This window comes from Bacillus sp. NPDC094064 (genome assembly GCF_050279585.1).
Classification (GTDB): domain Bacteria; phylum Bacillota; class Bacilli; order Bacillales; family Bacillaceae_G; genus Bacillus_A.
Genome location: NZ_JBNNUI010000001.1, coordinates 234,809 through 350,151 on the forward strand (window position 1 = coordinate 234,809; position 115,343 = coordinate 350,151).

107 protein-coding genes, 7 pseudogenes and 1 riboswitch (2 of these 115 running past the window's edge) are annotated in these 115,343 nt (G+C 35.8%); of the genes and pseudogenes, 93 read left to right on the forward strand and 21 right to left on the reverse strand.

Going from position 1 to position 115,343, the window contains the following annotated elements; all coding sequences use genetic code 11:
• Positions 1–72 carry the end of an Imm30 family immunity protein gene (locus ACQKNI_RS01300; protein ID WP_427282125.1) on the forward strand. 402 nt of this gene lie to the left of the window's left edge, so 72 of the gene's 474 nt are visible here — the last part of the coding sequence; its start codon lies beyond the left edge, outside the window; it ends in the stop codon at positions 70–72.
• A gap of 183 nt (positions 73–255) precedes the next feature.
• On the opposite strand, the gene ACQKNI_RS01305 is transcribed toward ACQKNI_RS01300, so the two are convergent.
• Positions 256–510 carry a hypothetical protein gene (locus ACQKNI_RS01305; RefSeq protein ID WP_000900619.1) on the reverse strand — a complete coding sequence of 85 codons (255 nt, stop codon included), beginning with the start codon at positions 508–510 and terminating at the stop codon, positions 256–258.
• Between the two features lie 313 nt (positions 511–823).
• Between ACQKNI_RS01305 and ACQKNI_RS01310 the strand changes: the two genes are divergently transcribed.
• The 6 genes from ACQKNI_RS01310 to ACQKNI_RS01335 all read left to right on the forward strand — a co-directional run bounded on the left by ACQKNI_RS01310 (position 824) and on the right by ACQKNI_RS01335 (position 3,519).
• Positions 824–1,156 carry a DUF3895 domain-containing protein gene (locus ACQKNI_RS01310; RefSeq protein ID WP_427282126.1) on the forward strand — a complete coding sequence of 111 codons (333 nt, stop codon included), beginning with the start codon at positions 824–826 and terminating at the stop codon, positions 1,154–1,156.
• A 96-nt stretch (positions 1,157–1,252) separates the two neighbouring features.
• Complete coding sequence (locus ACQKNI_RS01315; protein ID WP_427282127.1) at positions 1,253–1,609, forward strand: Imm3 family immunity protein; 357 nt, start codon at positions 1,253–1,255, stop codon at positions 1,607–1,609.
• Positions 1,610–1,659: 50 nt separating this feature from the next.
• The gene (locus tag ACQKNI_RS01320) at positions 1,660–2,166 is read left to right on the forward strand and encodes an ankyrin repeat domain-containing protein (protein ID WP_098882343.1); all 507 of its coding nucleotides are present in this window, start codon (positions 1,660–1,662) and stop codon (positions 2,164–2,166) included.
• Between the two features lie 135 nt (positions 2,167–2,301).
• Positions 2,302–2,649, forward strand: a complete 348-nt coding sequence (locus tag ACQKNI_RS01325) for a DUF2185 domain-containing protein (protein ID WP_098945807.1) — start codon at positions 2,302–2,304, stop codon at positions 2,647–2,649.
• A 64-nt stretch (positions 2,650–2,713) separates the two neighbouring features.
• Positions 2,714–3,202, forward strand: coding sequence for an SMI1/KNR4 family protein (locus ACQKNI_RS01330; RefSeq protein ID WP_427282128.1), 489 nt, complete (start codon positions 2,714–2,716; stop codon positions 3,200–3,202).
• Positions 3,203–3,285: 83 nt separating this feature from the next.
• Positions 3,286–3,519: a hypothetical protein gene (locus ACQKNI_RS01335; RefSeq protein ID WP_088229661.1), complete on the forward strand. Its 234-nt coding sequence runs from the start codon at positions 3,286–3,288 to the stop codon at positions 3,517–3,519.
• 269 nt (positions 3,520–3,788) lie between these two features.
• Here ACQKNI_RS01335 and ACQKNI_RS01340 read toward each other — a convergent pair whose 3' ends face one another.
• A complete protein-coding gene (locus ACQKNI_RS01340; RefSeq protein WP_088229660.1) occupies positions 3,789–4,406 on the reverse strand; it encodes a DUF4241 domain-containing protein in 618 nt (205 codons plus the stop codon).
• A 582-nt stretch (positions 4,407–4,988) separates the two neighbouring features.
• On the opposite strand from ACQKNI_RS01340, the gene ACQKNI_RS01345 reads away from it, so the two are divergent.
• The 8 genes from ACQKNI_RS01345 to ACQKNI_RS01380 all read left to right on the forward strand — a co-directional run bounded on the left by ACQKNI_RS01345 (position 4,989) and on the right by ACQKNI_RS01380 (position 9,901).
• Positions 4,989–5,294: a hypothetical protein gene (locus ACQKNI_RS01345; protein WP_088229659.1), complete on the forward strand. Its 306-nt coding sequence runs from the start codon at positions 4,989–4,991 to the stop codon at positions 5,292–5,294.
• Positions 5,295–5,372: 78 nt separating this feature from the next.
• Positions 5,373–6,206 carry a DUF2262 domain-containing protein gene (locus tag ACQKNI_RS01350; protein ID WP_141552067.1) on the forward strand — a complete coding sequence of 278 codons (834 nt, stop codon included), beginning with the start codon at positions 5,373–5,375 and terminating at the stop codon, positions 6,204–6,206.
• A 200-nt stretch (positions 6,207–6,406) separates the two neighbouring features.
• Positions 6,407–7,195, forward strand: a complete 789-nt coding sequence (gene imm47, locus ACQKNI_RS01355; RefSeq protein ID WP_141556619.1) for an Imm47 family immunity protein — start codon at positions 6,407–6,409, stop codon at positions 7,193–7,195.
• Positions 7,196–7,315: 120 nt separating this feature from the next.
• A complete protein-coding gene (locus ACQKNI_RS01360) occupies positions 7,316–7,867 on the forward strand; it encodes an SUKH-4 family immunity protein (RefSeq protein WP_098252545.1) in 552 nt (183 codons plus the stop codon).
• Between the two features lie 63 nt (positions 7,868–7,930).
• On the forward strand, positions 7,931–8,443 hold the full coding sequence (locus ACQKNI_RS01365; RefSeq protein ID WP_427282222.1) for a SecY-interacting protein Syd: 513 nt from the start codon (positions 7,931–7,933) through the stop codon (positions 8,441–8,443).
• A gap of 41 nt (positions 8,444–8,484) precedes the next feature.
• Positions 8,485–8,874, forward strand: coding sequence for an immunity 22 family protein (locus ACQKNI_RS01370; RefSeq protein ID WP_088229655.1), 390 nt, complete (start codon positions 8,485–8,487; stop codon positions 8,872–8,874).
• Between the two features lie 64 nt (positions 8,875–8,938).
• Positions 8,939–9,367 (forward strand): SMI1/KNR4 family protein, encoded by a 429-nt coding sequence (locus ACQKNI_RS01375; RefSeq protein ID WP_141524750.1) that lies wholly within the window; start codon positions 8,939–8,941, stop codon positions 9,365–9,367.
• Positions 9,368–9,433: 66 nt separating this feature from the next.
• Positions 9,434–9,901: a DUF6985 domain-containing protein gene (locus ACQKNI_RS01380; protein WP_088229653.1), complete on the forward strand. Its 468-nt coding sequence runs from the start codon at positions 9,434–9,436 to the stop codon at positions 9,899–9,901.
• Positions 9,902–10,060: 159 nt separating this feature from the next.
• Here the strand turns inward: ACQKNI_RS01380 and ACQKNI_RS01385 are convergent, their stop codons facing one another.
• Complete coding sequence (locus ACQKNI_RS01385; RefSeq protein ID WP_098252543.1) at positions 10,061–10,768, reverse strand: DNA alkylation repair protein; 708 nt, start codon at positions 10,766–10,768, stop codon at positions 10,061–10,063.
• 291 nt (positions 10,769–11,059) lie between these two features.
• On the opposite strand from ACQKNI_RS01385, the pseudogene ACQKNI_RS01390 reads away from it, so the two are divergent.
• Positions 11,060–11,134 (forward strand): annotated as a pseudogene (locus ACQKNI_RS01390) (immunity 22 family protein); the annotation flags it as partial.
• Between the two features lie 201 nt (positions 11,135–11,335).
• On the opposite strand, the gene ACQKNI_RS01395 reads toward ACQKNI_RS01390, so the two are convergent.
• Positions 11,336–11,782, reverse strand: a complete 447-nt coding sequence (locus tag ACQKNI_RS01395; RefSeq protein ID WP_088229651.1) for a hypothetical protein — start codon at positions 11,780–11,782, stop codon at positions 11,336–11,338.
• 596 nt (positions 11,783–12,378) lie between these two features.
• On the opposite strand from ACQKNI_RS01395, the gene ACQKNI_RS01400 reads away from it, so the two are divergent.
• The 11 genes and pseudogenes from ACQKNI_RS01400 (at position 12,379) to ACQKNI_RS01450 (ending at position 23,754) form a co-directional block, all read left to right on the forward strand.
• Complete coding sequence (locus tag ACQKNI_RS01400) at positions 12,379–13,146, forward strand: DnaD domain-containing protein (RefSeq protein WP_088229650.1); 768 nt, start codon at positions 12,379–12,381, stop codon at positions 13,144–13,146.
• Positions 13,147–13,224: 78 nt separating this feature from the next.
• Positions 13,225–15,615 carry a penicillin acylase family protein gene (locus ACQKNI_RS01405; protein WP_098840864.1) on the forward strand — a complete coding sequence of 797 codons (2,391 nt, stop codon included), beginning with the start codon at positions 13,225–13,227 and terminating at the stop codon, positions 15,613–15,615.
• A 309-nt stretch (positions 15,616–15,924) separates the two neighbouring features.
• Entirely contained in the window at positions 15,925–16,290 is a 366-nt protein-coding gene (locus ACQKNI_RS01410) for a hypothetical protein (protein ID WP_088229648.1), read from the forward strand.
• A gap of 95 nt (positions 16,291–16,385) precedes the next feature.
• Positions 16,386–16,583: pseudogene (locus tag ACQKNI_RS01415) on the forward strand (hypothetical protein); the annotation flags it as partial.
• A gap of 194 nt (positions 16,584–16,777) precedes the next feature.
• Positions 16,778–17,845, forward strand: a complete 1,068-nt coding sequence (locus tag ACQKNI_RS01420) for a glycoside hydrolase family 113 (RefSeq protein ID WP_140417279.1) — start codon at positions 16,778–16,780, stop codon at positions 17,843–17,845.
• Positions 17,846–17,934: 89 nt separating this feature from the next.
• Positions 17,935–18,126 carry a DUF378 domain-containing protein gene (locus ACQKNI_RS01425; RefSeq protein ID WP_002084566.1) on the forward strand — a complete coding sequence of 64 codons (192 nt, stop codon included), beginning with the start codon at positions 17,935–17,937 and terminating at the stop codon, positions 18,124–18,126.
• Between the two features lie 212 nt (positions 18,127–18,338).
• On the forward strand, positions 18,339–19,421 hold the full coding sequence (gene serC / locus ACQKNI_RS01430) for a 3-phosphoserine/phosphohydroxythreonine transaminase (RefSeq protein ID WP_098252549.1): 1,083 nt from the start codon (positions 18,339–18,341) through the stop codon (positions 19,419–19,421).
• Between the two features lie 12 nt (positions 19,422–19,433).
• Positions 19,434–20,606 (forward strand): 3-phosphoglycerate dehydrogenase family protein, encoded by a 1,173-nt coding sequence (locus tag ACQKNI_RS01435; RefSeq protein ID WP_098840863.1) that lies wholly within the window; start codon positions 19,434–19,436, stop codon positions 20,604–20,606.
• Positions 20,607–20,728: 122 nt separating this feature from the next.
• On the forward strand, positions 20,729–21,886 hold the full coding sequence (locus tag ACQKNI_RS01440; RefSeq protein ID WP_098945811.1) for an RNA-guided endonuclease InsQ/TnpB family protein: 1,158 nt from the start codon (positions 20,729–20,731) through the stop codon (positions 21,884–21,886).
• A gap of 157 nt (positions 21,887–22,043) precedes the next feature.
• The gene (locus tag ACQKNI_RS01445; RefSeq protein ID WP_088229644.1) at positions 22,044–23,291 is read left to right on the forward strand and encodes a DUF1015 domain-containing protein; all 1,248 of its coding nucleotides are present in this window, start codon (positions 22,044–22,046) and stop codon (positions 23,289–23,291) included.
• A gap of 85 nt (positions 23,292–23,376) precedes the next feature.
• Positions 23,377–23,754, forward strand: coding sequence for a MaoC/PaaZ C-terminal domain-containing protein (locus ACQKNI_RS01450; RefSeq protein WP_098252539.1), 378 nt, complete (start codon positions 23,377–23,379; stop codon positions 23,752–23,754).
• Positions 23,755–23,840: 86 nt separating this feature from the next.
• Here ACQKNI_RS01450 and ACQKNI_RS01455 read toward each other — a convergent pair whose 3' ends face one another.
• Both ACQKNI_RS01455 and ACQKNI_RS01460 read right to left on the reverse strand, forming a co-directional pair.
• A complete protein-coding gene (locus ACQKNI_RS01455) occupies positions 23,841–24,251 on the reverse strand; it encodes a DUF3224 domain-containing protein (protein ID WP_088229642.1) in 411 nt (136 codons plus the stop codon).
• 217 nt (positions 24,252–24,468) lie between these two features.
• Positions 24,469–25,500, reverse strand: a complete 1,032-nt coding sequence (locus tag ACQKNI_RS01460) for a S66 family peptidase (protein WP_098252538.1) — start codon at positions 25,498–25,500, stop codon at positions 24,469–24,471.
• 357 nt (positions 25,501–25,857) lie between these two features.
• On the opposite strand from ACQKNI_RS01460, the gene ACQKNI_RS01465 reads away from it, so the two are divergent.
• The 4 genes from ACQKNI_RS01465 to ACQKNI_RS01480 all read left to right on the forward strand — a co-directional run bounded on the left by ACQKNI_RS01465 (position 25,858) and on the right by ACQKNI_RS01480 (position 29,736).
• Positions 25,858–26,697, forward strand: a complete 840-nt coding sequence (locus ACQKNI_RS01465; RefSeq protein ID WP_088229640.1) for a YitT family protein — start codon at positions 25,858–25,860, stop codon at positions 26,695–26,697.
• Positions 26,698–27,004: 307 nt separating this feature from the next.
• Positions 27,005–27,682, forward strand: a complete 678-nt coding sequence (locus ACQKNI_RS01470) for a response regulator transcription factor (protein WP_088229639.1) — start codon at positions 27,005–27,007, stop codon at positions 27,680–27,682.
• Position 27,683: 1 nt separating this feature from the next.
• A complete protein-coding gene (locus ACQKNI_RS01475; protein WP_427282129.1) occupies positions 27,684–29,060 on the forward strand; it encodes a sensor histidine kinase in 1,377 nt (458 codons plus the stop codon).
• 205 nt (positions 29,061–29,265) lie between these two features.
• Positions 29,266–29,736 carry a DinB family protein gene (locus tag ACQKNI_RS01480; protein WP_098252536.1) on the forward strand — a complete coding sequence of 157 codons (471 nt, stop codon included), beginning with the start codon at positions 29,266–29,268 and terminating at the stop codon, positions 29,734–29,736.
• Between the two features lie 102 nt (positions 29,737–29,838).
• On the opposite strand, the gene ACQKNI_RS01485 is transcribed toward ACQKNI_RS01480, so the two are convergent.
• Together ACQKNI_RS01485 and ACQKNI_RS01490 are read right to left on the reverse strand one after the other, a co-directional pair.
• Positions 29,839–31,098, reverse strand: coding sequence for an MFS transporter (locus ACQKNI_RS01485; protein ID WP_098252535.1), 1,260 nt, complete (start codon positions 31,096–31,098; stop codon positions 29,839–29,841).
• Between the two features lie 69 nt (positions 31,099–31,167).
• Positions 31,168–31,791, reverse strand: a complete 624-nt coding sequence (locus ACQKNI_RS01490) for an ArsR/SmtB family transcription factor (protein WP_088229635.1) — start codon at positions 31,789–31,791, stop codon at positions 31,168–31,170.
• Positions 31,792–31,975: 184 nt separating this feature from the next.
• On the opposite strand from ACQKNI_RS01490, the gene ACQKNI_RS01495 reads away from it, so the two are divergent.
• Together ACQKNI_RS01495 and ACQKNI_RS01500 are read left to right on the forward strand one after the other, a co-directional pair.
• Positions 31,976–33,040 carry an ABC transporter permease gene (locus ACQKNI_RS01495; protein WP_088229634.1) on the forward strand — a complete coding sequence of 355 codons (1,065 nt, stop codon included), beginning with the start codon at positions 31,976–31,978 and terminating at the stop codon, positions 33,038–33,040.
• Complete coding sequence (locus ACQKNI_RS01500) at positions 33,040–33,717, forward strand: ABC transporter ATP-binding protein (protein ID WP_088229633.1); 678 nt, start codon at positions 33,040–33,042, stop codon at positions 33,715–33,717. Before ACQKNI_RS01495 ends, ACQKNI_RS01500 begins: the two co-directional genes overlap by 1 nt.
• 67 nt (positions 33,718–33,784) lie before the next feature.
• On the opposite strand, the gene ACQKNI_RS01505 is transcribed toward ACQKNI_RS01500, so the two are convergent.
• Positions 33,785–34,867: an LPXTG cell wall anchor domain-containing protein gene (locus ACQKNI_RS01505; protein ID WP_427282130.1), complete on the reverse strand. Its 1,083-nt coding sequence runs from the start codon at positions 34,865–34,867 to the stop codon at positions 33,785–33,787.
• 144 nt (positions 34,868–35,011) lie between these two features.
• A complete protein-coding gene (locus ACQKNI_RS01510) occupies positions 35,012–35,593 on the reverse strand; it encodes an AAA family ATPase (RefSeq protein ID WP_088229631.1) in 582 nt (193 codons plus the stop codon).
• A gap of 214 nt (positions 35,594–35,807) precedes the next feature.
• On the opposite strand from ACQKNI_RS01510, the gene ACQKNI_RS01515 reads away from it, so the two are divergent.
• The 7 genes and pseudogenes from ACQKNI_RS01515 to ACQKNI_RS01545 all read left to right on the forward strand — a co-directional run bounded on the left by ACQKNI_RS01515 (position 35,808) and on the right by ACQKNI_RS01545 (position 40,856).
• The gene (locus ACQKNI_RS01515; RefSeq protein ID WP_088229630.1) at positions 35,808–36,728 is read left to right on the forward strand and encodes a class I SAM-dependent methyltransferase; all 921 of its coding nucleotides are present in this window, start codon (positions 35,808–35,810) and stop codon (positions 36,726–36,728) included.
• Between the two features lie 161 nt (positions 36,729–36,889).
• Positions 36,890–37,315, forward strand: a complete 426-nt coding sequence (locus ACQKNI_RS01520; RefSeq protein ID WP_088229629.1) for an ester cyclase — start codon at positions 36,890–36,892, stop codon at positions 37,313–37,315.
• Between the two features lie 193 nt (positions 37,316–37,508).
• A pseudogene (locus tag ACQKNI_RS01525) lies at positions 37,509–37,703 on the forward strand (RtcB family protein); the annotation flags it as partial.
• 53 nt (positions 37,704–37,756) lie between these two features.
• Positions 37,757–38,092 carry a hypothetical protein gene (locus ACQKNI_RS01530; RefSeq protein ID WP_088229628.1) on the forward strand — a complete coding sequence of 112 codons (336 nt, stop codon included), beginning with the start codon at positions 37,757–37,759 and terminating at the stop codon, positions 38,090–38,092.
• A 59-nt stretch (positions 38,093–38,151) separates the two neighbouring features.
• Positions 38,152–39,264, forward strand: a complete 1,113-nt coding sequence (locus ACQKNI_RS01535; RefSeq protein ID WP_088229627.1) for an aminopeptidase — start codon at positions 38,152–38,154, stop codon at positions 39,262–39,264.
• A 179-nt stretch (positions 39,265–39,443) separates the two neighbouring features.
• Positions 39,444–39,515, forward strand: a pseudogene (locus ACQKNI_RS01540) (DUF4073 domain-containing protein); the annotation flags it as partial.
• A 345-nt stretch (positions 39,516–39,860) separates the two neighbouring features.
• Positions 39,861–40,856: a D-cysteine desulfhydrase gene (locus tag ACQKNI_RS01545; RefSeq protein ID WP_088229626.1), complete on the forward strand. Its 996-nt coding sequence runs from the start codon at positions 39,861–39,863 to the stop codon at positions 40,854–40,856.
• Between the two features lie 323 nt (positions 40,857–41,179).
• Here ACQKNI_RS01545 and ACQKNI_RS01550 read toward each other — a convergent pair whose 3' ends face one another.
• The gene (locus ACQKNI_RS01550) at positions 41,180–41,485 is read right to left on the reverse strand and encodes a monooxygenase (protein WP_098840856.1); all 306 of its coding nucleotides are present in this window, start codon (positions 41,483–41,485) and stop codon (positions 41,180–41,182) included.
• Between the two features lie 414 nt (positions 41,486–41,899).
• Entirely contained in the window at positions 41,900–42,748 is an 849-nt protein-coding gene (locus ACQKNI_RS01555) for a DUF2935 domain-containing protein (protein ID WP_088229623.1), read from the reverse strand.
• A 182-nt stretch (positions 42,749–42,930) separates the two neighbouring features.
• On the opposite strand from ACQKNI_RS01555, the pseudogene ACQKNI_RS01560 reads away from it, so the two are divergent.
• The 15 genes and pseudogenes from ACQKNI_RS01560 to ACQKNI_RS01630 form a co-directional block, all read left to right on the forward strand.
• Positions 42,931–42,996, forward strand: a pseudogene (locus tag ACQKNI_RS01560) (MarR family winged helix-turn-helix transcriptional regulator); the annotation flags it as partial.
• A 326-nt stretch (positions 42,997–43,322) separates the two neighbouring features.
• On the forward strand, positions 43,323–44,768 hold the full coding sequence (locus ACQKNI_RS01565; protein WP_088229622.1) for a L,D-transpeptidase family protein: 1,446 nt from the start codon (positions 43,323–43,325) through the stop codon (positions 44,766–44,768).
• Positions 44,769–45,689: 921 nt separating this feature from the next.
• Entirely contained in the window at positions 45,690–46,934 is a 1,245-nt protein-coding gene (locus ACQKNI_RS01570) for an MFS transporter (protein WP_088229621.1), read from the forward strand.
• Between the two features lie 14 nt (positions 46,935–46,948).
• Positions 46,949–48,208, forward strand: coding sequence for an ATP-grasp domain-containing protein (locus ACQKNI_RS01575; protein ID WP_427282223.1), 1,260 nt, complete (start codon positions 46,949–46,951; stop codon positions 48,206–48,208).
• 152 nt (positions 48,209–48,360) lie between these two features.
• Complete coding sequence (locus ACQKNI_RS01580) at positions 48,361–48,522, forward strand: hypothetical protein (RefSeq protein WP_000441003.1); 162 nt, start codon at positions 48,361–48,363, stop codon at positions 48,520–48,522.
• A gap of 419 nt (positions 48,523–48,941) precedes the next feature.
• Positions 48,942–49,328, forward strand: coding sequence for a DUF1259 domain-containing protein (locus ACQKNI_RS01585; RefSeq protein WP_088229620.1), 387 nt, complete (start codon positions 48,942–48,944; stop codon positions 49,326–49,328).
• Positions 49,329–49,571: 243 nt separating this feature from the next.
• Entirely contained in the window at positions 49,572–50,144 is a 573-nt protein-coding gene (locus ACQKNI_RS01590; protein WP_088229619.1) for a TetR/AcrR family transcriptional regulator, read from the forward strand.
• A gap of 184 nt (positions 50,145–50,328) precedes the next feature.
• On the forward strand, positions 50,329–52,776 hold the full coding sequence (locus ACQKNI_RS01595) for a YhgE/Pip family protein (protein ID WP_427282131.1): 2,448 nt from the start codon (positions 50,329–50,331) through the stop codon (positions 52,774–52,776).
• 516 nt (positions 52,777–53,292) lie between these two features.
• Entirely contained in the window at positions 53,293–54,321 is a 1,029-nt protein-coding gene (locus ACQKNI_RS01600; RefSeq protein WP_088229617.1) for a WD40 repeat domain-containing protein, read from the forward strand.
• Between the two features lie 483 nt (positions 54,322–54,804).
• Positions 54,805–58,239, forward strand: coding sequence for a DUF4132 domain-containing protein (locus ACQKNI_RS01605; protein ID WP_088229616.1), 3,435 nt, complete (start codon positions 54,805–54,807; stop codon positions 58,237–58,239).
• 15 nt (positions 58,240–58,254) lie between these two features.
• Positions 58,255–59,361: an ATP-binding protein gene (locus tag ACQKNI_RS01610; RefSeq protein ID WP_088229615.1), complete on the forward strand. Its 1,107-nt coding sequence runs from the start codon at positions 58,255–58,257 to the stop codon at positions 59,359–59,361.
• Entirely contained in the window at positions 59,322–61,628 is a 2,307-nt protein-coding gene (locus ACQKNI_RS01615; RefSeq protein WP_427282132.1) for a DUF5682 family protein, read from the forward strand. The genes ACQKNI_RS01610 and ACQKNI_RS01615 overlap by 40 nt, the downstream gene beginning before the upstream one ends.
• On the forward strand, positions 61,618–62,724 hold the full coding sequence (locus tag ACQKNI_RS01620; RefSeq protein ID WP_088229613.1) for a VWA domain-containing protein: 1,107 nt from the start codon (positions 61,618–61,620) through the stop codon (positions 62,722–62,724). Before ACQKNI_RS01615 ends, ACQKNI_RS01620 begins: the two co-directional genes overlap by 11 nt.
• Positions 62,700–64,337 (forward strand): SWIM zinc finger family protein, encoded by a 1,638-nt coding sequence (locus ACQKNI_RS01625; protein WP_098252525.1) that lies wholly within the window; start codon positions 62,700–62,702, stop codon positions 64,335–64,337. The genes ACQKNI_RS01620 and ACQKNI_RS01625 overlap by 25 nt, the downstream gene beginning before the upstream one ends.
• Positions 64,309–64,587: a hypothetical protein gene (locus ACQKNI_RS01630; protein ID WP_098356820.1), complete on the forward strand. Its 279-nt coding sequence runs from the start codon at positions 64,309–64,311 to the stop codon at positions 64,585–64,587. The genes ACQKNI_RS01625 and ACQKNI_RS01630 overlap by 29 nt, the downstream gene beginning before the upstream one ends.
• Positions 64,588–64,913: 326 nt before the next feature.
• Here ACQKNI_RS01630 and ACQKNI_RS01635 read toward each other — a convergent pair whose 3' ends face one another.
• On the reverse strand, positions 64,914–65,342 hold the full coding sequence (locus tag ACQKNI_RS01635) for a hypothetical protein (protein WP_088229610.1): 429 nt from the start codon (positions 65,340–65,342) through the stop codon (positions 64,914–64,916).
• A 369-nt stretch (positions 65,343–65,711) separates the two neighbouring features.
• Between ACQKNI_RS01635 and ACQKNI_RS01640 the strand changes: the two genes are divergently transcribed.
• Positions 65,712–66,446, forward strand: a complete 735-nt coding sequence (locus ACQKNI_RS01640) for a DUF975 family protein (RefSeq protein ID WP_098840853.1) — start codon at positions 65,712–65,714, stop codon at positions 66,444–66,446.
• Between the two features lie 273 nt (positions 66,447–66,719).
• Here the strand turns inward: ACQKNI_RS01640 and ACQKNI_RS01645 are convergent, their stop codons facing one another.
• The 3 genes from ACQKNI_RS01645 to ACQKNI_RS01655 all read right to left on the reverse strand — a co-directional run bounded on the left by ACQKNI_RS01645 (position 66,720) and on the right by ACQKNI_RS01655 (position 67,793).
• Positions 66,720–67,049 carry a hypothetical protein gene (locus ACQKNI_RS01645; protein WP_088229608.1) on the reverse strand — a complete coding sequence of 110 codons (330 nt, stop codon included), beginning with the start codon at positions 67,047–67,049 and terminating at the stop codon, positions 66,720–66,722.
• Positions 67,050–67,109: 60 nt separating this feature from the next.
• Complete coding sequence (locus ACQKNI_RS01650) at positions 67,110–67,316, reverse strand: hypothetical protein (protein ID WP_088229607.1); 207 nt, start codon at positions 67,314–67,316, stop codon at positions 67,110–67,112.
• Positions 67,317–67,400: 84 nt separating this feature from the next.
• Positions 67,401–67,793: a VOC family protein gene (locus tag ACQKNI_RS01655; RefSeq protein WP_088229606.1), complete on the reverse strand. Its 393-nt coding sequence runs from the start codon at positions 67,791–67,793 to the stop codon at positions 67,401–67,403.
• A 111-nt stretch (positions 67,794–67,904) separates the two neighbouring features.
• Between ACQKNI_RS01655 and ACQKNI_RS01660 the strand changes: the two genes are divergently transcribed.
• From ACQKNI_RS01660 to ACQKNI_RS01710, 11 genes are all read left to right on the forward strand, one after another.
• Positions 67,905–70,214: an AAA domain-containing protein gene (locus ACQKNI_RS01660; RefSeq protein ID WP_141555238.1), complete on the forward strand. Its 2,310-nt coding sequence runs from the start codon at positions 67,905–67,907 to the stop codon at positions 70,212–70,214.
• Between the two features lie 75 nt (positions 70,215–70,289).
• A riboswitch (SAM riboswitch) is annotated at positions 70,290–70,391 on the forward strand.
• An 88-nt stretch (positions 70,392–70,479) separates the two neighbouring features.
• Complete coding sequence (locus ACQKNI_RS01665) at positions 70,480–71,685, forward strand: M20 family metallopeptidase (RefSeq protein WP_098840849.1); 1,206 nt, start codon at positions 70,480–70,482, stop codon at positions 71,683–71,685.
• Between the two features lie 320 nt (positions 71,686–72,005).
• The gene (locus tag ACQKNI_RS01670; RefSeq protein ID WP_088229603.1) at positions 72,006–72,359 is read left to right on the forward strand and encodes an ArsR/SmtB family transcription factor; all 354 of its coding nucleotides are present in this window, start codon (positions 72,006–72,008) and stop codon (positions 72,357–72,359) included.
• 1 nt (position 72,360) lies between these two features.
• Entirely contained in the window at positions 72,361–72,801 is a 441-nt protein-coding gene (locus tag ACQKNI_RS01675; protein WP_088229602.1) for a DNA mismatch repair protein, read from the forward strand.
• A gap of 133 nt (positions 72,802–72,934) precedes the next feature.
• A complete protein-coding gene (locus tag ACQKNI_RS01680; protein ID WP_098356823.1) occupies positions 72,935–74,698 on the forward strand; it encodes a SulP family inorganic anion transporter in 1,764 nt (587 codons plus the stop codon).
• A 430-nt stretch (positions 74,699–75,128) separates the two neighbouring features.
• Positions 75,129–75,434 (forward strand): arsenical resistance operon transcriptional regulator ArsR, encoded by a 306-nt coding sequence (gene arsR, locus ACQKNI_RS01685; protein ID WP_000046018.1) that lies wholly within the window; start codon positions 75,129–75,131, stop codon positions 75,432–75,434.
• A 60-nt stretch (positions 75,435–75,494) separates the two neighbouring features.
• Positions 75,495–75,932, forward strand: coding sequence for an ArsI/CadI family heavy metal resistance metalloenzyme (locus ACQKNI_RS01690; protein WP_098252518.1), 438 nt, complete (start codon positions 75,495–75,497; stop codon positions 75,930–75,932).
• An 18-nt stretch (positions 75,933–75,950) separates the two neighbouring features.
• Positions 75,951–76,991: an ACR3 family arsenite efflux transporter gene (arsB, locus tag ACQKNI_RS01695; protein WP_427282133.1), complete on the forward strand. Its 1,041-nt coding sequence runs from the start codon at positions 75,951–75,953 to the stop codon at positions 76,989–76,991.
• A gap of 20 nt (positions 76,992–77,011) precedes the next feature.
• A complete protein-coding gene (arsC, locus tag ACQKNI_RS01700; protein WP_427282134.1) occupies positions 77,012–77,416 on the forward strand; it encodes an arsenate reductase (thioredoxin) in 405 nt (134 codons plus the stop codon).
• 206 nt (positions 77,417–77,622) lie between these two features.
• Entirely contained in the window at positions 77,623–78,429 is an 807-nt protein-coding gene (locus ACQKNI_RS01705) for a GNAT family N-acetyltransferase (protein ID WP_427282135.1), read from the forward strand.
• A gap of 18 nt (positions 78,430–78,447) precedes the next feature.
• Entirely contained in the window at positions 78,448–79,011 is a 564-nt protein-coding gene (locus tag ACQKNI_RS01710; RefSeq protein ID WP_427282136.1) for a class I SAM-dependent methyltransferase, read from the forward strand.
• A gap of 72 nt (positions 79,012–79,083) precedes the next feature.
• Here the strand turns inward: ACQKNI_RS01710 and ACQKNI_RS01715 are convergent, their stop codons facing one another.
• On the reverse strand, positions 79,084–79,554 hold the full coding sequence (locus ACQKNI_RS01715) for a hypothetical protein (protein ID WP_427282137.1): 471 nt from the start codon (positions 79,552–79,554) through the stop codon (positions 79,084–79,086).
• 174 nt (positions 79,555–79,728) lie between these two features.
• On the opposite strand from ACQKNI_RS01715, the gene ACQKNI_RS01720 reads away from it, so the two are divergent.
• The 6 genes from ACQKNI_RS01720 (at position 79,729) to ACQKNI_RS01745 (ending at position 86,893) form a co-directional block, all read left to right on the forward strand.
• Positions 79,729–80,328 carry a DJ-1/PfpI family protein gene (locus tag ACQKNI_RS01720; RefSeq protein ID WP_427282139.1) on the forward strand — a complete coding sequence of 200 codons (600 nt, stop codon included), beginning with the start codon at positions 79,729–79,731 and terminating at the stop codon, positions 80,326–80,328.
• A gap of 536 nt (positions 80,329–80,864) precedes the next feature.
• Positions 80,865–82,187, forward strand: coding sequence for a MarR family transcriptional regulator (locus ACQKNI_RS01725; RefSeq protein ID WP_427282141.1), 1,323 nt, complete (start codon positions 80,865–80,867; stop codon positions 82,185–82,187).
• A gap of 72 nt (positions 82,188–82,259) precedes the next feature.
• On the forward strand, positions 82,260–83,366 hold the full coding sequence (locus ACQKNI_RS01730; RefSeq protein ID WP_427282143.1) for a mandelate racemase/muconate lactonizing enzyme family protein: 1,107 nt from the start codon (positions 82,260–82,262) through the stop codon (positions 83,364–83,366).
• A 49-nt stretch (positions 83,367–83,415) separates the two neighbouring features.
• Positions 83,416–84,834 (forward strand): YfcC family protein, encoded by a 1,419-nt coding sequence (locus tag ACQKNI_RS01735; RefSeq protein WP_427282145.1) that lies wholly within the window; start codon positions 83,416–83,418, stop codon positions 84,832–84,834.
• 19 nt (positions 84,835–84,853) lie between these two features.
• Positions 84,854–85,996, forward strand: a complete 1,143-nt coding sequence (locus ACQKNI_RS01740; RefSeq protein ID WP_427282147.1) for a M20 peptidase aminoacylase family protein — start codon at positions 84,854–84,856, stop codon at positions 85,994–85,996.
• Between the two features lie 774 nt (positions 85,997–86,770).
• Positions 86,771–86,893 (forward strand): hypothetical protein, encoded by a 123-nt coding sequence (locus tag ACQKNI_RS01745; protein WP_427282226.1) that lies wholly within the window; start codon positions 86,771–86,773, stop codon positions 86,891–86,893.
• A gap of 66 nt (positions 86,894–86,959) precedes the next feature.
• On the opposite strand, the pseudogene ACQKNI_RS01750 reads toward ACQKNI_RS01745, so the two are convergent.
• A pseudogene (locus ACQKNI_RS01750) lies at positions 86,960–87,085 on the reverse strand (IS6 family transposase); the annotation flags it as partial.
• Positions 87,086–87,166: 81 nt separating this feature from the next.
• Here ACQKNI_RS01750 and ACQKNI_RS01755 point away from each other — a divergent pair.
• The 3 genes and pseudogenes from ACQKNI_RS01755 (at position 87,167) to menA (ending at position 89,834) form a co-directional block, all read left to right on the forward strand.
• The gene (locus tag ACQKNI_RS01755) at positions 87,167–88,231 is read left to right on the forward strand and encodes an endonuclease/exonuclease/phosphatase family protein (protein ID WP_427282149.1); all 1,065 of its coding nucleotides are present in this window, start codon (positions 87,167–87,169) and stop codon (positions 88,229–88,231) included.
• Between the two features lie 451 nt (positions 88,232–88,682).
• Positions 88,683–88,826 (forward strand): annotated as a pseudogene (locus ACQKNI_RS01760) (FAD-dependent monooxygenase); the annotation flags it as partial.
• A gap of 96 nt (positions 88,827–88,922) precedes the next feature.
• The gene (gene menA / locus ACQKNI_RS01765) at positions 88,923–89,834 is read left to right on the forward strand and encodes a 1,4-dihydroxy-2-naphthoate polyprenyltransferase (RefSeq protein ID WP_088229592.1); all 912 of its coding nucleotides are present in this window, start codon (positions 88,923–88,925) and stop codon (positions 89,832–89,834) included.
• Between the two features lie 331 nt (positions 89,835–90,165).
• On the opposite strand, the gene ACQKNI_RS01770 is transcribed toward menA, so the two are convergent.
• A complete protein-coding gene (locus ACQKNI_RS01770; RefSeq protein WP_088229591.1) occupies positions 90,166–91,455 on the reverse strand; it encodes a UDP-glucose dehydrogenase family protein in 1,290 nt (429 codons plus the stop codon).
• Between the two features lie 469 nt (positions 91,456–91,924).
• On the opposite strand from ACQKNI_RS01770, the gene ACQKNI_RS01775 reads away from it, so the two are divergent.
• The 8 genes from ACQKNI_RS01775 (at position 91,925) to ACQKNI_RS01810 (ending at position 100,450) form a co-directional block, all read left to right on the forward strand.
• Positions 91,925–93,097: a hypothetical protein gene (locus ACQKNI_RS01775; RefSeq protein ID WP_088229590.1), complete on the forward strand. Its 1,173-nt coding sequence runs from the start codon at positions 91,925–91,927 to the stop codon at positions 93,095–93,097.
• Positions 93,098–93,183: 86 nt separating this feature from the next.
• The gene (locus ACQKNI_RS01780) at positions 93,184–94,131 is read left to right on the forward strand and encodes an SDR family NAD(P)-dependent oxidoreductase (RefSeq protein ID WP_088229589.1); all 948 of its coding nucleotides are present in this window, start codon (positions 93,184–93,186) and stop codon (positions 94,129–94,131) included.
• Entirely contained in the window at positions 94,097–95,026 is a 930-nt protein-coding gene (locus ACQKNI_RS01785) for a lysylphosphatidylglycerol synthase transmembrane domain-containing protein (protein ID WP_098357516.1), read from the forward strand. Before ACQKNI_RS01780 ends, ACQKNI_RS01785 begins: the two co-directional genes overlap by 35 nt.
• Positions 95,014–96,489 carry an alkaline phosphatase family protein gene (locus ACQKNI_RS01790; protein WP_098252511.1) on the forward strand — a complete coding sequence of 492 codons (1,476 nt, stop codon included), beginning with the start codon at positions 95,014–95,016 and terminating at the stop codon, positions 96,487–96,489. The genes ACQKNI_RS01785 and ACQKNI_RS01790 overlap by 13 nt, the downstream gene beginning before the upstream one ends.
• A complete protein-coding gene (locus ACQKNI_RS01795; protein WP_088229586.1) occupies positions 96,486–97,232 on the forward strand; it encodes a glycosyltransferase family 2 protein in 747 nt (248 codons plus the stop codon). The genes ACQKNI_RS01790 and ACQKNI_RS01795 overlap by 4 nt, the downstream gene beginning before the upstream one ends.
• Positions 97,233–97,296: 64 nt before the next feature.
• Positions 97,297–98,058: a hypothetical protein gene (locus tag ACQKNI_RS01800; protein WP_098252510.1), complete on the forward strand. Its 762-nt coding sequence runs from the start codon at positions 97,297–97,299 to the stop codon at positions 98,056–98,058.
• Between the two features lie 18 nt (positions 98,059–98,076).
• The gene (locus ACQKNI_RS01805) at positions 98,077–98,979 is read left to right on the forward strand and encodes an FTR1 family iron permease (protein WP_088229584.1); all 903 of its coding nucleotides are present in this window, start codon (positions 98,077–98,079) and stop codon (positions 98,977–98,979) included.
• A 46-nt stretch (positions 98,980–99,025) separates the two neighbouring features.
• Positions 99,026–100,450, forward strand: coding sequence for a hypothetical protein (locus tag ACQKNI_RS01810; RefSeq protein WP_427282151.1), 1,425 nt, complete (start codon positions 99,026–99,028; stop codon positions 100,448–100,450).
• Between the two features lie 205 nt (positions 100,451–100,655).
• On the opposite strand, the gene ACQKNI_RS01815 is transcribed toward ACQKNI_RS01810, so the two are convergent.
• Complete coding sequence (locus ACQKNI_RS01815; RefSeq protein WP_098945952.1) at positions 100,656–101,912, reverse strand: helix-turn-helix domain-containing protein; 1,257 nt, start codon at positions 101,910–101,912, stop codon at positions 100,656–100,658.
• Between the two features lie 411 nt (positions 101,913–102,323).
• On the opposite strand from ACQKNI_RS01815, the gene ACQKNI_RS01820 reads away from it, so the two are divergent.
• The 5 genes from ACQKNI_RS01820 to ACQKNI_RS01840 all read left to right on the forward strand — a co-directional run bounded on the left by ACQKNI_RS01820 (position 102,324) and on the right by ACQKNI_RS01840 (position 109,634).
• Positions 102,324–103,883: a carboxylesterase/lipase family protein gene (locus tag ACQKNI_RS01820; RefSeq protein ID WP_427282152.1), complete on the forward strand. Its 1,560-nt coding sequence runs from the start codon at positions 102,324–102,326 to the stop codon at positions 103,881–103,883.
• A 191-nt stretch (positions 103,884–104,074) separates the two neighbouring features.
• Positions 104,075–105,358, forward strand: a complete 1,284-nt coding sequence (locus tag ACQKNI_RS01825; RefSeq protein WP_427282153.1) for an MFS transporter — start codon at positions 104,075–104,077, stop codon at positions 105,356–105,358.
• Positions 105,359–105,460: 102 nt separating this feature from the next.
• Positions 105,461–106,108, forward strand: a complete 648-nt coding sequence (gene pgmB, locus ACQKNI_RS01830) for a beta-phosphoglucomutase (protein ID WP_098945949.1) — start codon at positions 105,461–105,463, stop codon at positions 106,106–106,108.
• Between the two features lie 17 nt (positions 106,109–106,125).
• On the forward strand, positions 106,126–107,832 hold the full coding sequence (locus ACQKNI_RS01835) for a glycoside hydrolase family 3 protein (protein ID WP_427282154.1): 1,707 nt from the start codon (positions 106,126–106,128) through the stop codon (positions 107,830–107,832).
• 332 nt (positions 107,833–108,164) lie between these two features.
• Positions 108,165–109,634: a glutamate decarboxylase gene (locus ACQKNI_RS01840; protein WP_098252503.1), complete on the forward strand. Its 1,470-nt coding sequence runs from the start codon at positions 108,165–108,167 to the stop codon at positions 109,632–109,634.
• 237 nt (positions 109,635–109,871) lie between these two features.
• Here the strand turns inward: ACQKNI_RS01840 and ACQKNI_RS01845 are convergent, their stop codons facing one another.
• The gene (locus ACQKNI_RS01845) at positions 109,872–110,237 is read right to left on the reverse strand and encodes a YxeA family protein (RefSeq protein WP_098266264.1); all 366 of its coding nucleotides are present in this window, start codon (positions 110,235–110,237) and stop codon (positions 109,872–109,874) included.
• Between the two features lie 195 nt (positions 110,238–110,432).
• Between ACQKNI_RS01845 and ACQKNI_RS01850 the strand changes: the two genes are divergently transcribed.
• The 4 genes from ACQKNI_RS01850 to ACQKNI_RS01865 form a co-directional block, all read left to right on the forward strand.
• Positions 110,433–111,698 carry a Y-family DNA polymerase gene (locus ACQKNI_RS01850; protein WP_427282224.1) on the forward strand — a complete coding sequence of 422 codons (1,266 nt, stop codon included), beginning with the start codon at positions 110,433–110,435 and terminating at the stop codon, positions 111,696–111,698.
• Positions 111,695–112,036 (forward strand): YolD-like family protein, encoded by a 342-nt coding sequence (locus ACQKNI_RS01855; protein ID WP_088229579.1) that lies wholly within the window; start codon positions 111,695–111,697, stop codon positions 112,034–112,036. The genes ACQKNI_RS01850 and ACQKNI_RS01855 overlap by 4 nt, the downstream gene beginning before the upstream one ends.
• 130 nt (positions 112,037–112,166) lie before the next feature.
• Positions 112,167–114,776 (forward strand): phosphoenolpyruvate synthase, encoded by a 2,610-nt coding sequence (ppsA, locus tag ACQKNI_RS01860; protein WP_427282155.1) that lies wholly within the window; start codon positions 112,167–112,169, stop codon positions 114,774–114,776.
• A gap of 338 nt (positions 114,777–115,114) precedes the next feature.
• Positions 115,115–115,343, forward strand: partial view of an immune inhibitor A domain-containing protein gene (locus ACQKNI_RS01865; RefSeq protein WP_427282156.1) — the start only. 2,159 nt of this gene lie beyond the right edge of the window; only the first 229 of its 2,388 coding nucleotides appear in the window; its start codon is at positions 115,115–115,117; its stop codon lies beyond the right edge, outside the window.

The window sequence follows — 115,343 nt, forward strand, 5'->3', positions numbered from 1 at the left end:
AACCCTAAAAAATTTGAGAGCACTGCCAATGAGGTTCTTAGTCAATTACAAGGAGTTCATAAAATTAAATGAATATTGTAGAACTACTGTATATAGATAAAACTAAGAACACCCTAGCGAAGAGCTAGGGTGTTTGTGTTATATAGTTTCACCATATGCTTCAGAATTCGGAGCAGGAGTAATCAACGAATCTTTTGTAGCGTTTCCTATAATAGAATGTAGGTGTTTAACATTTAAATATAGGAAGAAAAACAATTAAGCTTTTATTTTATTTAAAATGGATACTCTATTAGTAGTGAATAGTAAATAATTTTGCTTTACGGTCTTAATTAAAATACGGTCAGTTGTACCATATGCTGTTCCAATTCGGATTGCGCTTTTTTCTTCAACACCAGCATATGTATTATCTTCCGTTACCTCAGTGATTTCACATAATGGAATATGAATTTTAGAGAATTGCCATGAAATAATTAGTTCATCTTTTGTTTTTTCAACATGAATACCTAACATGTTACCAGAACCTTTCTATAATAAAATTTTACTCTTGCTATTTTATTATACAAATTTATAGATTCTATTTCTATTTTTTTACAGGGGGTATACAACTAACAACGAGAAAAATGTTCATAATTACTTTCATTCCTATTATAACGAATTCTACAATAGAAAACAGAACGTATATTTGGTATAATCGAAATATACTATATGAAACGATGTACATGAGTTTGAGATTTATGAAAAAAGGTAAGTAATACATAATAATAAATACGCTATAGGATTCAGTTCATGTTATACAAATCAATCGTTAGAAAGGAAAAGAAGTATGAATCAAATTTCATTCGAAGATTTATTTGAAGAAGAAAACAAACCAGAAAAGGTGGAGGTAGCTGAGATCCCCGTACCTTTATCGCCCTTACAAAAGGATATTTTAGACTTACTTCATTCTGAAGAAATAAGTGCACTTGAGCTGTGCGAACAATTAATACGAGCTGGTAAAATATCAGATGAAAGGTTCACAACGAATAAGCCTAAAGCATATGGGAAAGTATGCTTACTATTAGAAGGTTTTGTTAAAGAAGGAAAGCTTATTTTTATCAAAAATGATGAAACAAGAGATAGGGTATATAAATTGAAAGAAGAAGATTCTAACGAATAAAATGTGTAAAGTATAGTAATGAAATAAGGAAGTCCTCATATTTGTGTTGAAAGATTATTTTCACATAAGCGTGGGGATTTTTTTGAGGGAGGATGTATGAAAGAGTGGGAGTATAACGAATTATTTCATGCAATTCGGGAGGCGTATGAAGAGTTATTAGATGAAGAGAGAGGGTATCGATATGCTATAGCAAAACTAGCGGATGAATTTGATAATGTAGGAAAGATTGAAGATGTTATCGTTGATACTGCCATAGGAGAAATAGCAGTCGATCATCATATGGTCTTTGTGGGGCGTATTAAAGGTGTAACAAAGAGGCTAAGTATGTTTAACCTTCAAGAGGCAGAAGGTGAATTGACAGTAGAGGAAATAAAAGATTTATCGATAAGAATAAATAATGTAATAGAAGGATTAAAAAATGTAAAGGTTGCTTATAAATCTTCAATTGAATAGTTCATGGAGACATAGTTAGACAAGAGAACAGAAATATAGGAGGTGATGTTATGGAGGAGAAAAGTATAAATAAAACAATAAGAAATGCTATTAAGCTTGGTGATATTAATGAAGTAAAACGTCTAATAGGTGATAATCCAGAATTTTTACATTCAATGACACCATTTGGTACGTGGTTACATGTTGCAGCAAAGAAAGGGCATATCGAAATTGTTCAGTATTTGATTAATAAAGGGATAGATATGAATGCTAGAGGCGGTACATTTGATGCTTCTGCATTAAATTTGTCCTCAGGAGCAGGACATTTGGAAATAGTAAAATATTTAGTAGAGTCTGGTGCCGAATTGGATGTAAGTTTAGCAAAAAGAAATCCACTATTTGGAGCAATTTATGGCGGACATAAAGAAGTAGTTGAGTTTCTAGTTGAAAAAGGAATAGACATTTCAATTAGATACACTGGAGAAAACTTTAAGAATATGAATGCTTATGAATATGCTGAAGAATTCGGACAAACAGAAATTGCTGCATACATAAAGCGTAAGATGGATAAGAGATAATAAAGATTGTAAAAGGGATAAGACTAAGAATAAAGAGATTAATAGGGGCAGCGTTTAATGATTGTGATTTTGAACTGGCTGACTTTAGAAGTTGTAATAGTTATTGCCTTATTAATATTGTAAAGGAGTATGAACATGGCAATTAGAAATGATGCATATGGAGGGTTTATTGTATCTAGAAATGTTTTGAATGGAGTACCTATTCGATATAGTTTTCGAGAAGAAAGTTCTATTTCTCAATTAAATGGTTGGAACATCTTTTCAGAAGTGGATGATGATGAATATGTAAACAATCCAAAAAACTTTTGCATAATTAGTGCAGAATCAATGTCTTCAATTGCACCTCAAATGCTAGAAATATTTGAAGCGCCATATGGAACAGACCTTTTTTGGGTATATGAAGATAATGTACATGTTGGTTTTTACGATTTAGTGAAAGACTGTATGACAGATATAAATAAGATTTTAAATGTAATTTATTAAGGTCTCTTATAACTGTTTTAGATGTGTAGTAATTAATTGCGGAAATTCGGAGGGATGGTGCGAGATGAGTAAAGTGGAATGGAGATCTCCAGATAAGCTTTTATTGCGAGAAAATGTAAAGAATGTGGAAAAAGAGTTGGGCATTCATTTCCCTTTAGATTATATAGAATGTGTAATGAAGAATAATGGAGCACATGTTAGCCCAGAAGTATTTGAAGTTGAGGGGAAGAGAAAAGTTTTTGGTACATTACTAACTTATGATATGGATGATGATGAAAATATTATTGAGGTATTCAATGACTACAATGGCACATTACCTAGTGCATTGGTGCCATTTGCATTTGATCCAGCAGGAAATTTAATTTGCTTTGATTATAAAAATCATAAAGAAGATCCAATTGTCGTCTTTTGGGAACATGAGGGGGCATGGGAAAAGGAAATATTGATGGAAAGTGAAGGGGTTACGGCTGAGGAGGCAGAGGAAGTAGCGAGAGAAAATGTATTTTTTGTAGCTAATAATTTTACGGAGCTTTTAAATAAGTTACATGATTAATAGTGGGAAAGGATTCAAACTTATCTGGCAGTGATAAATGAAAATAGTTACATAAGCTCGTTCTTAATAAAGTAGGGATTAAAATGAAACCGAATAATTTTACAATCGCAATGTATCCTACAGTAGCATTTAAAGAAGAAGAGATATTAAATCGTCTTTTAGATGTATTTGAGTCAAATGAAAAATTTGCTTCTACTCATTGGGGGAACTGTGAAACAGTGAAGGTAGAATATAACCGTCAGGAAATTATAGAAAAAGTAATTTCGGAGCGTAGAGTATCTGAAGTTCACCTGTATCGTGATAAAACAGTGCACTAGTAACTCTAAAATCAACCATTATGAATGTTTTGGAGTTACTTGACGTTAACTCTACATCAGTAGAGTTAATAAATTATTTAAATAAAAAACTGTTAATATACAACTAGAATTAATGACGGGTTATATTCACTTAAGAATATAACCCTATCTATCAGAACCAGTAGTATATAAGGAGATTATCCCACGGGTTATTTGCAAATATTAGACGAGGAATATTTGGCGCTGTAAAAGAAAAAATATTGACTCTTATATCATAATTGATGTTGTCCTCAATTTTCCTCATGTAGCACTTGAAAATCAGTAACAAGTGAAACGATTTTTCCTGCTTCATCAATTCCCCAATAGGAAGGATAAAATCCATCTCCATAACCTGAACGGAATATAATGATATTACTTCTTGTTTCCTCACACACCACGCAATTTCCCCAATCTTCATCATGTTCTGTTAGTATGTCATCTATAAGATCATCATACAAACTAGTAAATTCTTCTCCTAGTTCTTGTTGTAACCTATCTTCTATTTCTTCTAATTTACCAATTGCTTCAACATCTGCAAAGCACCCTAAGCCTGTATCAACTGGGTAACCAAAAATATATCCGTCTTCCAGTTCACTGACATTTTGTCCTGGTTTTGTTGCCATCTTCCATCCTACTGCTTTTGAATCCGACAATTTCAATTCAGCACCAGCAATGACTCCATCTTCCTTATGCCACCAAGCAACAATTGGATATGTACCTGGCTGAATTGTTTGTTCGAAGTGATTTTCATTAAAAATAAGAGGATCACAAGCAACAATTTTACCTGAAGTAACTTTCAACTGTTCTAGTGCTTCGGAACGCAGGGCCTCACTATCCGGTTTAGATAATTCACGTAATAACTTTGACATAATGTTTCTCTCCCTTTCCTTTTAAAAAATTTGTTGGTGCTGCCTCCCATATATTTTTACATGAGTTACATTTGTGTTCTGCGGCATATCGTACACGCGTTTTTCTAATAGTTCCGCAACATATTCTTCATGCGTTTTACGTTTTCGGATATATTGCTCCTCCGTACAAGTGTAGATAGAACAAACCTTTACTCATTGAAAAATATAACAAATGAATTTGACTTTAAGATTAGACCCAGTTTTGAGGATGTAAATAATAATCCACCCGTTGATTATATTATTTTAAGGGTAAAAATGCATTTATTAAAAATTCAATAAAAGAAGATCGAATTAGATAGTCTTTCTAGATTGATCTTCTTATTGTATATTCCCCTTCACTGCAACTCATTGCAAGATGTCTACTTCTGTGACACATTACACAATTGTACAGAGATAATGAAGGAATATGAAAAATAATATAAAGATTTTAATTTAATCCTATATATTTTTTATAAATTCTAAAAGTAAATCCCTTATTTTTGGTATGATTGACAGAGACTATTTAATTTCTTATGAATATTCTTGAAAAGGGAGTGATGCTGTATGAAGTCAATAAATGTAAATGGGAATATATATCATATTGAATCTGTTCCTTTTGAAGATAAGAGTGAGCAGGATGAAGAGGGATACTACGAATATTTTTACAAAGGAGTCAATTTATCGTTTCACTCGGACAAAGAAATAATTAAAGCCCGAATTTATGACGACGAAGAAATAATATATTTCTTAAAAAATCCATCTCTTGCTTTTGGTAAAGATTTTGAGGCTATAAAAGTATATATAATTAAAGAATATGATGTAAATAAATTTAAAATTCCAGGTGAAAAAAAAGCCTATATAGAATTATAGCTATAATTCTATATAGGCTTTACCATGACCAATTATAATAAAACAGGAAAACTCACAAAGTACTTATGCCTGTGGGTGATGAAAGGAATGTATTCGAAATTGAGTAAATCAAGTGAAATAAGTAGATTTGAAAATAGATTCTCAGAAAATGTGATTGAAATAGCAGCTGTCACAGGAGCATTAGGAATCGGTGCATCAAAAGGCGGTGACAACATTTTGTGGACTGCGTCAATTGATTTGATTGCGTGGAAAGACTTACATAACAATGAAACGATTACAAAAGAAGACATACGACTCGCATGGTTGGTTGATGATGCAGAATGGAGAAAATCAAAAGACATTTTGACAGCAAATACAGTTGTAGCATTACAGGTGCGCAAGTCAGAAAATTCATTGATGCTTGTTAAGGTTTTGGAAACACCATATAAAGATGATGAGTTGGAAGTCATCTTACAAGATGCAATGAAACCGCTTTATTATCATGATGAGATGTTGGGTGGGTTTGAACTTGATAAAAGAGTGAAAACTTTTGAAAAGAGAATATCTTGGGCTGGTGAAGAATGTCATTTATATTTTGATTGGAGTGAAGACAAACATATGATGAAGTCTGCACTGGAAACAGCACATGCACTTTTCAAAGAGCAAGATGAATGGAAAATGAAAATGAAAATGTACGCTGCAAAAGAATTGGTAGAGTTAGCAAATGAATGGCTACAAGATGATGATGAAGCAGAAATCGAAGAAATTACAAAAGAAATGTTCGTTAATTCCATCACATTAAGCAGCTTAAGCGTTTATTCAGAAGGTGATTTTGAAATATTCTTTTCGGATGGAGATCTATTTTGGGGACATTCTATCATTGTAAGCGGAAATATTCATGAAGGGCTCTCTTCAGCTGAGATTGCAGGATAAAGTGAAACGTCCATCAGTGGGGATTTTTCTGATGGATTATTTGAACCACTCGGGCACTTACCGCCCAAAAGTAGCGCGAGAACATGTATTTTTTGTGGCTAATCATTTTACGGAGTTTTTAAATAAGTTACATGATTAATAATATTATCCATATATAATGGTTCGTATAAATGTAAGCAGCAATAAAAGGAGAGAGAATGATGGACTTAGAGCATTTTAAAAAAGATATTTGGTATGGAGAAGTTTCTAATCATACAATTGAAACTCTTAAGTCTAACCTAAGGGATAGTGCAACAGAGAAAGAATCCTTTATCTTAATTAATGAATTGTTAAAGCTTGGTGATTTCTCTGTAAAGGGGTTACTAATCGAACTTATGAATAGTACTCGAGATGAGCTTGTTTTACATTTATGCACTAGACTATTTTGTTCAGTAGCTACTCATGATGATTTATTAGAAACGAATAATTTGAAATTCCTTTCAAGTGCTTCAGAGGATGGAGTTCATAATTTTGTAGTAAGTGCTGGTGAAACTCTTTCATATCATGTAGTACCATATCTTTTAGCATTACTAGAAGAGTGGGAAGATACCTTTGTTGAAAAAGCTATTAGAAATGAACTTTCATGGATGCTTGGAATTGAGGACGAGTATTATGAAGTATCGTTAGAAGAATTTAATGAAGCTTATTCTGGTTTTATCGAAAATAATGATACGCAAGAATATTATTATCATAATAGACTATCTTTTCCTGGAGACTTGGCAAAGAAGTTAGTGCCGGAAGTTATGAGTTCTTTAAGAGATAGAACTACTTATAATGTTGTTACTATACCTTCCGTTTTATCAATTTGGAGTGGAAGCAAATGTCCAATTCAATACGATACGATTATAACAAATGAAAAAAATAGAGAGTTGATGTCATATATTGATGTTTTAACAAAGAAAGAATGGAAGATTGGTAAAAAGTATTTTTATGGACATGTAGTCGTATAGGGAGTTTTAGTGAATAAGTGTAGATAATAATAGAGGGTATTTTTTATGTGGAAAAATAAAAAAACAACTAATAGCCCAATTAAATCTTAAAAGATATAAACACGTCAAGAAGGTGAAAGAATGATACTACCAGAGGATTTTCGAGAGAAATGGGATGTTAATAAAGATGGCCCACTTATTACATTTCATGAAAAAGAATTAATGGACAAAAACTTTTCAGATGAAGTGAAACGATTTTTGTCCATAGGAGGCTTACCAGAAACACCGTCACCATATTTAGAGTTTACTTCATCTCAGTCTTTCGTAAGGTCTATTATAAATGTATTTCATATGCCAGAAGAGTTTCGAAAATATTGGTTTTTAGGAACAACTAGTTCTGGAGATCCAATTTGTATAATTGAAAAACAAGAAAATATAGTATTTCTAAATAATAGTGATGAGTATAAAGAAGTGTTTATGAATTCTTCTATACATCAATTTGCAGAATGTTTATTAGTATATTCAAAAATGATCGATAAGGCAGTAGAGATAAATGGTGAGGATGCCTTTATCGATAATAATATACCAGAGTGTACAATAAGTTGGTTGAAGGAAGAGTTGAAAAAAATTGATGATAAGTGTATGGAAAAGGATTCTTTTTGGTTGATTGAAATTGAGAATTTATATGAATAATTGAAAGTGAAAAGGGAAATGTATGGTGCATGGAAGAGGAGTATGGTGATAGTGAAGAATGCTATGAGTACATATTTTAAATTAAGAAAAGAATATTTTGATAGAGGTTTGAATTTCTTATTTAAAACACCATATAACGAAAAAGTTGATTTTGTTATATATCAAGGTGAAATAGAGGAAGATGAAATTTCATGGAAACCGGTTGAGAAATATATTGAAACTGATTTAATCCTACTTGAGGAGCAATTTGCAATTAAGTTTCATGATTCAGTTTATCACTATTTTAACTCATATTGGTTTGCTGATTTGGATGGGTTTTTCGGTGACCATTATATTAGTTTAGAGGCTGTATTACCAAATATAGAATTGGACTCTTTCAAAGAGAAGTTAGAAGGATATGAAAAAAATCATCGTAAGCTAGATGAGATTCCTATAGGAGTAGAAGGAAATGGTTCACTAGTTGTTTTAAATAATGTAAGTGGAAAAGTCGAATTGGAGGATTTCGAACGTGGGTTGTTTATAGAGGTTTCGAATAGTTTAAATGAGTTGATTTCCAGTTTGAGGCTACAAAAATAATGTTTATATGAATTATAGACCGGCTAGGTGGGAGTGGAAAAGTGGAATATAGTGGAATGGTTTCAGTTTGGTTTGGAATTTCTAAATCACTCCAAAATCTTGAGGAGTATGTCGATATAGATTACACGATAGATGGTGATTCAGTTCATTCAAAGTTTGGGACGAGCTTTGAATTCGGTTATTATGATGAAGATAATATTGAAGTTTGTTTTTATGAGAATAGTAAAAGGGACGTTGGACATATTTTAAGTGATTTTTCTTATAGTGAACGAATTATTCCTATAATAAAAAAACTAATAAATGGAGATAATTTAGCGAACGATATTAACTTTGCTATTGTTCTTTATGATTTTAAATATAATGAAGCGAAAAGAGAAGATATGTTTGATGGTTTAGAGGTTACATTTATTGGTTCTATGCCATACAGGTAGGTTGTACGGAGTTGCTAATTTATTTCACAAACACATGGATAAACCTTATAAAGGAGGGATACAAATGCATGCTTTGCCGAATTGTTTAGAAGAAGTTTTGGAAGAAGACATATATAAACGGGCAGATAAAGAGCAGGTGAATGAAGTAATAAATAGATTAGGTGTAGAAGTATCTGATACATTTAGAGAGTTTTATTACCGATTTGCAGGACCTTTTTGGGAAGAGCACGTTCCTTATGAATTACTTGATATTATAGATGAAGAGAATAATATTGAATACTACACAATTATTGCTCGAAAGGAACATAGATTTCCTAATAAGTATTTAGTTTTAACAGAAATGACAGCAAATGCTGCATTGGTACTTGATAGTGTAACCGATCAAGTTTACTCAGTAAATTTTGAAGGTGGAGATGAATTACTTTTAAGTGGAAAATTAAAGGAGAGTTGGCCAACATTTTATCTGTTTTTGAAAGACTATTTTAAATGTTAGGTGTTAACAGAAATGAATAATAAACAGGGACGTCTTAGTAATGAGTGCGAGAGGAATGACGGATAAATGACAATGAACGATTCAGTTTTTGGAGAGCTTGAATATAATTATGCTTGGGCTAAGTGTATGCCTATAACTTTTCTAGGAAATGAAACTGAGATTGATTTGATGATAGATGGTGAAGAAGATGGGATGTTTGATGAAGGGCAGTATGTAGCGTATCAATCATTAATGAAAAATTGGGAAGAGGTACAAATAAGTTTATTACAGTCTATATTAGACTATTACAAACAAAGGCGATGTGAATTAGGATATGATATTGGAGTGCATGAAAATTATTCATTAATTGAAACAACTGATCAAATACTAGAGATGATTAGTTTAGATGGTATTGTTGTTCCGTATGCAGATATTATGGGGGGAAGAGAAATTGGAATTACATTTAAGTGTACGTGGGATATAGAAAATGGTGTAGGAGTTCGTTTATTAAATGAAAAGGTAGTTGAAGTAGGGTATCAGGATATTACTTTTTAATTTAAATACGTCTCAACAAACGCCTGTATATTACTTTGAAAATAAAATAGCTGATTCACTGATGGGATTTATGATAAAAATCAATCGGGACAGTGAATATTTTGAAGATAAAAAAAGGTATCAATCTTTATCGGATTGACACCCTAATACGAATCTTTTTTAACACCTTACATATTTACGCTTAAAACCAAGTCTTCCTCTATCAAGTTCTTTCTGAATACTTTCGGAAGCATTTAGAAGGCTGCTTTTTTTCTTATCACGTTTCACTTCAACTATACCAACTTCTTTTGCAGTCTCGACTGCTTTTTCATGTAGTGGTACATATGAAATTGCCACAGTGTTTAGGAAGTTATTCATAGCGGATTTTGTTCGTTCTGGTGAATCATGAATTGTATTTTTCACCATTTCAAGCATATCGGAAATTTTGATTTCAGAAAATTCATTGTCTTTACGATTTCCTAAAAGCCAACAGTAGCAACTCCATCCCGCTGACATTCTCAGCTCGTCCCCACTTGTAATCCATTTATCAGCAACGTCTTGTGCAATATTTGACTCTGATAAAGTTACTGCCACCACATAATCGGATAGCATATAAAAATATGCTCCGTCTATCCAGCGATCAAAATCAGACTCACTCATAGCTTTTGGATCTGCGATAATACCTGCAAAGTACATAGCATCGTAGTTTCCTGTGGCATACAGCTCCTCGGCTAACTCTTGATTTAATTTTATTTTCTTAGCGATTGGTTTCATAGCGCCTGTAGCTACGCCAAAAACTGGTTCGTGTGCACCGTTAGATATGTATATTTTTTTCGTTCGTTCCTTACTGAGGGCTTCAAGCTCTTGCATAACTGTTTTAAAGTCCATAGCTGTGCACTTCCTTCCTTAATATAAAAACCTTTTTAAGTCTTGTATACTTCTCAATGTTAATACTAATTGTATTCTGGAGGTATGTCTACTTTCTAAAGTTCATCGAGACTTGGTCTGATTGTTGAATAAAATGAAGCCAGAGATAATCTGGAGAATGGTATAATATAGAAAAATTGGGCAGTGAAAATCACATAGGGGGAATTTAATTGGAAAAAGAGCTAATTAATAAGTATGACAATGAATTTCCGAATAATCCTATTTGACTGAAAGGAAATAAGAAATGGTTTTTATAATTTTCAGTATGACAATGCCGTTAGTAATTTTGAAGGCTTTGATTTTGTAACTGCTACAAGCTATCTATAGTTGTGAGACAATTACAGTAGGGTAAGGAAGAATAAAAAAATGTACAAGTTGTTAGTGGCTAATAAAAAGGGGGGTATTGAAAAGAACGCTTGAATTCGTACTAAGTGAAAAGATGTATATCAATGCTAATCAACAAATTGAAATTAAATTCTGTATTAACAAGTCGATTTCTTATTAACATAAGAAATCGACTTGTTATAATTATTTATTTTGTAAGTTGTCTTTCCAAAAATTATAGCTATAATCAATAACTTCTTTTAATTTGAAATAGTTTTCCCAAGTATCTTGCACATGGTAGAGAGTTTCGCCTTCATCTGTAAAAACATCACTGTAATCATTTATATACTTCCACCCCTCGTCATGGTTAAAGTAGTACATTGCGAATTGATTGCCCTCATCATTTAACATGTCGTCTGCTAAAACGCCATCCCAATTCATATAAATTTGTGTACCAGTCATTTGTCTAAGTTTAAACTGGTTAATTTCGTCTTGAGACTCTTCTTCAAATTCTTGACTAAATAAATCATGTTCAATTATCCATCCTAAAAACATGCCAGTATGTACAAAAGCTTGATCGATTGGTAAGTCCTCAGGAAAATCACCTTCAAAATGGTACTTCGCTTTATCATAAACAATCGTATTTAACAATTAGTTCATCCCCTTTAACATATTATCTAATAAACTCGTACTGTTTGTTTTAATATTTTTACTATGTTTTCAAGCCCTTCAAATTCAGTAAATGGTTTCATACGTAAGCAGTGATTTTTATTTAGTGGTGCATGAGCAAAAGATTTTAACTTACTAATTAGTTTCTTCATTACTTTTTGTTCTTCTTTACTTAATGTATCAATATTAGCGAGTAAAATATATCCCCCTTTACATTTGTATTATAGCAATATTTCAAAGGTTTTTTTGGAGGATTAATAACTCTAGAAATTATATTTTTGCAAAATGTAAGTAGAGTGTAGTAGGAATGTGTATGTAGATTTAATTTTTGTATTTCCAAGCCCCTTCCAAGCCCCTTATAAGCACCTACCAAGTAATAAATCACTAAACAAAAACAAAACAAAAACAAAACAAAAACAAAACAAAAACAACTACAAGAACAAAAAGCGCGAAAAAACGTCGTAGTAGTAGTTGTAAAAAAATTTGAATTCAAACGCCAAAAACTAACCCCACATTCCTATATTTAAATTGAAGGATTGACTTGTATCTTTTTACGAATGAAGGGAGGAGGGAAATGTATGGCGGTGTACCGTAATGTGCGGGTGAACTTTTGGCAAGATGAATTTATTTTAGATTTAACACCAGAGGAGCGTTATTTTTACATATATTTGTTAACTGGTACGAAAACGAAGCAATGTGGAATTTACATATTACCGAAGCGTTTGGCAGAGCTTGAAACAGGTTACAGTATGGAAACTGTTGAGAAGTTGTTGAACCGCTTTGTTGAATACGGGAAGATTTTATATGATACGGAAACGAAAGAGTTATACATAATAAATTGGCTACACTATAACCCTATTTTAAATACAAATGTAGAAAAGTGCGTATTACGTGAGTTAAAGGCTGTGAAGAGTAAAGAGTTCATACATATGTTTTTACGTAAATGTCTTGAAGAAGAATGGAAGATTCCATTATTACTACAGCATTTTGGTATGCCGAAAGAGGTGGATAATAGTAGTTCGGAAGCAGTTATTGAAGAAACAGAAGATGTGGAAAAGATAGAAACGGTAGAAGAGGCTACTTCGCATAGTGAAGTTTACAAATTTTACGAACAAAACATTAGTAGTTTATCTCCATATATTGTGAAGGAATTGAAAGGGTGGATACAAAGACTTTCAGGAAGTACAGTACTAGAGGCACTTAAAGTTGCGTTTGAACATAATAAGCGAACGCTCGCTTATGTGAAGGGGATTTTGAGAAATTGGTGTGAAAAAGGGCGAGTAAACTTCAGTAAAGAAAAGGAAGCAGTGCGTAAGAGAGAAGTATTTAGTTTGTATGATCCATAACATGAGAAAGTAAGGTTTTTTCTTTTCTAAAAGGTTCTTTTACGATAGAAGCGAATAATTTGAGAAAGGAGGGATTGTATGGAAGTCGTCATAAAAAAGAAACGAACGAGGGGTAAGAGAATTTTTCTTTGGTCTAGTAGTATCGTTCTTTTATTCGTTATCTGTACAGCGATTTTTTTGAACATATATACGCTTAGATCTGTGCCAAAGATAGATGGAACGATAAAGCTAGAGGATTTACAACATGCTGTTACGGTGAAGCGTGATAGTAAAGGGGTACCTCATATTAAAGCAGAAAATGCACATGATTTATATTTTTCACAAGGATATGTACAAGCGCAAGATCGTTTGTTTCAAATGGATTTAAGTAGAAGGCAAGCTTCCGGGATGTTGAGTGAAGTTGTAGGGGAAGCGGCTGTTGATCGAGATAAGTTGTTTCGAACGCTCGGTTTACGGCGAGCAGCAGAAGCGTCTATTAGTCAATATGACGGGGAAGCGAAATTTGCCCTGCAGTCATTTGCTGATGGAGTGAACGCTTTTATACGTGAGGCGAAAGCAGACAAGAAATTGCCAGTTGAGTTTACTCTATTAGGCTATGAACCTACTGAATGGTCAATTGTTGATACGTTAACGATTGGAAAGTATATGGCGTTTGATTTAGGTGGGCATTGGCACGGACAGGCGTTTCGATATTGGGCGCTGAAAAACCTCCCGAAAGAGCAAGCAAATGAGCTATTTCCAACATATCCGAAAGATGCTCCGAGATTGCTAGCGGAACTGCAAAATACAAATGTGAATGTAGCACAAAGTTTTTCAAAAACAATTATTCCACCTGAGTTTAACGGTAGTAATAACTGGGTTTTGAGTGGTGAGAAGAGTGCGTCAGGTAAGCCGATTTTAGCGGATGATCCCCATCTTTCTCTTGCGACACCTTCCATTTGGTATCAAACGAAACTAGAAATGAAAGACTTACATGTAAGTGGTGTTATTTTCGCTGGCGTACCAGGTGTTATATTAGGACACAACGACAAAATAGCATGGGGTGTTACGAATACTGGTCCTGATGTGCAAGATTTATATATTGAGAAGCGAAACCCTAAAAATGAAAATGAATTTTTGTATAACGATAAATGGGAAAAGGCTACAGTTGTTGATGAATCTATTAAAGTAAAAGGCGGGAAAACAATTCCTTATAACGTCACGGTTACGAGGCACGGTCCAGTCATTTCAGAGTTTGCGGATAAAGGGAAAGAGAAAACGAAAACTGTATTTGCTTTAAAGTGGACTGCTTTGGAACCGTCAGCTGAGTTAAAGGCTGTATTAAATATGAATAAAGCGAAAGATTGGAATGAGTTTGAAACGGCTCTTCAAGATTTTCATACACCGACTCAAAACTTTGTATTTGCATCAAATGATGGCACGATTGCATATAAAGCGAATGGAAATATACCAGTGCGTAAAAAAGGAGATGGTAGTCTGCCAGTGCCAGGGTGGACAGATGAATATGAATGGGAAGGATATATCCCGTTTGATCAATTGCCAAAAGTAATCAATCCGAAAGAAGGATTTATTTCAACTGCAAATAATAAAATTGTTGATGATAATTATCCGTATCATATTAGTAATACGTGGGCGCAGCCATATAGACAAATGCGTATTCAGGAGTTTTTGCAAGAGAAGGATAAGTATACGGTAAAAGATTTACAGAAGTTACAGATGGATCAAAAAAATTTATATGGGAAAGAGTTTACTCCTATATTTTTAAAAGAGTTAAATAAAGCAGATTTAAATGAAGTTGAGAAAGAAGGCGTAAAACAATTAACAAAGTGGAATTTTTACGATAGTAAAGATGAAGCGGCACCGTTAATTTTTCATTTATTAATGAAAGAGATTTCAAATACGCTCTTTTCAAAAGAAATACCGAAAGATGTGATGGAGTTATTTGAAGGAAAGTCACAAGTTGTTGATGAATTGATTCGAAAACAAGTAGCGGGAGAAAATAGCGCTTGGTTTACGAAGTATGGAGGTTTCACGAAAGTTGTGCATACATCGTACGAGAATGTAATGAAGAAATTACAAAAGGAATATGGACCGAATGTTACGGAGTGGAAGTGGGGCGATTACCATCAACTTGCTTTTACACATCCAATCTCAAAATCATCTAGTATGTTAGCATTCCTTGCATTTAATCGTGAGAAACCAGTTCCAATTGGCGGAAGCCAAGTTACCGTTCAAGCAGCAAATTATGATGATAACGGTATTGTAAATCACGGGGCGTCTTGGAGGTTTGTTATTGATACGAAAGATATGTCAAACGGTTACCATATCGTAGGGCCAGGCCAGTCAGGACATTTTAGAAGTGATTGGTATCATGATCAAATAGATGATTGGGTAAATGGCACGTATCATACGACTACATTGAATACGGATGGAATAGAGGGGAAAGTGTTAACTTTACAACCAAAATGAAACTATGCTTTATTAGCGGATGGCTTGAATCCTGTCACTAATGAAAGTTTCACTTTATGAGAGACTCTTACTATTGTAAGAGTCTTTTTTATAGAGATGTGACAAGTTTTGACAAGAAAATACAAAAGAGCTTGTTATAATACTTTTTGGAATATTATGTTTAGCCCGCTATTTGTGGGCTAATAATCAGTGAGGGATGGACAAAACCTCCACTGATTAAAGTTTCACTTTATTAAAATGGGAATGGATTAGTACGCAACAAGGGAAATTTCTTAATAGTTGCAGTGAAATCTAATAGGGGGATTCTATATGAGTATTAAAGTAATAAGGGCAACAGGAATGATGGGCGGAGCAGCAAGAGTTGCTGTAAAGGTAGATAATGAAGTAGTAATGAAACTTGAAAATAATGAAGAATATACGCTTCCTTTTGAGTTAGATGAAGCAAATATAAAAGTGAAACAATTCTTTTTTGGGAGTAAAGAAAAGAAAGTAAAGGATGGCGATGTAGTGGAAATTAAGATTAATGGTATTGCCATACTACTCATGATTGTGTCAATGATGGCTGTTTTATTCGGGTCTTCAATGGGCATAAATATTGTTGTTTTTGGTGTGATAGGAGCGTTAGTTACGTTAGCATATGGATTGAATAACTGGTTTAGTTTAGAGGTTAAATAAAGTATTGTATCTATTTTTATGTTGATTCATTTGATTTACTATACATGAAGTGTAATGGTTTTTTATAGGGAATGGGAGAGGATCATTATGAAGAAATGGATGCGTTTAATGTTGAATATATAATAACAAAAGATTATAAATTTGAAGAGATGCGCACAACTGTAAAAGTGAGTGAACGTAATGCAGATAAGAAATCTAGCGCGGACAAAGAAAAGATGGATGCAGTTGTGAGTATAAAAATTGATTCATATGAAAAATTTGATTCAATTAAGTTACCAGAGGGAATTCAATAATTTCAATTGTAACAGGAATAAAAGGAGCGGAAATACGCTCTTTTTTTTATTTACCTTACTATTTTTAGGAGGTTAGTATGAATAAGGGATGAATACTCATTTTTTTTGAGGAGAATTCATTAATTTTTTTATGGAATATATGTGAAACATTGTATAGAATAAGCAAGTATGCCAAAATTTATAGGAGGGAAGTTGTGAAGAAAAATAAGAGTGTATTAAGTTTTATAGGAGTGTGTATTATGCTGTTTTCTTTTTGTTTTCAAGGAAATGTACAGGCAGATGTAAATACTGTTCAGTCTGGAAAAATAAAAGCAGGAAACGTAACGGTATGGGAAGTTGGAAATGTAGCGAAAGTGTTAGAAGATGTGGAGCGCTTGAACTTAAACACAGTGAATGTACCGATCCAAGTTGATATTCCGAATGTAACTTCTACTAATATGGTAATTAATCAGGCGCAAAAGAAACAGGCTATTATTTTAATTCAAGAATTATTAAAGCGTAATATTCAAGTTATAGCGGAACCGTTCCCATTTATTCAACAAGGAAATGTAGGAGAGACGGAATGGAATCCGAGTAATATGAATGATTTCTTCTGGAATTGGAAAACGGTTGTACTGCAGGATATTTTTAATTCCATTACTAGTAAATACAATGTGTATGGATTAAAGATCGCTTCTAATTTCGTTAATATGGAATATGCGGAAGGATATTGGAGCGATACGATTGACTTCGTCCGTAAGCAGTATAAAGGAAATGTTTTGTATCAAATGAATTGGTGGTTAACGGCAAGCTTTGATCCTTCTTATGAAGCGAAGTTTGTAGAGAAAATAAACCGCCCGTATTTAAAGAAGGTAGACATTGTTAGTATCGATAGTTGGTTTGAAGTGTCAGGAAATAAAAATCCGTCGTACGAAGAAGTGAAGCAAAGTTTATTTGCGACGACAGTATATAATCGTGGACAAAATGTTGTGCAGCAATTGGAACAATTACATAAAGCAACTGGGAAGCCAGTTTATTTTGGTGGATTTAACGTTCCAGCGCGTGAATTTGGCTTGCAAAATCCGTGGAATCCAGATGTTTCAAATGTGTTTTCAAAAGATGTACAATTAAATGGATGGCGTGCTTACCGAGATGTATTAGAACCGATGCCGTATTTTAAAGGTTTTTCCATTTGGTTTATTGGCTCTAATAATAGTACGCATGCGTATCAAATCCATAGCAAAGAAGCAGAGGCAGTTATTAACGGTTGGTACCGAAAATAAATTTTTGAAAATAGGCAAGTTTTGAAGTATAGTACATATATTTTTAGTGAAAGGCCTTTCACCATCTTATCACCTAGGGGGCAATCACAATGAAATTTTTGTCTTACCTTACAGTAATTTTGGTGATTCTTGGCGGTTTGAATTGGTTGTTTGTCGCGTTAGATTACAATGTAGTTGAGAAATGGTTTGGTTCTATGCCGGCGCTTGTGGACACCATTTATTGGCTCTTTGGTCTTTCTGCTATTTATCAAATTTTTGATCGGTTTTTTACGAGTAAGTAGCTATTATACTTTTATTACTAGAGTGTTAAGTACGATTATGTACTTAACACTTTTTTGTATGTTTATGAAAAAAGTGTTTGCATGTGCAAGCGATTCCATTGCGTCTTACGCCGTAATAATAGAAAAGAAATTGACCGTGTCTCGTATTGTGGGGTATAATTCAGAAAGTTTAAAAATTCATAAAAATGAGAAATAGGGAGGTCATCCGGGTGATGGAGAGAGTGTATAATTTTTCTGCAGGACCATCAATACTCCCTTTGCCAGTTTTAGAGAAAGTGCAAAAGGAGCTTGTAAATTATAACGGGACAGGCATGTCTATTATGGAAATGAGTCATCGATCTTCTTATTTTCAAAGTATTATTGATGAAGCGAGCAGCTTGCTTCGTGAATTAATGAACATTCCTGATGAGTATGAAGTATTGTTTTTACAAGGCGGTGCTTCATTACAATTTTCTATGGTACCGTTAAACTTAATGAGTACGTACAAAAAAGCTGGGTACGTACTGACTGGCTCATGGTCTAAAAAAGCACTGCAAGAAGCAGAAAAAGTAGGAGAAGTACAAGTGCTTGCTTCTTCTGAACAAGAGAAGTTTACTACGATTCCTAAAATGGATGATTTACAGCATGATGAAAAACTAGATTATGTACATATTACAACGAACAATACGATTGAGGGGACAAAATATGTGGAAATACCGCATTTAGAAAGAGTGCCGCTTGTTGCGGATATGTCCTCCAATATTTTATCAGAACGATATGATGTTTCGAAGTTTGGTCTTATATATGCGGGAGCGCAAAAGAATTTAGGACCAGCTGGTTTAACGATTGCGATTATAAAAAAAGATTTAATTGGCGGGGCAGATGGCTCTTGTCCGACAATGTTAAACTATGAAACTTACAGCAAAAATAACTCCTTATATAATACACCGCCATCCTTTAGTATTTACGTAACAAAACTTGTACTAGAGTGGTTGAAAGAGCAAGGCGGGGTATCTGCGATTGAAGAACAAAACAGAATGAAATCGTCACTTCTTTATCATTTTTTAGATGAATCTAAATTGTTTACTTCACCAGTTGATCCTATGTATCGATCACTTATGAACATTCCGTTTACAACACCGTCAGAAGAGCTTAACAATCAGTTTTTACAAAAAGCGAAAGAACGTGGTCTTGTTACACTAAAAGGACATCGCTCAGTCGGTGGTATGCGCGCTAGCATTTATAATGCGATGCCAGTACACGGCGTACAGCAATTAGTAAATTATATGAAGGAATTTGAGCTTGAAAATAGATAGGGAGATGGGGATATGTTTCGTGTTCAAACGTTAAATCAAATTGCGGAAAAAGGTTTGCAAGTCCTTGGCGGAGAGCGTTATGAAGTAGGGGATCGCATTGACCACCCAGACGGTATTTTACTTCGCAGCTATTCTTTACATCAAGAAGATTTTTCAAAAGACTTAAAGGCAATTGCAAGAGCTGGTGCTGGTGTAAATAATATTCCTGTAGATCGATGTACAGAAAAGGGAATTGTAGTATTTAACACGCCAGGGGCAAATGCCAATGCAGTAAAGGAACTCATTATCGCGAGTCTTATTATGTCTTCACGTAACATTATTAATGGCGTAAGCTGGACGAAAAATTTAGAGGGTGAAGAAGTACCTCAGCTTGTTGAAACAGGGAAAAAACAATTTGTTGGATCAGAAATTGCTGGGAAACGACTAGGTGTTATCGGCCTTGGCGCAATCGGTGCTTTAGTGGCAAATGATGCGTTAGCGTTAGGAATGGACGTTGTCGGATACGATCCTTACATTTCAGTTGAAACAGCTTGGCGTCTTTCTACACATGTACAAAGAGCGTTTAGCCTAGATGAAATTTTTGCAACGTGTGATTATATTACACTGCATATTCCTCTTACGAACCAAACGAAGGGGATTATTGGTGAACACGCTATCGAGACGATGAAAAAAGGAATGCGACTATTCAATTTCTCAAGAGGAGAACTTGTAGATGAAAAGGTTCTTCAAAAAGCGTTAGAAGAAGATATTATTACACATTACGTAACTGACTTCCCAAATGAAAATGTGATAAAGATGAAAAATGTAACAGCGACACCTCACCTTGGTGCATCTACGTCTGAATCGGAAGAAAATTGTGCGGTCATGGCAGCTCGTCAATTACGTGAGTATTTAGAGACAGGAAATATTCGTAATTCAGTAAACTACCCAAACGTAGAACTGCCGTATATCGGTAAGAAACGAATTACAATTATGCATCAAAATGTACCGAACATGGTAGGACAAATTTCAGGATGTTTAGCTGAACATCATATTAATATTGCAGATATGATTAATCGTAGTAAACATTCTTGGGCGTACACAATGATTGATATCGATAACGGAATTGATGATATAATTAAAGAGAATATTGTGGAAAATATAAGCAAAATTACAGGTGTTGTAGCCGTTCGAATGATTGTGTAAATGAAAAAAATATCTTCATAAGAAGAACTTCTTCAAGATTGGATATCTATCATTCATGTATATAGCTGTAGGATGTATGGATTTAGAAATTATAAAAGTAAAATGTCGGAGGATATAGGGTTATGAAAAGAGCCTATTTGATCGAAATTAAACCGACAAATGAACAAATAGTCAAGATAAATCAAACGATTGGGGTCTGTAGGTATGTTTACAATCTGTATCTTTCTAAAAACAAAGAGATGTATGAATCCGAGGGAAAGTTTCTGAGTGGATATGACTTTTCTAAATGGTTAAACAATGTCTATACAAAAGAATGTAGCCAATGGATTAAAGAGGTATCTAGTAAAGCGGTAAAACAGGCAATTATGAATGGAGATAAGGCCTTTAAGAGATTTTTTAAGGGCTTATCAGGATTTCCACGTTACAAGAAAAAAAAGAATCAAGATGTGAAGTGCTATTTTCCTAAAAATAACAAAACGGATTGGACAATAGAAAGACATAGAGTAAAAGTCCCTACGATTGGCTGGATGAGAGTAAAAGAATATGGTTATATTCCTAAAAATGGGATTGTAAAAAGTGGAACAATCTTTAAAAAAGCAGGGAGATATTTTGTATCTGTACTTTGTGAATTGGAAGAATCAGTAACAAGGGTAATACTCAATCAAACAGGTTTGGGTATTGATTTAGGTGTGAAGGATTTCGCTATACGTAGCGATGGTATCGTTCATGCAAACATCAACAAAACAATACAAGTAACAAAGATAGAAAAACGCTTTAAACGTGAACAACGCTCTTTATCGCGTAAATTTGAAAATGAAAAAAAGAGAGGTGAAAAATCTGTTACTAACAAAAGAGCGAATATAGAAAAAAATATTCTTAGAGTGCAAAAATTGTATGCTCGATTAGCCAATATTCGACTAGAGTATGTAAAGTCTATTGTAAATGATGTGGTGAAAACCAAGCCAACGTTTATTACAGTGGAAGATTTGAATGTAAAAGGTATGATGAAGAATAAACATCTAGCTAAAACAATTGCTAAGCAGTGTTTCTATGCGTTTAAAATGTGGCTCTTGACTAAATGTAAGGAATACAGAATTGAATTACGTCAAGTAGATACATTCTATCCATCATCAAAGTTATGTTCTTGCTGTGGTCAAAAGAAACTGGATTTAAAGCTATCTGACCGAGTATATACCTGTGAATGTGGAAATACAATGGATAGAGATTTGAATGCAGCGATCAACCTTTTACAAGCAAAAGAATATATAATACTAACGTAAATAGACTGTATATATGTACGGTGGGTTACATCGGAATTTACGCCTGTGGAGTGTTACAGCAAACTGTAGTAGCGAGTGATTGGCGAAACAGGACACATAGAAACAGGAATACTCTAAGAATATACATTTGTCTATATTTTTAGTAGCAGAGAGGAATTTGGCAAAAATCCGACCGTTTCGGGCCATTCGTCCAGTAGAAGGTAAAGCATTGCAAGTTGCAGCTTTACCGTATGACGTATTAAATAGTGAAGAAGCAAGAGAAGTTGTAAAAGGAAATCCGTATTCTTTTTTACACGTTGATAAAGCAGAAATCGACTTAGATCCGGCACTTTCACCATACGATGATCGCGTATATGAAAAAGCGGGTGAAAATTTAAAGCAATTTATACGAGAAGAAGTATTCATTCAAGATGAAGAGCCAGCGCTATACATTTATGAGCTGACGATGCAAGGAAGAACGCAGTCAGGTCTTGTCGTTTGTACATCAATTGACGAGTATGAAGATGACACAATAAAAAAACATGAGAGAACGCGTCATGAAAAAGAACTAGATCGTATTCGCCACGTTGATGTGTGTGACGCAAATACGGGTCCTATCTTTTTAACGTACCGTACTAAAGACGAAGTGAAACGTTTAATTGCAAGTTGGAAAGAAGAACATACACCAATTTATAAATTTACAGCAGAAGACGGCGTTAGGCATGTTGCGTGGAAGATTGCAGACGAAGAAGTAATTACGACTTTAGTAAACGCATTTGAAGACATTCCGAACTTGTACATTGCAGATGGACATCACCGTTCCGCATCAGCTGCAAAAGTTGGACTTATGCGAAGAGAACAATATCCGAATTACACAGGAGAAGAGGAGTTTAACTTCTTCTTATCCGTTTTATTCCCTCACGATGAATTATCCATTTGGGACTATAACCGAGTTGTAAAAGACCTAAATGGCTTATCTGAAGAACAATTTTTAAAGCAAATCGCGCAATACTTTTATGTAGAAGAAGCAAATGTTTCTCCGTATAAACCAAATGAACCAAAATCATTTGGCATGTATATAAATGAGAAATGGTATAAGCTCACAGTGAAAGAGGAAACGTTTGATGCGAACGATCTTGTGAGAGGTTTGGATGTATCTATTCTGCAAGATCATTTATTAAGCCAAGTACTTGAAATACATGATCCGCGCTCTGATTCACGCATTGACTTTGTCGGAGGAATCCGCGGATTAGAAGAACTAGAGCGTCTTGTAAATAGCGGTGAATATAAAGCTGCATTTGCATTATATCCAACGTCAATGGAAGCTTTATTAGCAATCGCAGACGCTGGGGAAGTTATGCCGCCAAAATCAACGTGGTTCGAACCGAAACTGCGTAGCGGGTTGTTTGTTCATTCTTTAAAGTAAATATAGACTTCTTTAGTTTGAAAAACCGAAATGATGTTTAATTTCGGTTTTTCTTTTTTTAAAGTGTGTTTGAGGAGGGGTATCAATGAAATTGCAAGTAGGGGAGAAAATCACCTTTGAGCGAACGTTTACGAAAGAGGATGTTGCGTTATTTACAGAAGTGTCTAAGGATGAAGGCGTTCATCATGTTACACCAGATGAGCAGGGGAGATTTGTTGTACAAGGACTTTTAACATCAACGCTGCCTACAAAAATTGGTGGTGATTATAACGTACTAGCTCGCAAAATGGATTTTGAATTTTTACGTCCTGTTTTTAGCGGTGATACAATTCGTTGTGACGTAACCATTGAACAATTTGAACTAGATGAAAAAAATCGCACGAAAATTATTACGACGTTTACATGTAGAAATCAACTAGAAAAGGAAGTAATGAAGGGGAGTTTTTCGGGGATTATTCTTTAGTTAGTAGGAAAAGTAATGAATAGGTGGATAAACTCGTTAACAAAAAGGACATTCCTAGTATTACAAGGAATGTCCTTTCCACTAAATTATAGGATATTTTGCTGAAATTCAAACTCTAAAATTAGTTTACTGGTTTGACCTGTAAACTGATAATTATAGGACCCTCTCAGACTTTCTAAGTTACCGGTGGCTTTGATAATTGTTCCTGGGGAATCTAAATTTCCTTTATCAAATATTCCTTGCTCTATAGCTGTAAATGTCCCTTGTTGTCCCTTATAAATTCCTTCAAAGTGTAAAAATCCAGAAATTTTAGCAGTAGCCAAGTGACCATCATTTATATTTGAGTCTAAATAATATAATAAGTATTCAACAAAAGCTTTTCCTTTTAATTCACCATCAATATCATATTCAACATGGGCAATATTAATAGGGAAATCTTTTCTAGTATCATCGAGTAGTTTTTCATCCCATTTACTTACTGTAAATGTTACTTCCATACACGTAAATCCCCCTTTATCATTAGATAAGTAATCTCCATATCATTTAAAAAGTCCCAATTCACTGTCATATCTCATAGGAGTGTTTTTATTTATTTGAGTGCCGCTATATCGTTATTAAGCTAACAAAATAAAATGCTCCCTAAAATGAAAGATACGCTATTCTTTCTGTAGGATCAGGACAACATAAAACTTATGGCTCTACTTATTTAAAGTTTCACTCCACGCCACTTTCTAAAATAGAGAAAGATCTATTTTCACAATCAATTTCTGCCATCGCGCCGTAAGTTAAAATAAACTTCGGTTCAGTATGACCAAAATTTAAATTATAAAGAATCGGCAAATCTTCTAAGTTATATTCCTTCATAATTTTCAGTATTTCATGTTTATATTCTTCGTAATATTGTTCGTCTTTTGGTTTACCAAAAATGATTCCCTTTGCTTTTTGCAGAATGCCTTGCGCTGCATAATTTCGCAACCAATATTTTATATAACTTGGTTCTGGATGTTCTTCAGATGTTTCAAAGAAAAGGATACTATTCTCCCAATGTTTTTTCTCAGGCCAAAGTTCCGTTCCTTTTACAAATTCGAGTACTTCTATACATCCACCAATTAAACGCCCTTGTACAGTGGTAGAGCCTTGAAGTAGCTCATATCCATTGTTTTGCTGCATCGTACGCCTTGTATTTTTATTTATTTCTATCCATTCCAAACGCTCACTCGTCCATTCATGAGCTGGTTGAATTTCGCCAATCGTTTCATTGGAAAAGAGCGTTCGATTTACCATCTCAATCGTATATGGATCCATTGCTACATTTTCGGCAAAGTCGGTCAAAATTGCTGGACCGTATAAAGAGGAAAGACCTGCTTTATGACAAAATAAATGTGAAACGGTATCGTCAGAGTACCCCATAAAAATTTTCGGGTTTTCACGTATCACATTAAAATCTATATAAGGAAGCAAACGGATGCTATCGTCTCCACCTATATTCGTAATAATTGCTTTCACGCGCGTATCTTTAAATGCAGTCATTAAATCTTCCGCACGAGCCTCTGGGTTGTTATAAAGGTATTCGCTACCTTTTAAACTATTCGGCATTGGGATAACGGTAAGACCGAAAACTTCTTCTAATCTTTTTACTCCTTGCTCATACCGCCATCGTAGCTTAGCATCACCTGCGCCTCCCCACGAAGCACTTACTGTCGCCACAATATCTCCTGCTTGTAATCTTTTTGGTTTTATTAACATTTTAACTCCGCTCCTACATAATGTAATGGACTACGATTATACAAACTGTATAGTTGAAAAACATTGTATGTGACATTAGTTTCTGCATCATGAACCGATATACCTGCTGAGATTCAAGAACATCGCCTTATTGCTGAATATGGGATAATCTATAATGTTAAGCAAGCATGGCATGTGAAATCAAAACTGTACTTGCAGTACATAATAAATAAAGTTACAGCACTTTTTTATGCCATACCGATTTAGAATGAATTTTAATTAAAATAAAAATAGACTACTGTTCGATTTGAATATTCCACGATATAATAGTGAGAGTTTATGGCAGAATAAATATTTACATAAGAAGTGAGGTACTATATGAAAAAACGAACGACAGACATTATTTTTATTATTATTGGTGCATTCCTTTTTGCATTAGGTGTGAATTTATTTGTTATCCCGAATGAGTTCGGTGAGGGCGGGGTAACAGGTATCACGATCATTACGTACTATTTATTTGAATGGTCACCAGGTTTAGTCAACTTAATTTTAAATGCGATTTTATTAATAGTTGGATACAAATTTTTGAATAAGATCACAACAATTTATACAATCATTGCTGTAGTTACGAACTCGCTGTTCCTTCATTTGACAGAAGGATGGACGATTACTTCGGATGAAATGCTCGTAAATGCCATTTTCGGAGGAATATTTATAGGATGTGGTATTGGGCTAATCATTCGAGTTGGCGGAACAACTGCAGGTACTACCATTTTAGCGAGGATGACGCATAAATATTTAGGTTGGAGCATTAGCTACGGTCTATTGTTCTTCGATTTAATCGTTGCGTTCTCATCTTATTTCATCATTGGTGCAGAAAAACTAATGCTGACAATTATTATGCTTTATGTCGGAACGAAAGTAATGGAATTTGTAATCGAAGGTTTGAATCCGAAGAAGGCCATTACGATTATTTCTGATAACCCGAATGAAATTGCCGGGAAGGTTACTACTTTAATGGGCAGAGGGGTTACAGTGTACTCAGGTCATGGCTATTACACGAAAACGCCGAAGGAAATTCTTTATATTGTTATTAATAAGCAAGAAGTAGTGAAGTTAAAGCGGATCGTTCAAACTACGGATCCGGCTGCTTTCATCGCTATACACGATGTTCGTGATGTGTTTGGTGAAGGATTTGTTGATATTTCTAAGGCTTAATAATAGTTAGAACTTGTTTTTTTGTTAAAATAATCTTAATACTAAAATGTGAGAATCTATTTTGAATAATCTTTTTTCAAAATAGATTCTTTTTAATTATCCCGCTATTTGCCGGGCAGTAAGACTCCACCTCAAAATGCAGCGAAAGCAAAGAAGTTAGGTGAGGGACGGGCTGCCGGTAAAAGTCCAATTGGTTCAACTTTTATAAGAAACAACTGTTTCATACCATATTGTTTTTCTTTTTCTTGCAAAAAAACCAATTGTTTCTTAATGTAAGAATGTAGAAGGACGAACGAGAGAGGGTTTAATGAAGATGATACATATTTTATTAGCTGATGATGATAAGCATATTAGAGAGTTATTACATTACCATTTACAAAAAGAGGGATTTAAAGTTTTTGAAGCGGAAGATGGAAAGATAGCGCAAGGCGTGTTAGAGAAGGAAAATATTCATCTTGCGATAGTGGACATTATGATGCCGTATGTGGATGGCTATACGTTATGTGAAGAAATCAGAAAGTATCATGATATACCGGTTATTTTATTAACTGCAAAAGATCAGTTAGTCGATAAAGAAAAAGGATTCATTTCTGGTACGGACGATTATATTGTAAAACCATTTGAACCAGCTGAAGTGATTTTCCGTATGAAAGCATTATTGCGCCGTTATCAAATGCTGAGTGCTGACATTATTACACTCCACGGAACGACAATTGATCGTAAAGGTGTCGAGGTAAAGTGTAACGGTCAAACAATTTTGCTTCCTTTAAAGGAATTTGAGTTATTATCACAACTTGCTAGTTATCCTGGAAGAACATTTTCAAGAGAAGAATTAATTGAACTAGTATGGGGAATGGATTTTGAAGGGGATGAACGAACAGTTGACGTTCATGTGAAAAGACTGAGAGATCGTTTCTCAAAGCGAACAGATGATTTTCAAATTACAACGGTGCGCGGACTCGGTTATAAGTTGGAGTTGAAATAAGATGAAATCATTATATTCTAGATTTGTTTTTATGACGGTTGGTATTATGCTACTTAGTAGTATAATTGGCTTTTTATTAACAAATGTATATTATCAAGTGAAGTTAAAACCTTATAATAGTGAAAAGATTTTAACGTATGCCGAGGAAGTAAAATCATTATATGAAAAGCAAAGTGAAGAGAATAAAGAGGCATACTTACAGTCTATTGCGAAATTAGGATATGAAATTTATATTGTCGATGACCAAAAGAATGGAAGGCGTATCGGCAATGCGTTTCGTAAGACGACAATAAGTGATGATACTGTTCAGAAAGTATTGCAAGGCGAAACGTTTAATGGCGTTTCCACATATCCGACCCGCCTATTTATTACAGGTTTCTTCGATAATGAGTTAATTAATAGCGTCGGTGTACCAGTGCAACATGGTGATAAACAGTACGCTTTATTTATTCGTCCTGACATTCAGAACCAATTTGGCGAGATGCGAATTTTCTTAGCGGTATTACTTGTGTTTATCGTGCTATTAAGTATCATTTTTATAGCAATTGCAGCAGGTTATATCGTTCGCCCCATTCGTACATTTACGAGGGCTACGCAAAAAATTGCAAGTGGTAAATATGATATCGAATTAGACGTAAAACGAAAAGATGAAATTGGTACGTTAGCTACGAGCTTCCAGAAGATGACGAAAAGTATAAAAGAATTGGATGAAATGAGACAAGAATTCGTTTCGAATGTCTCGCATGAATTTCAATCGCCGCTTTCTTCCATACAAGGTTTTTCGAAAACATTGCAAACAGAAAAGATGAGTGAAGAAGAAAGAAATTATTATTTACGAATTATTGAGGGCGAAAGTAAGCGAATGTCTAGTTTATGTAAACAGTTACTTACGCTAGCTTCTTTAGATAAAGAAGAGAAAGTATTGCAGATAAAAGAATTCAATTTACAAAAGCAAATTAAAGACGTCATTTTTATGCTCGAATGGAAATGGCGTGAAAAAGATATAGCTGTTGAGTTTGATGTGCCGGACATTACAATACAAGGTGATGAAAACTTACTTCATCAAGTATGGAGTAATATTTTTATGAATAGTATTAAGTTTTCAAACGATGCTGGGACGATTGAATTTTTCGTGGAAGAATTAGAGTCTAGCGTTATGGTCTCTATATCCGATAATGGAATCGGCATGGAAAAGGAAGAAATGGAACGTATTTTTGATCGTTTTTACAAAGTAGATACGGCAAGGGCAAGAAACATGGAAGGTAGCGGATTAGGATTATCGATCGTACAGAAAATCGTTGAACTGCATCAAGGAACCGTTTCGGTATATAGCAAGAAAGGGGAAGGGACGACTGTTCGGGTTGAGCTTCCGAAATAAATGTAAGGGAAGAGGCTGTTTGGAACGGCCTCTTCTATTTTGTTCGTTAGTCTACGTGTAAAGTGAAAAAATGTGAGTCATTTTAATTACAGAATCGGGACGAGTTTGTGGAGTGAGATTTGCAGGAAGTTTATTTGAAAATGTAGAATCCCTACAGAGTTATAAGGGTTTGATGAGAACTGTAACTATTTAGGGGGAGATTATTTTGAAACGAGTTGATTTGTTATTAAATGCACTAGATTCAACATTCGATAAAGAGAGTTGGTATGCACCGTTTAAACATGCTATAGAAGGACTTACAGCCGAACAGGCTATGTGGAAGCCATCTGGAGAGGTAACGAACACCATTTGGGAGAACGTTAATCATCTCACATATTACAAAGAGCGGCTTGCTGCAAACTTGGAAGGCCGTGAATGGACAAATAATCTCGATGGTGGTGAAACCTTCTATCTTACCAATCAATCTAATGATGAGAAAGAATGGAAGAAAGTCGTTGAACGTTCTGAAAATGCTCAACGTAATTTAAGACAGGTGTTGAGTGCAATTACTGAAAAAGAGCTTGAGCAAAATTCACTTGAGGGGAAATTATTGGACATCATGCTTCATGATGCTTATCATACGGGCCAAATTATTCAATTAAGGAAAATGCAGGGGGCATGGCCAGCAAATCGTTGATAGAACGTTCTAGTTCGTTCTATTAAAGAGCGTTATTATTGAATAAAACTTACATCCGAGCATAACCCCGTTCTAAATTTAGAACGGGGTTATGCTTGTTTGCTATAAAGCTGCACCTTTCCCACGTTCTTCCTTAAACCGAACCCCAAAAGTATCCGCTGTAATTTCATCAGCTTTCGGCAATGCTCGTAATTTCGGATGAAGTAGCCATACGAGAGAAATGAATAAGATTCCGATGCTTGCGAGCGCGAAAATGAGTTGGCTACTAAATACATTCGCAGTGTATCCGCCAATTAAAGAACCAAACGGCATCGCAATGGTGCCCATACTTCGCATGAAAGAGTTGATGCGTCCAATATATTGATTTGGAATTACAATTTGACTAATTGTCGCAAATAATATGTTGGTCGCACCAATTGGTATCCAAGCTAGGCCGAATAAGAAAATAGATAGCCATTGAAACGGTACAATCGTAGAGAAAAACCAAAAGACAGCACCAGCCGCAAAGCTAATAATGGAAACACGGCCAACATGACGTTTACCAACCCACGAACTGAATAGTGCTCCGATTAGACTACCAGCTGATATAGCGGCTAAAAAGAAGCCGTATAATTTCACACCGCCTAAAGAGTCAGCGAAAGAAGGGAGTATTGCCATCGTCATACCGATTGAAAAATTAGCGACAACGGAACCGATTAAGAATACGCCCATTAATGAACGGAAGACGATTGAAAAACCTTCTTTTAAATCAGAGAAATATTGTTTAGTTGAAAGTGATGTGTTTGCTTCGGTTTGTTTCGGTATTTTTAATGAAAAGAACAAAAGGGCAGTAATCGCGAATGTAAAAGAGTCGATTACATATAAAGTAACGGCGCCAAATAGTGCTACTAATATTCCAGAAAGAGTCGTACAAATTAAATCGATGCCTTGATATGCAAATGAGAAGAGTGAATTTCCTTTTAATAGTTGTGTTTTATGCAGTAGAAGTGGTAAAGCTTTCGATTGTGCGGGATAGGCGAATTGTTCGATAAAAGCTACGATGGGCATAACGATGAGTAGTAGGTGGACTGTTAGTAGGTCAAAGTAGTGTGTAATAGGAATGATTAAAATAAGAATGCATTGCAAAACTTGTGTGATGACGAGGGTGTTTTTAATTGACCATCTATCAACGAATGGACCGGTAAGAAATTGAAGTGCAGAAGGTAATAACGTAAGAAAACCAGCTAATCCAGAATAAAAAGGATTGCCACTTAGTTTATATACGAGCCACATCGCCGCTACATAATACAAACTATCTCCTATGTTTGTAAAAATTCTCCCTAAAAATAATAAGAAGAAATTCCGGTTTTTTAATACGTCCACTTTATCTACTCCTTTATAAAAAAATTAATCGGTAAAATAAAATTGACCGTTGTTGTAAAAAAAATCGTATTACGATTTTTCTTCTTTTTTCACAAACCGCTGCATTGCTTTTTCATCGATTTGTAGTGCAGTAGTAGAAATGTAATATGATTTACTATTTGGATCTTTATCCGCGTCTTTTGCGATCTCATTTAATTCAGACATCAATTCATGAAACTTTTTCACCCACACTTGAAATTGTTCTGGCGTAGCATCAAACTCCCAGCAGGATGAAACGTAATTCCACTCAGAGGGGTCTTCGCTTACTTTTCGTAATGTAAAAGCTTCTTCTGGTGCAGCGAGAATATGACTTTTCGTTCTTTCCGTCATTTGTAAAAAGATTTGGCGTCCTGATTCACTTAATATTTCTAGATGAGGTAATAGTTCTGCGGCAGGGGTAAAGCCTCTAGCGACAGATTGATAAAATTTTTGAACGATGCCATTTTTTTCTTCTGTATATACGATTTCTATAAAACCATTCTTCTCTAATTCTTTTAAATGATAATGAATTTTCGCCCTTGAAATGCCGAATTTTTCAGATAGTAATTGTCCTGTATAAGGACGTTCGCATAGTCGCATCATCATTTCGACTCGTAGTGGATCGCTCATTGCTTTTAGTTGGCTATAAGTAGTGAGTGTGAACATGGGCTTCAAAATGATCAACTCCTTAAATAAAATTACTCGGTCAATATTATTTGACTGAATTGTATCAAGGATTCCATTTGTTTTCAATACTTTCAGAAAATTTAATCTTTATTTTTTGATCTTCTGTTCATCTTCCGTTCATATTTCTTTTTTATTATAAGTGCATAGAAAGTAAGAGAAAGGAGCGAGCGAAATGTTTTTAGCTCTGCGTGAATTAAAACAATCAAAATTAAGATACGGATTAATCGGACTTATTATGGTGTTATTATCATTTTTAGTCCTTGTGATTTCAGGATTAGCAAATGGATTATCATATGATAATGCTTCATCGATTCAAAATATGGAGGCAAATAAGTTCGTTTTAGCAGATGATGCGGAAAATAAATTACTTCGTTCACAAATTAAGCAAGATGAGGTAGATAACGTAGTAAATCAAGTAGGCGAGAAAGAGGCCGTTCCGTTTCGTGTGAAAAATTCAACTTATGAAAAGAAAGGTAGTTCGAAAAAAGTTGATGTTGCTATTTTCTCAAGTGAACGTGATTCATTTTTAGAACCGAAAATTGTAGAAGGTGAGAAATTAGGTACAGCAAACAATGAAATGGTTGCTGATGAATCAATTAAAGAAAAAGGAGTCGATATTGGAGATACAATTATTGATCCTGTTTCAAAGAAAGAGTTTAAAATCGTTGGATTTACGAAAAATCAAATGTTTAGCCATACACCAGTCGTTTATGTAAATGAAGACGTATGGGGCGATATTTCACAACCAAACCAAAAAGATTATAATGCAATTGCACTTAATACAGATAAAGAAGTAAAAAATGCTCACGTAATTGATAAAAAAGAAGTATTACAAAGTATTCCAGGATTTAAAGAAGAGCAAGGAACATTAACGATGATTATTGCGTTCTTACTTGTTATCGCTGCGTTACTAATCGGTGTATTCTTCTACGTAATTACATTACAAAAAACACAACAATTAGGTGTATTAAAAGCAATCGGTACAAAAAACACTTATTTAGCAAATAGCTTAGTTGTACAGGCGTTATTCTTATCAATCGTTGCGATGATAATCAGTATTGTTCTTGTACAAGGGTTAGAACAAATTTTACCAGCAGGTATGCCGTTCTTATTAACAACACCAATGATCGCACAATATGCAGTAATCTTTATCGTAATTAGTATTTTAGGAACACTTATTTCGTTATATCAAGTATTAAAAGTTGATGCATTAGAAGCAATTGGAGGCGGGATGTAATGACTTCATTATTAAAATTAGACAATGTAAGTAAAGTGTACGGAGAAGGGAATACTGAAGTAACAGCCCTTCATCCGATATCGCTTGATGTGAAAGCTGGAGAATTTATCGGAATCGTCGGTCCTTCTGGATCAGGGAAAAGTACGTTATTATCAATCGCGGGTGCATTACTATCACCGTCAAAAGGGGATATTTACATTCGTGAGCAAAATATTACGAAGTTATCAGAAAAGGAAATGACAGACATTCGTTTGAAGAAAATCGGTTTCATTTTCCAATTCGCAAATCTTGTTCCATATTTAAATGTAAAAGAACAATTACTGTACATTGCAAAGCTTAAAAAAGAAAACAAACAAGAATCTGAAAAGCGCGCGGATCACTTACTAGCAACATTTGGATTAGGAGAAAGAAAAAATCATTATCCAAATCAACTATCTGGTGGAGAAAAACAAAGGGTCGCAATCGCTCGTTCGTTCATGAACAATCCAGATTTAATATTAGCTGATGAACCAACGGCAAGCTTAGACTCAAAACGCGCACGTGAAGTTGTAGAAATGATGAAACGTGAAGTGAAAGAAAGTCAAAAAGCAGCAATTATGATTACACATGATGAAAGAATGCTTGATGTATGTGATCGTATATTGACGCTTAGAGATGGACAGTTAATACAAAATTAAACAATGAAAAAGGACAACAATGCATATAAGCGTTGTTGTCCTTTTTATAAATATATTTATAATGGCGTTATTTCGAGAAGTACGTTTTAATTTTATTTCGTGTTACTAATAAAAGTCCACCTAGAATAGATAACATTCCTAAAGCCATATGACTTGATTGCTCGCTACCAGCGTTAGGGAGTTCTCTAGCAGTGTTTTCCGCTGGAACATTCGTATTGTTAGTATTCACTATCGTTTGCTTCGGTTGTGATACTTCATTAATTTTGTTATCCAAATTTTGCTTCGTTGTATGTAACTCAGCTAATTTTTCATCAATTTTTTTCTCAGTATGTTTAAAGTCGTTTATTTTAATGTCTAAGTCTAGCTTTTTCTGTGCTAAATCATCTGAAACAGTTTGTTTCGATTGCTTCATTTCATTTAATTTATTTTCTAAGTCTTGTCTCGCTTTTTGTAACTCAGCTAGTTTATTTTGTACATCTTGTTTAGCTAGTTCTAAGTTAGCGGAAAGACTATCTAAATTACCTTTAATTTTCTTCAGTTCTTCTAACGTGTTACCAGTATTCGGCTTATTTTCTTTTAACTCAGCAAGTTTATCCTCAGCAGTTTGTTTCGCCTTCTTTAACTCAGCTAATGTTTCATCCGCACGTTTTTTAACTTCCTTCAGCTCAGTAACCTTCTGATCGATGTTCTCTTTATGTTGCTTCATTTCATTCACTTTTTCATCGACAGTTTGTTTATGTTCTTTAATCTCATTAACCTTTGTATCGATAGCTTGTTTATGCTCTTTAACTTCAGCAATTTTCTCATCGGCGATTTGTTTGTCTTGCTGAAGTTTTGCATCTAACTCTTGTTTATGTTGTTTAATTTCGTTGATTTTTTCATCAGCAACTTGTTTATGTTCATGTAGTTCATTCGCTTTTTCATCGACAGTTTGCTTAACTTGGTTAAGTTCTTGTAACGTTTGATCCACATTTTCTTTGTGCTGCTGCAATTTCGCATCTACCTCTTGTTTATGTTGCTTAATTTCAGCTAATCGATCTTCTGCGCTTTGCTGAGGAGTAGCCTCATTTACTTCCGCATGAGCCGAGTTTGCGCCAGCAATCATTGCTAAAGCTAGTGTAGACGCAGCGATTGTTTGTTTTGTTTTCATATTTTGTACCTCTTTCCTATGGATGAATTCCATTGTGTAAAATTGAGCATATAAAAGCAGATTATTATATCATTATATACTATGTTCGGCTCCTAGAGGAATTATTTGCATAATAATCTATGATTATGTAATGTTTAAAATCTATTATTTAGGGGCAGGGGATGAACTTTTAGCGAGATGAATAATTTTTTCTATAGTACAATTTATATCCTTACTGTCGTGAATAACAAACAAATAATCAGCCTCGTTTTTTATAGGATCTACGACATCTTCATGTAGTGATTCAGCCTGTTGTCGATTGAGTACTTTTTTGAAGCTAGAGTAATCACCTCTAAAAATATTGGTGCTTCGCTTACTACGAGCCACTCTTTCATAAAGTACATTATCTGGGATGTCAAAATGAACGAGTATGCGTACATATTCGTTTTGTGGAAATAATTCGTTTAGTAAATATAATCTTCCGTTTTTACTGCGGTTAGAGTTACAAATAATAAGGTGTAAATTTGTATATTCTTTTGCATAATCAACAATGAATTTTGAAAGTCCGTGTTTAAATGTATTAGGACCTTTAGCCGGCTGTAATTTTTCATAATGCGTGTTAATAAATTCGGCTTGGTTGTCTTGATCCATAACGAAAGAGTGGGGTAACTCTTTTTCAAGTTCTCTAGCAAATGTAGTTTTTCCACTGTGAGTTTTTCCTACTGTAATAATGACGAATCGTTTCATATTGTCCTCCATATATATCGTTGTAATCTGGAATATTCTGCGTAAATCGACAATTTTCCTGCCAGAGAACATACAAAGCACCGGAGAGATAACGAGCTGAAAACTTGACAAAAAAACTTATTTATGCTATAATTTACCAATATAAAAATAGCGTGTATAATAGGGTTCTCCTGGCCAGGGGAACCCTATTTTTGTTGTAAAAATGAAGGAGTGTATGTGCGTGAAAAAAGGTGAAGCAAGTATAACGTCGTTAGTATCAGCTTTTGGAAGGGCGTATCATAGTGAGTTTGATAGTCCTAAAATTTTTGACGATTATATCGCCAAAGAGTTCATTTCACAAAAAGAACGTCATGATATTGAAACGAACATGGTTCAAGGGATACATTTTTTCAATAAAGACATTGCACAGCAGTTTCAAGACAATCCGAAAGAAATATTAAAATGGATTACACAAGTGCAGTTATCACCAACACCGTTAGCACGTGCAGCATATTGTGAAAGAGTATTACTACATGAAATGACATTAGGCGCAAAACAATACGTCATACTTGGTGCAGGCTTAGATACGTTCAGTTTTAGACACCGAGAGTTAGAGAATAAAATAGAAATATTTGAAGTGGATCATCCTTCTACACAACGGTTTAAGAAGGAGAGAATAAAAGAAGCAGAACTTGAAGTTCCAAATCACCTTCATTTTGTTTCGATGGATTTTACGAAAGGAATTTCCTATGAACAGTTACGGAATGAAGGATTTGAACATAAAAAAACGTTCTTTAGTCTGTTAGGTGTTTCGTACTATTTAACGAAAGAGGAACTTGCTAGTTTAATAGAATGTTTATTCGAGATGGTTCCAGAGGGGAGTTCTATCGTTTTCGATTATCCCGATGAAAACTTATTTACGGAAAAAGGATTGTCCAATCGAGTTGAAAACATGGTGAAAATGGCTGCAGTAGGCGGAGAACCGATGAAGTCATGTTATTCTTATCGCGAAATGGAAGCACTGTTAGAGAAGTCGGGTTTACTCATTTATGAGCACTTATCGCCAGAGGACATAAATACAGTATATTTTGAAGGACGAAATGATTATTTGAAAGCTTTTGAGACGGTGCAGTATGTGCATGCGGTGAAGAAGTAGATAATTAGTATTGTGAATTTTCAGGAGGAACAATTGGGATATCTTAAGAAAGAAGAGATTTTGTCTTTTTATTGTATACACGAATCAGTTTACTTTAATAGGTAGATTAAAATAAACTATGATATGATTAGCATAGGATTTCTTAATAAGGGGGTTTTTAAATGACGCCAGAACAAATTGTTAGAAAATTTTTTGAAGAAGTACGTTCAGGGAACAATCCGGACTATTCAAATCAATTCATGGCAGAAAAAGTATTGGCACATCAAATTGTATCTGAAGAAGAACAAACAGTTTGCAGAACACCTGAAGATTATGCTGAACATGTAAGAGAAATGATTGAAGTATATGGTAATTTTTCTTTAGAAATTCAAGAATTTTTAGAACAAGGAAGTAAAGTATATGTACGTTGGAAACAAGTAGGTATGCATGTAGGAGAAATCGATGGATATCAGCCTACAGGACTCCCAATTATTCAAATAGCAAGTGCAGTATATAGAATAGAAGATGGAAAAATTGCAGAGTATTGGATTCAAATTGATAGGTCAGGAATTCAAAACCAATTAGAGCGCAATAAAAATAATCAATAGTTAACTTTTAAAGCTATAAGTGGGCATGGGGAGAAATCTCTGTGTCTCTTTTTTTAGGGAAAACAAGGAGATTAAATGTAGTGATGGAAAATATAATTATAAATATATTGCTACATATATATGTGAATACTGCTTTGAGGAAGTTGAAGGAAAGGAGAAATAGAAGATGTTGAAATTACAAGGAAAATACAATGAAGCGAAAGAAGTACTTAACTTAGAGGATTTCCAAAATACAATGACAGAAGTTTGGACTACATCTGTTGCAGAAAGCACGTTAGATGAAACCCTAATGGTATATAAGCCAATGAATGAAATTGTTGAGAATACAAAGGACACAATCGATATCAAGCATGTTATTAAGCCGATTTATAATTTTAAAGCGAACTAAAAAGGGAGTAACGTTTATACATCAGTATGTTGCTATTGGAAGGAAGATAGATTATGAAAAATAATGTATATGTTTATATAGGAGTTTTAGCGGCTATAAGCATTTTTATCCTTTCGATCGTTTTCCTTTATTTCAATCCTTACAGCAATCAAATACTTGATAAGGAAGTATATATCACTATATTTTTCATGTTGTTACTTCCTTCTTTTTTAGCAGTAATTGCAGTGCTTGTTAGGAAACCTATTTTGATGATATTTAGCGGATTTTGGTTATTACCTGGGACTCTGTACCTTAGTGTAGCTGCAATACCTACGTTATGGAATTTATACATTATATTTTTAATGATTTATTTTATATCTGTCATTCGGATGAAAAAGAGAAATGCTTGAAGAGTATTTCTCTTTTTTTATTAAGTTTTTGAAACGGGAATGGAAGGGTGAGGAGCGTAATGAAGCGAGGGTTATCTAAATTAGCAGATGTGCTAGTTAATCATTCCACTAAAGTGAAACCTGGTGACCAAGTATTAATTCAAAGTGTTACTGAAATAGATCCTATAGTAGTTCGTGAAATTATCAAGTCAGTGGAAAAAGTAGGAGGATATGCACATGTATCAATGCGTGACGTTTCTGTTACGAGGCAATTGATTTTGTCTGGATCTGAAGAACAATTTAAGTTATTTGCAGATTGGGAGTGTTATCGTTTAAGTAAGATGCAAGTATATATTAATCTCCGTAGTCCTAGAAATGCATACGAATTAGCGGATGTACCAGCAGAGAAAATGAAATTGTATCAAAAGGTATTTGGGAAGGCACATAGTGAAGCAGTGTATAAAACGAGATGGGTGACAACTCGAATTCCGAATGCTGCTTCAGCGCAAGAAGCGAATATGAGCACGGAGGCCTATGAGAAGTTTTATTACGATGTTTGTACGTTAGATTATAATAAAATGTCCAAAGCAATGGATCCGTTAAAAGAATTAATGGAAAAGACAAAGCAAGTGAAAATCATTGGGAATGGTACGGATTTGAATTTTTCCATTGAAGGAATTGGCGTTTTAAAGGGAGATGGTACAGATAATATACCTGATGGTGAAATATATACAGCGCCTGTTAAAAATTCAGTGAATGGGATAGTAACATTCAATACAGTATCTGTTCAACAAGGTTATGCGTTTCAAAATATAAAGTTACGTATTAAGCATGGAAAAATAATAGAGGCATATTCAAATGATACAGAGCGAATGAATCAAATTCTTGATATAGATGAGGGAGCAAGATATATTGGAGAGTTTGCACTGGCTTTTAACCCTTACATACTACATCCGATGAATAATACGTTATTTGATGAAAAAATAAATGGTAGTTTTCACCTAGCGATTGGAGATTCGTTGCAAGGTGCAGACAACGGGAATACATCAGCGATACATTGGGACTTAGTACATATTCAAAGGCCAGAGTATGGCGGGGGTGAAGTTTGGTTTGATGATGTACTGATCAGAAAAGATGGGGAGTTTGTTTTACCAGTGTTACTAGGATTAAATGAAGAGAACTTAAAAAAGTAGCGTATTTTGTTGTGGTTATGTAACGGAAACTAAAAGATTTATCATCTAAATTTACATTTATGCAATGTTAAAGTCTAGAAAGCTAGATTGGCGCGAATGGCTAATTGTGGATTGCAAAAAAAGACAAAATCTCTTAAAAAACACTTAATTTTTTATTCCATCAATCTTTACAATCCCTCCTTCGCCATAAAGGAGAAATGAATTTACAGCCGGGATTAACACAGCTACTTCGTTTTTCGATAAATAAGTAGATTGGAAGAGGGCCTACTTTTTAATGAGTGGGCTCTTTTTATTTTGTCGTTTTTTGTCGGTAAGTCGATATTCCGTGTCGAATCGCTGATATATTTCAAGTTATGAACGATATATTTGAAAAATCGCTGATATATTTCAAGTTATGAACGATATATTTGAAAAATCGTCGATATATTTCAAGTTATGAACGATATATTTGAAAAATCGTCGATATAAATTTCATATACCGTACTGAAATTGAAATTCAATACATTTTCAATTCAGAAAGATGACTTCATCATTTTTCCATGTAATAATAGTATCGTTACATATATTGTGAAAGAAGTACAAAAGGAGCGTCATTGATGAATTTATCTAAATTCCCAAGAAAAAAATATACAGAGTCATATACACCAATTGAAAAGTTAAACAACTTTTCTGAAGCACTTGGTGGCCCAACTATTTATTTTAAACGAGATGATTTACTTGGTTTAACAGCTGGTGGTAATAAGACGAGAAAGTTAGAGTTTCTAGTTGCGGACGCACAGGAAAAAGGTGCAGATACGTTAATTACAGCTGGTGGTATTCAGTCTAACCATTGCCGTTTAACTCTTGCAGCTGCGGTAAAAGAAAAAATGAAATGTATCCTTGTATTAGAGGAAGGGCTTGAGCCAGAAGAGAAGCCGGATTTTAACGGTAACTATTTCTTATACCACTTATTAGGTGCTGAAAACGTAATTGTTGTACCGAACGGAGCAGATCTGATGGAAGAGATGCAAAAAGTAGCGAACGAAGTGAGTGAAAAGGGTAATACACCATATGTAATACCAGTTGGTGGATCGAATCCTACTGGCGCAATGGGATACGTTGCTTGTGCGCAAGAAATTATGGCGCAATCATTTGAACAAGGAATTGATTTCAGTTCAGTCGTTTGCGTAAGCGGTAGCGCTGGTATGCACGCTGGTTTAATTACTGGTTTTTCCGGAACGCAAAGCCAGATTCCTGTAATCGGAATTAACGTAAGTAGAGGAAAAGCGGAGCAAGAAGAGAAAGTAGCAAAACTTGTAAACGAAACTTCCGCTCACGTTGGCATTCCGAACTTTATTTCACGCGACGCTGTTACATGTTTTGATGAATATGTAGGGCCAGGTTACGCGTTACCAACAGCGGAAATGGTAGAAGCAGTTCAGTTACTTGCGAAAACAGAAGGTATTTTACTTGATCCAGTGTATACAGGTAAAGCAGTAGCGGGACTAATCGACTTAATTAAAAAAGGTAAATTTAATAAAGAAGACAACATTTTATTCGTACATTCAGGTGGTTCACCAGCTTTATATGCGAATACGTCTTTATTTGCGTAAGTAAAAAAGCATTGGGTATCCAATGCTTTTTTGTTATATACCGGAATTATTAGAAGGTGAGAGGGGGGATTATATGAGTTCAAATTTAAAATGGATCGTATATATGGTACTTAGCATTTCTGTTTTATTAATTTTATTTGTGGCTTATGGGGTGTAGTCGTATTTCACATCTTAAAAGCATAATGGAAGTGAACCATTATATATATTAAAGGCTGAGAACACTCTTTTATGTACACCTCCACGTGAATTGGAACTGCTAATCTGGTCCTGATACCTTTACTTTCTGTTCATTCTAGTTGTTTTCTTTCTTTGCGTATCCCTTATTATTTCACATAACCATGATTAATTTTAGTTAGCTCTTCATTGATGTTAAAAATTCTTACTCTAATATCTTTAACACCAGATGCTTGAAGTCTGTTCTTGTGCATTTCCCCATATTTTTCAGCATCTTGTTTTTCTTCAAATACATAGATGCCTCCAGCTTCTTTTGTTTCTTGATTTTCTGTCCATATTTTCCAATGGAACCCTTCTTCTTCGTTAATACTTTTTGCTAAATCCCAAAATGCTTTTTCCATTTCTTCACCAAAAGGACCTTCGAACGGAAAATCAACTTGTAATAGATATGCCATTTTCACTCACTCCTATTTTCAATGTAAAGTTCACTGGAAATTTCTTTGATTTGATAGCTACTTGATAAAGGTTTCCTTTGTATAAAAAATTGCATCCCATTTGTTGGCTGATGATGATTTTTTGATTCGAATGATGGTAATGTCTCAGTTAATCGTACTGCTATTATTATTCTGCACTAAAAAGTAAGAAAGCTAACAAACCAATGCCAATTCACATTTAGTATATCAGTTAAGAGACCAGCAAGTAACGCTCCAAATGCTAAGTTACACACATTATATTATCTTAATTAGCCACTAAAATACGTAAGATTAATTCCATTACTCAGAAATTCTGAAAGTCATAAGGAAAAGAAGCTAACAATAAATTGTTAACTTCTCAGCGTGAGGAAAAATAGTATCTTTCCTTATTTTCTACTATCTAGGTTGTGATTTAATATTTGTAAGATGAGCATCGAACATATCAATTATTTCAAGAAATCTATCAGCTTCACGGAAAACATGGTCTGCTAATAATGGATGAATGATACTCTTTATTTTGCATTGCTCAATTAAATCACGTGCCGTTTTCTTAAAATCCCGAAGAGATGTAACTGACACACGATTTTGATCTAAAAATTGATCTAAAAGAGGAACAGTTTGAGATTGTGGTTTCATAGATTCTAAATCAATTGCTTGATACATCAATTCATCAAAATCATTGCTAAAATTCCGGGCTGTATCTACAAGCTTTCTTTCCGATGGATCAAGAAGATGACCAATAAATTTAGCATGGTCTGCCATAATCCTTAAAAAGAAAACATTTTCTTTAATAATAGCATCAGGAAGAGCATCTAATTTACCTTCATTTAATTCAATTAAACGTCTTCTAAAATAATCAGCTTCCCTACTTGTATGGTCAACTAACAGTGGAAAATTATTTTGTCCTGGCAATTTACATGTGAGAATTAATCCTAGAATTTTTCGTTTAAATCCCCAAATATTAGTTGCAGCTTGTTGTACTTCTGAATTAAATCTTTTTATTTGCCCAGGATCTGTTTCATTTGTATAGGAATACGCTATTTGTTCGATATGTTCAAACAATCGATAAAATTGATTAGCCTCTTCGATTAATTGGGTATCCTCGCATCTAAACCCCAATCGAAGAAAAAAAGAATGCTCCTTCATGATTCTAGACCAAAAACGAATTTCATTTAATGATCGTTCAACAAACATTACAGATGTAACACCCGTATCAGGATGTAATGAGGTTTCATTTCTATTCATTCTTAATCCCCCCAGTAAATACTAATCTAGTTCTATTCTTATGAGTAAATATATATATAAATACCATCAATAAAAATTCATTATTGATAGCCAAAAAAGCTCACTCCGTATCTATCTTTATATGAATGTATGGGATTGATTTTGACTTAGAAAAATAATAGGTAAATAATTTGACACTTAAAATGACCAATTATTTTACCAAGAGATTAATGCCTTATGGAGTTACCCCAGAGCAGAGGGGGATTATTATTCTTTAACGTCTTAGCGTTTCTCGCTATATTGACAACAAGTATTGTTGTTGGAACCGTTTTTGGAGCAACTTGTTCAGTTAGATTGATAGGCATAGAGTGAGAACACTTGTTATAATAATTTATTACTTGTAAGGGACTATTCAGTGTGAATTGAAAAAAATATCTACCATTTTTCTCTGTCGTTCTATTAAAAAGTCTAAATTTATCAATTTAATGCGATAAAATCTAGTAAAAAATAATGAAATTTCAGGGAAAATCAGGTACACTAGTCAATGGTTTTGGTTTAAAATCGATTGACGTTAATGTATACGGGGGAAAGATTGATGAACAACAATCAAGTAAATGAATCAGTTGAAGAAGTGGGTAAGAAACGGGTAAGATCAAGAAAACGTTTTACAAATTGGAAGCTAATCGCAGCGGGTGTTGGTATAATTGCACTTCTCATTGGGGGAATGAGTTATTATCAGGCAACGCATTTCAATTCAAATGTTACGATTAACGACACAAAAGTCGGTGGTCTGAGTGCTGATCAGGCAATGCAGAAATTAAAAACTTCTGGACTAGCAAATAAAGTCTATGTCGATCAACAGCAAATTTTAGATGAAAAAGATACAAAAACGGAACTTACGGAAAAAGATTTGCCGCAAGTTGAGAAACTATTAAAAAGTCAGTGGACATTTTTCCCTTCTGCAAAGGAAAAAAATTATTCATTGCTACCAGAAGAGGTAGATCAGTATCGTAGTAAAACGATGAAAAAACTTGTAGAAGAAAAGCTCATCTCTATGAATGAAAAATTAAAAGCGCCTCAAGATGCTATGGCGAAGCTTGAACAAGGAAAAATTGTTATCTCCAAAAGTGTTGAAGGAAAACAGTATGACGTTGCGAGTCTACTAAAAGATTACGATAAGCAGAAGCATAAAAGCGAGATTCATTTGAAGTCTACATACATACAACCTATTAAAGAAGACGATCCGATTATCAAAAAAGAAGAGAAAGCACTACAGAATCTTCTTGGGCAGTCCGTTGAATATAAAGTGCAGAATGAAGTGTATCCTTTAAAAGCAAAAGATTTAATTCAAAATGCATCTATGTCAAAGGATATGAAAGTGACAATCGATGAGAGCGACATTAAGAAAAAGATTGCTGAAATTAATAATGCTAAATCTACATTAAATAAAGACTTCGCTTTTAAAACACATTCTGGTTCGGTCATATCAGTAAAAGGACAAGGATACGGCTGGGCATTAGATGTTGAAAAAGAGACAAAACAAGTTGGGCAAGCCTTTGAGAAAGGCGAAAAATCGCTTTCTGCTTCTAATATTCACGGGAATGGCTGGGATAAAGAAGGTATCGGTTATGAAACAACATCGAATAATGGCATCGGAGACACGTATGCGGAAGTTTCAATTGCAGAGCAACAAATTTGGATTTACAAAGATGGAAAATTAGCAGTCACAACAAATGTAGTAACTGGTAAACATAGCACGGGTGAAGATACATCACCAGGTGTGTGGTACGTCCTATACAAACGAACACCATACACGCTGAAAGGCAGCGCAGTAGGTAAAGCTGATTATGCAGTTAAAGTAGATTACTGGGTTCCATTCACAAATAGCGGTCAAGGATTCCATGATGCCGGCTGGCGAAAAGACTGGGCAAATAATGCCTATTTAACAGGCGGATCAGGCGGGTGTGTGAACCTTCTTCCTAATGTTGCAAAAACTGTTTATGATAGTTTGAGCACGTATGATCCAGTTATCGTGTACTAGAAAATAGCTACGTATCAATAACTTAAACGAATAAACAAAGCAGGAAATCTTACCTGATGGTACATGAAAAAACACCTCTTGCATTCGCATACTAAGTGCAAATGCAATAGAGGTGTTTTTGTTTGAAGACAACAGTTTATTGCTTATAAGAAACAAAGTGGCAAGAGATTGAGATAAAAAAATAAGTGTTCAAATAGTCAATAATAATCGATAATGAATATCGCATATTTTAAAAAACTCCTAACAAAATTTGTTAGGAGTTTTTTCATGTTTCTACTCTACTATTTTAAAAGTGGGACCACTACATCGTTATCAAGCTAACAAAACAAAATAGCATCTAATATGAAAAAATACGCTATTCTTTCTGAAGAATCATAGGAAAGGAGTACTTGATATATCACCGCTATAAAAGTATCGGTCCAATCCAAGTGTATAGTTGTGACGTGTTGAATTCAAACTTGATACTTTAGATTCACAGATTTTTCTCCAGTCGTGCGAATTTGATTACGTATAATTACATCACAACTTGTCATTGTAACTTTGTTATCTTGCTGTTACATTCCAAAATGCGTACAACAGCGTACCTTCAAGGTTATACTGAGTCTGGAGGTGATTCAGAGTGACATACGATCGGAAAATGAATTCGAAACAAACTAATTCATAAACTGATTTTTACAAGTAAATTCCATCTGTATTTCAATTGGTTTATAAACGAATGCTTAATTATTTTTCGGAAGATGAGCTTTTCATTAGCCAAGAGAGTTTTAAAGACCAAGTCTTCATTTTGAAACTAAAATCGCTATTATATTAGGCTTCGAATTTTTATGTGGTACAGACATTAGTTGAAAGATAGGTTTTTCCTGTTCTTATTTAGATCGTTAACTTGATAATTTATAAATATGAATTTAATGGGGGGATATTATGAAAGATAGCAAACGTTTTAATTTTCACAAGCTTTGGCTAGGACAGTCTATAAGTTTATTAGGTACTCAGTTTACAATAGTAGCTTTGCCGCTTTTTGCATTAGAGGTGTTACAAACAAGTGAAGCAAATGCCGCTATGATTCGCGGGGTTATATTCGTCCCATACCTAATTTTCGGGTTAGTAGCCGGTGCTTTAATAGACATTTTTCATAGGAAAAATGTCTTGCTAATTTGTAGTTTATGTCAAGGAGTATTGTTTTTATCAGTATTCATACTGACTGTAACAAATATTATAACGTTCCCTCTACTGGTATTTATCATGTTTTTAAATGGAATATTCACCACATTTTACAACATTGCCATTCCTTCTTTCTTACCGGAAATACTAACAGATAAAGACAACTTAAAAAAAGGAAACGCTCAACTAGCACTTTCGGAGTCTCTTTCTATAGTAATTGGTCCTATGCTTGCTGGAATCGTCATTACTCTAGTCGGATTAACAGGCTCATTCACTGTTGACGCAGTAACGTATTTTCTTTGTTTTATGTTTGTATTATTTATTTCAAAGTTTAAACCACATACAGAAGGTTCTTTAAAAGACGTAAATTTAAAATCTATATACCAAAACATATATGAAGGTTTGGTATATTTCAAAAAACACCCTGTATTGGAACCAATTGTGACATGTGGTGCTGTTTATGGTTTTTTTAAATACATATTAAATAGCATTTTAGTAATATTCCTTTATAAGGTAATGGGTCTATCTGAAATTGAAATAGGATTTGTTGTAGGTTCAGCAGCGGTGGGGTTTTTAATAGGTAATACGATACTCATGAAAAAAAGTCAACAAATTAATAATACAAAAATGCTTATTTATAGTGCCACTGTATCAGTTACCGGTTTGGCTTTTATACCGATAATGGGATATATGGGAACAGTTTACGGAATAGTAGCCGCAAGTATCATACATGGTATGGGAGAAGGTGTATTTGGCCCTTACGCTGCAACTATACGACAACTTGCCTCACCAAATCACATGCTAGGCCGAGTAAATGCTGTACAGCGTACGCTGAATTGGGGAGCTTGGGCATTAGGAAGTTTTGCTAGTGCATTTTTAATTTCTATATTTGGGCTTCAAACTACGTTATTTATAGGGGGATTCGGAACAACATTGTGTTTAGTGGCGTTGTTAAGACGAGGTGTATCAAAAGGAAATGATATTGAATATACGAGTTCATTTTAGGGGAGATGATTATGATGCATAAGGTATTAAAAGGAACTGACATAGAAAATAAAACACACATTTTATTTATAGGGGGATGGACAAAGCCTATACAAGATGCATTAGACAGTGGCTATACTGTTTCGTACATAGGATCGTACGCTAAACACATATATTTTGATGGGACTATCTTAGGAAAATGTTTCTATAAAAAAGAATTAGACACGACAAACATACCCTTGTCTATATACTATGCTGAAGAATTATTCAAAGAGAAACCCTTTGATGTGGTTGTATCTTTCAACGAAACAGCATTAGATACAGCTTGCATAATTGCAAAGATTTTTAATGTTAAAGGGCCTTCTTACAATGCTAATATGATAACCCGCAATAAAGACATGATGCGTGAAATGCTAGCAGGTAAAGACTTTTCGATAGATTCGACAGTTTGCAATAACATTAAAGATATTAATAAATTTTTGAACAAAAAAGATAGTATTATAATAAAGCCCTCGATTGGCGCAGGTGGTAAAGGTGTATCTAAGCTAGACACGGGAGATGACGTAGAGGTATTTATTAAAAAAAATGGTATTCAACTACCTGTTTTAGTGGAAGAGTACATTGAAGGTGATGTAGTTTATACGGTTGAAACCGTTTCGTATAACAAAAAACATTCTATACTAGCGATATCAGCTGAAGTATTTAAAGAAGATACGTTTATAATAAACTATACTATTATGCCGGCACCTATAGATGAATCTCAAAAACAATTAATTATGGAAAAAGTAATGCTATTTTTGGACGACATGCAAATGGAAAATGGCATTACTCATACAGAAATAAAGTTAGAAAAACAAAATAAGCCAATAATCATAGAGTCTCAAGTTAGAATAGGTGGCGGCAACATCTGGAAGATGGTGGAACTAACAACTGGCATATCTCAATTTGGATACTATTATGATGCGCTAGTTACTGAGACTATAGATGAATTTAGATGTGTACCATCAAAATGTCAAGCTATGTCTTTAAGCTTAATTCCAAAACCAGGTTGCTTAAAAGAAATCAAGTATAAAGGGTTAGCTAACATATCCGAGGTCGTATTAATTGATCTATTAGTAAAAGAGGGCGACACCATACCAAATATTGTGGATAGCACTCAGCGCAAAGGATGTATATTATTTACGGCTAATGATATAAAACATATGTACGAGGTTGCAGAGGAGATATGTGACAATATAACGTTTGTTTATCAGGATTTATCAGAATGGAAACCTTCTTTTAAAAAATATATGTAAAAAGAAATGTAGCAAATGACTGGTCTATATAAAAAAGAGAAATTTTTGAATTCCCTGATAGTGTTAAGCCTAAGCAAGATAATTAACCATCCAATGCAAGAAAGTTCAGGTAGCTAATCGCATATGTTTTATGGAAAGGATGTGATTGAACTATGGAACGGCCGAATTGGGGAATTGGAGGATTAGTATTCGTTGGCTGCATGTTTCTTGGCGGAGGAGTGGGATCTATATTAGGTGATACTCATGCTGGATGGCTAATAGGGATGGGTGCTGGATTTATTGGGATGGCTTTAACGAGACTGATCAGAAAGTAATGTAACTGGGATTCTTCTTCTGGTAAATAAGGAAATATGTATGTAAGTAATTCATGGCATAAGAGCTCTATAAATTATAGTTAGCATCTTCTCTTTTGTATTTGTCTTTTCTAAATTTCTCCATACATAGTTACGATTCTCAAGTCGGAGGATGGCACCTTAGGGTGTCTTTTTTATGCTCTTTAAAAATGTCTTACCATATAATAGCTGAGTTTTGCTTTCAGTCTCCGATGTCCATTAAGCATAAAATAAAAATTCTGCACCATTTAAACTCTAATAACAATTTATACGATCAAGAATAATTGAGTTAATAGCTTTCGGTAGATTGCCATCATCTTTTTTATAATAGAATAGATTCATTACCGTTTCAGACATATGTATGCATTCATATCCTAATAGTAAAAGGGGGGATTTAAGGTATGGCATGTAATGATGAATCAATTTGTCAACAATTTGCAAGAATTATCGGCGGACAAGAAGGATTCGCCGGCGGGAAATGTGTGGCAACGATAAATCGGGATGAAATACAAGCTACAATCTTAGGAAAACGTTTTAGAGTAACAACTTCCTTCTCATTTGAATCACGAGATAATAAAACTGGACGAGCATTATGTCTAGGGCGGGTAGCGCTCTTACAAAAGGAAGTTACAGAATTTGTTGCTGCAATTATTAAACAAGGAATAATCGTTTCGTCTATACACAATGAGTGGTTATGTGATAATCCCAATTTGATTTACGTTAATATCGAAGACGTTGATGATCCACTACATTTCGCTAGAAAAGTAAGACGAGCGTTATGTAATTAACAAATTTATTTAGTTATGAGTGATTAGGTTAATTAGAATATTTTAGAGTGCTAAATGTTATATTAGGAAAACAAATTTAAGTGAATAGTTTTATAAAATAATAGAGGGCATTCCATATTTGGAATGTCTTTTCTTGTTGGAAATAAATAAAATGAGAGGACTTGTAAACAACGGGAAACCGTGATAATATCAAAAACGAACTTATTGACTATATTACCCAAAAGGTCATTTGGAGGTGGAGATGTGGCAGTAGATCGAAAACATTCTATTATTGAAGCTGCAACAAATTCTTTTTCAACGTTTGGTTATAAGGCAACAACAATGGACCAAGTTGCAAAGTTAGCGAATGTTGGGAAGGGAACGATTTATACGTTTTTCAAAAATAAGGAAGAATTGTTTGGTGAAATCATTTTTAATTTGATTACAGAAATGAAGCAAGTAGCAGAAATGACTATCGATTCAAATGAACCATTTTTTGAAAACGTACATAGTACTTTATATAGTATTTTAGAGTTTCGAAAAGATCACCAACTCATGATTAAGCTTATTCAAGAAGAGCGAGATATGGGAACAAAAGAAGTGCAAGATGTGATGAAGCAACTGGATGCTACAATTATTACGTTTGTTAAATCGCGTCTTGAAGATGCCATTGCTAAAGGTGAAATTGTGGAATGTGATCCAGAAATTACAGCATTTATTATGGTTCGTTTGTATGTAGCTCTTATTTTTGATTGGGAAAAACACCATGAACCGTTAGAAAAAGAGCATATTGCTAAACTTTTTGAATTATATTTATTAAAAGGATTGTCAAAATGAGATAATCCTCTTATTATTATAAAATATGACCAATTGAATAATTCAGTCATGTGTCAGTGGGGGAGGAAATGTAAGAAAATACAAACATATACGAGAAGATGAATTGTTCGTTATTTTCTTCTTTTTTTTGCAAAAATTGACTATATGAACAAAGTGGTCAATTATTTAGGAGGAGGAGTAAACAATGCGAGGATTGAAACTGCTTGGAAAAGAGTTTGCTACCATTATGAAAAACAAAAAAATCTTAATTCCAATTATTGCAGTCTTATTTATTCCAGTATTGTACGCTGGTATGTTTTTATGGGCGTTTTGGGATCCATATGATCAATTAGAGGATTTACCAGTTGCAATTGTAAACCTTGATGAAAGTGTAGTGTACAATGGAAAACCGATTGAAGCCGGTAAAGAACTTGTTGATAATTTGAAAGAAAAAGAGGGAGAGGGCTTCAAATGGGAGTTTGTCAGCGAGAAAACAGCAAAAAAAGGAATGGATGATCGCAAATACTACATGACGATTCGCATTCCAAAAGATTTCTCGAAAAATACAACAACATTGATGGATGCAAACCCGAAAAAATCAGAACTAGAGTACATTCCAAATGAAAGCTTAAACTTCTTATCTTCACAAATTGGTGGATCAGCTATTGAAAAAATTAAAGGAGAAGTTTCAGCTGCAGTAACAAAAACATATGCTGAAACAATGTTTGATTCATTACAAGATGTTTCTAAAGGCTTTGCGGATGCGAGTGAAGGTGCTGGTAAGATTTATGATGGCACAGGGAAATTAAAAGACGGTTCTGGGAAAGTAACAGATGGATTGAATAAGATAAATAGCAAGACTGGTGAAATGCAAACTGGTGTTGGAAAACTATTAAGTGGATCTCAGCAAATCGAGGGCGGCTTAGGAAAATCAATAACTGGCTCCCAGCAAATTACGGGAGGTTTAGGACAGTTTGTCGATCCAAAAGGAGAGTTTCAAAGTGGTTTAGGCCAATTATCAGGCGGTTCTAAACAGCTAGCAGATGGGCTTGTTCAATTTCAAGAAGGGCAAGGAAAGTTAGCTGGTGGAGCAAAAGAAATTCAAAAAGGTATGAATGATTTACATGGTGGTTTAGAAAAATCATCAGCTGGCGTTCAAGAAATGCAAAAGAAATTGCCAGATTTAACAAAAGGAACTGAAAATCTTAGCGCAGGTGCTTCCGAGTTAGCGCAAGGTGCAACAAAGTGGCAACAAAAAGCAAATGAGTTAAGTGGTGGCGCTGATAAAACAGCAAAAAGCGCTCAAGACGTTGCGAACGGTTTAGTTGCTTTAAATGAACAAATCAAAAATCTACCTGATGGTGAAGCGAAACAACAATTACAAGCAACTGTTCAACAATTAGAAGCAGGTAGCAAAGGTGTGGCAGCAGGTACAGAACAAGTGTCACAAGGTGTGAAAGGACTTGCTGGAAAAACAGATGAAATGAAAGACGGTGCTACAAATCTTGCCGGTGGCGCAAATGCGATTCATGCTGGTCAGGTAGCGCTTCAAAATGGTGTTGATCAATTACAAAATGGTCAACAGCAGCTTGTTGCTGGCGCCGGTAAATTAGCAGAAGGTCAACAGTCATTTGTAACGAATTTCGAAGTGTTTGGTGAGAAATTAGGAGAAGCATCAAAAGGTGCAAGTGGTTTAAATAGCGGTTTAAATCAACTGTCTAGTAAAGCAACAGCAGGTCTAGGTCAGTTATATACAGGTTCAAATCAATTAACAGGTGGCTTAGGTCAGTTATATACAGGCTCAAATCAACTAGCAGGTGGTTTAGGTGAATTATCTTCTGGTTCAAAACAAATGGCAGACGGTATTAGCCAGTTAGCAGACGGTTCTGGCAAAGTAACAAACGGTCTTGGCGAAGCAAATGACGGTTCAAAAGAACTAGCAACAAAACTTGGCGAAGGTGCTGAGAAAACAAGTGAAACAAAAGGTGACGAGAACAAATATGACATGTTCGCGAGTCCTGTGAAAGTGGAAACTGAGAAAGTAACAGAGGTTCCAAACTACGGAACAGGCTTTACGCCGTACTTCTTATCTCTTGGTTTATTCGTTGGGGCATTGTTATTATCTATCGTGTTCCCGTTACGCGAAACAGTTGGTATACCGAAATCAGGATTTAGCTGGTTTATTAGTAAGTTTGGTGTACTACTTGCCGTTGGTGTGATGCAAGCACTTGTGGCAGACGCAGTGCTACTGTTTTGGTTAGGTGTTGAAGTACAAAGTGTTCCATACTTCATATTATTTAGTATTATTACAAGTTTATCGTTTATTGCGATAGTTCAATTTTTAGTAACAGCTTTCAGCGATGCAGGGCGTTTTATTGCAATCCTGACATTGATTATACAATTAACAACAAGTGCGGGTACATTCCCACTTGAGTTAATTCCGAAACCGCTGCAAATCTTTAACGCATGGTTCCCGATGACATATTCTGTATCAGGATTTAAAGCAGTGATTTCAAGCGGAGACTTCAGTTATATGTGGCAAAACGCAGGTATTTTAATGATCTTCATTGTTCTGTTATCACTTGGAACAATTGGTACATTAACTTGGATGCATAAGCGTCAATACGGAAAGCTTGCTGATGCAATTAAATAATATAAATAAGACGAACAGTCCTTTACTTGATTTTTCTAGTCAAGTGAAGGACTGTTTTATATGTAAGGAAAAAGTATGACGATTACCTTCACGGCAGATTTACGACTTCCACTCCAATAATCAAAACCTAAAATATGTAAGCATAGAAACAATCTTTAAAACTTTTTTCTTATAGGGATCCCCATACATGCCCATCAAGCTAAGGTTTTGAAGTATTTATTTTTTGTTAGCTTAATAGTGATGTGGTGGTATCCCTTATAAAACATGTAATTATTTTTAAGCATCGAATTTATTTTTTTATAATATTCAAACCGATTTGTCCATCTGTACGTTTACATAGAACGAAGGGATAAAAATTCAGACACGATTACAAAAGGAGGGAATCAAAAGACGTATAGTAAGTATATTTGCACAGATTCAAACACCCTGTTTACCTGCTGGGCTTACGTGTACCTATGGAAGTTATTCGTTTGTCTTGAAGATCTATTATGTGAAAAAATTTAACGAGGTGAAGAAATGTTAAAAAAAATGAAAATTAAAGGTATATTGGTTGTAGCTTTGATGTTTGTTATTATTCTTCCGACTGCCATTTTTGCTTCATTTACTGAAAATAAAAGCTCCATGGAAAAGGAGAGCTTTGATGGAAGCATCACTAACAACTCCCTCGCTATAAGTCCCGATGAGCAGATTGCGATTGTTTCAGATAGTCGCGAACAATCCATCCGTATTTATGACCTTGCTAAAGGTACTTTACGCAAGAAAATCGATGGCTTTGTTACACCGAGAAACATCGTGTTCGTTAATAATGGTTCAGAATTTGTTGTCTCGGACAGTACGCTAGGCACTTTACGATTCTACAACGCAAAAAGCTTAACCTTAAAGGATGAAGTCGTAGTCGGTCCAGGTGCATTCGGCACCAGCGTCAGCCCGGATGGAAAGACGCTGTACGTGAACAATCAGGCACATAGTTCTGTAACCGTCATAGACCTTGAGAAACGCAAACCGACTGCAGTTATTACTGGTTTCTCCCAACCACGCCAAGGTATTACAGTCTCTCCGGATGGAAAATATGTGTTTGTAACAAACTTTAAAGGAGATAAGGTGTCCGTAGTTGATGCAGCCACTAAGAACATCGTACGTGAGATTGTTGGTTTCTCTATGATTCGTGGAATCTCCGTGACTGCCGATGGTCAAACATTGTATGCCGCAAACAGCGGTCGTGACAGCATTTCCGTGGTGGATATCTCTCTAGGACAAATCGTTAACGAGATAAAAGTTGGACGTGAGCCATATGGTGCAGCCTTGTCGCCCGATGGTAAACTGCTTTTTGCAAGCAGCAAGGCGGACAATACTATCGATGTGATTAACGTCTCTGATAATCATGTGATTAAGACAATCAGTGGTTTCACAGAACCACGGCAAGCCATTGTCTTTAGCCAGGACGGAGAACGCGCTTATGTCCTTAATCGTGACCTCTCCATTTCCCGTGTGAATGTAAAAGACTTATCCATCACCGATACGATTCGTGATAAGTCAAATAAATAGGTTCTTGTGCAAAAAAATAGAAATATCTGGAAGTGATATTTTAAACTTGGACATACTGATGCTAGTACTCTAAAAAAGGACGTGATCAGTATGTTCAAAACCAGAAAAAATTCATCCATCAATTGTTTGGACTAACAGCATAAAATACAATTCCGCTAGAAATATATGCGCTATATTCTCTTTTATTTTATCTTTGTACCAAGACCCTTCAATATATTTTCTCCAAACTTGGTACTTATCTATCATAAAAACATGCATTACTTACTTTGTTTATCTCTAAACCAAATTTTCAATGATTGTTTTAAATTAATATGAAATTTTTAGAAGAAACGTATGTTCGTATTCGAGTTGATATGATATACTAATAATGTAAATATATTCCGAATTTTCGTATCTGAAATTTCAGATTTGTGAGAGAATAGGTATTAGTATATATAAATGATATAACGATGAATTCATAAAAGAACTAGGGAGGCAGTGAAGATGGCAGTCAGTACATATCAGTTGTTTCAACATCTTAATATAACAGGGGAACAAGAAGAATTAGCGTTGCGTTACTTGCAGACGAGAGATGAAGAAGTTTTAAAACATATAGAACAAACGACGATTCGCGAAAATAAGCGTAGTGATTTTTCTTGGCAGTTTATGAATGATTTTAGGAAAACGTATAAGCAAGATTCTGGGTTTTTTCGGTTATTTTATCATTTGCTAGAGGATCAACTGTTGAATGTTCTTCTCGTGCGTTTTTCATATATGAGTTTTCCAGATATAAAGGTTTATTTCGAAAAAAGCGGTCTTTCATTCGATAGACTTGTAGTATGTGCATGTAAGTATTTAACGAATCTTTCACGTTCTGTAAATGAAGCGGATGTTTTTCTTAGACAATTAATAAAGGAGAATCCGAAATATATAGAAGAGCAGTTACAAGTTATAACAGGACAGCAAAAATTACTTTTACTTCTCGTTATGTTAGATGCAGATTATGAGAGATTTCTACCTTATCGTTCTTTACTGGAAGATGAATTGCAAGAGCAAGCGGAGTATATATTGAGGTTAAGCGGAGCAGAAGAGAAGATTGAAGCAGCCAAAAGGTACGTTCGAGGTGAGTCTGTTAGTAAGGTATTAGCTGGTGGGTCTTTACCTGATTTTACTTGGCAGCAAATCTTTCGTATATATCCGCATTCGGATGTTGCAAGAAGATATATGGAATTGTTAATGAAATGCTCTACTAAAAATTTTATGAATTATGCAATTTCACATGTCAGCCATACTCTTGAACAGTCTGGAAATTACAAAAAAACAAAAGGTTTTTATGCGCAATTGTATGAAACAACCCGAGATTTGTGTGAGCAATTTGGTATTTCAGAGGAAAGGTTTTTCGCATATCGCCTTGCGCAGCATCAGTTAGGTATTGTTGATTTTGATCGCGTATATGAATACCAATTGTTGTTTCGTATGGTGGAAGAGCAACCGGAATTTGTGAAGCGTACACTGCAATATGTAAGTAAAAGTCATTATCTTTTTGTATCAATGCTTTTAGCGGAAAAAGGGTACGAGTTACATAGAAACAGAGTACGTGAAGAGTTTTTAACGGTTGTCCTTCAAACGAAATCATCTGACGTACGTGGTACATATCGTGACTATTTATTAGGCAATGTATCATTTGAGGATATGAAGCAACTATTCGAAAGTTCGAAGTATAGAAATAATTACTGGAGAATGCCTGTTTTAGAAATCGCATTACTTTGGGATATAGAGGAAGCTGCAAAGAGAGAAGCAGCTCTTACGCTTCAACTTGGGAGAAATTACAGCTATCACTATAGTTTATACGAACTTCTGCAGCGGTATGCTGCGATGGAGAACTCACCAGAACAGGTGCTAGAAGATCTGCTTTCCTACGGTTTATCGATGGAGAAACTCGTTTCTTATTCCATTGAACAAGCTTTCGGGCATAGTGAGAAGCGAGATAAGGCGACGGAGGCACTCGTTCGTTCGTTTGTAAAAGAACGGACATATGTAACGGAGAACTTCGCGGAGTATTCTGCAGATGAACGAATTTTTATTTTGGATGAGTTGACAAAGGATAACGCGGTTCAGACACGTGATCTTCTCATTCAAAGTCTTGGGGATTCTTCTAAAAAGGTACGTATCGCTGCAGTTGAACTTCTTACAAAAGATACGGAAGCTGCAGAAGATGTAGCAAAGGAATTGAATCATAGAAAGAAAGTTGTACGCGAAAATGTAATGCAAACACTTTTATACTATAAATCTGAAAAATATACAAAGCTTGTACAAGAGGCTTTACAAGAAAAGAAAAATGCTTCTTTGATGGAGAAATTTGCTCCATTGCTTAGCGATGGAGACTTAGAAGGAGCATCAGGAAATATAGAAGCTCTTTGCGCACGTATTTTAACGCTGCAAAAAAGGAATGCACTTGTGCAGTGGCTCGAATTTGAACCACAAATTCGTCTTCGGGATTCCGAAACAATTGCAGATGCAATGATTCCACTTGCATATTTTCAGCAGTATATATCAGATTCTGTTATTGAGAAGAAGGAAGTAGCAGAAGCGATTAGCGCTACCCTTAATGAACAAGACTTGAAGGAAAATATACAAGCAATCTATCAGCTATGGGTTTCGCAAGGCGCGGAATCGAAGAAACGCGGTATTCTTTCGCTATATGGTATGTATAGTGATGATGAAATGGCGATGCAGCTCAAAAAGCAGATTGATGAGTGGGCACTTGGCATGCGCGGAGCTATTGCTGCTGCAGCTGTTCAGGCGCTAGCGTTGTCCCCGTCACATATTGGACTTATGTCTATTCATGCGATGTCATTTAAGTATAAACATAAGCAAGTGCGTAATGCTGCGAAAGAAGCGCTGAATCTCGCTGCTAAAACGCGTGGTATTACAGAAGAAGAGTTAGAAGATCAACTTGTTCCACACCTTGGTTTTAATAAACGTGGTGAAAAGACAATTGATTACGGAAGCAGGACGTTTACTGCCTATTTAACTCCTAACTTGAAAATCGAATTAAAGACAGAAGAGGGGAAACGACTGAAGTCGCTTCCGAAACCAAATGCAAAAGATGATGCGGAAAAAGCGGAAAGGGCTAAGGCGGAGTTATCTTCTATAAAGAAACAGCTTCGAGGTATGATTACGATGCAAACTCAGCGTCTTGAAACAGCGCTTTCTCTTAATCGCTATTGGTCACAAAATACATGGCAGTCTCTGTTTGTAGAAAATCCAATCATGCAGCAGTTTGCTATCTCCCTTATTTGGGGTGAGTATAAGGAAGGGAAGTTGCTTGCGATGTTCCGCTATATGGAGGATGGCACATTCAATACGATTGAGGAAGAAGAGCATGAACTTACGCCAGATACCGTTATTGGTTTAATCCATCCGCTAGAATTGTCCGAAGAGGAACGGGAATTATGGAAGGAACAGCTAGATGACTATGAGGTGACTCAGCCATTTCCGCAAATTGACCGTGAAGTATTTCAGGTTGAGGAAAATGAGGAAGTTACTGTGGAGAGGTTTGCTGGTATTGAGATGAATGGTCGTTCGCTGTTTGGTAAGATGACGAAGCACGGTTGGAGCCGTGGATCGGTTCAAGATGCCGGTGTATATTATACATTCTATAAAGAAGATACTCGCGCTGGATTAGGGGCGGAGCTTGCGTTTGAAGGGGCACCGGTTGGGTATGAAGGCGAGGAAGATGTGTGCGTCTTTGAAATTCAATTTTACAAAGCAGGCACGGTGAGCCGTGGTTCATATGACTACGACGAAATTAATCATGAGAAACGTGTTTTACCAAAGCAAGTATCGGAACGCTTTTTCAGCGAAATCTTATATGATATAAAACGGGCAACAGAATCGAACCTTGGCCGTGATGAAAACTGGCGCAGTAAGCGATAAGAAAGGAAATGACATATGCAGTCTATTAAACCATTAATGGAAGAATTATATGAAATAGAATTGAATGCGTTAGAAGCGAATGATTCGTTTCCTAAACCACCTAACTGGCGATTGTCGCCACGTGCCGTCCGTACGTTTATTATCGGACAAGAAGAACCACTTCTTTTGGAAGGGAAGGAAGTAGAAGTTAGTCGTAAGTTTTATGGGAATGATGCACTTGTGGAACGAGCGATTGTCACATTAGCGGGAAATCGCGGACTTATGTTAATCGGAGAGCCAGGAACAGCAAAGACAATGTTGAGTGAGCTACTTTCTGCTGCGATATGTAGAAATAGTCGCAACACTGTGCAAGGAACAGCTGCTACGATGGAAGATACAATTAAGTACTCGTGGAACTATGCGCTTCTTCTTGCGAAAGGACCTGTAAGAGAGGCGCTTGTGCCAGGGCCACTTTTCGTTGGTATGGAACAAGGGATATTAACTAGATTTGAAGAATTGACGCGATGCCCGCAGGAAGTGCAAGATTCATTAATCAGCGTTCTAAGCGATAAGGTGCTGAATATTCCAGAGTTTGGAGAACAAGGAATTCTTACAGCAAAGCCAGGCTTCAATATTATCGCGACGGCTAACACACGCGATCGCGGTGTGAATGAGATGAGTAGTGCATTGAAGCGTCGTTTTAATTTTGAAACCGTACATCCAATTAAGGATGTAAAACTAGAAGCAAAAATAATAGAGTCACAAGTAACGCGTCTATTAGGAGCGTCGGGTATCACGCCAGAAGTGGATGAGACGGTTGTTCAGCTGTTAGCGACTGTTTTTCATGAATTACGAGAAGGTGTAACCGCTGAAGGGAAACGAATTGATCAACCTTCTTCTGTAATGAGTACTGCAGAAGCCGTATCTGTATATTATCAAAGTGCAATGGATGCCTACTATTATGGAAGCGGACAAGTGAAAATGGATGCGCTGGTTCGGTATTTATCGGGCACAATTGCGAAAGAAAATAAGGATGATTTAGAAAAGCTGCGCAGTTATTTTACAAGCATCGTTAGGGCGCGAGGTCAAGTAGGGGGAGAGGTATGGAAGTCGTTTTTCGAAGCTCGCAATCAGCTGAAGTAAATGCATTGTTTCAAAGAGCTTACAATTTAGATCACAACGTCGTATACGTGCCAATTCGCCATCATAGTCCTGCGTGCTCTTTTCATGTACAAAAGATCGTTTCATTATATAAACCGGATGCAATCCTTATAGAAGGACCGATAGATTGCAACCCTCTTATTCCGCATATTGTGAGTGCAGAAAGTGAGACCCCGATTTGTATATATTGCAGTTATGATGATAAAACGGATGTGCTTGAAAGAGGAGAAAGTGGAAAGTACCGTGCGTACTATCCCTTTCTTGACTATTCACCGGAACTTGTCGCGCTGCGGGAAGGAACTGCACAGAGCATTCCTGTTTCATTTATTGATCTTCCTTATAAAGAATATTTATTTTTAGCAAGAAATGAGGAAGAGAATGGGAAGTATGACGAACAATACTTTCGACATAGTCAATATGTCCGTATGCTTTCGGAAAAAACTGGGTGTCGAAGTTTCCATGAGTTTTGGGAGAAATACTTTGAGTTGCAAGGCTTTCATATGACAAGTGAGGAGTTTGTCCGTCAGTTATTTCATTATTGTTACTATACACGCGCGGATTACACGCAGGAGATGCTGACAGAAGACGGTTGCGAAGCTAGGGAGATACACATGGCCAAGGAAATTGAAAAAGCGCGTAAAGTGTATGATAAGGTGCTTGTTATTACCGGAGGCTTTCATGTGAAAGGACTTCTTGAATTAGAAGGAAAACAGAAAAAACTGTCCAAAAGTCCATTGTCTAAAACATATGCCAAAAACTGTCTTATGCCGTATTCTTTTTTAGAAAGCGATCAGACCCGTGGCTATGAAAGCGGTATGCCTGCACCTGCTTTCTACCAACATATTTGGGAGAACAGGGATGAAGCGGTAGCTGAGCAATTTATGATACGAATTGCTAGGCAGCTAAAGGCAGAAGGTATATCAATAGCAGATGAGATTGAAGCTGCGCGAATGATACGTGAACTTGCGCTACTTCGCGGAAAGATGCAACCGGGATTGTATGAGCTGATGGATGCAGTCCGTAGTGCATTTGTGAAAGGTGAGATATCCTCGGTAGATAAGTCTTTAACGATGCTTCAGACGAGTTTGCAAGGGACAAAGCGGGGCAAAGTGTCAAAAGAAGCGGATGTACCGCCGCTCGTACATGATTTTCGTGCTTCTGTTCGTTCGTTTCGTCTTCCAGCGCGTTCTACTGTACCACACGAGACGATTCTTGACATATATAAGAAAGAACGACACCAGCGTTTAAGTCAATTCTTTCATTGCCTCACTTTTTTAGGAGTTCCATTTTGTGAGAAGTTGCGCGGTCCTAATCTTGCGAGAAAGCAGAACATCAATCTTATGCGCGAAACTTGGAAATATCGTTTTTCAGCACAAGTGGAAAGTGCTCTTATTGATTTATCTGTGTATGGCGGAACGGTGAGGGAAGCCGCACAGGAAATGCTAAGAGCAAAGTTACACAAGGCAAAGGGACGAGCTGGTGAGGTGGCCCTTTTATTACTAGAATCCTACCTAAGTGGTTTGTTTTCCGACTTTTCTATATACATCCAATTTATAGATGAAGCTATACAAGAGGATGGAGATTTTGCTTCAATGGCAGATTGTGCTTACTATTTATCACAAATAGAAAAAGCAAATCAGCAAGCGGATCATGCTAGACATAAAGCGCTTTCGTTATTTTCTGTTTTAGATGGAGGCGAACCAGCAATTATTGCGGAAAAGCTTATTGATTTGTATACAATGCAGCCTGCAGATCAGCAATTTATTGAAGCGTTGGAGCTTTATTTGCAAAAGAAAAAACGAGAAAGCCAAGTAGAGGGAGCAGTATTTGGGCTGTTAACTTCCTTAGCGAAGCGGACGGTAGATGAGGTCATACAAGTGGCAGAAGGATATTTTTATGGAAGTGGCGATATGCAGAAGCAGGCTCCGATATTTTTGAATGGTTTATTGGCTGGCGCAAAAGATATCTTTTTATATAACGAGTCACTGCTTGACGGGATGTCTCATGTTCTAGAAGTACTTGATGAAGAGACATTTTTACAAGTGTTGCCGCACTTGCGCCTTTTGTTCAGCCAATTCACGCCGCTTGAGGTGGATACGATTGCTAGACAGGTGGCCCGGTTATATGGCGCGACAGAAGAAGTGATAAAAGAAGAAGCAATTTCAGAAGATGCGCTCGCGTATGCAATGCAATTAGATCGGAAAGCACGGGAGATTTTAATGAGACGGGGGCTAGAAGATGGAGAATAACATTTCTTTAAATCGCTGGCGTCTTGTCCTTGGAAAATATGCGGATGACCAAATCACATTTCAGGAAGAAAACCATGCATACAGGGAAATGGATGAGGTGCTGGAGTTTTTATACGAACGGGAACGCGGAGAGGAACGTGGCGGGTCGCTGGATCCTTCTCAGTTAACAGTGCCTACTTGGGTTTCGAAAGTGCGGGAGTTATTTCCTCAAGAAACAATTGAAATTATGGAAAATCATGCGCTGGAAAAGTATGAATTAACGGCTCTATTACAAGATAAACAAACACTGGAAAAAATGGAGCCGAATATGAATTTATTAAAATGTATTTTGCAATTTAAGGATTATGTAAAGCCGGATGTATTAGACACAGCTAAGCGTATTGTAGCGAAAGTCGCTGAGGAGTTACGCCGTAATTTAGAGCAAGAAGTGAAGCATGCTTTAAGCGGTAGACCGGACCGGAATCGCTCTAGCCGCGTGCGCATGATGCGTAACTTTGATTTTAAGAAAACGATTAGAAAGAACTTAAAGCATTTTGACAAGGAAACGAGCACCATTCATATTGAAAAACCATACTTTTATGCTGCGACAAAGCATGTTAGCCCATGGCGTGTGATCCTTGCAGTAGACGAGAGCGGAAGTATGATTGATTCTGTTATTCATAGTGCAGTTATGGCAGGCATTTTTGCAAGTTTACCGACGATTAAGACAGATCTGTTCATCTTTGATACAGCTGTTGTTGATTTAACGGATCGTATTGAAGACCCGGTGGAAACGCTTATGAGTGTACAGCTTGGGGGAGGTACATATATTGCTCAGGCGCTGCGCTACGCAACGAATAAAATCGAGATGCCTCATAAAACAATTGTCGTGCTTGTAACGGATTTATATGAAGGTGGCAGTTACGCTGAAATGTACCGAGAAGCGATGAAGATTGTAGAATCAGGAGCAAAACTGATTGTGCTTACTTCTCTTGATCCGACTGCACAGCCTTTTTATGATAAACAGGCAGCTAAAAAAATGGCGGCGCTCGGTGCTCATGTAGCCGCGTTAACACCAGGGAGGTTGGCACAGTGGATCGCAACAATCATTTCTTAAATGTTCTTTCCTCTATTGATGAAACATATTTAATCGCCATGTCCAACAAAGGAACATATAAGAGAGCAGTGAAGGATTTGGCTGTTGCAACAAATATCAAAATGGACGTAGAAGAGGGTGCAGCGCAAGTACATCTTGATGATGAAACTACTGTAACGTTTACGGGAGATATACGCAGTTACTCCTGCACTTGTGAAGCACGCTCGATTTGTAAGCATGTCATTATGGCTTTATTAGAAGCAAAGAAGATGTACGAAGGTGAAGAGAACATAAAAGTTGATTTCTCTGCCCTTTTGAATGTGGACGTTCGCAATATCGTCCCCGAAAAAATGTGGGCTGAAATGATGTTCCGCGAAACATTTCAGCAAAAGTTTATTTTGGAAGAAGAGGGTGCTTTAATTACCTCCTTTCCAGAAGAAGATATAACGGTTCGTTTTCTGACAGCTGAATCGGTAGCTGATGCGATTTGTACATGCAAAGCAGAGGGAATATGCCGGCATAAGGCGGAAGCGATATATTGGTATCAAAAAGAGAGAGGAATCTCGCATGAAACGAAACAGATGCAGCCTCTTATTATTGCACCGGATAAGCTATCTATTTTCAAAGAGATGATTGAGCAAATTGTTCACTTTGGATTAACACGTCTTACCGAAAATACAATCTATGAAATAGAACAACTTTCTGTAAAAGCGCGTTCTTTGAAACTAGCAAAGTTAGAAAATTTATTTCGTAAGCTGGGGGCCGATATTAGGCTATACAGGATGAAACATGCATCTTTTCAAATGGCATCCTATCGGCAAACGCTGTCCGCGATTTATGAATACATTGTGTTGTTAGAACGGCACCGTCTGCAAGAGAGTCCGTTTCGTTCGGAATACTATGAAGTTCCACCGCTTACTTTGCATGCCTTTGGCGCATCCGGCTGGCAAACGAAGTCCGGTTATGTTGGTGTGACATATTATTTCTATAATCGAGAACAGGAAAAGTGGATCACATATACACAGTCACGCCCCATGTTTTATGAAGGGGGCAACACAACTTCTGAAGAGCTCCATGAAAAGCAAGTTCCATGGGAAATTGCAGGGAAAGGATACGAATTGTCTCGTTCATCTTTCGGGTTAAAGCATGCAAAACTTAACGCCGATTTTCAACTGTCATCTAGCTCACAGACGGTAGGAGAAGTGGAAGGGAAAACAAATGTGGCAGAGTGGCAATCTCTCTTTTTAACCTCATGGGAAGACTTACTAAAAAAAGTAAAAGAGAACAGGTTAGAGACAAATAAACAGGGAGTCTTTTGTATCGAAGTTGCGGAAATAGGAGATTGGCTGTTTCAGAAGCAAGAACAAAAATGGATCGTACCTCTTATCGATAAGAATGGTAAAACATTGCAAATGCAAATGATGAAACGACCAGAAAACGAGCGGATGATTCGACTTGTAAAAATATATTTGGACTCGCTATATGTAAAGAAAATGTTAGTCCATCCTTATCAAGAAGGAACGAAGCTCGTTGTTACACCTGTTATTTTATATACAGAAACAGGAGAAGTTATAAATATTACACTCAATGAAGGGGAAACGTTTTATGATAGAGTTAGTACGCATAATCGATGAATTAGAACAAGTTCTAGATGAGATGCTTATTTCAGGAGCGGGGACTATACCACTTTCTTTGTTCCATGATATAAAACGGGAATGCGAAAAGTACGGACTAACTTATGCTGCCGCGCAGCTGCTTGTCATAGAGGAAGAACGAAACAAAGCCCGCTTTCTTCATAAAGAAGAAACAGGGAAATTGACGGAAGCGTTTTGCAAGTTGCAGGAATATATTCAAGTTGTAAAGGCTGAAATGCTACATTTATAAAGATGTGATTGAATAGGAATTTAATTTATCCCGTATTAACGGGCAATAAAATTCCCACCTCAAGATTTAGAGAGACATGAGGAAGATAGGTAGGAGAGGAACTGTCCATAAAAGCCCGAATGGTTCAACTAATAATGAGTGGGGAATGAAGAATCCCCCACTCATTACAATTTCGCTTTATTCATCATATTAGCAGTGGAGGACAAGTAGTAGGAAGACCCATGCCTAGACACACTGATTTTGAAGAAACTTTCTAAACACCTAATCAGTATTTATGGAAAGTCCTTTCGGATAAGAAATCTGTTGATTTGTTATAAAAACGATTATTAAGCCGTTGTAAACCAATATACGGCAAAATAACTTTCTTCCGTTTCCATAACAAAAAATTCATCATTCCATTCTGGTTCATAAGCATAAGCAATTCGGATTCCTTCAATAGGGAACTCGATAGGTTTAATAAGTGGGGCATATCTGTTTCTCAATTCTGTGAATTCTTCTTGGGATATTGTTTTCAGTTTTTCTTGTTCAGCTCTAAATTTTTTTTCGAATTCCCAAATAGGCATATCTTCAACGTGTTTTCCTTTATACCAAAACCAATGCGTATTTCTTCGTTCAATGAATTGGCATGTTGCTGCAAAATCTTCCAAGGTTTTAATCGTGTCGTAACTGTTTTTTCCTTTGCTATGTTCAAAAACATATATTGTCTCTTCACCACAGCTTGATAATTCATCATCTTCTATTACAAAATATTTCATATGTAACATCTCCTAGCTTCTTGTCTTGTAAATAATCAATCTTTTTCTATACCATATTGAACAAGAATAAAAACTAAAAAACTGTTTTGGTAATGGATTTTATGTAGCAAGTATATTCACTGTGTTTTTAAATAAATTACATGATTAATAGATTGGAAATAAACATACTAAAATTAGTCAAGTAGTGTTAGAAAAACATTAGAAGTACTGAATTTGATACTTACTTAAAAATAACACTTTTGGAACAGTTTCACCATTCATTTAGATATTAATGGAATTATATTTAATGTAAATTCTGTTAAAATATTCTATTATCCCTTATGTAAAAGTAATTCATATAAAAGGAAAAAATTGAAAGGTTGGATCAAAATGATTAGTGGCTTAAAAAAAGCGGCCGTATCTTCATTAAAAGACAAATGGGGATTGGCGGTATTGTCATCGTTTCTTTATCATATTATTTCTAGGGTTTGTATGCTAATTATAGGATTTCCACTGTTGTTCCTGGGTATCTTATTAAGTGAAACAATGAATGCTAGTTATTCCATTACAGGAGACGAAAAATTAAATGCAGCAGGTGCTTTTTCTTATTTACTTGTTTTTGTTGTTCTATTTATTTGTTTAGTAGGTGTACAAGGCATTATGAATTATGGGTATCTTAAAGTTACATTGCGTTTAGCGAAAAAAGAATCTACTACAATTGGTGAGTTATTTGAAGGATTTCGAAAAAGTAATGTGTTTAGATCTATAAAGGTGACTACTTTAATGACTGTATACACACTTTTATGGAGTGTATTATTAATTGTACCAGGTATCATAAAGTTTATCTCTTATTCTATGGCTTACTATATTTTGTTAGATCATCCAGAATATACGGCGAGTGAAGCAATTAAAAAGAGCCAAGAATTGATGAAAGGACATAAATTAGATTTATTTCTACTATCGTTAAGTTTTATAGGATGGTTTATTTTAGGGGTTATCATCGGATTTTTCACATTTGGTATCCCGTTTCTTTGGATCTTTCCATACTACATTACAACAGTATCGCATTTCTACTTGAAAATAGTGAATAGAGATACTGTTATGGAGGAAAAAACAGTTATCTAGAAGGAGAATATAGTTTGTTTTATATTGCTACACGAGGATAGTATAATTTACGAAGAAACTTTGCTGGTAAAGAATTAGTAGATACCTAGGGTTTTGAGAAAGACGGTAATTTTACACATTTTCAATATGAAGATGTCGATTTTCTTGTTTTTGGATAGTTGTTTTCTCGAGAATAAAAAACACTCTTAAACTGCTAAGGAAAGGAGTCAAGAGTGTTTTTATTCTTTCTATTGTTTTAGAAATTATCCCATTATGTCCACTGCATCACTAATTTTATCGTTTGAAAAACACTTTATTTCTATAATAAAATATAATTAGTAAGTCGAAAGTGAAAATAATGATTAGAAGTAACAAGTGTATAAGTGCATCAGTTTTCCCATGTTGTAAAGACTTTATAAAGAAACCCCATTCTTCTTCATAGGGAGGCTCTACCCAATTTCGTTGTAGTCCTAAAATCATTCCGTTTATAAAAAAGACAATACTGAATAGGATTCTTCCAACTAATACGGCAACTACTTTTATATTCCAATGCTTGATCTTGATTATATAAAGGATTGGAAATAGTATAAGCACCCAAAAAACGATAATAAAGGCTGTATTCATCAGTTTCCACTCCTAATGTTGATCATAAATTTATGTATAACAGGAAGTATAACTCACTTATTAGTTAGTACAGCTCTTAGGTTTTTTAAAAAAGTTAGATGCAATGCAACAAACGATTCCAGTAATTAGAATACTATATTTCACGATGTTACTTGTGTGCTCAAATAAATCAATTCCGTTAATTACATTAAACATGACAAGTCCCCAAAACACTTGAATCGTGCCAAAACCTAATAATATTTTTCCTGTGCGAGAAAATTTTTTCATAGTTTTCCACCTCCACAAACTCGCTTGATCGGTGTGAGCTAATAATCAAAGGGGGTGGACACCCCTCTGATTTAAAGTTTCACTTTATCTCTCCGTCTCAAAAAACTCAATCCATTCTCCATCAGGGCCAGCGAAAAATATGTAACGTGTTCCATCTGGTAATGTTTCGATTTCTTCTCCTAGTAAAAAGGTTACGCCGTGTTTCTGTAGTCTTTCAATTTCATCTTCTAATGAATCTACTTTAAAGCAAATGTGATGCACTTTTCCTTCTGCCGGAAGGGAAGAGTTATAACCTTCAATGAGTTCAAGTATCGTTTCCTTCGATTCTTCCACACCTAAAAAAGCGAGTTTTAAGTTTGGGTTTGGATGTCCCATACGTTTAATAAGCTGTAAGCCAACTACTTTTTCATAAAATGAAATAGATGTTTCTAAATCTGCAACCATAAGTCCTACGTGTTCAATTCTTCTAACTGGCATGTAGATTCCTTCTTTCTGAAAATTATATATAAAATAATATTGAAAATTAAGAAAATAAGCAAGATATAATTGTTACAATTTTTAGGGTGTTATATGGTATAGTGAGAAAGTATGTTTGGGGAGAAGGAAGGAGATTATACGATGAATACACCTACTCAAACTCCTTCATTATCGGAAACGATGAAAGAGTGGCATTATGCATTAGCGTATGAAATTAAACATTGGAAAACGATTGGCGGTAGTAAAATTTCTATCATGAACGGTCGTTTTTTATATACAGATTATGAGAATACAGTATATGTATTTCAGCTTATTTCAGAAGTAAGCTTACCTGAAGGTTCACCAATTCGAATTGAGTTCGATGGTGAGGAAGCGACAGGGGAAGTATTATCTGTACATGGATTAGAAATAGAACTGAAATTAAATGATTATATACAAGGTGAAATACGAGAAGCGGTTTTATATAGTGAACCGTGGCAACTTTTAGAACAGCTACAAGAGCGATTAAAAGAAGCTCGTCAAGATAAGCAAAGACGTCAACGAATTAAACGTTTAGTAGAGGGAACGAGCAGTCCGAAGCATCTTGAGAAGATGAAAAATCCGAAAAATGAATTGGCATATCGTTCTTTTTACAATCCGACAACGTACGTGTGGGGACCACCTGGAACAGGGAAGTCTTACAATTTATCGCGTATTATTTCGGCTCATTATCAAAAAGGAAAATCAGTACTTGTGTTAGCTCATAGTAATGCGGCTGTTGACGTATTAATGAGTGAAGTAACGAAGCAAATTGAGAAGAAAAAGAAATGGACGCCTGGCGAAATCGTTCGTTACGGTTATAGTCAACATGAGCATATACGAAATCATGAAACGTTACTCGCGTCGAAGTTAGTTGAAACGACGAACGGGTCATGGGGAGAAGAAAGGCTCTATTTGGAAGAAACACGCCAAGAGCTTCGTGAAAAGATTTTATCGTATAAGGCAACGTCCTCTGATAAGAAACGTATGCAGGAGATTGAAAGCGATCTTCGAAAACAACGAGCGAAAATTAAAGAAGTAGAAAAAGAATACATTGAAAATGCACAAGTAATCGGTGCAACTTTATCGAAATGTGCCATTGATTCACTTATTTATGAGCGTACATTTGATTTAGTTGTCGTAGATGAAGTGAGTATGGCGTTCGTTCCGCAAATTGCATTGGCTGCTTCACTTGGAAAACGTATCGTCGTTTGTGGTGACTTTTTACAGTTACCTCCGATTGCGATGGCAAACCATGAACTCGTTCGAAAATGGCTCGGCGAAGATATGTTTTACCATGCCGGGATTGTTGATTCTGTAAATAAATCAGAAGCACATCCGAACCTTTTCATGCTGCAGGAACAAAGACGTATGCATGCGGATATATCGAAGTTTACAAACTCATTTATTTATAAAAATAGAGTATACGATCATCCGTCTGTTTCAGAGCGTAAAGAACTTGCGCAATTGCAGCCGTTCGCAAATGAGGCGAGTGTTTTATTTGATACGAGTTTAATGGGAGCATTTTCGTTAAAAGACGCGGCTTCTGGTTCTCGTTTTAACATTATGTCTGGTTTAGTAGCGATGCAAATGATGTTAATCGGACTGTTAGACGGTGTTCAATCGATTGGTGTTGTTACACCTTACAGGGCACAATCCCGCTTTTTATCAACGTGTATTCGGGAAATGTTGCAAAAAACGAAGTATCATCACATACCAGTACTAGCGGCAACGGTTCATAAGTTTCAAGGGTCTGAAAGAGATATGATGATATTTGATACGGTTGATAGTTATCCGCAAGAACGTCCTGGTGTGTTGTTCTTTGATCATAAAAACCATCGCCTTGTCAATGTAGCAGTAACGAGAGCGAGAGGAAAGTTCATTCAATTATCAGATTGCCACTACATGCGTAAAAACCTTTCGAGAAAACAAGCGTTATCACAATTAACAGCGCATATAGAACGTCACGGTGATGTGTATGATCGCACGACATCAAGACAATTGTGGGAGCGAAAAATTTCGAAACGATTACGCTGGTTTATGGAAATGAATCTTGAAGAGTCGAAAGGGTTATTAAAAGATATTTTAGCCGCAAAACGAAAAATTATTATTTCACTTCCGAGTACAAGACAAGTGGATAAACGAGTATGGCAAGCGTTAATGCGTACAACTGCGCAAATAACGGTCTATAGTGATGGGCCAATTCCATTAAAGAATGTAAAGTTACAAAGACAAAACAAAGCGTTCCCGTTTATCGTAATCGATGATGAAATCTTTTGGGCAGGGGCACCACTCACATCTCAAATGATGTTTGAAGGTAGTACGGAATTTCCGTATGTATGTGCAAGATTGCAAGCACCGGAAACGATTGGTGTATTAAAAGGATTTTTAGATATTCGGTAAATTCGGATAGGAATTCCTTGACTTTTGCCTGGAATAAATTTAGAATGAAAATAATTTAATATAATTTTATGAAAATTCTTATCACGAGAGGTGGAGGGACTGGCCCTATGATACCTCGGCAGCGGATTCTTTATGAATACTGTGCCAATTCCAGCAAGGTAACTTGAAAGATAAGAAAGAAGCTCATTTTGACTGTATATGCAGAAGCCTCTTTCTATCTTTTAGAAAGAGGCTTTTTTATGTGAAAATAAAAGGAGGAAGAAAAATGGGAGCGACTGGAGTCACGTCACAAAGAAAAACAATTGAAGAGAGTATAGAAAGAAATAAGGAAAAGTACATACAAACAAGTCATAATATTCATGCGAATCCGGAGATTGGTAATCAAGAGTTTTACGCATCAAGAACGTTAAGTTTATTGCTAGGAAGTGCAGGATTTCAATTGCAGCACAATATAGCTGGACATGAAACGGGATTTATCGCGCGAAAAAGTTCAGGAAAACAAGGACCAGTTATCGCATTTTTAGCTGAGTATGATGCTCTGCCAGGACTCGGTCATGCGTGTGGTCACAATTTAATTGGTACCATTAGTGTTGCAGCCGCAATCGCATTATCAGAAACGCTTGAAGAAATTGGCGGAGAAGTTGTTGTGTTTGGGACACCAGCAGAAGAAGGCGGGCCAAACGGTAGTGCGAAAGCAAGTTATGTAAAGGCAGGTTTATTTAAAAACATTGATGCGGCACTTATGATTCATCCGAGCGGAAAAACAGCGACAACGAGTCCATCATTAGCAGTCGATCCACTTGATTTTCATTTTTACGGAAAAACAGCTCACGCCGCAGCTTCACCAGAAGAAGGAATTAACGCGTTAGATGCGGTGATTCAGCTGTATAACAGTATTAACGCACTTCGCCAACAACTTCCGTCAGATGTGAGAATTCATGGCGTCATTACAGAGGGCGGAAAAGCACCTAACATTATTCCTGACTACGCCGCAGCAAGGTTCTTCATCCGCGCAGCAACGAGAAAAAGATGTGCGGAAGTAACAGAAAAAGTAAGGAATATCGCACAGGGAGCAGCGTTAGCAACAGGCGCAAAAGTAAAAATTCATCAATTCCAAAATGAAATTGATGAACTACTCGTAACAAAAACATTTAACGACGTCGTAGCCGAAGAACTTGAACTACAAGGTGAAGATGTAAATCGTAAAGAAAGAGTGGGCATTGGTTCAACAGACGCAGGAAACGTAAGCCAAGTCGTACCGACCATTCATCCGTACATTAAAATCGGCCCAGATGACTTAATTGCACATACGAATGAATTTAGAGAAGCTGCACGTTCAGAACTAGGAGATAAAGCATTAATTACATCGGCAAAAGCATTAGCGAATACCGCTTATCGATTAATTACAGAAGAAGGGTTGTTAGAGAAGGTGAAGGAGGAGTTTAGGGAGGCGCAGAGGAATCAGGGGTAGAAGGTTAAAGGGAGTGGGTTTGACCACTCTCTTTTTGTTTTTTTTGTATAACTCAAGCTTATAAACTCTCATTATTAAGAGGTCCATGCTTGATACTTGTTCTGGAATAGATGAAGATTTGAAATGCTGTTCTGGCGTTAATAATCCTTTTGCACGCTTTGAAGGAGCGGTTTTCTTTTTTGTAAAATGTAGGGTGAAGTGTATTTTTTAAAAATTTGTATTGAAATTTCAAATTTCTAGAAGTATCATATACATATTCAAAGATTTGAAGATGTATATGATACTTCTGAAAAGAAAAAATAACCAATGGAGGTATTGGAATGGGAAACGAAATGCAACAATTTAAAGCCGATTTCTTTAAGGCTTTATCTCATCCTTTGCGAATAGGTATTCTTGAACTATTATCTGAAGGTGAAAAAAGTGTAAATGAAATACAAACGATCCTAAATAAAGAAGGTTCAGCTGTTTCTCAGCAACTTAGTGTATTACGTTCAAAAAATATTGTTGTTGGCATAAAAGATGGAAAAAGAGTTTTATATTCACTACGAGATCCTATGATTGTGGATTTATTACTAGTTGCAAAGCGAATTTTTAACAATCATTTAATTGATACAATTTCAATGTTAGAGGAACTGGATGAGACAGAGCGTGCACCTATGGTTAAGGAGGGATAGGTTGAGCATTGAAGTTAAGAAAGAAGATATCATCCAACATGGAATAGAGGTATTTCGCTCGATAGGAGCTCATTATGTTTGTAATGTTTGTATTAAAAGTGGGAATTCTTGTTGTTTTTCATGCCAGCATCTACAAGATGGCGTCGGATGTCAAAAAAGAAATACGGCTTGTACAGCTTGGTTATGTGGGATCCAAGGTTTTTTATTTGATCAAATAGGATTATTAGATGAATGGAATCGTTTTTGGATTGAAATTCCAGGTAAAATGTTTCGTAGAGATATTACTCCAGATAAGATAAGGATTACAACGTTTATAGACACGAAGAAGCTAAACAGTCGAGCAGGGGAGCTTCTAGCGGAAAGATTGGAATCCTACTTACAACAAGGTGGAGATATAAGTAAATTAGAGAGACATTTAAGCAAAACGTATAGTAAGTATTAGGCTGGCGTTCTATAAGGGAACAAGAAATACATTTTTAACCTAGATTAATTCCGCATTAACTGCCCGTAAACGCCTGATTGGTGCGGGCTGATTAAAGTTTCACTTTATTAAGAATAGAAAAGAAGGGTTTATAATGAGAGGGTTATTTACAGGAAGGTTTGAAGGCTATTCATTAGGGCATTTGCAAAAGGATCTTCTGTCAGGAATGATTGTTGGGGTTGTTGCGATTCCTCTTGCTATGTCTTTTGCCATAGCTTCTGGTGTTAAGCCAGAGTATGGAATTTATACAACATGTATTGCAGGGATACTTGTTTCGCTATTTGGTGGTTCAAAGTATCAAATTGGGGGACCTACAGGTGCTTTTGTTCCAATTCTTTTAGGAATTGTCATCACCTATGGATATGAAGATTTACTACTTGCTGGTTTATTAGCGGGAATTATTTTATGCCTTATGGGAATTTTTAAGCTAGGGTCTTTAATTAAATTTATTCCACGTCCTGTAACAATTGGCTTTACGTCAGGAATCGCTGTCATGATCTTTACAGGACAGATTGCTAGTTTTTTAGGTCTAACAGGTATAAAAAAGCATGAGGACTTTATAGCAAATCTGCAAGAAATCTTTATGCATATCAGTACGATCAATTTTTACAGTGTAATAACTGCTTTAATTTGTCTTCTTGTCATACTCATAACACCAAAGATTTTGCCAAAAGTACCAGGTTCATTAGTAGGTGTTGTGATTTCGACTATAATTGCAACGGTATTTTTCGCAGGTCATGTACCTACTATTGGTACAGCATATGGTACGATTCCGAATACACTGCCTCAGTTTGATATACCAGAAATCACGGTAGAGCGTATAAAACAGTTAATTGGTCCTGCATTTGTGATTGCTATGCTCGGTGGGATTGAATCTCTTTTATCTGCTGTCGTAGCAGACGGTATGACAAATAGTAAACATAACAGTAATAAAGAGCTTATCGGTCAGGGAATTGCCAATATTGTTACACCATTATTTGGAGGTATTCCCGCAACTGGAGCAATTGCCCGCACAGCAACCAATATTAAGAGTGGAGCTGTATCTCCGTTATCGGGTGTTATTCATGGAGGATTTGTGTTACTCACGCTTTTATTATTAGCTCCATATGCTTCACATATTCCCCTTGCTAGTATGGCTCCTATTTTAATGGTGGTAGCTTGGAATATGAGCGAACAAAAGCATTTTATTCACATATGTAAAATGAAGACAGGGGATTCCCTTGTATTACTTGTAACATTTCTGCTGACTGTATTTACAAGTTTGACAACAGCTGTGGAAATTGGACTTATTTTGGCTGTTATTTTATTTACAAAACGTATGAGTAACATGCTTGTTATATCTAAAGTGCTTCCAGATCACACAAGAAAGAACGAAAAATTGTTACCGCATGTGGTAACTAAAGCTCATGATTGTCCACAAATAAGTATTTACACAATAGAAGGACCATTATTCTTTGGGGCTGCTCAAACATTTGAACAAAACATTCTAGCGACCATTCATTATAAACCAGAAGTTTTAATTTTACGTATGGGAAAAGTTCCTTTTATTGATACAACAGGAGAATCATATTTTAGGAATATTGTTCAGCATTTTAAAAAGCAAGGTGGCGTACTTCTTATATCAGGAATTCAATCAGAGTTAAAAACAACTCTAGATAAGAATGGATTATTTGCTGAAATTGGAGAACAAAACTTTTTTGATCATACAGGGGAAGCGATCAACTGTGCTTTAAGCTATTTGAATACGAAAAAATGTATAGGATGTAAGCACTTCGCTTTTCGTGAATGTACGGGGCTTGCTCAGCAAATTCAGGAAATGGATACGATAAAGAATAAAGTAAAGACATTAGATTATTAAGAAGTTGAAAGCTATGAAATTAATATTTGAATTCGTTAAAAAGGTTTAAATGTGAGGTTCATATAACAGAACTAGTTTAATCTAACTGTTTGAATTCAATGAATATAAAATACTCTTAAGATAGTAGAAGTTAACCATTTTTTTAATAGAAAGACCGCATTCAAAGATACGTATCAAGGATGAGGTCTTTTTATTTTTTGAAATTATTATGAATATACTCGTATATTTTTGAATTAACTATTGTGTTGTAAAAAGAATCGTAGTTTTTCATTCTCAGAAAGCTAAGGTTCTTTTACTTGTGATACAGGTAGGATTAGAGAAAGTGGATCTATATTAATCAAAAAAACTTGATGAATAAGTTGCATAAAGAACTAAACAACGTATATACTATGAATATCAAAAAAATTTGATGAAAGGAGAGTGAACTACAATGGCACAAGATTTTCAGTTATATGAGAAAAAGTTTAAAGCATTGGCTGATCAAAAGCGTTTAGAAATTATGTATGAACTTTGTCAGCGAGGACAGACATGTGTATGTGATTTAACAGAGGTTTTTGAAATGACACAATCTAAGTTGTCCTATCATTTGAAGATTTTATTAGACGCAGGTTTAATTGTAAAAGAAACAAAAGGTACGTGGAGTTATTATGATTTAAATGATGCGGAAGTGAATAATTTATTGTCAGAAGAATTGTGCTGTATTTTTAGAAAAACAGGAAAAGGTAGTTGTTGTTAAAATTTTGCACTATTAATCAAAAAAAATTGATTAATTACATATAAAGAGGAGGAATAAGGTATGAGATATGCTCACGTTGGTATAAATGTTACGAATTTAGAGAAGTCTATTGAATTTTATGAAAAGGTATTTGGTGTGTCACCAGTTAAGGTGAAAACGGATTATGCAAAATTTTTATTAGAGACGCCAGGACTTAATTTCACGCTGAACGTACGAGATGAAGTGAATGGAAATCAAGTAAATCATTTCGGTTTCCAAGTGGATAAAGCTGAAGAAATTACATTACATAAAGAAAGATTAGAAAAAGAGGGGTTCTTTGCGCGTGATGAGATGGATACGACTTGTTGCTATGCGGTGCAAGATAAGTTTTGGGTAACGGATCCTGATGGTAACGAGTGGGAGTTCTTTTATACGAAAGCGGAAAGTGATGTTCACAAAATAGAAGAGTCATCTTGTTGTACGACTTCTAATGAAGTAGCTAAAAATTCTTGTTGTTAATAGGAGATGGAGAATAAAATGAAACGTTTATCATTTCTAGACCGATATTTAACACTATGGATCTTTCTAGCGATGGCTGTTGGAATTGGTTTAGGGTTTGTATTCCCTAGTGTAGTAGACGGACTAAATACATTACAAGTTGGAACGACGTCTATTCCGCTTGCTGTTGGTTTAATTGTAATGATGTATCCACCATTAGCGAAAGTTCGCTACGAGGAAATGGGCCGAGTGTTTAAAGATGTAAAAGTGTTAGTGCTATCTTTAGTGCAAAACTGGATTATTGGGCCGGTACTTATGTTTGTTTTAGCAATTATTTTTCTTCCTGATAAACCAGAATATATGGTCGGACTCATTATGATTGGCTTAGCACGTTGCATTGCAATGGTAATTGTTTGGAACGATCTAGCAGATGGTGATAAAGAATATGCAGCTGCTTTAGTTGCTTTTAATTCTGTATTCCAAATGTTGTTCTTCTCGGTTTATGCATACGTGTTCGTAACAGTAATCCCAGAATGGTTAGGAATTGAAGGGGCTATCGTTGCTATTACAATGGCAGAAGTTGCGAAATCAGTGTTTATCTATTTAGGAATTCCTTTTATAGCAGGTATGTTGACACGATTTGTATTCGTGAAGTTAAAAGGAAGACAGTGGTATGAAAAGGTGTTTATACCTAAGATTAGTCCACTTACATTAATTGCATTGTTATTTACAATCATCGTTATGTTCTCTTTAAAAGGGGAAATGATTGTGAGTGTACCACTAGATGTAGTAAGAATAGCGATTCCGTTATTCATTTATTTTATTGTGATGTTTTTCGTTTCTTTCTTTATGGGAAGAAAAATTGGTGCAAGTTATCCGGTGACGACAACGTTAGCATTTACAGCAGGTAGCAATAATTTTGAGTTAGCGATTGCTGTAGCAGTTGGTGTGTTTGGTATTCATTCGGGCGCAGCATTCGCAGCTGTCATTGGACCGTTAGTCGAAGTACCTGTCATGATTGCACTTGTAAATGTCGCTTTTTGGTTTAAAAGTAAATATTTTAATGATCAATTAACTTAAAAACAAAGGTGGAAAACAACATGGAAAACAAAAAGATAATTTACTTTTTATGTACAGGAAACTCATGCCGAAGCCAAATGGCAGAAGCTTGGGGAAAGAAATATTTAGGAGATAAGTGGGATGTATATTCTGCAGGCATCGAAGCACACGGAGTAAATCCAAATGCCATTAAAGCAATGAATGAAGTAAATATCGATATAACAAATCAAACATCAGATATGATTGATACAAACATTTTAAATAGTGCTGACTTAGTCGTTACGCTTTGTAGTCACGCAGATTCTGTCTGTCCTTCGACACCTCCGCACGTGAATCGTGTTCACTGGGGATTTGATGATCCAGCAGGAAAAGAGTGGTCTGAGTTTCAATGTGTTCGTGATGAAATTGGTGAACGGATTAAACGATTTTCTGAAACAGGTGAATAAATAAAGGAAAGAGTCAATCTTCTATCACAGAGGAGAGTGGCTCTTTTTTTACTATACATTTCATGTATCTATTTACTTATCACCTCGTTTTAAACCCACTCTTAGAATAAATAGAGAATATTCTGTTAAAATGGTAAAGTTAGAATAGAATGATTTAAATATAGAAGTAGTTTTCTAAATTCGTGCACCCAAGAAAGGAGAATATTATGAAGTACATACCGATACAAGGATTGGATACGATTACAGAAGCGATTGAATCACATCATTGGGACTATCCAACGGAACTCATTTCTAGTGATATAGAGTTCATTAACACGAAAGAATTAGTGATGATAAAGAATCTAAAAATAAATAGTATACATGCTAATAAAGTAGTACGTTTTAAGTTTCAAAATAATTTAGAGGAAGCACTGCAAAAGATATATCAATTTTACGGTGAATTATCTTTTTCATGGTGGATTCCATCAACAAATGCACCGCTTCTAAATCGACTAAATCAATTGGGGTTTCAAACGATAGATGAATATACCGGACTCGCACTACCTTTAGCTACCTTTGAAATTCCATCATGTCATCATCAGTTTTCGTACGATGAAGTAGAAACAGATGAACAGATTAAGGAACTTGTGAAAGTAAGCTCTCAAATTTGGGGTTACGATCCTTCTTTAGAAGAAGAACTATTTAAACAGAGAAAAGATTACATAAAAGCGGGTAAAGGTAAGTCTGGGTATATTGTCTGTTATGAGGAAGAAAAAGCAGTAGGATATGCTAATTTTAGATATAGTTGTGATGGTACGACTGTATATTTGCACGGATCTGGAGTTTTACCAGAATACCGTCACAAAGGAATTTACTCCAATCTAGTATATAAAAGGTTACAGATTGCTAAGGAGAGAAGCATTACGTTAGCGACTTGCCAAGCAAGAAAAGGACATTCAGATCCGATTTTACGAAAAATAGGTTTCCAAGTATTTGAAACCTATTGTCATATGGCGAAAAATTTAACGACTTGAAACTTTTATGAGGTGAAAATGATGGCAATAAAACAAGATGAAATTAAAGTAGTAGTTGGAGCTGGGGCATTTAATAACAATCCAGGCTGGATTCAAACGCAAGAAGATGAGCTGAACTTATTAGTTGAAACGACATGGGAAGAAAGATTTGAACATAATTCCATTTCAGCTATTTTAGCTGAGCATGTATGGGAGCATCTTACTTTTGAAGAAGGGGTAAAAGCAGCTGGAATTTGCTATGAATTTTTAAAACCGTCAGGTCATATTCGGTGCGGCGTCCCTGATGCATTTTTCCAAGATGAAACATATCAAAATATAGTTCAAGTAGGCGGACCTGGCCCCAAAGACCATCCAGCTGCAAGCCATAAAATCGTTCATAATTATAAAACATTAACGAAAATGTTTGAAACTGCTGGGTTTGAGGTGGTTTTACTTGAGTATTGCGATGAAAATGGGCAATTTTATTACAAAGAATGGGACGCGAATGATGGCGTTATCTTCCGCTCAAAAAGATATGATTCTAGAAATCAAGGAGATAAACTTGGTTTCCCATCATTAATTGTTGATGCGATTAAACGGTAAGTGATTAACGGCATGAGTTAGTATTATAAGTTTATGAGCCGCAAATGCGGCTTTTTATTTATGGTGTAATTATTACTGGGATGCTTTTTCGAAAAACCGAATAATTTTTTTAGAACTATCTTCACGTAGATCATAACCTTCACCGTGTGTTTCATCGCTCGCTTTTGCCATTACGATGTCACCATCCGATTCTATCCAAACAAAAAATTCCTGTATAGAATTATCTTGATAAGTAATCTTCAATTTCGAATGCATATGACTTCTAGCATCCTGATCTAGAAGAAGTGTTTTCTTTTGTGCGCTTTCCATACTCGTAAAAATTGTTTTCATATTTTCTTTATTTACTACTGTATTACTACTTTTTGAATTTACAGGACTGATCTCAAGTTTTCTCACTTCTTTTTGTTCAAACATAACGTTTTCAGATACAATTTCTTTTTCTTTCACTGTTGTGGATACTTTCGTTTCATTTGAATTACTTGTACATCCAATTAATAAGGCGATACTTAATGCTCCAATTATACCGAATGTTAATCTCTTCAATAATATGCCTCCCATCTACTATTTTCTATAATTCTATTTCCTATTTGAAATATCCTAGCTATGCTTAATTAAGTGAAATAAATTTTGTTATGGAGAGCAGAATGAATTACATTCCTACCGAATCACTTAATATGTCTACGATTCACAAAATAAAGCATGAGAGGTGTTCTAAAAATGAAAATACAAATTGTCTTGTTTGACGGCTTCGGAGAGCTTGTCTCTTTGGCACCTTTTGAGGTACTCAAAAGAGCGATAGAAGAAGGGGCTCCATTTACGGTTGAATTAGTTTCGAGTGAACGAAAACAAGAAGTTACTACTTCGTTTGGAGTTACGGTTAAACTACATGATTTTTTACGAATGGATAATCGTCCAGATCTATTAATTGTTCCTGGTGGTGGCTGGAATCATAAAACTGAACATGGGGCACGAAAGCAAGCAGAGCTTGGAACTTTGACTGAAATGATTAAAGAGATGCACAAAGCAGGAACGATTGTTGCAGGAGTTTGTACAGGAGGGATGTTACTAGCTGCCGCGGGTATATTGAATGGTAAAAAGGCGACGATGCATCATTTGGCGCAGAATGAAATCAGTGAATACGGGGCAGAGCTTCTTTATTACAGAATTGCGGATCAAGGGGATGTTATCACTGCAAGAGGAGTCACTTCAGGACTTGATTTAGGAATTTGGATCACAGAAAGGTTCGCAAGCTCCAAAATTGCAGCTGCTGTTGAATATAGAATGGAATACGAGAGGCGAGGTGTTGTTTGGGAGTAATTTGAATTCTTTTTGCGTAATTATAGAGTTTTTGCTGTATACCACATTGAAGGAGTAGCTTTTTAATAAAAAGATAGGAAGTATATTGTGTTAGGGATTTAAAAACTTTTAAATTCTGTTAGGGTAGAAAAAGAGAATGTTATATTAATCAAAAAAATTGATTAATAATATTTTAAGGGGAGGAATAAGCTATGAGGTATGTTCATGTTGGTATAAATGTTATTTTTCTCGGTTTATGCATACGTGTTCGTAACAGTAATCCCGGAATGATTAGGAATAGTTAGAAAACAACCAGAGATTAAATTTGAGGAGATGGTATAAGCCATCTCTTTTATAATACATAAATCTAGGTTATACATACTTTCTTGTCGTATAATTGACATAAGGAGTATTTCTCTAGTCTTAGAGGTCATGTGGTAGCTTACTTATGTTGAGGTACTTCTTCTTTCGGTTTTTAGTATATATGAGACTCTATGGCTTAATAAATTTATACGTTCAAATAAAATTATATTACATTCTAGAGGTGAAACAACTTAATGAAAATTGGTGTTATAGGCTCAAAGTTTTTTTTGGATTCCTTATCTAAATATTACCCTTTATTTCCTGAAGCTAAATTTATTCCTTATCAGTATGAGAACCCAGAACAAAGCGGTATGTTAGTAGAAGAAGCAGGTAGAGAAACTGATTTAGTACTGTTTTCCGGTTCAATTCCTTTTTATTTTGGGTATAAACAAGTTGAAAATAGTTCTATAGAAGCTATATATATCCTTTTTGATGAATTGACTGTAGCGCTCTCATTATTATCAACTTCTCATCTAGGAAAAGTAAATATAAATAAGATTTCTATAGATTTACCAGATCAAAATCTGTTATTGAAGGTTCTTGAGGAATCAGAAATCGTTGAAAGGTCCCTACATGTTAAGGATTATCCTTGGATATATAAGCGGGATGGAGAAACACGGGAACTAAAAATAGCTGAATTTGTCCAATTTCACAGTAAACTGTATCAGGAAGGAAAAACCCTTTTTGCACTAACGAGTATTCATGCAGTTTACCAAGAGCTTCAAAGACTGGACATTCCCTCTAGATACATGGTTCAGTCTAGACAGACTTTGATTGATAGTCTTACAAAAGCTATATCTTTGTTAAAATTAAAGAAAACAGAGGAATCGCGAATTGCTGTTATTTCTATTCAAAGTTATCAACAGTCTCTTAAGGAAAGCGAACAATTTTTGATTTTTTTACAGAAGCTGAGTAAGAGGCTACATGCTCGAATTAATTTGGAATATCTAGATCCTAATTTGATTTATACTACTCGCGGAGCATTGCAAGCGTTTGGAACTGATTATTATAGTGACATTATTGTTGAAATGGAAAAAGAATTCAAAACTTTATTCCAAGTTGGCATTGGGTATGGATACACGATTCAAGAGGCGGAAACTCATTCTGCTCAGGCACTATTTTTCACGAATAAATTTCTAAAGAATCATTCGATAGCATGCTTAGTAGATGAAAATCAAAAATTACATGGGCCTTTATTTGAAAAAAATCATCATGTAGAGTTAAAAAATGAGAATCAGGCTATTCAAGAACTTGCTGTTGAGCTGAAAATGAGTGCAAAAAATATCAAGTTAATTTACCAGTTTATCAAAATTAATAATTTTAAAGCTTTTTCCGCTGCGAATCTGGAGGAATACATGAATTGTACGCGCCGATCGGCAGAAAGATTCATTAAAAGACTCATAGATGGGGGATGTTTTTTGCAAGCAGGTGAGGAACACCCTTACGAACAAGGAAGACCTCGAAATTTATACCTAGCCACTGATAAACTAAAAGGGATATATAATATTCACACTTGACTGAATAGTGTGAATATTATATATTATTTAAAATAACGACATATAGCGACAGTTTTGAAAGGGGAGATTGAATTGATTATCGAACGTTGTGAGATTTATGCCGTTCATTTGCCTTTAAAAGAGCCATTTGTTATTTCCTATGAAACCTATAACTACATGCCCTCTGTTATTGTGAAATTAATAGCAGATAACGGTTTAGTAGGATATGGTGAAGCGGTACCTGATGAACATGTAACAGGGGAAACATTTTATGCAACCTTTGAAGTATTAAAACATGTTCTTTTACCTGCCGTGAAACAAGAAAATCCATTTAATTTAGAAAAAATTCACGACATCATGAATTCGGCGATTTCTGGAAATCCTTCTGCGAAAGCAGCCATTGATATTGCCTGCTATGATTTGATGGGAAAGTACACGAAATTGCCTGTTTATGAATTATTAGGCGGGAAATTTCATGAATCCTTGTCTTTTGCTATGGTATTAAGCATAGACGAACCAGAGATTATGGCTGAAAAAGCACAAAAAGCTATCGAACAAGGGTATAGTTCATTAAAACTTAAGGTTGGGCGGAATATTCAATCTGATGTGAAGCGTATTGCAGCCGTTCGACAAAAAGTTGGAGAGCAGGTTCCAATTCGTGTAGATGTCAATCAAGGATGGGAAACATATGCTAATGCTCTATCAGTAGCGAAATCCTTAGAGCCCTTTCGTCTCTCATGGTTAGAGCAGCCAATCCGAATGGGTGACATTGACGGTCTTGCAGAACTTAAAGGGAAAATAACCATTCCTATAATGGCTGATGAAAGCATACATCACGGAAGCCATTTACAGGAAATTATAAATAAGAAAGCCGCAGATAAAATCAATATTAAGCTAATGAAGTGTGGCGGAATTTATCCGGCTATTCATTTAGCAAAGACAGCTGAGATTGCGGGGATTAGTTGCCAAATCGGGTCTATGGTAGAGTCTTCAATCGGATCAGCTGCAGGGTACCATGTAGCTATTTCACGGAAAAATATTACTAGTACAGAGTTGACAGGCCCACTACTATTCAGCCAGGATATTGGAAATCTTGATTATGACATCCCCTATGTACACCTTACAAGAGAACCAGGTCTTGGGATTGTGGTCAATGAAGAAGTACTTGGGCAATTAACCATAAAAAAAGAACAAGTTTAATATTTTATTAAAACGAGATTGAGGAGATTACTTAGGATGAGGTGAATTGATGGAAACGGAAAAAAATACTATACCGGTTAAGAAAAAGACATGGTTAAAAGTACCACATACATATACTCTCATATTTCTCATTATCATTCTTGCAGGGCTTGCTTCATATATAGTTCCTGCAGGTGAATTTGATCGCGTGAAGGATAAAGAATCTGGGAGAATGTTAGTTGTCGATGGAAGTTATCATACGATTGAAAGTGATCCAGTGAGCTTTTTTGATATGTTTACGTCAATTCCGTTGGGCTTGGAAAAGGGGTCCCAAATTATCTTTTATATCTTTCTTGTAAGTGGTGTATTTGGAATAATTCAAACTACTGGGGCAATTGAAGCTGGAGTCCATAAAGGCGTACGTTCTCTTGAAGGTAGAGAAAAGCTATTAATTCCGGTCAGTATGACAATTTTTTCTATCGGTGGTTTTACTATGGGGATGGCAGAGGAAACAATAATTTTCGTGCCAATTGGTATTGCAATAGCAAGAGCTATGGGATTTGATGCGATTACTGGAACGGCAATGATTACCTTAGGTGCTGCCAGCGGTTTTTTTGGAGGTATGCTTAATCCGTTTACCGTAGGGGTTGCTCAATCACTAGCTGAGGTACCTTTATTCTCTGGAATTGGTTTCCGAGTTGTTGTCTATTTTTTTGTATTAAGTTTTGCAATTTGGTATGTCAGCCGTTATGCATTTAAGGTAAAACGAAATCCTGAAAAAAGTATAATCTATGATATTGAACAAAAAGAAAAGAAAGTGACAGAGTTAGCTGAATTCCCAGAGTTGACCGTACGCCACAAGCTAGTTTTTGTAGTTTTGATTTGTGGTTTAGCATGTAACGTGTATGGTGTGTTTAAATGGAAATGGTTTTTAACAGAGCTTACGGCTTCCTTTTTAATTATAGGTATCGTTTGTGGATTAGTTGGCGGCTTGAAGTTAGGGAAACTTTTTGATTCCTTTATAGCGGGTGCTAAGGCAGTTACATTCGGGGCATTAATCGTTGGCTTTGCACGAGCTATTACAGTTGTTTTAGAGGAAGGGAAAATCATTGATTCATTGGTTTATATGATGACCTCGGGAATAGGTCAATTTCCAGAATCATTAAATGTCGTAGGTATGTTTTTTACTCAAGCATTTCTGAATTTATTCATTTCTTCCGGTAGCGGGCAGGCAGCTGCCACAATGCCAATTATGGTTCCAATTACTGATATTTTAGGATTAGAAAGGCAGATTGCGGTGCTTGCTTTTCAATACGGAGATTCTGTTACGAACTCTATTATTCCGACATCTTCTGCGTTAATGGGATACCTCGCTGTTGCTGGAATCCCATATGAGAGATGGGTAAAATTTATTTGGAAATTAATTCTCGGGTGGGCTTTCATGGCTTGTATTGCATTAATAGCTGCAGTCGCTCTCGGTATTTCCTAAGAAGATAAGGAGCGATACGATGAAGGAATTATTGAAGGAACTTAAACCTCAAGTTATGAAGATATTTCATGATCTTCATGAGAATCCAGAAGTGAGCTGGAAAGAATTTCAGACTACATCTTATATTTCCAGTATACTTCAACAAAACGGGCTTGATGTGATTAGTTTTGTTGATATGCCTGGCGTTGTAGGTGAGTGGTCTTCAGAGGACCGTTTAAGTGAGATAACGATTGGATTAAGAGCTGATATGGATGCCCTCTTTCAGGAGGTAAACGGGACCTTTCGCGCTAATCATTCCTGTGGACATGATGCTCATATGACAATTGTATTAGGTGTTTTGCTATTATTAAAAAAAATGAAGGTTACTCTTCCGGGTACATTAAAGTTTATTTTTCAGCCAGCTGAAGAAGTTGGTGAAGGAGCTTTAAAAATGATTGAAAAACAGGTAGTAGATGATGTTGACTTTCTCTATGGTCTTCATCTACGGCCTGTTCAGGAAATTAAATATGGACAAGCTGCTTCAGGTATTATTCATGGATCAGCGGATACGGTAGTTGGTCAAATTTATGGTTTTGATGGGCATGGTGCGAGACCACACTTAACTTTAAATTCCATTGAAGTGATATCTACAATTGTTGAGCAAATTAAAGGAATCCGCCTAAATCCGCAACTATCTTATTCAGTCAAAATGACACAGGCTTCTGCTGGAGGCGAGAATGCGAATGTTATTCCTGGATCCGCTAAATTCAGTCTTGATTTGCGTGCACAAACAAATGAAATTATGGATGAATTGATTGAAAAGGTAGATAGTGTCCTAAAAAGAATAGCTGAATTCTATCAGTGCCGTATAAGATTTGAACATAGAGAAAGAGTCTATTCAGCAGTTATTGACCAAGAAGCAGAACAATTTATGACCCAAGCAATTGAAAATACAATTGGATCCAAAGGGCTTGTACAACCTATTATTACCCCCGGTGGAGAGGATTTTCACTTTTATACAAAAGAAAGACCTTCTATTAAGGCAACGATGCTAGGAATAGGATGCGATTTAGAGCCTGGCTTACATCACCCTAATATGGTATTTAAACATGATGCCATTCTTACAGGAATAGAGATATTAGCCAGAACTGTTATTGAAACCTTTACAAAATATAAAAAATAATAAGCGATTTTTTGTCTTTATTCAATAAGTAAATCGCTGTTTATGCCAGGAAATCCGGGGAACGAATTAACGCTAGCGGATCTTCGGCGGTATAAACAATTTGTTGAATTGCATTATGAATCCAAATAAGGACCTCAGGCTGTTTTTCCTTCTTGCGTTGAACTACTCACCACTTTAACGTCATTACGGATTGTCTGAAGTAGGAGATTCCTAAGTACAGAGTTCTATCGAACTCTAATGGATCAGATAACTATTTATCGTTTTCTACCAGAAGACTCGCTCCTCAAAAAAGGGAAGGTGTAAAACCATAGCCATCAATTTTAAAAAAGTGTCTCCGATGCCAAAGGCATCGGAGACACTTTTTTTACAATCATTGAGTAAAATCCTGTATTTTGGGCATATTCAAATAGAGCTGCCCTTGGTTCATATTTTATGAAGCCACTGGAAGTTGCTCCGTTGCTATCTCTATTAAGCCTAGGATTTCAAACGGCGTTGTTTTTCGGTACCGCCGCGCTTTTTTTCCATTCTTACTAATATCTTGAAAGAGCCTGCTAAGCACTGAAACAGGATGTTGGAAAGTACAAAAAAGTGTGGTGTGTATTTTTTTAGATAGATTTGCACCATATAAGCGCATTTAAACTCACTCATTTCTTTTCTATGTTTCTCTCATAAAAGTCTCCGCATTTGATAGGTCGTGCTTGCGACTAGACATGATCGCAAGAGTTGGCCATATAAGTGACATTGAAACCGTTCTAGTTTCATCCGTTTGTTTACATGAATGCTAAATATAGATTTCAATTCATCGGTGTAAAAGGTTCAGGTATGGGCGCACAAGGTATTCGTAAGAGTCTTGAATCTATGACAAGTGAAAAAGTAACTGTATTAAACTTAGTTTAATATTACCCAAAAGATTCTACTCAAAGTTTGGATATGTTTAAATTATTTTTATGAATCTTTTGCGTTTTATGCAGTTTTGAATATATTCTGTAATTCATCGTATATTGAAAAGCCGAAATCTGAGCTCAGATTTCGGTTACTTTTATATAATACGTGAATCGTTTCAATCCCTCTTATCGCGCTTGAAGCATTTAGAGTTACGTTATATATTTTAAACATAGAAACATTTTAAAATATTTCATATACAAACTATAGAAAAAGAATAAAGGAGCCATGAGATTGAAGAAGACAGCGAAATGTTTATTATGGGGGACAGGCTCTATATTTGGTGCTTTCACAGCATTTATTACTTATGTGGCAATTAAGAATGTGAAGCATAAGGATGTTGAGAAATTGAAGGTGACCAATAATAACGAGCACGTTCTTAAAGTCGGTAAAGAGTTTAAGGTGACAACGTTTAATATTGGCTACGGCGGTTTAGATAAAGAGCAAGATTTCTTCTTAGACGGAGGGAAAGGCTCGCGTTCTAGTAGTAAAGAACAAACAGAAAAGAATATCAGCAATATGCTGTCTTTTTTACAAAAGGAAGATTCTGATTTTATATTAACGCAAGAGATGGATGAGAAGTCACTTCGTTCATTTGATGTGAATCAGTATAAGGCGTTTCAAGATGGACTGAAAGATCATGCGTCTACGTTTGGTGATAACTTTAATGTGCAGTGGGTGCCGGTACCAATTAAGAAGCCACACGGATATACGAACAGTGGACTTGGTTCGTTTTCAAAATATAAAGTAGAAGAAGCGACGAGATATCAACTTCCTGGAAGAGAAATGTGGCTTCGTCAATTATTCGATGTAGATCGGGCGATTGTTGAGCATAAGGTTCCGGTTGATAACGGAAAATATTTACGAATGGTGAACGTTCATTTATCTGCATATGATAAGGGTGGAAACATTCGAAAGCAACAAGTTGAGTTTTTGAAAGAGTATATGAATAAACATTTCAAAAGTGGCGATTATATCGTGCTTGGTGGAGATTGGAATCAACTATTATCTGATGTGCAGTTAAAGGATTCGAAGTTTAAAGAAGGATGGCCAGAGTGGTTAGTACAGTTACCAGAAGATTTCACTGATGGTGGGTTCCAGTGGGCTGTTGATGATACAGTTTGGACAGTTCGTGATAATGTGAAGAGCTTTGTTGAAGGTGAGAACTTTGTTACGATTATTGATGGGTTTTTAGTCTCTCAAAATGTGGAGATTGTAAGCGTACAAGGGCATGATTTGAAATTTGAAAACAGCGATCATAATCCAGTTAGTGTGGTATTGAAATTAAATTAGCAAGGGAAGACAATGGTTTCAAGGGAGTATGTGCAAGAAGGGTGTAACCACATGTTGTCTGAAGTTTTATCCAATGTAAATAATCTTTGCTCATTCATTTCATTAACCGGTTCCTTACGTATAAGGTACCGGTTAATTTGTGTCACAGTTTCCTGAAATGATGGGTGATCCTTCACGGTACAGTTGCTTTTTCTTTTATCAATTCCACAAATGCATCTTGGATTGCTCTTTTGTAAGAACGACTCGTAAATCGATATATATATCACGTAAACGATATTTAACTATCATTTTTTCAACACATTAAGAAAAAATGATGGATATACGACACATCCATCATTTTTGATTGTTGTTAGGAGTTTTACTCAAGATTTATAATTTGAAGTAAAAACAACACGTTGTTCATTAGTTTGCTTGAAAATGGGGAGGGAAGTTTATGAAGAATCAATAGTTAATTGTTGGAGCTGGACCAACTGGATTAGTTTTAGCTATTGGACTTACAAAACAAGGAATCCCTTTTAGAATTATCGATAAAAATAAAGGACTTGGAGAAACTTCAAGATTTATAGGTATACAAGCAAGGACATTAGAGTTCTATGCCAATTCGTTTTTTTGATATAATAGATGTGCAGCAAGAGATAGAAAGATATTTCTAGTAATTTATATTTAAAATGCAGGGAGATTGAACAGAGTTATGGGGAATGAAAAAGAAATTAGTTCCGCTAAATTAATATGGAAGATGACGCGCCCACATACATTAACAGCGACGTTTTCTCCTGTAATTTTAGGGACGGTGGCATCACTTTATGTTGCCGAAATTCATTGGCTTTTATTTATTGCGATGATGAGTGCATGTTTAGCATTGCAAATAGCAACGAATTTATTTAATGAGTACTATGATTTCAAACGTGGGTTAGATACCGCTGATTCTGTTGGGATTGGTGGTGGAATTGTCCGTCATGGATTAAAGCCAAAAAACGTTTTAACAGTTGCGCTTTTATTGTATGTGGTAGCAGCACTTATTGGTATTTATATTTGTATGAATAGTAGCTGGTGGTTAGTGGTCATTGGTTTAATTGGGATGGCGGTTGGCTATTTATATACAGGTGGTCCATTACCGATTGCGTACACCCCATTTGGAGAATTAGTTTCTGGCTTGTTAATGGGGACATGTTTTGTATTAATTGCTTTCTTTATTCAAACGAATACTTTTACGATTGAAAGTGTATTGATTTCCATTCCAATTGGGATTTTAGTAGGTACGATCAACATGTCGAATAATATCCGAGATATCGATGAAGATATTAAAGGTGGAAGAAAGACGTTAGCTATCCTCCTTGGGAGAGAGAAAGCAGTGGTAACACTAGCTGTAGCCTTTTTTATTGCTTATTTATGGATCGTTGTGATTGTGTTGATGGGTTATATAAGCCCTTGGACATTAATTATGTTCCTAGGTTTGAAAAAGCCAATCTCTGCAATTCAAGGTTTCCAAAAAGGAGTAAAGGAACCTGGATATATGCGCATAGCAATGAAATCAACAGCGATGACAAATACGATTTTTGGCTTCTTATTATCAGCAGGATTATTAATCAGTTATTTGTTTTAAATAAAAACCCTCAACAATCGGGCTTTTTAATATTGAAATTTCCAGAAAGATCAACGTCTATAGTATTAACATGGTTATTTTAAAAAAATTGTTCTTTATCAGTAACATGTTATCTAATTTTACTAATAAAGAATCCGATAGTGCTCCGAACAACTTCATTTAGAATCGATTCATACAATTTAGTTTATGGGAAAAGTAACATTATAAAACAAACTAAAAGAGCCAACTCATAAGAGTAGGCTCTTTTAGTTATCTACTATGTCCAATTGTTTTCTTATTTCCGTATGTCCTTTTCAGCAATAACATCGTACTGCTTCTCTCACAAGGATTTTTATAGCCGGCCAATCCCAATATAATGTAGTCCGTTTTTTACTACTTCATTTCGTTCAAGACAATTACGGCCATCAACGATTTTACATCCTCGCATTAATTTTTTTACTCGTTGCCAATTAAGTGTTTTAAATTCATCCCATTCTGTGGCAATAACTATACAATCCGAATCTGTAATAGAGGACTCCAATTCAGTATGTTGTGTAACTTGTTTTTTTACATGAGAAGGGAGAAGGGCTATTGGATCATAAGTATGAATTTCGTAACCGAGCGGGATTAGCTTTTCAATAAGTGTGACAGCGAGAGAGTCACGTGTATCATCTGTATTTGGTTTAAAAGAAACCCCTAAAATTGTTAATCTGTTTGAAGAAGGATCTTTTAAATGATTTCTGATTTTTTCAATATAAAGATCTACTTGTGTCGAATTGATAGATTGCACAGCTTGTAAAATAGGGACTGATACTTGTTTACTATTTGCTGTGTAAATTAATGAATGCAAATCTTTCGGAAAGCAGGATCCTCCATAACCAAGTCCTGCTTGAAGAAAGTCGGGATTGATTCGGGAATCATACCCAACTCCTTTTGCTACTTCAGTAATATCAATATGATAAGCGTCACAAATTCTAGCAATTTCATTTATAAAAGATATTTTCGTAGCTAAAAAAGCATTAGATGTATATTTAATCATTTCCGCGCCGTCTAAACTTGTATGAAAAAACGGTGCTTGAATACCTTTATAGAGTGCATGCATAATTTCTAGTGACTTTGTGTCATCTTTTTGTATACCTATGACGGTTCTATCTGGAAAGAGCATGTCATGAACAGCTGAGCCTTCACGAAGAAACTCTGGATTAGAAACGATATTAAAAAGTGAGGGTTCTACACCTTTTTTTATAAGCATTTCGCTCATAAATTGGTTGGTACCTGGTGGAACCGTACTTTTCGTAATAATAGTTTTATATGATTTTATGTTTTGAGCTAATATATCAATAACAGAGTCAATATATTTTAAGTCTGTTTTTCCATTGGACATGGGAGGAGTTCCTACAGCAATAAGAATAACTGCTGTTTGTTGAATAACTTGACCAACATCACTACGGAATTGTAACCGATTGCGATTTTTGTGCATAAGTTCTGTTAAACCTGGTTCATAGATAGGATACTCTCCTTTTTGGAGAGCGTTAATTTTATTTTGATCTTTATCAACACAAATAACATGATGTCCTAAATCGGCTAATACTACTGCTGATGTTAGTCCAACATAGCCAGAACCTATAATACATATATCCATAAAATAATCATCCTTTTGAAATTAGTGCTAGTTTTTCCTTTTAAATAATGATGCAAAAGAAAAACAACTCGAAGTATGTCTTTTGGAAGAATCTTACTCCAAATTGTTTGGAAGTATTCTTATTACCATATTTGATTTTAATTTGTTCCAATGATTATGTCTATCGAAGAAAATACGTTTCAGTATATTTGGTTCTATGTCTAAAACCTATCATAACCTGAGCAGGTAAGGGAGTCCCAAATTTTGTGCGATAACTTATGCGTGACGGGGATTTTTAAGTGCTTTTGAAGCTTTTGAAACAAAGGGGAAATGTCTTTTTATTAGTTTTTTAAAAATTGGTCGAGATTACCATACGGAAATATGACAACTACTTGAAAAATTATGTTGACACTTATCGTAAGCGCTTTTATAATCAATTTGACAATAATGAAAATCACTATCACTTAGGGGTAGCAGGGGGAAGCCATTCATGACATTCAAATTAAAAGTATTATCTGCAGCTGCGGTAACATCTCTTCTTTTTACGGGTTGTGCAAAAGAGGAAACAAAAGCAACGGAAGCACAAAATAAAAAGACAGAACAGACAGTGAAAAAAGAAGAAACAAAACAACAAGAAGTGGATTTTGTACAAGCTTACAAGGATGGAGTAGCTGAACTTGAAAAAGCGAAAGAAGGCAAAGAGGTTGACTTTGATAAAGTAACAAAGTTATATAAAGAAAAATTACAACCTCTTGTTCAAAAGCGAGATGGTGAATTCAATGAACAAATCGACCAAACAATTACAGCTGCATTAGAAGCAGGGAAAAAGAAAGAAATGGAACCAATGGTTGTAAAGCAACTATTTGATAAATTAATGCAAAAAGAGTTTTTCCAATCGATGCGCCATGAATTTAAAGAAATCGACACAAACTGGGGCAAAAAAGATGTTGTGAAAAAAGAAATGGATGAAGCACTTGCGTTTTATAAGGGCGTAGAAGGTACAGTTGGAAAACGCGATACAGCGTACGGTACACAAATGGCTTCTCAAATTAAAGGCGGCTTTGATGAAATGCAAGCTGCAATTGATAAAGACGACAAACTTGCATTTGCACTTGGTAAGCAAGTTGTAGATAAAACGATAATGAAAACATTCTACCTAGCGACAGGTGGAGTACCACATGGCTATGCTACAAAAATGGTAGAAGCAGCAAAAACTGATGAAAAAACAGCAAAAATTGAGCAAGCAGAGGGATGGGCATTTTATCAAGCAATCTATCCGTACATAAAAAAAGCAGCTCCTGAAGATGCAGACTTTATCTTAAAGCAGTTTGATTTGAAAACGGATGTAAAAACAGTTGATGCAAAAGCAGTAAATCAAGCGTTTGTACGTGGATTCTCAAAAGTTGCATTAGGTGAGTATAAAGAAAGCCAAGAAAACTTCGGAAAAGATAAAGGTCCTATTACAGCATTAGAAGGCGCGTTGTTCATTAATATCATTGAAAATGATTTAAAATCAGTACTTGGCGAACAGCAAACAGTAGAGTTAACAAAAACAGCACAGTCTTATTTAGATGCAGTAAAAGCGAAGAAGAAAGAAGATGCTGATAAATTGTTACCACAACTTGAGGGCGCGTTAAATAAAGCTATTGAAGCAGCGAAATAATCTGCTCATACGTATACCTTTTTGAAGAAACCTTGTCTTGACAAGGTTTCTTCTTTTACATAGTGTAGTTAAGGGTGGTGAAATGAATGAAAGTACTAATTACTGGAGGGGCTGGTTTTATCGGGAGTCATCTTGCTTTAAAGTTGTTAGAACAAGGAAAGCAAGTTGTACTACTTGATAATTTCCACTCCTATTATGCGAAATCACGAAAACAGTTTCAGCTTGAACAAGTGCAGCGATCTGGAAATGTACCATTTTATGAGTGTGATATTTTGCATAAAGAAGATGTGAAAGCTGTTATGCAGCAAGAGAAGGTTGATGCAGTTATTCATTTAGCTGGATTTCCAGGCGTGAGACCATCGCTTGAAATGCCAGGTGCTTATATTGATATTAATATAAAAGGGACAAGTAACGTATTAACATGCGCAGGAGAAGAAAATGTAAAAAAAATCATTGTGGCATCCTCTTCTTCTGTGTATGGAGAGCAAACAGGAATGCCTTTGAAAGAGGAAATGGCAAACGGCAGTGTCTTATCTCCTTATGCAGCATCGAAGTACGGGATGGAGTCACTTTGCCATGCTTATCAATATATGTATGGATTTCAAATGAATATTTTACGATTCTTTACCGTATATGGTCCGTGGGGGCGCCCTGATATGGCGATAGCAAGCTTTATTCGAAAATTATTACGTGGTGAAGAAATTGTTGTATATGGAAAAGGAACAGGAAGAGATTACACATACATTGATGATATTACAGAAGGGATTGCTCTTACGTTAGAGTCGAATGGAAGCGATGTCTACAATTTAGGTTCAAATGCACCAATTTTAATGACTGAATTGCTTGCACAGCTAGAGAAGCACTTCCCGCTTATGCGTGTAAATAGAGAGGCGCATCGTAAAGGAGATGTAACATCGACGTGGGCTGATATTTCGAAGGCGAAAAATCAGCTAGGATATGAACCTCGTGTATCATTTGCAGAAGGGTTGGAGCAGACTATTGCTTGGGCGAAAGAATATCCGGATACTGTTTAATCTTTGTGGGATTTTCTTGTTATGTGTTTTTTTTGTTATATCGTGGCAGTCATTTGAAATGTCTTCTTTGTGGGGAAAACTATATGAATTATGGAAACATCCTTATACCTTAATAGTTATTATTGTGATGTATGGCGTTGCATTTTTCTTTCGTGCATACGCTTGGAAATTGTATCTTCATCATCATATTACAATGAAAGAGGCTCTATATGGATTGTTTTATAGTTTGTTTATTAATCATGTTTCTCCATTGAAAGTAGGAGATGCTGTTCGCATTGCGATCATTACAAAAGAGAAGAAAGTGACATTAGGAGAAGCGACACAATCGGTTGTTATTCTTCGTATATTAGATTTACTTATTCTTGGTGTATTTGGAGCAGTAGGAATGTTTATATTGTGGGGGAATGTTTTACTGAATGTTCCTGTTATCCTTGCTTGCATATGTATCGGAAGTGGAGCGTTGTTTCTTTTATACAAGAAAGTACCGCAATTTGTCGAAGGACAATGGAAGCAACTAAAGACTGTTTTGTTTACAATACAAGGCGTTATCATTATCTTACTAATTGTAATGAGCTGGATTTGCGAAGCTTTTGTCATTTATGAGATTGCGAACTCACTTACATTCCTACAGGCTGTTTGGGTGAATAGTGTGACCATAGCAGGACAAGTATTTCAATTAACACCAGGTGGTCTTGGGACCTATGAAACGGTAATGACATTTGCGCTAAGGGCACTTGGAGTAGGTGAAGTGGCAGCATATGAATGGTCATTAATGAGTCACGGCTTTAAATTTATATTTTCTTACGGTGTGGGTGCAATTCTGCTCGTCTTATATCCAATGGAGTTGCGCTCACTAGTCAGTCAGAAGGGAGAAAACATCCGGTGGAAGAAGTAAAAAAAGCATCAAAGTTTGAAAAAGTTGCAGCCCGCTGCTGGAACTTACTGAATGAAGGAAAACCGTTTACGCCTATTTTTGTATTCGGTACATTTTTATTGTTTTCTATCTCGCAGTTTGGACAAAATGGTTTTATCTCAGCATTTTTTAGTAGCTTTGTCCTCATTGTACCTTTACTTGTTTTATATTATTTGTTTGATTTCCCATTGTTTTTAAGAAATTATTTATGGTTTCCGTTTATTGCATATTTAATTGTATTTAAGACGGTACATTTACCATTATTCTTTTTTGCATTAGGATTATATTTCTTCTTTACAATTCTATTTTGGGGAACTTTATATTATCATTTGCGAATTGGTACATCATGGTTGAACTTCACACGGTTTTGGAAGCTAGTTTTAAAAAATAGTGATTCTACAAGTGGGAATGCACAAGAACAGATGCCAAAGTTCTTACTGCTACTTTCACTTTGGTATTACTATTACGATTTCTTCCAAGCAGGCGGTACATTTAGCGGGGTAGATTGGAAAGTGCTGTGTATATTTTATGGTGCTCTTCTTATATATACGCTTATTTTACACCGTAATTTATTTGATTGGCAGCCAAAGGCAATTTCTAGCTATACAGAAAACATGCCTGAAAATCAAGAGGCATTAAATGAAAAAGTAGTTGTAATTGTGATAGATGGTATGCGAAAAGATCGTTTTGAGGCGGCACATACACCGTACTTAGATTCCCTTCGAAAACAAGGGACAGAGTTTTTAAATATGGAAACTGTATATCCAGCTCGTACAGTTGTATGTTTCTCATCTATGTTTACAGGAACATATTCCTTTGAGCATGGGATTAAATCGAATATGGTGTGGAAGCATGGAGTGAACGTAGAGAGTATTTTTGATTCTCTTCGTAAAGTGGATAAAACAGGGAAGATGTTGGCGGTTGCTCATCTTGTAGACGCGTTTGGCGATGATGTGGAAACATTTACTGCTGTGATGAAAAATGATGTTGTTGACTCGAAAATTATGGAGAAAGCAAGAAAGATTATGGATGAACAAGATCCAGATCTATTTATCGTCCAGCTTATTTCTACAGATCAAACAGGTCATAGTCGCGGCGTACTATATGATGAATATTTACAAAAAATTCATGAAGCAGATCAGCATGTGAAGCAATTTATTGAGCATTTGGAGAAAACAGGAAAAGCAGAAAATACGACATTTATCATTTGTGCAGATCATGGGCAAGCGGATGGTATTGGTGGTCACGGTCATTTAGACGAAGGAGAACGCTTTGTACCATTCTTTATGTACGGCCCTCATATTGCTCAAGGTGTAAAAGTAGAAGAAAAGAAGAGTCTTGTTTCTATGGCCCCTACAATTGCTTATTTATTAGGAGCACCGTATCCATCTCATAGTCGGGGTCCTGTCTTAGTAGAAGCGCTAAAGGAGCAGGAAAAAGAATGAAAGTAATTGTTTTTATACCCGCATTAAATGAAGAGGATTCTATTGCACATGTCATTCAAAAAGTGCCGCGTCATTTTCATCCAAGTGTAAAGGTAGAAGTGCTTGTTATCGATGATGGCTCAACTGATAGAACGGTAGAGGTTGCAAAAAAGGCCGGGGCTGATCACATCGTTTCACTTGCAAAAAACGGAGGACTCGGTGCAGCTGTCAGAGCAGGGTTGCAGGAAAGCTATCGTCTTGGGGCTGATATTAGTGTAATGATCGATGCTGATGATGAGTACCCAGCTGATGAAATTCCGAATGTACTTGAACCTATCTTTATGGGAGAAGCAGATTATACGATGGGTTCTCGTTTTAGAGGAACCATTCAAGGAATGAGGTTACATCGACGTCTTGGAAATTATTGCTTTACGACGCTGCAATGTTTGTTATTACGGAAATGGATTCGAGATGGGCAGTCAGGCATGCGTGCTTTTTCTAGGCAAGCGATGGAGCATGGGGAAATTATTCACGATTATAACTATGCACAAGTCATTACTTTGAATTTAGTACGAAAAGGATTTCGAGTACAAGAAGTACCGATTACTTATAAAGTACGAAAAACAGGTGAGTCTTTCATATCGTTTCGTAAGTATATGACACGTGTATTTCCAGCGATTTGGAGAGAAATGACGCGTCCAGTAGAGAAAGTAAGTATAGACTATACGGCTCATGTATTAATAGAGGATAAGAGGTGCTCGTAGCGAGCGTTTCTTATCTTCATAATGAAAGTAGTAATAATTATCGTTAACCTCGGGAGGAACGTTCATGAAAAGAATCATTACATCATTATTTGTTAGTATTTTCTTACTATTCTCGGTGCAACCAACTGCATTTGCTTATTCGTATGGAAATCCGAACGAAGAAAAAGTAGCTGAAGCATACAAGCAGATGGTTACTAAGTTAGATGAAAATCCGGCAAACTTTAAAGAAGCAAAAAAAGCATATGAAAATGTGCAAGAAGAAATTGATCAGCATATGGGAAAAGAACCTTCTAAAGCAATGATGAAGGACTTTGATAAACAAAATAAAGAAGATATTATTGCTGATATGCAAAAAATTCTTGCGCTTAATATTAATCGTCGTTTAACAAATGTAGACGAAAATTTTAAAGACTATGATACAAGCAAACGTTTATTAGCTAAAGCATTTGCTACATATGAAGCGTTATCACCAGCTGTTGGTGAGCACAATAAAGAGCTAGATACGAAGTTAAAGGATGAATTTAATAAAGCGTTAGAATCATTAGGAAATCCAGGCTTATTTGGAGTAGGTCAAAAAGAAGCAAATCAAGAGGCTTTCAAGAAAAGCAAAGACGTTATTTTAGCAGAGTTACAAAAAGAGTTTAAAATTAAAGACTTTAAAGTTGGACACTTTAGTGCAAATAGTCAAGAAGATCAAGCAGCTTCTGATAATACGGGGAAAACAGAGTGGACAGATTTAAGCAGCCTGAAAAACTGGGCTCCAATCGTAGTGATTGTACTTATACTTGTTGGGGTCATTGTATATGCTGTAAGAAAACGCAAGTAAGGGTGAGGGGGAAGAGCAATGCAACTTCAGGCATTTCTCATTACATTTCGTGAAGTATTAGAAGCGCTGCTTATCGTTGGGATTATTACAACGTACTTAAAGCGCACAGATAGTAAGCAGTATGTGAAATATGTTTGGCTAGGAGCAGGGCTTGCGGTTGTAGCAAGTTATATTGTCGCCCTAGTTTTCCAAGTTGTATTTACTGGTTTTGCTGCTATGGGGAGTGAAATGTATTTAAAAATATCCATTATTTTCATTTCAGCCATTTTACTTACACAAATGGTATTTTGGATGGCAGAACATAGTAAGAATATGACAGCTAACATGGAAAATAAAATGAATCAGTATATTACGGCTGGAAATATAATTGGAATGGTCGTGCATTCTTTCCTTGTTGTACTTCGAGAAGGTGTAGAAACTGTGTTCTTCTTCGCAGCTATTACTGGTGGAAATATTGGAGAAGCGATGAAAGGCTGGGGAGCTATATCAGGTCTACTCGTTGCAGCAGTTGTTAGCTTCTTATTCTTTAAAGGAACGATGCGTATTTCACTCAAAGTATTCTTTAAAGTAACAGGTGCATTTATCGTATTAATTGCAGCAGGACTTCTTGTACAAGGTGTTGCTATGCTTCAAGATTTAAAGATACTTGGTAGCGTAATGCCGCATGTATATGATATTACTTGGCTACTACCAGAGCATCCTATTGATTATGAGCATTATCTTCGTGATCATGGTACTGCACCACTTCTTTCTGGTGATATCGGCATTTTCTTAAAAGCATTTTTAGGATATTCCTCAATGCCGTCCATTGAAGAAGTACTTGTGTATATCGGATATTTTGTAGTGTTGTACATGTTAATTATCTTTAAAAAGCCTGTTAAAAAGAAAGAAATAATGGAAGAAAATAAGTCAGTTAGTTAAAGTACAAGGTGTTTTCCTTGTACTTTTTTTGAAGAAAGGAAATGAGATGAAACAAGTACTACGTATATGGGCAGTTATCCTTATTATTAGTGTGATTTGTATTCGTTTTTTCTATGCAAGTCCGTTTGCAGCAACGTGGGACGAAGTCGATTTTACACTTGCTTTAAAGCAATATGACATATTAGCGATGCAGCCCCATTTCCCAGGGTATCCTTTTTTTATTTTAGGGGGAATGATAACGCATATTTTTATAGAAAATCCTGTGCAATCGTTAGGGATTTTTAATGCCATTATGGCACTTGGCGCAGCTTTCCCGATGTATTGGATTGCACGCCATTATGTAAGTAAAACGAGTGCTCTTATTGTTGTAGCTGTCTTACAAACGAGCGGTTATTTCTCTATTTTAGTAACGCAACCTATGTCAGAAGGCGCAGCTTTAGCAATTGTATGGTGGTATATATGGAGTATAGAACGTGCCTTTCGCACAAAACGTTTTCAAACTCAATTCTGGCCAATTCTCTTCTTTGCGCTATTAATGGGTATAAGGTTATCCTATGCACCGTTTGGAATTGCACTTATTTTATTATTATGGCAACAATGGCATGAAGAAAAATGGCGATTTATAATCTTATTTTGTACAGCTGTCCTTTCACAACTAGTTTGGGTCAGTGCTCTTATTTGGAACATTGGTGGAATCAGGGGGCTATGGGAAATTTCTTTTGGATTTGTAGGAGGCCATTTTACCGAATGGGGTGGAGCAGTTACAGATACGAGTGAATCACTTATTTCACGTCTCTATCGCTTACTTTCTGAAAACATCATCTTTGCAGGAATAGGTATCCACTCTTATTATTTAGTAGGTTTCTTTTTGTTCTTTTTGTTTCTATTTGTTTTACAATGGAAAAATATACGTTGCTATCCAAAGGTTTTGATTGCTCTTGGAGCTTTCTATTTTCTGTGGAATTTATTTGGACAAAACATTGATAAACCTCGTCACTCTTACCCAATTGTAGCGATGTTACTTTGCATACTTGCTATTTCATGGTTAAAAACACATCGTGGTATTATCTTGCTTTTGTTTGCAACCAGTCAACTTATGATAAGTATACCGCTCATGAAAGAACAACATACGGAGGTACCAGCAACATATCAACTCGCGTCATATTTAGAGAGAAAACAAGAGCCGTTTATCGTATACACTTGGGAAGAGACGAGGGTTATGGAATATTTACAAATGCCGTATGAACATAAACGTTTTTACACATATTCATATTTTTTACAAGATAAAAAATATCATAAAAATGAGAATGTATATGTTACCAATCATCTCATTGAAGGATTTCAAAAACAAGGAATTCATATAGAAGGACAAGTTGAAAAGGAAGCCGTCTTTCATTCAAACTCATTATTTGATCCTGTTTATCATGAAATAGTTTTATACAAATGGAAAAAGGATTCTGTTGTAAAGTAAGTAAAACGCAAGTAATATTGTGATAATTTATACTTTCATTAATTGTTAAGTGATTAACCCTCTATTTCTCAATTTTAATACAGAGAAATAGAGGTTTTTTATTTTGGGATTTATAACGCTAAGCTCATTTCCCTGACGATTAACCCGTTTTTAACAAGATTAAGATAAAATTTGTGTCTTAATGTCGTTTTCAGGTCAGTACCATTTATATGTGCTTGTTTTGATCCCTAAAGATTTTAGGTGTAATATCTGTGTATTTTTTGAATGTTTTTGTGAAATGACTCTGGTCGTAAAAACGAAGCAGGTTCGAAATGTCCGTCAAGGAAAGGTCTGTCGTTATCAGCAGCTTTTTTGCTTCATTGATTTTTTCTTTATTGATAAAATCTAATACAGAAAATCCGGTGATTGCTTTAAACATCGAGGACAGGTAATTTGGGTTTAACCCAGTAATTTCAGAGAGCTGTTTCACCGATATAGGCTCGTAAATATGATTTTTAATATAACTTTCGCAGACTCTGACTGGCTTAGGGAATTTGTGTTCATTTATTTGATTTACCATTTTTGTAAACTCGATTGCAATGGTGTTGCGGTAATCTTGAAGCTGCTTTATATCATCTATTTCCTCTATGCACTGGATTGCCATGTCGCTCATGGTGTACGCCTGTTCCGGATCCAGCCCGCCTTCGATCGCTGCCCGTGTTACAAGTGTTGTATGACAAATGCTGATGTTTTTTTCACTTCGAAGTGAGCTTTTCTTTGAAAGAACTCCAAAGTTATCGTGGAGATTCTTTCTAAAATGTGAAATCGTTTTTTCAAGATTACCCTCCCTTATATACTGGAAGTAATTTTGTTCATATATATAAGGATGGTGAAGCTCATTGTTTTGTTTCCTATTCGACGAAATGTTTTCGTAGTTGTCAGCAAAATTTGTTTTGAAGTTGTTTTGGTATGTGTTGAGATCGGACAACGAGACAAAATCTAATTTCTGCCCATACAAAATATAATAGATTAACTGACTTAAATGTAAGAGTGTGTTAAAACTGACTATCGGAAGAATGTTGAAATAACTACAAAGCTTTGCCTTGTCTACCAAGGAAATTTTCTCTTTGGAAACTACTATATTTACGGTTTCAGTGTCCATTCTTGAGCAGATTGAAGGACCAATAACAAATTTCCCACTATATGTGTTGTTTGTGTACAAGTTTACGGCAACGAAATTCTCGGAAAATTTCGTTGACTTGAAAATGGGAAGATTGTGATGCTCACTGCTTTGAAACAAATCAATGATTGTATTATGTATATTTTCGTTAAGAGGGTTGTTCAATGCCGTACCGCCGGCAGAAAATATTATATCATTTGAGCTGCTTAGGAAACAGACAGATATGTCAAATAAATTTGATAATAAACCGCAAATATTCTCAATGTTTTCAGTTGGATTTTTTTCGGATTTTGACAAATTCAAGACAATACGACCTCCTTGCTTTTTATAGAAAATCTTTTAAAAATTTCACAATCAAACTATACAATATATCTAAGAATAATACAATAAAGCGCTTTCTTGATATTGTAAATTATAAGAGAATTATATTTTAATACACGGTTTGAAAAGTTACATACTAACTTAATAGCAGGAGAAATATTTTTTACTGCTATTACCAGCCTTGTGGGTAGCGTCTTATCAGACAAAACTAGAAAGCAAAAAAATCTATCTTTATGTTTCTAGCGTGATTATCGTAATCGGTATTGTGTTTTACATTATACTAAACGTTAAGACCTTTTTTATCGTAAGTACATGGTTCCTTCAGAAGCACAAACTACTGCCGGTGGGATAAAGTTAGAGTACATTAAAACCGTGATATTGGAGGTAAAAAAGATGGCGAAAAAATTTGTATTTGATGAGGTGCCTGTTGTTCAGACGAAAGCAGGTCAATTAAAAGGCTATTTTTATGATGGAATTCATATTTTCAAAGGAATTTCTTATGCACAGGCAAAAAGGTTTCAAATGCCAGAGGAATTAACTCCATGGGAAGGTATCAAAGATGCTACATCATATGGATATGTATGTCCACTGATGCAACAGGATAATCCAACCGCAGAACTGATGGTGCCACATCGTTATTGGCCTATGGATGAAAAATGCCAGAATCTTAATATCTGGACAAAAGTTCTTGATAAAGATGCTAAAAAACCAGTTTTGGTATGGCTCCACGGCGGTGGCTTCACTGCTGGATCATCCATTGAGCAGGTAGCATATGACGGTTTTAATATGAGTCAACTCGGTGATGTAGTAGTAGTGAGTGTGAATCACCGTTTAAACATTCTTGGATATATGGATCTTTCACCTTTTGGAGAGAAATATAAAAATTCAGCAAATGCTGGTCATGCTGATCTTGTAGCAGCTTTGAAATGGGTTCACGAAAATATAGCTCAATTTGGCGGAGACCCTGAAAATGTTACGTTGTTTGGACAGTCTGGTGGTGGTATGAAAGTTACTGGTCTTATGCAGATACCGGCTGCCGACGGACTTTTCCATAAGGGAATTGTTATGAGTGGTATTGACGATGGTAAGTTAATGCCTCAACCAAATGGTGATGGAAGAATGATTGTAACAGCAATGCTTGAAGAATTAGGACTTACAGAAAAGGATGTGGAGGCTTTAGAGACACTTCCTTACAGTGAACTGGTAAAAGTCTATGGAAAAGTATCTCCAGCGATTATGCAAAAGGGCGGCTATATGGGCTGTGCACCACTAAAAAATGAGTATTATCTTGGAGAACCTCTTATACATGGCTTTACCGAACATGCAAAAACTATTCCATTAATGGTAGGCTCTGTATTTGGTGAGTTTGCATTTAATCTAGCGACTTTTAATAAATATGAGCTTTCTGATGATCTAGAAAAAGAAATGCTTTGCAAGAAATTTGGTGAGCATACACAGGAGCTTATGGAGTTGTTTGTAAAAGCTTATCCTGAAAAGAAAGCGGTGGATTTATTGTTACTTGACAGAATTTTCCGTACGCCTTCTAAAGAACTAGCAAAACTTTTGGCAGAAGGAGGAAAGGCTCCTGCTTTCTTGTATAATTTTACTCTGGAATTTCCGATTGCTCATGGAAAGGCAGCATGGCATTGTTCAGACATTCCTTTTGTCTTCCATAATACAGATAAAGTTGAAATCTGTAATATGGATGGCATTTCAGATGAACTGGAAGAAAAGATATTCCAAGCAGTCATCCATTTTGCACAAACCGGTAATCCAAATCACCCAGGGCTACCTGAGTGGCCAGCTGTGAAACCAGAGGACGAGCCTACTATGATTTTTGATCGAGATTGCAAGGTTCTTCATAATTATGATGATGAATTGATAAATTTATTTAATGAGGTATGCGGTCCTATCAGTCTTGCAGAGTTATTCGATCAGAACGTTCAGCATTAAGAAAAAGTACCATAATCACCCGTTAGTCGGGAGGGGGGTGCACTATCCATCTCAAAAATACCATCTCTTTGTTTTTTATAGCAAATATTGTATTAAACAGTTTGAAAACGAAATGCTATGTATTTTGCTATTCTAAATCACTAATTTGGGCTTTGTGAAATTATATACAACTCAAAAGGGGGAGAAGTATTATGGAAACAATTAAAACACCTTTTACGCGATTGGCTGTGGGTATCTCAATTGGTTTTGGATTGATGCTTATGGGCTTCCTGACTGTTGGTGCAATATTGATACCACTAAAGGTTATGACTATTGATCCTAAGGGTTACGCCACATCCTATGGTCTGGTGGCAGGAGTAAGTGCAATTTTTGCCTTAATCGGTAATCCAATTGGTGGTGCCATCAGTGACCGAAGCAATGTGGCTTTTGGAAGACGCCGTCTTTGGATTTTGCTTGGTTCACTGCTTGGTTCATTATGCATCATGTATATTTATTTCTCGAAAACGGTTTTAGGCGTCGTGATGGGATGGGCAGCGGCACAGTTTTTCTTTAATTTCAGCTGGGCAGCTTATACGGCTTTAATTCCTGATCAAGTAGAAGAATCCAAAAGAGGTACCATGTCTGGTATATTTGGTATCTTATTGCCTCTGTTCATGACTTTAGGAATGATATTGATTCAAATCATGAATAATGCAACTGATTTCGTTAAGTTCACAACGTTTGCTGCTATTGGTGTTATCGGACCAGTCATCAGCTTGTTCTTGATAAAAGAAGGCAAGGTGGAATTCGTTAAAAAGAATAACAATAATACTGGATCCTTCGTTGAAAAAATAACAAAATTTTATCCAAGTCCAAAAAAATTCCCTGAGTTTACATGGGCTTTATTTTCAAAGTTCCTACTTATGCTAGGATATTGCAGCATGTTCTATTTAACAATTATGCTAGGTGATCGTATGCATATGGATAAGGAACAAATTACATCAATTTATGCTAATATCATGATTTTTGGTAATATTTTCACTGTTATTGCCAGTCTTATAGGTGGGGTTTTATCAGACAAAATCAGAAAGCAAAAAATATTCCTTTATATTTCTTGTGTAATTCTAACACTTGGTATTTTATTGTACGTTATACCAAGTGTTCAGGCCTTCTATATTGCTGCTATTGTCTGTGCTATAGGCGGAGGTTGCTTTATGGCTGTTGATACAGCTATGGTTGCCCGCGTGCTGCCTAATAAAGATGATGCCGCTAAGGACTTTGGAATCATGAACGTTGCTAATTCTCTACCACAATCCATAGTGCCTGCAATAGGACCACTGCTTCTTTCAATAGGAGGCTGGAACTTCTTTTTCATATTCCTTGCGATTATGCCGATTATAGGTATGTTCGCGATTATGCCTATACCAGAAGTAGGTCATAAGTTGAAATCTGAAAGAGAATTGGAAACAAATAAGTTAGGCGATATCCAGGCTTAAACGATAGTGGAAACAGAATGAAGAAGTTAAAGTATTTACAAATAAACTATGAAGGAATCTTCTATGTAACACAATAAATTATACGGAAAAATAGGAGGAAACATGAGTAAGAGAGCGGTAATTTTTGATTTAGATGGGGTCATTGTTTCAACTGATGAGTTTCATTATGAAGCTTGGAAAAAAATGGCCGATGACGAAGAGGTATATTTTGATAAAAAAATAAATGAACGGCTCCGTGGAGTGAGCAGAATGGAGAGCTTGGAGATTATTTTGGAAAGGTCAGAAACGCTTTATACTTTACAAGAAAAAGAGGAGCTGGCTGCAAGGAAAAACACTTATTACAGAAATCTGCTTAATAAATTGTCAGAAATGGATATTCTTCCTGGGGTTATGAATGTGTTAAAAGCATTGAAGGAATTAGGTGTAAAGACAGCTATTGGATCTTCTAGTAAAAATACGCCCTTTATACTGAAAAGAATCAAACTTGACGGCTATTTTGATGCTGTGGCAGATGGAAATGAAATAAAATACAGCAAACCACATCCTGAGGTTTTTCTGTTAGCAGCAGAAAAATTAGGAATGGATGCTTTTGAATGCGTTGTCATTGAAGATGCTGATGCTGGCATTGAGGCAGCAAATGCTGGAGGTATGAAATCTGTAGGAGTAGGATTTGCAGCGAACTGTGCAAATGCAAAATATAGAGTAAAAGATTTATCTTTACTATCAATAGATGAATTACTAAAGGATTAAGGAAAGGAAGGTTAAAAATGATGAATTTAAGAGAAAAGCCATTTTATTTAAATGATGAGGATATCCAATGGGTAGAGAAAACAATAGCTTCCATGACAGAGGATGAAAAAATATGTCAGTTATTTTGTTTAGTTGCTTATTCTGATGATGAGGATAATATAAAAAATCTAGCTGCAAAGTATATGCCTAGCGGATTGATGTGTAGACCTATGCCAGCAGCTGAGGTTGTTAATACAGTGCGTATCCTTCAAGAAAATTCAAAAATTCCTATGCTGATTTCAGCAAACTTAGAAAGTGGCGGTAATGGTATTGTACAAGAAGGAACAATGATAGGATCTCAGATGCAGGTTGCTGCTACTGATGATGATGAAATGGCGTACAAGCTTGGCGTTGTTGCTGGTCGTGAAGGTTCAGCAGTTGGAGCTAACTGGGCCTTTGCACCAATTATTGATATTGATTATAATTTCAGAAACCCGATAACTAATACACGTACTCTTGGTTCAGATCCAGACAGAGTTCGCCGTATGGGTGTTCAATATGTAAAGGGTGTTCAGGAATATGGTGTAGCTGCCTCAATAAAGCATTTCCCAGGTGATGGTATGGATGAAAGAGATCAGCATTTAGTTACATCTATAAATTCCATGTCCTGTGAAGATTGGGATAAAACCTATGGAGCTGCCTACAAAGCTTGCATTGAAGCGGGGGCTATGACTGTTATGGTTGGTCATATTATGCAGCCTGCATATACTAAGAAACTTAATCCACAAATAGAAGACAAGGATATGTTACCTGCTACACTATCTTATGAATTGGTAACGAAGCTATTAAAAGAACAATTAGGCTTCAATGGGCTAGTGGTAACAGATGCATCATCAATGGCTGGTATGGTAATTCCAATGACAAGAGATAAGGTAGTACCACACGCTATTGCCGCTGGTTGTGATATGTTCCTATTTACAAAGAACATAGACGAAGATTATGAATATATGAGAAGAGGCGTGCAGGAAGGAATTATTACAAAGGAAAGATTAAACGAGGCTGTAACAAAGATACTTGCTCTTAAAGCGGCATTAAAGCTTCATAAAAAACAAGCCGAAGGAAAGTTAATACCTTCGCCGGAAGAAGCATTAAAGGGGATTGCTACTGAGGAACATAATGCTTGGGCAGCTGAATGTGCAGATAAAGCAATCACATTAGTAAAAAAGGAAGAAGGGGTTTTACCTATTGATCCAAAAAAATATAAGAAGGTGCTGTATTACGATATAGAGAGCCAACAAGGTATAGCGTACTCAGTTAGAACTGGAGTTGCTAAAAAGGTTAAGGATCTTTTAGTAAACGAAGGTTTTGACATAGACGTATTTAAACCAAGTCCAGGCTTTGAAGGTTTAGCTAGTAGTTACAAAGATATTACTGAGAAATATGACCTGATAATATATTTAGCGAACATGGCAACAAAAAGCAATCAAACCACAGTACGTATAGAATGGGCCCAACCTATGGGTGCTAATGTTCCTGTTTATATGTCAGCTGTTCCAACTATTTTTATTTCTGTAGAAAACCCTTATCATCTTTTAGATGTGCCAAGAGTTAAGACATTTATTAATACTTATAGCTCAAATGATCATGTATTACAGGCGTTAGTTGATAAATTGATGGGGAGATCAGAGTTTAAGGGCACAAGTCCTGTAGATGCCTTTTGTGGTAAGTGGGATACTAGGTTGTAATAATTATTACATTCATTAACTTTTCGATAAAACCTGCACCATTGACGTCGAAATAGACTTTGTGAAAAAAGGACTTACTGTGCAACAACAGTAAGTCCTTAATCTGTTTGTTATCGTGAGAGAAGCACTAAATTTGCAGTATGCGTTAAATATTGTAAGTGTTTGAAAAATAAAAAAATGATAACTAATACTACGTCAAGAAAATAGACACAGTTTTTTCTACAGTGCTTTCACTTGGTGGCGGCACCTTTTATTAGAATTGTCCCCTTGGTTTAACAAATGCTTTTTTGTAAATAATATGTTCGTTAAACAATTAATTAAGGGGGACTTGTATGCCACAGGATCGAAAAGTAGAAGCCCAAAACGATGCATACGAAGGAAAAGAGATTGTACCAGATAATCCACAATATGTACCGCGTCACATGCAAATGGAGCTGCCTCACGAATTTTCCATAAATCCTCTGTTTGCCCGCGAAGGAGAAGCAGTCGTTCCGCGTTTTCACATGCCTGATAAAGGCATGTTACCAGAAACAGCGTATCAAATCGTCCATGATGAAATTGCTCTTGATGGCAATGCCCGCTTGAATCTTGCAACATTCGTTAGCACATGGATGGAGCCTGCCGCAGAGCAATTATATGCCAAATCATTCGACAAGAACATGATTGACAAGGATGAATATCCACAGACAGCCGAAATTGAGGAGCGGTGTGTCCGCATTTTAGCCAACCTCTGGCATTCGCCCACCCCCACTACGACTATGGGTGTTTCAACAACTGGATCGTCGGAAGCATGTATGCTCGGGGGGCTTGCGTTAAAGAGACGCTGGCAAAACGCACGCAAAAGCGAAGGGAAGCCGGTGGATCGTCCCAATATTGTGTTTAGTTCTGCTGTTCAAGTCGTTTGGGAAAAATTCGCGAACTATTGGGAGGTTGAACCACGCTATGTGAAGGTTAGCCCAGAGCATCCCCAATTGGATCCTCAGGGGGTCCTCGCTGTCGTGGATGAAAATACGATTGGTGTAGTACCGATTCTCGGTGAGACTTATACCGGACTTTACGAACCGGTTGCCGCCATTGCGAAAGCGTTGGACGATTTACAGGAGAGGACGGGCCTCGATATTCCCATGCATGTGGATGCGGCTTCGGGGGGATTTATAGCACCGTTTCTTCAACCAGATTTAGTCTGGGATTTTCAATTACCGAGGGTGAAGTCTATCAATGTATCCGGACATAAGTATGGATTAGTCTACCCTGGATTGGGTTGGATAATTTGGCGGGAAGCTGAAGATCTCCCTGAGGATCTAATCTTCCGCGTCTCCTATTTGGGCGGAAATATGCCGACTTTTGCTCTGAATTTCTCACGTCCTGGTGCACAAGTGCTCCTGCAATATTACAATTACTTACGTTTGGGGAAAAGTGGGTACTATGATGTCCAGAGGGCTTCTCAGAAAGTCGCTCTTTTTCTTAGTAAGGCGATTCAGAAGATGGAACCGTTCGAACTTTTGTCCGATGGTTCGGATATTCCGGTTTTCGCTTGGCGACTGAAAGATGGTTACACATTAAACTGGAATCTTTATGATTTATCTCGACAATTGCGTGTGTTCGGCTGGCAAGTACCCGCTTATCCATTGCCTCCAGATATGGAAGAGGTGACGATTATGCGCGTTGTGGTTCGAAATGGATTATCAATGGATCTCGCGCATTTATTTTTGATGAACCTCAAACAGGCCGTTGCCTTTCTGGATTCCCTGGACGGGCCTATGCCACATGATACGAAATGTGATAATGGGTTTCATCACTAAATGGGGACAGATCCCATAGTCATTAAGTCGACCAATAAGAATATGCTTTATATAGAAGAAAAGTTTATATCAATTATCGGTTTGGGGAACAGATTAAGCACTCGATCTGATAAATAGACGGAGAGATTCCACCTATTGATTCAAAAAATATGAAAATGGGTAATAGAATTTTTAGCTTATGGGAAAAGTAACATTATAAAATAAACTAAAAGAGCCAGCTCATACGAGTAGGCTCTTTTAGTTATCTACTATTTTCAATTGTCCTCTTATTTTCTCCGGTATGTCCTTTTCAGAAATAACGTCGTAAGAATACACATACTTACCTTTTACATGAATTTTCAAGTAAGTTTTTCTTATAAAATCATTAGGAGTGTTCGTTCCTACTGTATATTCTTTCTCATTCCTTAATTCATCAACACCTTTTAGTGAGTACATAGCTCTTCCTTTATGATGGTAATCTGGAACGCCATATCCCTTCGCAACGGCGTATACATTTTTTTCTTCAGCAATCGGATTAAATCTGTCTAAATCCCCGCGTAATATGAAAGGTAGTAAGTATATAGGGAGGCCTATTCCTATTATGCAAATTACAAATTTCTTCATGATTATTTCTCCTTTTGTTCATTTACATGTTTCAGTATAGAAAAAAATTCTTATGAATAAAGGGAGATTTTCTTAAGATTTTCTTAAAAAGAATTTTAAGGTTATTTTAACCAAAATTTTCATGGAAATCCCTTTAAAAAGAACAAGAGTTCGTATATAATGAGAACAAACGTTCTTTTATTAGGAGTGATTACCTTGTATGATTATTTTCTTTTACCGAATCGTATTATTCTATGTGTAGATCTTCGTAGCTTTTATGCGAGCGTATCATGTATTAAAAAAGGACTGGATCCACGTTATACAAAATTGGCCGTTGTAGGAGATGTGAATCAGAGCGGATCAATTGTGTTAGCAGCAACACCGCCATTAAAAGCGTTAGGGATCAGGAAGATGGCAAGATTGTACGAAATACCGAAGCGACCAGATATTATTATTGTGAATCCAATTATGCATACGTATATGAAGTGTTCAACTTTCATAACTGGTTTAGCTTTGCAGTATGTCGCGCCGGAAGATTTTCATCAATATAGTATTGATGAATTTTTCATGGATATGACTGCAAGTATTCATTTGTTTGCAAATAATCCGCGCGAGTTCGCATTAAAGTTCAAGCGAGAAATATATGAACGTACACGGATTGAAAGTACGATTGGTATTGGTCCGAATTTATTATTGAGTAAAGTAGCGATGGATGTGGAAGCAAAAAAGAATAGGGATGGAATTGCGCAGTGGACGTATGACGATATACCCGAGAAGTTATGGAGCATTAGACCGCTCAGTAAATTTTGGGGTATATCGTATAAAACGGAAATGAAATTGAACCGAAAAGGTATACATACAATAGGGGAGTTAGCGCAGTACCCTTTGAAATATTTAAAGCAGTCGTTTGGTGTAATAGGAGAAGAATTGCATTTACACAGTAACGGGATTGATTTTAGCAGAATAGCAGAAAAGTATGTTCCGGCAACAACATCTATAGCGAAAAGCCAAATATTATTACGTGATTATTCGATAGAAGAGTTTATCGTTATTTTACTAGAGCACATAGAAGAAGTTTGTTACAGGTTGAGACGAGAAAAGAAATGCGCACAAACAATTCATTTTTCAGTTGGATATAGCAAGGAATACGGCGGGGGAATAAAAAAGGCACATACGTTAAACAGAGCAACAAATTTAACGATGGATATTTATAATGTTTGTACATATTTTTTATACGAGCGGTATAAAGGGGAGCCGATTCGATCGATAAGTATTTCGTTAACAAATTTAATAAATGAAGGAGAAGAGCAAATTTCACTTTTCGATAACATTGTACAAAGAGAAAAAGAAGTGAGATTAACGAAAGTTATGGATGAAATTCGAACACGATTTGGTAAGAACAGTATTTTACGAGGGATTTCCTACACAAGCGTCGCAACAGCAAGATATAGAAACACATTATTAGGAGGGCACAAATCGTGAAGAATGCTAACATGCCAAAAGGAAGAGGGATGGTAAAGTGGCAACCGTTTGCCAGCATGCCAGAACAGTTTGCAGTGATTAAAGAAATGATACAGGAGCAAACGAAAGCCCAGCGTCCAATCTTAACGCAAGATGCAAAAGAGGTGCTGGAAAATAAGTTATTAACTTCATTTTTAGGTGAAGAAGAGATTTTACTTACATATTATAAAGATGGTTATTTATATAAAAATTACATAACAGTAGTTGATATAAATCCAATAAATGAGACGGTTACTTGTACAGATGCTTTTTGTAATGAACGGATTTTTAAGTTTTTTGATGTGATTGAAGTGAATTAGAGGAGGGAATAGAAGTGATGATCTCTTCCTAACTTAATTATACCACGTAAATAACGTTCAAAATAGACTGTTTCTTCTCATTTACTACTGCTACAATCAAGAACACATGCAAAATAAGGAGAGATGTTACATGAGTTCTTTCGTTCTCGATTTTCAGGAAATAGAAAAGGTGCAGCTTTCACTCGTCGGTGGAAAAGGATTGAATTTAGGGGCGTTATCAAACATGCGAGGGATACAAGTGCCAGAAGGTTTTTGTGTTACAACGGTAGGATATGAAAAGGCCATCGAACAAAATGAAACATTCCAAACTTTGTTGCAACAGCTAACGAAGTTGAAAAGTGAAGACCGAGTTCAAGTTGGTGAAATTAGCAGGAAGATTAGAGAAGTCATTATGGCAGTAGACATTCCTTTTGATGTTGAGAAAGCAGTTACTCATTATCTCTCACGTTTTGGCGATGAGCATGCTTATGCAGTACGTTCGAGTGCGACTGCTGAAGATTTACCACATGCCTCGTTTGCAGGTCAACAAGATACGTATTTAAATGTGATTGGAAAAGAAGCTATCTTACAACATATTAAAAAATGTTGGGCTTCTTTATTTACAGATCGAGCGGTTATATACCGCATGCAAAACGGTTTTGATCATAGTCAAGTTTCTATAAGTGTTGTCGTCCAAAGGATGGTATTCCCGGAGGCGTCGGGAATTTTATTTACTGCTGATCCGATTACTTCTAGCCGAAAGGTGTTATCAATCGATGCCAGTTTTGGACTTGGTGAGGCGCTAGTCTCAGGACTCGTCTCTGCCGATAATTATAAAGTAAAAGAGGGCGAAATCGCTGGAAAGATGATTGCAACTAAAAAAATAGCTATGTATGGACGGAAAGAAGGCGGAATAGAGACGAAGCAAATTGCTTCTAATCAGCAAAATGTTCAAACACTTACGGATCAACAAATTTTACAACTCGCACGTATCGGAAGACAGATCGAAGCTTATTTTGATTGTCCGCAAGATATTGAATGGTGCTTAGTTGATGATACATTTTATATAGTCCAAAGTAGGCCAATTACGACTCTATATCCAATTCCAGAAGCAAATGATGGGGAAAATCACGTTTATATATCAGTTGGTCACCAACAAATGATGACGGATGCGATGAAACCACTGGGATTGTCTTTTTTCCTGTTAACAACTCGTGCCCCTATGCGTAAAGCAGGAGGAAGGCTGTTTGTTGATGCTACACAAAAATTAGCTTCAACTGCTAGCAGAGATTTCTTAATAAACACTTTAGGAAAATCAGATCCGCTCATCAGAGATGCATTAACGACTGTAATCGAGCGAGATGGTTTTATTACATTGTTACCGGATGATGAAAAAGAAAAGAGTGTTAGTAAAAGTGTGCGATCTGCAAGTTCGCAACCACAAATCGAAAACAATTCGGCAATCGTTACGGATTTAATAAAGAATAGTCAAGTATCGATCGAAGAGTTAAAACGAAATATTAAAATGAAATCCGGATCGGCTGTATTTCATTTTATTTTAGAAGATATCCAGCAACAATTACAAAAGATATTGTTTAGCCCGCAAAGTACGGCTGTCATTATGGCAGGTATGAATGCTTCTTCATGGATTAATGAAAAGATGGAGCAATGGCTAGGTGAAAAAAATGCAGCAGACACACTTTCACAATCGGTACAACATAATATTACGTCAGAAATGGGTTTAGCATTAATGGATGTTGCAGATGTGATTCGCCCTTATCCAAAGGTCATTGCATATTTACAGCACGTAAAAGATAGTAGCTTTTTAGATGAACTCGTTCAGTTTGAAGGCGGAGAAAAGGCCCGAGATGCGATGAATGATTTTCTGAATAAATACGGAATGAGATGTAGCGGAGAAATCGATATTACGAAAACGCGCTGGAGTGAACAGCCAATTACAATTATCCCAATGATTTTAAATAATATAAGAGACTTTGAAGCGGGTGCTAGTAAACGGAAATTTGAAGAAGGGCTGCAGGAAGCTACGGAAAAAGAAGAAGAGCTAGTAGATCGATTGCAGCACTTGCCGGATGGTAAACAAAAAGTGGAAGAGACGAAGCGTATGATTCGTAACATCCGGAATTTCATCGGTTATCGTGAATACCCGAAATACGGCATGATTAATCGTTATTTCATATATAAGCAGGCGTTACTGAAAGAAGCTGAGCAACTTGTGCAAAGCGGTGTCATTCATGAAGTCGATGATATATACTACCTAACTTTTGAAGAACTTCACGAAGTCGTTCGCACGAATAAACTGGATTATGAGCTTATTCATAAGCAAAAAAATGATTACAAATTATATGAAAAACTAACGCCTCCGCGTGTAATGACGTCTGATGGAGAAATCATTACAGGTAAATATAAACGAGAAAACCTCCCAGCTGACGCGATTGTAGGTCTGCCTGTTTCTTCAGGTGTTATAGAGGGAAGAGCTCGTGTTATTTTAAACATGGAAGATGCGAATTTAGAAGAGGGAGATATATTAGTTACTGCTTTTACTGACCCTGGCTGGACACCATTATTTGTATCTATAAAAGGATTAGTCACTGAAGTCGGTGGACTTATGACGCATGGGGCAGTTATTGCACGTGAGTACGGATTACCAGCAGTTGTTGGGGTAGAGAATGCTACAAAATTAATAAAAGATGGGCAACGAATACGAGTACATGGAACAGAAGGGTATATTGAGATATTGTAGTTGTGCTTTAGATAAATAAAAAGATCGTCCGCTAAATATAGTGGACGATCTTTTTATGTTTTTAAGCTAGCTACTATTACCTGAAACTGAAAATCAAAATGAGCATATAAATTGGATTTCTTTGAATGTCCCTGTCGTAGAAGAAATTATACATGCCACGATTCGAATTCACATGCAAGAAGTAAGCGTTAAAAACATTGATGAATTAGAATGTATATCAATCTAAAACAAAGAATATTTTCAAAAATATTACAAATTAAGACAATGTATTGTGTAATGTCAGAATATTCTTTATTATATAAAAGTTGGAACATATTCAATATTGGGGAGGAATAGGGATGAAGAAAAAGCCTTTTAAAGTGCTGTCTACGCTTGCGGCGGCAGCTGTGCTTAGTTGCACATTTGGGGTTGGGGGTCAATCTGTTTATGCGGCAACGCCGTCTAATGTAGGATCTTTAAGTCCAATTGATGAAAATTTAATTCAAGAGGAGCGTTTAGCAGATGCGCTCAAGAAACGCGGTGTAATTAGTGAATCTACGTCGAAAGAAGACACATTAAAAGCTGTTG

Excerpts from the sequence above, each read along its gene's own strand:
- ACQKNI_RS01305 (WP_000900619.1), bottom strand. The coding sequence starts at position 510 with ATGTTAGGTATTCATGTTGAAAAAACAAAAGATGAACTAATTATTTCA.
- ACQKNI_RS01640 (WP_098840853.1), top strand. The coding sequence starts at position 65,712 with ATGATTAGTGGCTTAAAAAAAGCGGCCGTATCTTCATTAAAAGACAAA.
- ACQKNI_RS01470 (WP_088229639.1), top strand. The coding sequence starts at position 27,005 with ATGAAGATGATACATATTTTATTAGCTGATGATGATAAGCATATTAGA.
- arsC (WP_427282134.1), top strand. The coding sequence starts at position 77,012 with ATGGAAAACAAAAAGATAATTTACTTTTTATGTACAGGAAACTCATGC.
- ACQKNI_RS01410 (WP_088229648.1), top strand. The coding sequence starts at position 15,925 with ATGAGTATTAAAGTAATAAGGGCAACAGGAATGATGGGCGGAGCAGCA.
- ACQKNI_RS01735 (WP_427282145.1), top strand. The coding sequence starts at position 83,416 with ATGGAAACGGAAAAAAATACTATACCGGTTAAGAAAAAGACATGGTTA.
- ACQKNI_RS01630 (WP_098356820.1), top strand. The coding sequence starts at position 64,309 with ATGATAGAGTTAGTACGCATAATCGATGAATTAGAACAAGTTCTAGAT.
- ACQKNI_RS01690 (WP_098252518.1), top strand. The coding sequence starts at position 75,495 with ATGAGATATGCTCACGTTGGTATAAATGTTACGAATTTAGAGAAGTCT.
- ACQKNI_RS01475 (WP_427282129.1), top strand. The coding sequence starts at position 27,684 with ATGAAATCATTATATTCTAGATTTGTTTTTATGACGGTTGGTATTATG.
- ACQKNI_RS01810 (WP_427282151.1), top strand. The coding sequence starts at position 99,026 with ATGAAACAAGTACTACGTATATGGGCAGTTATCCTTATTATTAGTGTG.
- ACQKNI_RS01315 (WP_427282127.1), top strand. The coding sequence starts at position 1,253 with ATGAAAGAGTGGGAGTATAACGAATTATTTCATGCAATTCGGGAGGCG.
- ACQKNI_RS01455 (WP_088229642.1), bottom strand. The coding sequence starts at position 24,251 with ATGGAAGTAACATTTACAGTAAGTAAATGGGATGAAAAACTACTCGAT.
- ACQKNI_RS01705 (WP_427282135.1), top strand. The coding sequence starts at position 77,623 with ATGAAGTACATACCGATACAAGGATTGGATACGATTACAGAAGCGATT.
- ACQKNI_RS01840 (WP_098252503.1), top strand. The coding sequence starts at position 108,165 with ATGCCACAGGATCGAAAAGTAGAAGCCCAAAACGATGCATACGAAGGA.
- ACQKNI_RS01550 (WP_098840856.1), bottom strand. The coding sequence starts at position 41,485 with ATGGCATATCTATTACAAGTTGATTTTCCGTTCGAAGGTCCTTTTGGT.
- ACQKNI_RS01515 (WP_088229630.1), top strand. The coding sequence starts at position 35,808 with ATGTGCGTGAAAAAAGGTGAAGCAAGTATAACGTCGTTAGTATCAGCT.
- ACQKNI_RS01330 (WP_427282128.1), top strand. The coding sequence starts at position 2,714 with ATGAGTAAAGTGGAATGGAGATCTCCAGATAAGCTTTTATTGCGAGAA.
- ACQKNI_RS01725 (WP_427282141.1), top strand. The coding sequence starts at position 80,865 with ATGAAAATTGGTGTTATAGGCTCAAAGTTTTTTTTGGATTCCTTATCT.
- menA (WP_088229592.1), top strand. The coding sequence starts at position 88,923 with ATGGGGAATGAAAAAGAAATTAGTTCCGCTAAATTAATATGGAAGATG.
- ACQKNI_RS01380 (WP_088229653.1), top strand. The coding sequence starts at position 9,434 with ATGACAATGAACGATTCAGTTTTTGGAGAGCTTGAATATAATTATGCT.
- ACQKNI_RS01645 (WP_088229608.1), bottom strand. The coding sequence starts at position 67,049 with ATGAATACAGCCTTTATTATCGTTTTTTGGGTGCTTATACTATTTCCA.
- ACQKNI_RS01565 (WP_088229622.1), top strand. The coding sequence starts at position 43,323 with ATGAACAACAATCAAGTAAATGAATCAGTTGAAGAAGTGGGTAAGAAA.
- ppsA (WP_427282155.1), top strand. The coding sequence starts at position 112,167 with ATGAGTTCTTTCGTTCTCGATTTTCAGGAAATAGAAAAGGTGCAGCTT.
- ACQKNI_RS01755 (WP_427282149.1), top strand. The coding sequence starts at position 87,167 with ATGAGATTGAAGAAGACAGCGAAATGTTTATTATGGGGGACAGGCTCT.
- ACQKNI_RS01435 (WP_098840863.1), top strand. The coding sequence starts at position 19,434 with ATGTTTCGTGTTCAAACGTTAAATCAAATTGCGGAAAAAGGTTTGCAA.
- ACQKNI_RS01805 (WP_088229584.1), top strand. The coding sequence starts at position 98,077 with ATGCAACTTCAGGCATTTCTCATTACATTTCGTGAAGTATTAGAAGCG.
- arsB (WP_427282133.1), top strand. The coding sequence starts at position 75,951 with ATGAAACGTTTATCATTTCTAGACCGATATTTAACACTATGGATCTTT.
- ACQKNI_RS01365 (WP_427282222.1), top strand. The coding sequence starts at position 7,931 with ATGAGTACATATTTTAAATTAAGAAAAGAATATTTTGATAGAGGTTTG.
- ACQKNI_RS01360 (WP_098252545.1), top strand. The coding sequence starts at position 7,316 with ATGATACTACCAGAGGATTTTCGAGAGAAATGGGATGTTAATAAAGAT.
- ACQKNI_RS01795 (WP_088229586.1), top strand. The coding sequence starts at position 96,486 with ATGAAAGTAATTGTTTTTATACCCGCATTAAATGAAGAGGATTCTATT.
- ACQKNI_RS01350 (WP_141552067.1), top strand. The coding sequence starts at position 5,373 with ATGAAAGGAATGTATTCGAAATTGAGTAAATCAAGTGAAATAAGTAGA.
- ACQKNI_RS01665 (WP_098840849.1), top strand. The coding sequence starts at position 70,480 with ATGGGAGCGACTGGAGTCACGTCACAAAGAAAAACAATTGAAGAGAGT.
- ACQKNI_RS01660 (WP_141555238.1), top strand. The coding sequence starts at position 67,905 with ATGTTTGGGGAGAAGGAAGGAGATTATACGATGAATACACCTACTCAA.
- ACQKNI_RS01500 (WP_088229633.1), top strand. The coding sequence starts at position 33,040 with ATGACTTCATTATTAAAATTAGACAATGTAAGTAAAGTGTACGGAGAA.
- ACQKNI_RS01635 (WP_088229610.1), bottom strand. The coding sequence starts at position 65,342 with ATGAAATATTTTGTAATAGAAGATGATGAATTATCAAGCTGTGGTGAA.
- ACQKNI_RS01505 (WP_427282130.1), bottom strand. The coding sequence starts at position 34,867 with ATGAAAACAAAACAAACAATCGCTGCGTCTACACTAGCTTTAGCAATG.
- ACQKNI_RS01800 (WP_098252510.1), top strand. The coding sequence starts at position 97,297 with ATGAAAAGAATCATTACATCATTATTTGTTAGTATTTTCTTACTATTC.
- ACQKNI_RS01450 (WP_098252539.1), top strand. The coding sequence starts at position 23,377 with ATGAAATTGCAAGTAGGGGAGAAAATCACCTTTGAGCGAACGTTTACG.
- ACQKNI_RS01405 (WP_098840864.1), top strand. The coding sequence starts at position 13,225 with ATGGAAGTCGTCATAAAAAAGAAACGAACGAGGGGTAAGAGAATTTTT.
- ACQKNI_RS01510 (WP_088229631.1), bottom strand. The coding sequence starts at position 35,593 with ATGAAACGATTCGTCATTATTACAGTAGGAAAAACTCACAGTGGAAAA.
- ACQKNI_RS01495 (WP_088229634.1), top strand. The coding sequence starts at position 31,976 with ATGTTTTTAGCTCTGCGTGAATTAAAACAATCAAAATTAAGATACGGA.
- ACQKNI_RS01595 (WP_427282131.1), top strand. The coding sequence starts at position 50,329 with ATGCGAGGATTGAAACTGCTTGGAAAAGAGTTTGCTACCATTATGAAA.
- ACQKNI_RS01680 (WP_098356823.1), top strand. The coding sequence starts at position 72,935 with ATGAGAGGGTTATTTACAGGAAGGTTTGAAGGCTATTCATTAGGGCAT.
- ACQKNI_RS01575 (WP_427282223.1), top strand. The coding sequence starts at position 46,949 with ATGCATAAGGTATTAAAAGGAACTGACATAGAAAATAAAACACACATT.
- ACQKNI_RS01400 (WP_088229650.1), top strand. The coding sequence starts at position 12,379 with ATGGCGGTGTACCGTAATGTGCGGGTGAACTTTTGGCAAGATGAATTT.
- ACQKNI_RS01545 (WP_088229626.1), top strand. The coding sequence starts at position 39,861 with ATGAATTTATCTAAATTCCCAAGAAAAAAATATACAGAGTCATATACA.
- ACQKNI_RS01375 (WP_141524750.1), top strand. The coding sequence starts at position 8,939 with ATGCATGCTTTGCCGAATTGTTTAGAAGAAGTTTTGGAAGAAGACATA.
- ACQKNI_RS01820 (WP_427282152.1), top strand. The coding sequence starts at position 102,324 with ATGGCGAAAAAATTTGTATTTGATGAGGTGCCTGTTGTTCAGACGAAA.
- ACQKNI_RS01745 (WP_427282226.1), top strand. The coding sequence starts at position 86,771 with ATGAATGCTAAATATAGATTTCAATTCATCGGTGTAAAAGGTTCAGGT.
- ACQKNI_RS01320 (WP_098882343.1), top strand. The coding sequence starts at position 1,660 with ATGGAGGAGAAAAGTATAAATAAAACAATAAGAAATGCTATTAAGCTT.
- ACQKNI_RS01345 (WP_088229659.1), top strand. The coding sequence starts at position 4,989 with ATGAAGTCAATAAATGTAAATGGGAATATATATCATATTGAATCTGTT.
- ACQKNI_RS01825 (WP_427282153.1), top strand. The coding sequence starts at position 104,075 with ATGGAAACAATTAAAACACCTTTTACGCGATTGGCTGTGGGTATCTCA.
- ACQKNI_RS01610 (WP_088229615.1), top strand. The coding sequence starts at position 58,255 with ATGCAGTCTATTAAACCATTAATGGAAGAATTATATGAAATAGAATTG.
- ACQKNI_RS01605 (WP_088229616.1), top strand. The coding sequence starts at position 54,805 with ATGGCAGTCAGTACATATCAGTTGTTTCAACATCTTAATATAACAGGG.
- ACQKNI_RS01340 (WP_088229660.1), bottom strand. The coding sequence starts at position 4,406 with ATGTCAAAGTTATTACGTGAATTATCTAAACCGGATAGTGAGGCCCTG.
- ACQKNI_RS01535 (WP_088229627.1), top strand. The coding sequence starts at position 38,152 with ATGAAGCGAGGGTTATCTAAATTAGCAGATGTGCTAGTTAATCATTCC.
- ACQKNI_RS01335 (WP_088229661.1), top strand. The coding sequence starts at position 3,286 with ATGAAACCGAATAATTTTACAATCGCAATGTATCCTACAGTAGCATTT.
- ACQKNI_RS01520 (WP_088229629.1), top strand. The coding sequence starts at position 36,890 with ATGACGCCAGAACAAATTGTTAGAAAATTTTTTGAAGAAGTACGTTCA.
- ACQKNI_RS01385 (WP_098252543.1), bottom strand. The coding sequence starts at position 10,768 with ATGGACTTTAAAACAGTTATGCAAGAGCTTGAAGCCCTCAGTAAGGAA.
- ACQKNI_RS01570 (WP_088229621.1), top strand. The coding sequence starts at position 45,690 with ATGAAAGATAGCAAACGTTTTAATTTTCACAAGCTTTGGCTAGGACAG.
- ACQKNI_RS01615 (WP_427282132.1), top strand. The coding sequence starts at position 59,322 with ATGGAAGTCGTTTTTCGAAGCTCGCAATCAGCTGAAGTAAATGCATTG.
- ACQKNI_RS01600 (WP_088229617.1), top strand. The coding sequence starts at position 53,293 with ATGTTAAAAAAAATGAAAATTAAAGGTATATTGGTTGTAGCTTTGATG.
- ACQKNI_RS01425 (WP_002084566.1), top strand. The coding sequence starts at position 17,935 with ATGAAATTTTTGTCTTACCTTACAGTAATTTTGGTGATTCTTGGCGGT.
- ACQKNI_RS01845 (WP_098266264.1), bottom strand. The coding sequence starts at position 110,237 with ATGAAGAAATTTGTAATTTGCATAATAGGAATAGGCCTCCCTATATAC.
- ACQKNI_RS01440 (WP_098945811.1), top strand. The coding sequence starts at position 20,729 with ATGAAAAGAGCCTATTTGATCGAAATTAAACCGACAAATGAACAAATA.
- ACQKNI_RS01465 (WP_088229640.1), top strand. The coding sequence starts at position 25,858 with ATGAAAAAACGAACGACAGACATTATTTTTATTATTATTGGTGCATTC.
- ACQKNI_RS01585 (WP_088229620.1), top strand. The coding sequence starts at position 48,942 with ATGGCATGTAATGATGAATCAATTTGTCAACAATTTGCAAGAATTATC.
- ACQKNI_RS01555 (WP_088229623.1), bottom strand. The coding sequence starts at position 42,748 with ATGAATAGAAATGAAACCTCATTACATCCTGATACGGGTGTTACATCT.
- arsR (WP_000046018.1), top strand. The coding sequence starts at position 75,129 with ATGGCACAAGATTTTCAGTTATATGAGAAAAAGTTTAAAGCATTGGCT.
- ACQKNI_RS01670 (WP_088229603.1), top strand. The coding sequence starts at position 72,006 with ATGGGAAACGAAATGCAACAATTTAAAGCCGATTTCTTTAAGGCTTTA.
- ACQKNI_RS01835 (WP_427282154.1), top strand. The coding sequence starts at position 106,126 with ATGATGAATTTAAGAGAAAAGCCATTTTATTTAAATGATGAGGATATC.
- pgmB (WP_098945949.1), top strand. The coding sequence starts at position 105,461 with ATGAGTAAGAGAGCGGTAATTTTTGATTTAGATGGGGTCATTGTTTCA.
- ACQKNI_RS01775 (WP_088229590.1), top strand. The coding sequence starts at position 91,925 with ATGACATTCAAATTAAAAGTATTATCTGCAGCTGCGGTAACATCTCTT.
- serC (WP_098252549.1), top strand. The coding sequence starts at position 18,339 with ATGGAGAGAGTGTATAATTTTTCTGCAGGACCATCAATACTCCCTTTG.
- ACQKNI_RS01530 (WP_088229628.1), top strand. The coding sequence starts at position 37,757 with ATGAAAAATAATGTATATGTTTATATAGGAGTTTTAGCGGCTATAAGC.
- ACQKNI_RS01325 (WP_098945807.1), top strand. The coding sequence starts at position 2,302 with ATGGCAATTAGAAATGATGCATATGGAGGGTTTATTGTATCTAGAAAT.
- ACQKNI_RS01580 (WP_000441003.1), top strand. The coding sequence starts at position 48,361 with ATGGAACGGCCGAATTGGGGAATTGGAGGATTAGTATTCGTTGGCTGC.
- ACQKNI_RS01310 (WP_427282126.1), top strand. The coding sequence starts at position 824 with ATGAATCAAATTTCATTCGAAGATTTATTTGAAGAAGAAAACAAACCA.
- ACQKNI_RS01650 (WP_088229607.1), bottom strand. The coding sequence starts at position 67,316 with ATGAAAAAATTTTCTCGCACAGGAAAAATATTATTAGGTTTTGGCACG.
- ACQKNI_RS01460 (WP_098252538.1), bottom strand. The coding sequence starts at position 25,500 with ATGTTAATAAAACCAAAAAGATTACAAGCAGGAGATATTGTGGCGACA.
- imm47 (WP_141556619.1), top strand. The coding sequence starts at position 6,407 with ATGGACTTAGAGCATTTTAAAAAAGATATTTGGTATGGAGAAGTTTCT.
- ACQKNI_RS01780 (WP_088229589.1), top strand. The coding sequence starts at position 93,184 with ATGAAAGTACTAATTACTGGAGGGGCTGGTTTTATCGGGAGTCATCTT.
- ACQKNI_RS01655 (WP_088229606.1), bottom strand. The coding sequence starts at position 67,793 with ATGCCAGTTAGAAGAATTGAACACGTAGGACTTATGGTTGCAGATTTA.
- ACQKNI_RS01710 (WP_427282136.1), top strand. The coding sequence starts at position 78,448 with ATGATGGCAATAAAACAAGATGAAATTAAAGTAGTAGTTGGAGCTGGG.
- ACQKNI_RS01770 (WP_088229591.1), bottom strand. The coding sequence starts at position 91,455 with ATGGATATATGTATTATAGGTTCTGGCTATGTTGGACTAACATCAGCA.
- ACQKNI_RS01740 (WP_427282147.1), top strand. The coding sequence starts at position 84,854 with ATGAAGGAATTATTGAAGGAACTTAAACCTCAAGTTATGAAGATATTT.
- ACQKNI_RS01720 (WP_427282139.1), top strand. The coding sequence starts at position 79,729 with ATGAAAATACAAATTGTCTTGTTTGACGGCTTCGGAGAGCTTGTCTCT.
- ACQKNI_RS01620 (WP_088229613.1), top strand. The coding sequence starts at position 61,618 with ATGGAGAATAACATTTCTTTAAATCGCTGGCGTCTTGTCCTTGGAAAA.